The sequence below is a fragment of the Sphingobacterium paludis genome (assembly GCF_004364125.1).
GTDB lineage: Bacteria > Bacteroidota > Bacteroidia > Sphingobacteriales > Sphingobacteriaceae > Sphingobacterium > Sphingobacterium paludis.
In genome coordinates this window covers 115,344-230,686 of sequence record NZ_SNZV01000004.1, presented here as the reverse complement: position 1 = coordinate 230,686, position 115,343 = coordinate 115,344, and the positions used below count along the sequence as shown (strand labels likewise).

General features: G+C 43.4%; 98 protein-coding genes (2 of these 98 cut by a window edge). 19 read left to right on the top strand and 79 right to left on the bottom strand.

The features are described from left to right. A protein-coding gene (locus B0I21_RS09190; protein WP_133640178.1) for a sugar transferase crosses the window boundary here: on the bottom strand, positions 1-91 show its 5' end (the start). It extends 578 nt beyond the left edge of the window; only the first 91 of its 669 coding nucleotides appear in the window; the start codon lies at positions 89-91; its stop codon lies off the left edge, out of view. A 317-nt stretch (positions 92-408) separates the two neighbouring features. Here B0I21_RS09190 and B0I21_RS09185 point away from each other — a divergent pair, with 317 nt between their 5' ends. The 6 genes from B0I21_RS09185 (at position 409) to B0I21_RS09160 (ending at position 9,914) form a co-directional block, all read left to right on the top strand. After that, positions 409-1,659, top strand: a complete 1,251-nt coding sequence (locus B0I21_RS09185; RefSeq protein ID WP_243836003.1) for an exo-beta-N-acetylmuramidase NamZ family protein — start codon at positions 409-411, stop codon at positions 1,657-1,659. A gap of 49 nt (positions 1,660-1,708) precedes the next feature. After that, positions 1,709-4,993 carry a SusC/RagA family TonB-linked outer membrane protein gene (locus B0I21_RS09180; RefSeq protein WP_208292310.1) on the top strand — a complete coding sequence of 1,095 codons (3,285 nt, stop codon included), beginning with the start codon at positions 1,709-1,711 and terminating at the stop codon, positions 4,991-4,993. Between the two features lie 2 nt (positions 4,994-4,995). Further along, positions 4,996-6,750 carry a RagB/SusD family nutrient uptake outer membrane protein gene (locus tag B0I21_RS09175; RefSeq protein ID WP_133640177.1) on the top strand — a complete coding sequence of 585 codons (1,755 nt, stop codon included), beginning with the start codon at positions 4,996-4,998 and terminating at the stop codon, positions 6,748-6,750. 304 nt (positions 6,751-7,054) lie between these two features. Further along, positions 7,055-8,230 (top strand): radical SAM/SPASM domain-containing protein, encoded by a 1,176-nt coding sequence (locus tag B0I21_RS09170; protein WP_133640176.1) that lies wholly within the window; start codon positions 7,055-7,057, stop codon positions 8,228-8,230. Positions 8,231-8,247: 17 nt separating this feature from the next. Further along, positions 8,248-9,054 (top strand): alpha/beta hydrolase family protein, encoded by an 807-nt coding sequence (locus B0I21_RS09165; RefSeq protein WP_133640175.1) that lies wholly within the window; start codon positions 8,248-8,250, stop codon positions 9,052-9,054. After that, the gene (locus B0I21_RS09160) at positions 9,051-9,914 is read left to right on the top strand and encodes an alpha/beta hydrolase family protein (protein ID WP_133640174.1); all 864 of its coding nucleotides are present in this window, start codon (positions 9,051-9,053) and stop codon (positions 9,912-9,914) included. The genes B0I21_RS09165 and B0I21_RS09160 overlap by 4 nt, the downstream gene beginning before the upstream one ends. Positions 9,915-9,973: 59 nt before the next feature. Here the strand turns inward: B0I21_RS09160 and B0I21_RS09155 are convergent, their stop codons facing one another. After that, complete coding sequence (locus tag B0I21_RS09155; protein ID WP_133640173.1) at positions 9,974-10,903, bottom strand: NAD-dependent epimerase/dehydratase family protein; 930 nt, start codon at positions 10,901-10,903, stop codon at positions 9,974-9,976. Positions 10,904-11,090: 187 nt separating this feature from the next. Between B0I21_RS09155 and B0I21_RS09150 the strand changes: the two genes are divergently transcribed. Then, positions 11,091-12,197 carry a glycosyltransferase family protein gene (locus B0I21_RS09150; RefSeq protein ID WP_133640172.1) on the top strand — a complete coding sequence of 369 codons (1,107 nt, stop codon included), beginning with the start codon at positions 11,091-11,093 and terminating at the stop codon, positions 12,195-12,197. A 19-nt stretch (positions 12,198-12,216) separates the two neighbouring features. Here B0I21_RS09150 and B0I21_RS09145 read toward each other — a convergent pair whose 3' ends face one another. Beyond that, entirely contained in the window at positions 12,217-13,347 is a 1,131-nt protein-coding gene (locus B0I21_RS09145; protein WP_133640171.1) for a glycosyltransferase family 4 protein, read from the bottom strand. A gap of 146 nt (positions 13,348-13,493) precedes the next feature. Between B0I21_RS09145 and B0I21_RS09140 the strand changes: the two genes are divergently transcribed. Continuing rightward, complete coding sequence (locus B0I21_RS09140; RefSeq protein ID WP_133640170.1) at positions 13,494-14,141, top strand: 4'-phosphopantetheinyl transferase family protein; 648 nt, start codon at positions 13,494-13,496, stop codon at positions 14,139-14,141. A gap of 150 nt (positions 14,142-14,291) precedes the next feature. On the opposite strand, the gene B0I21_RS09135 is transcribed toward B0I21_RS09140, so the two are convergent. Both B0I21_RS09135 and B0I21_RS09130 read right to left on the bottom strand, forming a co-directional pair. Then, on the bottom strand, positions 14,292-14,678 hold the full coding sequence (locus B0I21_RS09135) for a DUF2752 domain-containing protein (RefSeq protein WP_243836001.1): 387 nt from the start codon (positions 14,676-14,678) through the stop codon (positions 14,292-14,294). A gap of 4 nt (positions 14,679-14,682) precedes the next feature. Continuing rightward, positions 14,683-15,198: a CD225/dispanin family protein gene (locus tag B0I21_RS09130; RefSeq protein ID WP_133640169.1), complete on the bottom strand. Its 516-nt coding sequence runs from the start codon at positions 15,196-15,198 to the stop codon at positions 14,683-14,685. Between the two features lie 58 nt (positions 15,199-15,256). Here B0I21_RS09130 and B0I21_RS09125 point away from each other — a divergent pair, with 58 nt between their 5' ends. Then, positions 15,257-16,066 (top strand): M90 family metallopeptidase, encoded by an 810-nt coding sequence (locus tag B0I21_RS09125; RefSeq protein WP_243836000.1) that lies wholly within the window; start codon positions 15,257-15,259, stop codon positions 16,064-16,066. Between the two features lie 53 nt (positions 16,067-16,119). Here B0I21_RS09125 and groL read toward each other — a convergent pair whose 3' ends face one another. From groL to mutY, 17 genes are all read right to left on the bottom strand, one after another. Continuing rightward, positions 16,120-17,757, bottom strand: a complete 1,638-nt coding sequence (groL, locus tag B0I21_RS09120; protein ID WP_133640168.1) for a chaperonin GroEL — start codon at positions 17,755-17,757, stop codon at positions 16,120-16,122. Positions 17,758-17,833: 76 nt separating this feature from the next. Then, positions 17,834-18,109 carry a co-chaperone GroES gene (locus tag B0I21_RS09115; protein WP_037498471.1) on the bottom strand — a complete coding sequence of 92 codons (276 nt, stop codon included), beginning with the start codon at positions 18,107-18,109 and terminating at the stop codon, positions 17,834-17,836. 268 nt (positions 18,110-18,377) lie between these two features. After that, complete coding sequence (gene secG / locus B0I21_RS09110; RefSeq protein WP_133640167.1) at positions 18,378-18,734, bottom strand: preprotein translocase subunit SecG; 357 nt, start codon at positions 18,732-18,734, stop codon at positions 18,378-18,380. 13 nt (positions 18,735-18,747) lie between these two features. Further along, positions 18,748-20,427: a hypothetical protein gene (locus B0I21_RS09105; RefSeq protein ID WP_133640166.1), complete on the bottom strand. Its 1,680-nt coding sequence runs from the start codon at positions 20,425-20,427 to the stop codon at positions 18,748-18,750. A gap of 7 nt (positions 20,428-20,434) precedes the next feature. After that, positions 20,435-20,953 carry an LptE family protein gene (locus tag B0I21_RS09100; RefSeq protein ID WP_133640165.1) on the bottom strand — a complete coding sequence of 173 codons (519 nt, stop codon included), beginning with the start codon at positions 20,951-20,953 and terminating at the stop codon, positions 20,435-20,437. A gap of 12 nt (positions 20,954-20,965) precedes the next feature. After that, on the bottom strand, positions 20,966-22,225 hold the full coding sequence (locus B0I21_RS09095; RefSeq protein ID WP_133640164.1) for a sigma-54 interaction domain-containing protein: 1,260 nt from the start codon (positions 22,223-22,225) through the stop codon (positions 20,966-20,968). A 16-nt stretch (positions 22,226-22,241) separates the two neighbouring features. Beyond that, on the bottom strand, positions 22,242-23,678 hold the full coding sequence (gene miaB, locus B0I21_RS09090) for a tRNA (N6-isopentenyl adenosine(37)-C2)-methylthiotransferase MiaB (protein WP_133640163.1): 1,437 nt from the start codon (positions 23,676-23,678) through the stop codon (positions 22,242-22,244). Between the two features lie 269 nt (positions 23,679-23,947). After that, positions 23,948-24,532: a zeta toxin family protein gene (locus B0I21_RS09085; protein WP_133640162.1), complete on the bottom strand. Its 585-nt coding sequence runs from the start codon at positions 24,530-24,532 to the stop codon at positions 23,948-23,950. Next, entirely contained in the window at positions 24,532-24,789 is a 258-nt protein-coding gene (locus B0I21_RS09080) for a hypothetical protein (protein ID WP_133640161.1), read from the bottom strand. The genes B0I21_RS09085 and B0I21_RS09080 overlap by 1 nt, the downstream gene beginning before the upstream one ends. A 106-nt stretch (positions 24,790-24,895) precedes the next feature. Beyond that, positions 24,896-25,585 carry an OmpA family protein gene (locus tag B0I21_RS09075; protein ID WP_133640160.1) on the bottom strand — a complete coding sequence of 230 codons (690 nt, stop codon included), beginning with the start codon at positions 25,583-25,585 and terminating at the stop codon, positions 24,896-24,898. Positions 25,586-25,685: 100 nt separating this feature from the next. Then, the gene (locus B0I21_RS09070; RefSeq protein WP_133640159.1) at positions 25,686-26,450 is read right to left on the bottom strand and encodes a hypothetical protein; all 765 of its coding nucleotides are present in this window, start codon (positions 26,448-26,450) and stop codon (positions 25,686-25,688) included. Positions 26,451-26,504: 54 nt separating this feature from the next. After that, the gene (locus B0I21_RS09065) at positions 26,505-26,906 is read right to left on the bottom strand and encodes a hypothetical protein (protein ID WP_133640158.1); all 402 of its coding nucleotides are present in this window, start codon (positions 26,904-26,906) and stop codon (positions 26,505-26,507) included. A 152-nt stretch (positions 26,907-27,058) separates the two neighbouring features. Beyond that, entirely contained in the window at positions 27,059-28,465 is a 1,407-nt protein-coding gene (gene rlmD, locus B0I21_RS09060) for a 23S rRNA (uracil(1939)-C(5))-methyltransferase RlmD (RefSeq protein WP_133640157.1), read from the bottom strand. A gap of 291 nt (positions 28,466-28,756) precedes the next feature. After that, a complete protein-coding gene (locus B0I21_RS09055) occupies positions 28,757-29,332 on the bottom strand; it encodes a TetR/AcrR family transcriptional regulator (protein ID WP_133640156.1) in 576 nt (191 codons plus the stop codon). Positions 29,333-29,582: 250 nt separating this feature from the next. Then, positions 29,583-30,620: a phenylalanine--tRNA ligase subunit alpha gene (gene pheS, locus B0I21_RS09050; RefSeq protein WP_133640155.1), complete on the bottom strand. Its 1,038-nt coding sequence runs from the start codon at positions 30,618-30,620 to the stop codon at positions 29,583-29,585. Between the two features lie 81 nt (positions 30,621-30,701). Then, positions 30,702-31,148 (bottom strand): single-stranded DNA-binding protein, encoded by a 447-nt coding sequence (gene ssb / locus B0I21_RS09045; RefSeq protein ID WP_133640154.1) that lies wholly within the window; start codon positions 31,146-31,148, stop codon positions 30,702-30,704. Between the two features lie 2 nt (positions 31,149-31,150). Further along, positions 31,151-32,218: an A/G-specific adenine glycosylase gene (mutY, locus tag B0I21_RS09040; RefSeq protein WP_133640153.1), complete on the bottom strand. Its 1,068-nt coding sequence runs from the start codon at positions 32,216-32,218 to the stop codon at positions 31,151-31,153. Between the two features lie 134 nt (positions 32,219-32,352). Between mutY and B0I21_RS09035 the strand changes: the two genes are divergently transcribed. From B0I21_RS09035 to B0I21_RS09025, 3 genes are all read left to right on the top strand, one after another. Further along, on the top strand, positions 32,353-33,207 hold the full coding sequence (locus B0I21_RS09035) for a M23 family metallopeptidase (protein ID WP_133640152.1): 855 nt from the start codon (positions 32,353-32,355) through the stop codon (positions 33,205-33,207). A 66-nt stretch (positions 33,208-33,273) separates the two neighbouring features. Next, positions 33,274-33,762 carry a hypothetical protein gene (locus B0I21_RS09030; RefSeq protein ID WP_133640151.1) on the top strand — a complete coding sequence of 163 codons (489 nt, stop codon included), beginning with the start codon at positions 33,274-33,276 and terminating at the stop codon, positions 33,760-33,762. Positions 33,763-33,773: 11 nt separating this feature from the next. Then, a complete protein-coding gene (locus tag B0I21_RS09025) occupies positions 33,774-35,639 on the top strand; it encodes a M1 family metallopeptidase (protein ID WP_133640150.1) in 1,866 nt (621 codons plus the stop codon). A gap of 166 nt (positions 35,640-35,805) precedes the next feature. On the opposite strand, the gene B0I21_RS09020 is transcribed toward B0I21_RS09025, so the two are convergent. From B0I21_RS09020 to B0I21_RS08990, 7 genes are all read right to left on the bottom strand, one after another. After that, complete coding sequence (locus B0I21_RS09020; RefSeq protein ID WP_133640149.1) at positions 35,806-37,164, bottom strand: ATP-binding protein; 1,359 nt, start codon at positions 37,162-37,164, stop codon at positions 35,806-35,808. A gap of 214 nt (positions 37,165-37,378) precedes the next feature. Then, the gene (locus B0I21_RS09015) at positions 37,379-39,376 is read right to left on the bottom strand and encodes a calcineurin-like phosphoesterase C-terminal domain-containing protein (protein WP_133640148.1); all 1,998 of its coding nucleotides are present in this window, start codon (positions 39,374-39,376) and stop codon (positions 37,379-37,381) included. Positions 39,377-39,450: 74 nt separating this feature from the next. Further along, complete coding sequence (locus tag B0I21_RS09010; RefSeq protein ID WP_133640147.1) at positions 39,451-40,998, bottom strand: DUF5689 domain-containing protein; 1,548 nt, start codon at positions 40,996-40,998, stop codon at positions 39,451-39,453. A gap of 23 nt (positions 40,999-41,021) precedes the next feature. Next, positions 41,022-42,494 (bottom strand): SusD/RagB family nutrient-binding outer membrane lipoprotein, encoded by a 1,473-nt coding sequence (locus B0I21_RS09005; protein ID WP_317130178.1) that lies wholly within the window; start codon positions 42,492-42,494, stop codon positions 41,022-41,024. 7 nt (positions 42,495-42,501) lie between these two features. Continuing rightward, complete coding sequence (locus B0I21_RS09000) at positions 42,502-45,969, bottom strand: SusC/RagA family TonB-linked outer membrane protein (protein WP_133640146.1); 3,468 nt, start codon at positions 45,967-45,969, stop codon at positions 42,502-42,504. Between the two features lie 116 nt (positions 45,970-46,085). Continuing rightward, entirely contained in the window at positions 46,086-47,057 is a 972-nt protein-coding gene (locus tag B0I21_RS08995; protein WP_133640145.1) for a FecR family protein, read from the bottom strand. 71 nt (positions 47,058-47,128) lie between these two features. Then, positions 47,129-47,713 carry an RNA polymerase sigma factor gene (locus B0I21_RS08990; protein ID WP_208292309.1) on the bottom strand — a complete coding sequence of 195 codons (585 nt, stop codon included), beginning with the start codon at positions 47,711-47,713 and terminating at the stop codon, positions 47,129-47,131. Positions 47,714-48,109: 396 nt separating this feature from the next. Between B0I21_RS08990 and hemW the strand changes: the two genes are divergently transcribed. Further along, positions 48,110-49,252 (top strand): radical SAM family heme chaperone HemW, encoded by a 1,143-nt coding sequence (hemW, locus tag B0I21_RS08985; RefSeq protein WP_133640143.1) that lies wholly within the window; start codon positions 48,110-48,112, stop codon positions 49,250-49,252. A gap of 183 nt (positions 49,253-49,435) precedes the next feature. On the opposite strand, the gene B0I21_RS08980 is transcribed toward hemW, so the two are convergent. Together B0I21_RS08980 and B0I21_RS08975 are read right to left on the bottom strand one after the other, a co-directional pair. Then, positions 49,436-50,107 (bottom strand): carboxypeptidase-like regulatory domain-containing protein, encoded by a 672-nt coding sequence (locus B0I21_RS08980; protein ID WP_133640142.1) that lies wholly within the window; start codon positions 50,105-50,107, stop codon positions 49,436-49,438. 234 nt (positions 50,108-50,341) lie between these two features. Next, positions 50,342-51,592 (bottom strand): 3-deoxy-D-manno-octulosonic acid transferase, encoded by a 1,251-nt coding sequence (locus B0I21_RS08975; RefSeq protein ID WP_133640141.1) that lies wholly within the window; start codon positions 51,590-51,592, stop codon positions 50,342-50,344. Positions 51,593-51,651: 59 nt separating this feature from the next. Here B0I21_RS08975 and B0I21_RS08970 point away from each other — a divergent pair, with 59 nt between their 5' ends. Next, positions 51,652-52,644 carry a UDP-glucuronic acid decarboxylase family protein gene (locus tag B0I21_RS08970; RefSeq protein ID WP_133640140.1) on the top strand — a complete coding sequence of 331 codons (993 nt, stop codon included), beginning with the start codon at positions 51,652-51,654 and terminating at the stop codon, positions 52,642-52,644. 81 nt (positions 52,645-52,725) lie between these two features. On the opposite strand, the gene B0I21_RS08965 is transcribed toward B0I21_RS08970, so the two are convergent. Next, positions 52,726-54,453, bottom strand: a complete 1,728-nt coding sequence (locus tag B0I21_RS08965) for an FISUMP domain-containing protein (RefSeq protein ID WP_133640139.1) — start codon at positions 54,451-54,453, stop codon at positions 52,726-52,728. Between the two features lie 22 nt (positions 54,454-54,475). Next, a complete protein-coding gene (locus tag B0I21_RS08960; RefSeq protein ID WP_133640138.1) occupies positions 54,476-54,676 on the bottom strand; it encodes a hypothetical protein in 201 nt (66 codons plus the stop codon). A gap of 676 nt (positions 54,677-55,352) precedes the next feature. Between B0I21_RS08960 and galE the strand changes: the two genes are divergently transcribed. Next, on the top strand, positions 55,353-56,381 hold the full coding sequence (galE, locus tag B0I21_RS08955) for a UDP-glucose 4-epimerase GalE (RefSeq protein WP_133640137.1): 1,029 nt from the start codon (positions 55,353-55,355) through the stop codon (positions 56,379-56,381). A gap of 30 nt (positions 56,382-56,411) precedes the next feature. Here galE and B0I21_RS08950 read toward each other — a convergent pair whose 3' ends face one another. After that, positions 56,412-56,855 carry a DUF983 domain-containing protein gene (locus tag B0I21_RS08950; RefSeq protein ID WP_317130177.1) on the bottom strand — a complete coding sequence of 148 codons (444 nt, stop codon included), beginning with the start codon at positions 56,853-56,855 and terminating at the stop codon, positions 56,412-56,414. Next, positions 56,839-57,717, bottom strand: a complete 879-nt coding sequence (locus B0I21_RS08945) for a helix-turn-helix domain-containing protein (protein ID WP_133640136.1) — start codon at positions 57,715-57,717, stop codon at positions 56,839-56,841. Before B0I21_RS08945 ends, B0I21_RS08950 begins: the two co-directional genes overlap by 17 nt. Positions 57,718-57,876: 159 nt before the next feature. On the opposite strand from B0I21_RS08945, the gene B0I21_RS08940 reads away from it, so the two are divergent. The 3 genes from B0I21_RS08940 to B0I21_RS08930 all read left to right on the top strand — a co-directional run bounded on the left by B0I21_RS08940 (position 57,877) and on the right by B0I21_RS08930 (position 63,374). Next, positions 57,877-58,422, top strand: coding sequence for a hypothetical protein (locus B0I21_RS08940; protein WP_133640135.1), 546 nt, complete (start codon positions 57,877-57,879; stop codon positions 58,420-58,422). Between the two features lie 302 nt (positions 58,423-58,724). Continuing rightward, a complete protein-coding gene (gene mfd, locus B0I21_RS08935; protein WP_133640134.1) occupies positions 58,725-62,060 on the top strand; it encodes a transcription-repair coupling factor in 3,336 nt (1,111 codons plus the stop codon). Between the two features lie 129 nt (positions 62,061-62,189). After that, positions 62,190-63,374, top strand: coding sequence for a trans-sulfuration enzyme family protein (locus tag B0I21_RS08930; RefSeq protein ID WP_133640133.1), 1,185 nt, complete (start codon positions 62,190-62,192; stop codon positions 63,372-63,374). A gap of 29 nt (positions 63,375-63,403) precedes the next feature. Here B0I21_RS08930 and B0I21_RS08925 read toward each other — a convergent pair whose 3' ends face one another. The 8 genes from B0I21_RS08925 to B0I21_RS08890 all read right to left on the bottom strand — a co-directional run bounded on the left by B0I21_RS08925 (position 63,404) and on the right by B0I21_RS08890 (position 71,971). After that, a complete protein-coding gene (locus B0I21_RS08925; protein WP_133640132.1) occupies positions 63,404-64,639 on the bottom strand; it encodes a type II toxin-antitoxin system HipA family toxin in 1,236 nt (411 codons plus the stop codon). After that, on the bottom strand, positions 64,636-64,950 hold the full coding sequence (locus tag B0I21_RS08920; protein WP_133640131.1) for a helix-turn-helix domain-containing protein: 315 nt from the start codon (positions 64,948-64,950) through the stop codon (positions 64,636-64,638). The genes B0I21_RS08925 and B0I21_RS08920 overlap by 4 nt, the downstream gene beginning before the upstream one ends. 346 nt (positions 64,951-65,296) lie before the next feature. Beyond that, entirely contained in the window at positions 65,297-66,436 is a 1,140-nt protein-coding gene (locus B0I21_RS08915) for an aldose epimerase family protein (protein ID WP_243835999.1), read from the bottom strand. 15 nt (positions 66,437-66,451) lie between these two features. Next, positions 66,452-67,609, bottom strand: coding sequence for a galactokinase (gene galK / locus B0I21_RS08910; RefSeq protein ID WP_133640130.1), 1,158 nt, complete (start codon positions 67,607-67,609; stop codon positions 66,452-66,454). 1 nt (position 67,610) lies between these two features. Beyond that, entirely contained in the window at positions 67,611-68,651 is a 1,041-nt protein-coding gene (locus B0I21_RS08905; RefSeq protein ID WP_133640129.1) for a UDP-glucose--hexose-1-phosphate uridylyltransferase, read from the bottom strand. Between the two features lie 90 nt (positions 68,652-68,741). Continuing rightward, positions 68,742-70,016 carry a metallophosphoesterase gene (locus B0I21_RS08900; protein ID WP_133640128.1) on the bottom strand — a complete coding sequence of 425 codons (1,275 nt, stop codon included), beginning with the start codon at positions 70,014-70,016 and terminating at the stop codon, positions 68,742-68,744. Between the two features lie 11 nt (positions 70,017-70,027). After that, positions 70,028-71,053 carry a ferrochelatase gene (gene hemH, locus B0I21_RS08895; RefSeq protein WP_133640127.1) on the bottom strand — a complete coding sequence of 342 codons (1,026 nt, stop codon included), beginning with the start codon at positions 71,051-71,053 and terminating at the stop codon, positions 70,028-70,030. Between the two features lie 69 nt (positions 71,054-71,122). Then, positions 71,123-71,971 (bottom strand): 4-hydroxy-3-methylbut-2-enyl diphosphate reductase, encoded by an 849-nt coding sequence (locus B0I21_RS08890; RefSeq protein ID WP_133640126.1) that lies wholly within the window; start codon positions 71,969-71,971, stop codon positions 71,123-71,125. A gap of 158 nt (positions 71,972-72,129) precedes the next feature. On the opposite strand from B0I21_RS08890, the gene B0I21_RS08885 reads away from it, so the two are divergent. Beyond that, entirely contained in the window at positions 72,130-73,182 is a 1,053-nt protein-coding gene (locus B0I21_RS08885; RefSeq protein ID WP_133640125.1) for a TlpA disulfide reductase family protein, read from the top strand. Between the two features lie 80 nt (positions 73,183-73,262). Here B0I21_RS08885 and B0I21_RS08880 read toward each other — a convergent pair whose 3' ends face one another. The 36 genes from B0I21_RS08880 to B0I21_RS20285 all read right to left on the bottom strand — a co-directional run. Next, entirely contained in the window at positions 73,263-74,912 is a 1,650-nt protein-coding gene (locus B0I21_RS08880; protein WP_243835998.1) for a RagB/SusD family nutrient uptake outer membrane protein, read from the bottom strand. A gap of 27 nt (positions 74,913-74,939) precedes the next feature. Continuing rightward, a complete protein-coding gene (locus B0I21_RS08875) occupies positions 74,940-77,957 on the bottom strand; it encodes a SusC/RagA family TonB-linked outer membrane protein (protein ID WP_243835997.1) in 3,018 nt (1,005 codons plus the stop codon). Between the two features lie 488 nt (positions 77,958-78,445). After that, complete coding sequence (locus B0I21_RS08870; RefSeq protein WP_133640123.1) at positions 78,446-80,383, bottom strand: polysaccharide biosynthesis protein; 1,938 nt, start codon at positions 80,381-80,383, stop codon at positions 78,446-78,448. An 89-nt stretch (positions 80,384-80,472) separates the two neighbouring features. Beyond that, on the bottom strand, positions 80,473-80,595 hold the full coding sequence (locus B0I21_RS20470; protein WP_262708486.1) for a hypothetical protein: 123 nt from the start codon (positions 80,593-80,595) through the stop codon (positions 80,473-80,475). Positions 80,596-80,950: 355 nt separating this feature from the next. Beyond that, entirely contained in the window at positions 80,951-81,583 is a 633-nt protein-coding gene (locus B0I21_RS08865; protein ID WP_133640122.1) for a response regulator transcription factor, read from the bottom strand. A gap of 250 nt (positions 81,584-81,833) precedes the next feature. Further along, positions 81,834-83,024, bottom strand: a complete 1,191-nt coding sequence (locus B0I21_RS08860) for an OmpA family protein (RefSeq protein ID WP_133640121.1) — start codon at positions 83,022-83,024, stop codon at positions 81,834-81,836. A 1,054-nt stretch (positions 83,025-84,078) separates the two neighbouring features. Continuing rightward, positions 84,079-85,284: an OmpA family protein gene (locus B0I21_RS08855; protein ID WP_133640120.1), complete on the bottom strand. Its 1,206-nt coding sequence runs from the start codon at positions 85,282-85,284 to the stop codon at positions 84,079-84,081. A 579-nt stretch (positions 85,285-85,863) separates the two neighbouring features. After that, entirely contained in the window at positions 85,864-88,251 is a 2,388-nt protein-coding gene (locus tag B0I21_RS08850) for a GumC family protein (protein WP_133640119.1), read from the bottom strand. 13 nt (positions 88,252-88,264) lie between these two features. Further along, positions 88,265-89,059, bottom strand: coding sequence for a polysaccharide biosynthesis/export family protein (locus tag B0I21_RS08845; protein WP_133640118.1), 795 nt, complete (start codon positions 89,057-89,059; stop codon positions 88,265-88,267). A gap of 192 nt (positions 89,060-89,251) precedes the next feature. Next, complete coding sequence (locus B0I21_RS08840; RefSeq protein ID WP_133640117.1) at positions 89,252-90,187, bottom strand: hypothetical protein; 936 nt, start codon at positions 90,185-90,187, stop codon at positions 89,252-89,254. Continuing rightward, positions 90,187-91,815, bottom strand: coding sequence for an ABC transporter ATP-binding protein (locus B0I21_RS08835; protein WP_133640116.1), 1,629 nt, complete (start codon positions 91,813-91,815; stop codon positions 90,187-90,189). Before B0I21_RS08835 ends, B0I21_RS08840 begins: the two co-directional genes overlap by 1 nt. Beyond that, on the bottom strand, positions 91,815-92,915 hold the full coding sequence (locus B0I21_RS08830) for a nucleotidyltransferase family protein (protein ID WP_133640115.1): 1,101 nt from the start codon (positions 92,913-92,915) through the stop codon (positions 91,815-91,817). Before B0I21_RS08830 ends, B0I21_RS08835 begins: the two co-directional genes overlap by 1 nt. A 3-nt stretch (positions 92,916-92,918) precedes the next feature. Next, the gene (locus B0I21_RS08825; protein WP_133640114.1) at positions 92,919-93,188 is read right to left on the bottom strand and encodes a PqqD family protein; all 270 of its coding nucleotides are present in this window, start codon (positions 93,186-93,188) and stop codon (positions 92,919-92,921) included. Between the two features lie 3 nt (positions 93,189-93,191). Next, on the bottom strand, positions 93,192-93,629 hold the full coding sequence (locus B0I21_RS08820) for a S24 family peptidase (RefSeq protein ID WP_133640113.1): 438 nt from the start codon (positions 93,627-93,629) through the stop codon (positions 93,192-93,194). Positions 93,630-93,733: 104 nt separating this feature from the next. After that, on the bottom strand, positions 93,734-94,855 hold the full coding sequence (locus B0I21_RS08815) for a glycosyltransferase (RefSeq protein WP_133640112.1): 1,122 nt from the start codon (positions 94,853-94,855) through the stop codon (positions 93,734-93,736). 5 nt (positions 94,856-94,860) lie between these two features. Beyond that, positions 94,861-95,997: a glycosyltransferase gene (locus B0I21_RS08810; RefSeq protein WP_133640111.1), complete on the bottom strand. Its 1,137-nt coding sequence runs from the start codon at positions 95,995-95,997 to the stop codon at positions 94,861-94,863. 6 nt (positions 95,998-96,003) lie between these two features. After that, on the bottom strand, positions 96,004-97,137 hold the full coding sequence (locus B0I21_RS08805; protein WP_133640110.1) for a glycosyltransferase family 4 protein: 1,134 nt from the start codon (positions 97,135-97,137) through the stop codon (positions 96,004-96,006). After that, positions 97,134-98,414 carry a hypothetical protein gene (locus tag B0I21_RS08800; RefSeq protein ID WP_208292308.1) on the bottom strand — a complete coding sequence of 427 codons (1,281 nt, stop codon included), beginning with the start codon at positions 98,412-98,414 and terminating at the stop codon, positions 97,134-97,136. Before B0I21_RS08800 ends, B0I21_RS08805 begins: the two co-directional genes overlap by 4 nt. A gap of 5 nt (positions 98,415-98,419) precedes the next feature. Beyond that, positions 98,420-99,427, bottom strand: coding sequence for a glycosyltransferase family 2 protein (locus tag B0I21_RS08795; protein ID WP_133640109.1), 1,008 nt, complete (start codon positions 99,425-99,427; stop codon positions 98,420-98,422). Between the two features lie 2 nt (positions 99,428-99,429). Next, complete coding sequence (locus B0I21_RS08790) at positions 99,430-100,515, bottom strand: acyltransferase family protein (RefSeq protein WP_133640108.1); 1,086 nt, start codon at positions 100,513-100,515, stop codon at positions 99,430-99,432. Then, positions 100,515-101,384, bottom strand: a complete 870-nt coding sequence (locus tag B0I21_RS08785) for a beta-1,6-N-acetylglucosaminyltransferase (RefSeq protein ID WP_133640107.1) — start codon at positions 101,382-101,384, stop codon at positions 100,515-100,517. The genes B0I21_RS08790 and B0I21_RS08785 overlap by 1 nt, the downstream gene beginning before the upstream one ends. After that, positions 101,381-102,238: a beta-1,6-N-acetylglucosaminyltransferase gene (locus B0I21_RS08780; RefSeq protein WP_133640106.1), complete on the bottom strand. Its 858-nt coding sequence runs from the start codon at positions 102,236-102,238 to the stop codon at positions 101,381-101,383. Before B0I21_RS08780 ends, B0I21_RS08785 begins: the two co-directional genes overlap by 4 nt. After that, the gene (locus B0I21_RS08775; protein WP_208292307.1) at positions 102,235-103,200 is read right to left on the bottom strand and encodes a glycosyltransferase family 8 protein; all 966 of its coding nucleotides are present in this window, start codon (positions 103,198-103,200) and stop codon (positions 102,235-102,237) included. Before B0I21_RS08775 ends, B0I21_RS08780 begins: the two co-directional genes overlap by 4 nt. Then, the gene (locus B0I21_RS08770; RefSeq protein ID WP_208292306.1) at positions 103,197-104,306 is read right to left on the bottom strand and encodes a glycosyltransferase; all 1,110 of its coding nucleotides are present in this window, start codon (positions 104,304-104,306) and stop codon (positions 103,197-103,199) included. Before B0I21_RS08770 ends, B0I21_RS08775 begins: the two co-directional genes overlap by 4 nt. 7 nt (positions 104,307-104,313) lie before the next feature. Then, on the bottom strand, positions 104,314-105,117 hold the full coding sequence (locus tag B0I21_RS08765; protein ID WP_133640105.1) for a glycosyltransferase family 2 protein: 804 nt from the start codon (positions 105,115-105,117) through the stop codon (positions 104,314-104,316). Position 105,118: 1 nt separating this feature from the next. Beyond that, positions 105,119-105,661 (bottom strand): serine O-acetyltransferase, encoded by a 543-nt coding sequence (locus tag B0I21_RS08760; protein WP_133640104.1) that lies wholly within the window; start codon positions 105,659-105,661, stop codon positions 105,119-105,121. Between the two features lie 5 nt (positions 105,662-105,666). Beyond that, a complete protein-coding gene (locus tag B0I21_RS08755; protein ID WP_133640103.1) occupies positions 105,667-106,614 on the bottom strand; it encodes a glycosyltransferase family 2 protein in 948 nt (315 codons plus the stop codon). Between the two features lie 90 nt (positions 106,615-106,704). Beyond that, on the bottom strand, positions 106,705-107,604 hold the full coding sequence (locus tag B0I21_RS08750) for a glycosyltransferase family 2 protein (RefSeq protein WP_133640102.1): 900 nt from the start codon (positions 107,602-107,604) through the stop codon (positions 106,705-106,707). A gap of 10 nt (positions 107,605-107,614) precedes the next feature. Continuing rightward, on the bottom strand, positions 107,615-108,715 hold the full coding sequence (locus B0I21_RS08745; RefSeq protein ID WP_133640101.1) for a DegT/DnrJ/EryC1/StrS family aminotransferase: 1,101 nt from the start codon (positions 108,713-108,715) through the stop codon (positions 107,615-107,617). After that, the gene (locus tag B0I21_RS08740; protein ID WP_133640100.1) at positions 108,712-109,242 is read right to left on the bottom strand and encodes an acyltransferase; all 531 of its coding nucleotides are present in this window, start codon (positions 109,240-109,242) and stop codon (positions 108,712-108,714) included. The genes B0I21_RS08745 and B0I21_RS08740 overlap by 4 nt, the downstream gene beginning before the upstream one ends. Continuing rightward, positions 109,239-109,652 (bottom strand): sugar 3,4-ketoisomerase, encoded by a 414-nt coding sequence (locus B0I21_RS08735; protein ID WP_133640099.1) that lies wholly within the window; start codon positions 109,650-109,652, stop codon positions 109,239-109,241. The genes B0I21_RS08740 and B0I21_RS08735 overlap by 4 nt, the downstream gene beginning before the upstream one ends. After that, positions 109,645-110,046: a sugar 3,4-ketoisomerase gene (locus B0I21_RS08730; RefSeq protein ID WP_133640098.1), complete on the bottom strand. Its 402-nt coding sequence runs from the start codon at positions 110,044-110,046 to the stop codon at positions 109,645-109,647. The genes B0I21_RS08735 and B0I21_RS08730 overlap by 8 nt, the downstream gene beginning before the upstream one ends. A 29-nt stretch (positions 110,047-110,075) precedes the next feature. After that, positions 110,076-111,872, bottom strand: coding sequence for an ABC transporter ATP-binding protein (locus tag B0I21_RS08725; protein ID WP_133640097.1), 1,797 nt, complete (start codon positions 111,870-111,872; stop codon positions 110,076-110,078). A gap of 26 nt (positions 111,873-111,898) precedes the next feature. Then, positions 111,899-112,858, bottom strand: a complete 960-nt coding sequence (locus B0I21_RS08720; RefSeq protein ID WP_133640096.1) for an NAD-dependent epimerase/dehydratase family protein — start codon at positions 112,856-112,858, stop codon at positions 111,899-111,901. 22 nt (positions 112,859-112,880) lie between these two features. Beyond that, entirely contained in the window at positions 112,881-114,089 is a 1,209-nt protein-coding gene (locus B0I21_RS08715) for an MraY family glycosyltransferase (protein ID WP_133640095.1), read from the bottom strand. A gap of 534 nt (positions 114,090-114,623) precedes the next feature. Continuing rightward, positions 114,624-115,343, bottom strand: partial view of a hypothetical protein gene (locus B0I21_RS20285; protein ID WP_208292305.1) — the 3' end only. It continues 813 nt past the right edge of the window; only the last 720 of its 1,533 coding nucleotides appear in the window; the start codon falls outside the window, past its right edge; its stop codon occupies positions 114,624-114,626.

The following is a 115,343-nucleotide window of genomic DNA, read 5'->3' as shown; positions in this document are numbered from 1 at the left end:
ACAATAAAAATAGTGTTGCCATAGCCATATCAAAGATTCGTTTATAAAACGGTAGTCGATATCGAAATTTTGTCCGAGAAAGTAAATGCATGTCACGTGATCATAATTAACACTATTTTTTCTGAAATATATTTCTTTATATCGATTTTTCCCAATCGTTCCAAAGCGAGATTACTGATCTATCATCGCCGAATTTTTTTTGGCAAAACATTGCTTAATATGCACTTAACCATAGCTCACCGCCGCTAGATAGGTTTTGTGTTAGCCCTAAAAGGATTTATCAGGCGCAAGCGTGCAAGTTTGTACTTGTTTTAAATCTTGAATTACATCAAAGCTAATTATTTTTGGTAATTTTTTTGCAAAACATGCATGATTATGCATTTTTTTTCTACTTTTATGTGATAATCAATGATTCAGACGATGAGCACTACGCCTAAATTCAAAATCACCGCCCTACTGATAATTCTCGAATTCATTCTATTATCTTGTCAGTCGGGAAACAGCACGCAAACAACAAGCGTATCCACAGATTCAACCACCCAGACTCTTGAAATTTTACCTGGAGCCGATCAGCTAGACGAATACTTGCCGCTCTTAAAAGACAAAAAGGTAGGGCTGATGGGAAACCAAACCACAATCGTGGGTGATCAAAAAGAGCATTTGGTGGATATCCTACTTGATAACAATGTCGACCTGCACTTCGCATTTGCGCCCGAGCATGGCTTTCGCGGCGACATCGAACGTGGCGAGAAAGTTGGGAACGAAACCGATAAAAAAACAGGGCTTCCCTTGTACACCTTATACGGAGGCAATGCAAAGCAGGATTCGATCATTCAGTCTATTGATGTGATGCTCTTTGATCTACAAGATGTAGGCGCACGATTCTATACCTACATGACTTCCATGCACCATGTGATGGACCTTTGCGCCAAACATGGAAAACAAGTTATTGTACTGGATCGTCCAAATCCAAATGGAGATCAAGTAGACGGCCCCGTACGTAAAGACGATAAATTTAAAGCCGATATCTCTTTTCATAAGGTTGCAATCATGCACGGTTTGACGATGGGCGAAATGGCACAAATGATTAACGGTGAACGGTGGCTGGAAGAAGGGCGACAATGCAGCCTAACGGTAATCCCGGTTAAGAACTACGATCACACGATGATGTATGAACTTCCCATTATACCATCGCCATCGCTGCCGAACCATCTCGCCGTGCGGCTATACGGTTCTTTATGTCTTTTCGAAGGCACCGCCATATCGGAAGGAAGAGGCACAGACTGGCCTTTTCAAGTGATCGGATATCCCGATCCGGTATTTGGTGATTTTAAATTTACGCCAGGCGAAAAATCGGGAATGGCTAAGCACGTCGAAGGGAAAGGTGTCGTTAACTACGGCCTAGACCTAAGAAGTGTTGATGCGAACAAACATAAGTTTACCCTGAAATATGTCATTGATTTCTACAACAAGATGCCGGATAAAAGTAAGTTCTTTAGCCGAGCCGAGTTTTTCGACAAGCTCGCCGGTACCGATGAACTGAGAAAGCAAATTATTGCAGGAAAAACAGAAGAACAAATTAAGGAATCTTGGAAGCCAGAGTTGGACGCATATAAAACGATGCGAAAAAAATATTTGCTCTATACCGATTTTGAATAAGTTTTTTTTAACAAAAGATTGAACAACAAATAAACTAACGACTATAATTATGAGAAGAACATTACTTTTCTCTGCTGCATTGGGAGTTATTTTGAATGCACAGGGGCACGAGTTTGCACCACGACATTCGTTTAGCCCCAAAACAGACTGGCCTCGCTCTATGGGTGATCAACAACATACGGCGCGGGGAACGGTATCAGACACGAATGGCCCACTGGCTGGTGTAACGGTGGCGCTTGTAGGCTCTTCTGTTTCCACACAAACCGATGAAAATGGCCAGTTTACAATTGTAGCACCCGTAGGCGCGACGTTGCAATTTCGCAGCTTAGGATATGAAACTAGGGAACTTGCGGTAAGCGCAAACGCGATGAATGTAGAATTACAATCTGATGCCAGAACCGTTGATGAGGTCGTCGTGGTGGGCTACGGTACACAGAAGCGATCCAATGTTACAGGTGCCGTCTCTACCGTTAACACGGAAAAAACGTTCGAAACGCGTCCTATTACGGATGTCGGAAGAGCCTTGCAAGGCGCTGTTTCTGGTTTAGCTGTTTCTACGCCCAGTGGTGATCTAGGCGGTGACCCCACGATACGTTTGCGGGGTGTAACCGGCTCACTGCAAACACAGGGCGGCGCATCACCGTTAATCCTTGTTGACGGCGTGGAGGTTCCTAGCTTGTCCATGATCAACCCAACAGACATTGAGACGATGTCTGTCGTTAAAGATGCCTCAGCAGCCATATACGGCTCAAGAGCGGCATGGGGGGTGATATTGATCAAGACGAAGTCCGGGAAAAGAAACACCAAGACGGCGGTAAACTATTCCAACAATTTTGCCATACAAACCTTGACGCGCACTCCGGTGATAGCAGGCGGCGCCGAAGGTGCACGAGCAGGCTTACTGGCCATGCAACGCACCAACCCCGCTCTGGCCGGATATGTCAATCTCGGCACCCGCTACGATGAGTACGCTATTCAAAAGATGGAAGAATGGGATCGGTTATATGGCGGCCAAAATTTAGGATTGGATATGCTTGAAGGCCGGGATTATGAAGTGAAAGATGGCTATTTGTACTTCCATCGTACCTGGGATGCTGAAGATATGTTCATGAAGAAATATACACCGCAGCAAAATCACAACTTAAGTGTCTCTGGCGGATCCGATAAAATTAACTACAATGCTGGGTTTGGACTGATTTCGCAAACCGGCATTTTAAAGGATAACACCGACAAATATAACCGCTACAATTTCAACCTGGGGATAAATGCAGATATCACCGACTGGCTGACAGGTTTTGCAAAAATTTTATACACAGCATCTGACGTAAGCAAACCCTTCTCCTTCAATGGCGATGTGTACGAACCGCTCTTTTATCTGTACCGCTGGCCACGAAACTTCCCTTACGGAACTATTGATGGGTTGCCCATGCGGAATGCGATTACCGATGTGCAACAGGCCAATATGAATGAAAGGAACTTTAACATGGCCCGTTTTACTTTTGGTGGACAGGCCAAAATCATGCCCGGACTTACGCTTGATGCAGATTATACGTATTCGCAATTTATCACGCGTTATGACGAAAATGGAGGAACCGTTACCGGATGGGATTTTTGGAACAAAAACGAATTCGAATACCTCACCTATACGGGCGCAGCCTACAACCGTGCGCGCAAAGAACGCACCATAAGAGATCGCCACGTGGCAAACATGTACGCGACCTATGATAAAAGTTTTGAGCAACACAACTTCAAGTTTATGGCCGGCGCAAACGCAGAGCTTTTCCAATCGGATAATATCTGGGGACAGCGGCTAGGCCTTCTTGACCAAAATTATCCACAATTGGGCCTGGCTACTGGCGAGATGTCTACGAGTTCAGGCGCTTCCCATTGGTCTACATTGGGGTTCTTCGGACGTGTAAACTACGACTACGACAACAAATATTTACTCGAAGTGTTAGCGAGGTACGACGGATCTTCACGCTTCAACAGGGATAATGTCTGGGGATTTTTTCCAGCCATCTCCGCTGGTTATGTGCTTACCCAAGAAGAATTTATGGACTGGTCTAAGCCTTATCTTAATTTCTTGAAAGTAAGAGCATCTTGGGGAAGCGTCGGAAACCAAACCGTGCCGACCGGCCTTTACCTCTCTACTTTGAGCCAAGCACCCACAAATTGGGTAATCGACGGCGTAAACCAGAATACCATGACTACGCCCTCTATCGTATCGCAAGATCTGACGTGGGAAACGGTAACGACGCGAGAGATCGGGATTGATGCAGCATTCTTTAACAATAAATTTAATGTGACCTTCAATCGATACAGAAGAACGGTCTCCGACCTGATTACCGGCGGTGTTATTTTGCCATCGAGCTTCGGAGCACCATCGCCGTTGCGGAATTTTGGAGAGATGCAGACCAACGGCTGGGAATTAGAGCTCGCCTACAACCACAGCTTTAACAATGGCTTCACCATGCGTTTGGCCGGACAGCTATCCGATTATAAGGAAACAATCACGAAATTTGATGGCCAGGCGCAGATCAATGCTAACGGCTCATCATCCAACTATAGTGGAAAAGTCATTGGTGAAATCTGGGGATATGAAACAGATCGCCTATTTCAGGTGGATGACTTTAATATAAATAGTGATGGAAGCTATACATTGAAGGATGGAATCCCTTCACAAGCATTCTATGAAACACCGACATTTCGATATGGTCCGGGAGATGTGAAGTATAGGGATTTGAACGGCGACGGTGTGATTGGAGTAGGTGATGGAACTGTCGGAAACCCCGGTGACAGAAGAATCATCGGCAACTCCAACCCGCGCTACCAATACGGCTTCCGTGCAGATTTTTCGTTTAAAGGATTTGATTTAGGTTTCTTCCTACAGGGTGTGGGAAAACGAGACAATTGGGTCGGTGGCGACTTTGCAGTACCGGGATGGCGCCCTGCTGAAGCCTGGTATGCACACCAAATGGATTACTGGACGCCAGAGAATACAGGAGCATTTTACTACCGGCCAACGAATCAAAACCAAAGCAACACGTCCATGAACCACATGCCACAAACGCAATACCTGTTAGACATGTCGTATTTGCGCTTGAAAAATCTGACCTTCGGGTATACCATTCCAGCTACGGTATTGGAGAAAGCCAAAATCTCTAAATTTAGGGTCTTCTTCTCGGGCGAAAACCTATTGGAATTCGACAACCTCAACATCCCGATTGATCCTGAGACAGATTACACAGAGAATGGTATAAGAGATCAGAACTCTTTTGGACGTTCTTATCCATACCGCAGAACATTTTCATTGGGCCTTCAATTAACTTTTTAGACATGAAACTATTAAAATATATAGCAATAGCAGGCGTTCTGTCTATGTCGTCCTGCTCGAAAGATTTTTTGGGAGATGATTTTTTAACCAAAGATCCGCTGGACCAATTGACCGATCCGGCGTTCTGGTCCTCCGAAAACAATATCCGTACCTATACGTATGGTTTCTACAATTACTATTTCAAAGGGTATGGTCAAGGTTTTACGTGGGGATCCTATTTTCAAGGGCAGTTTATCAACGATGACTTTACACCACAGACGCCCAATGAAAACATTATTACGGAGTTTATCATTAATGTGCCTACATCCGGGGGCGGCTGGTCGCCCGCTTTACCCACAAGCCAAACACCAGCAGGTGTAACGTCATATTACTCCCGCATACGCAAAGCCAACCATTTTATCGAGAGTGTACCCAAAGCGAATCTGGCAGAAGAAGTGCAAAATCACTGGTTGGGTATAGGCCGCTTTTTCAGGGGGCTTGAGTACGCAAATTTTGTCAACTTATTTGGCAATGTCCCCTACATAGACCGGGTATTGACCGAAGATGACGCTGATTTGTACAAAACACGCGATTCCCGGATTTTTGTAATGGACAAAGTGCTGGAAGACTTCAGATTTGCTGCAGAAAGTGTGCGCTCTGCGGATGGCCCAGCGCAGCAAGCCGTCAACAAATATGTGGTACTAGCTTATATGGCACGGGTATTTTTATTCGAAGGAACTTGGTTAAAATATCACCAAATCGACGAAGCTAAATCCAAAGAGTATTTAGAAGCGTCAAAATGGGCGGCAGAACAAATAATTAACAGCGGCGCTTACAGCTTAGCCAGCGACTACCGAGGTTTGTTTAGTTCCGAATCGCTTAAAGGCAATCGTGAGGTTATTCTTTTCAAAGAATATGCCGAAGGTGTGTTGCAGCACAGCTTAATGTCGTTCAATAACCTTGAGCCGCAAGCAGGTGCATCTAAAAATGCAATTGATAGTTACTTGCTTAACGACGGACTTCCCATCGGTCTTTCGCCGCAGTACAATGGCGACAGAACTGTGCAAAGTGCATTGGCAAATCGCGATGGCCGCATGGCCCAGACCATCGTTCCACAACTCCGTATGTTGAACACCGTTTCTAACTACGCATTCTCTGGCTATTCCGTACACAAATTTCTAAACGAGAGCCTTCGAAATCTACCTATCGGTAGTGGTCAATTAAACGTGACGGATGCACCGATCTTGCGCTACGGCGAAGTACTTGTAAACTATGCAGAAGCTACAGCAGAGCTAGGCACATTAACACAGCAAGATTTAGACAAATCGATTAACGTGCTTCGTAGCAGAAACGGCGTAGGCCTCCCCCGCTTGGAACTGATTGCTAATCAGCCTGCGGTAAATGGCACGCCTTATAATGATCCCGCGCGCGATGCAAGTGTATCAAGCATCTTGTGGGAAATTCGCCGCGAGAGACGATCAGAACTGATGTTTGAGGGACAACGATTAAACGATCTACGTCGTTGGAAAAAGCTCGATTATGCAGATACGGATAAAAATCCAACGATAAACAGAGGAGCTTATATTGTAAAATCGAACTATCCTCCAAGTCAATTGAATGGCATAACCGTCGACGGGGGAAATGAAGGGTATATTATCCCGTCCAATGCCATTAAGCGATTGGTCAATGATAAGTATTATCTGGATCCGATTCCTATCGATCAGATTTCGCTTTACAAAAGCAATGGTGTGGAACTCACCCAAAACCCCGGCTGGTAGTTCAAAACAAACGAGTACACTTTCTGACAGCGCCGGGCTCTAGGAAAGTGTACTTCATCTGCTTCCATATTACATAATTCTTTTTTTTATACTTTATTGACAAAATGTAATCACCTGTAAATATGTGTTTTAATTGTTTTTTTATTAAACATGATTTACTATATTTATTGATGTATTGATAGATACCCGTTTACGCACCTACAAAGACGTAAAGCTGCTTTTTAAAATAAGTTGACATAAATAAATTAACATAGCTCGTGATCGTAAACAAGCTATAATCAGCAACCACCTTAAATTCTATATTATGCAACCAAGGACAAATTTACAGTACACGCCAAATGCGATCAATAAGATCAAGCAAAAGATGCGTAGTACACGCGAATGCGCGTCGGCACGGGAAAAAGACCCCACTTTTGCACTTGATGTGCCCACGGAAATCGGTCTAAAGCTAACGAACCGATGCAACCTGCGCTGTACACATTGTTTCCAATGGGATGAAGGCGGCTATCATCATGCCCTAGACAAAGAAGAATTAAAAAAGGATGGTGATTTAAGTTTCGACATTGTCAGCGAGCTTTTCAATAAAACAAAGGAAGCAAAATCATCGTTATACCTTTGGGGCGGCGAGCCCACCTTGTATGCGCATTGGGATAAACTGATCAATCTAATTGCAGCAGACCCCCGCGAAACGGTTCTTTGTACAAACGGGGTTACTTTACACACGAAAATGGATTCCCTTCTACAAATATCCGACTGCCTCACCGTATTAGTGAGTATTGAAGGACCGGAAGATATTCACAATGAAATAAGAGGTAAGGGTACGTATGAAAAAATCGTCAATAACCTTGATCAACTTATTCGCTTGAAGAAAGAGGGACAGTTTAAGGGCACGCTTTCCGTGGAAGCCGTAATCAGTGATGGTTTGATTCCCAATATGGTGGAATTTTGTGCGTACTGGGAATCTAAAGGCATTGACACGTTATACCTCAATTTCCCTTGGTTCGTTCCGCCATCCGTGGCCGATAGAATGGATGAATACTTTGATAGCAAGTTCTGGTGGATGGGTATGGGAAAAGGGATAACCAACTCTTGGCATTCTTTTGATTTCAAAATCAGCAGCGATAAGATCGAAGAACTTAAGCAACAGATGAAAGAAATTATAGACAGAAGGTGGAATATCCGGGTTCGTTTTCATCCAGACCTGACCACAAAAGATTTGATTGAATATATTGAAGGTAGTGTAAAACCAGCACAAGATAAAAAGATGTGTCTTGGCGTGTCCAACAGAATAGATCTGCTGCCGAGTGGCCAGGTTACACCCTGCAAGAAGTTTCCGGAATTTAATGTCGGAAATTTGAACAACAAATCTTTGGAAGAAATCTGGAAAGGCGAGAAATTCACAAAATTTAGGGACATTCAGAACAATCAGCTTATGGACATCTGCTCCAAGTGTGAAATTCTTTATGCCAATGGCATCTAACAGATAGAATCAAGAGCATGCAAATAAACCAAGTTTATTTTCGAAGTAATGCAATTGATCTTTACGGAGCACTGTTTATCCCCGAATCTGGGACAGGCAAAGATGCTTACATTGTTTGCCACCCTTTTGCAGAGGAGAAAAAAAGTTCGCAAAAGCCATTAGTAGATTTCAGCAGAAGGCTCGCAAGGCGGGGGAAGTATGTATTGATGTTTGACTTTCAAGGCTGCGGTGATAGCCAAGGGAAATTGTCAGCAAGCACTGCACAACGCTGGTTGCAGAACATAGATGATGCGATAGCCTATCTCAAATCGACAACCGGCCTCACTGAAATTTCGGTGGTCGGCTTACGTGCTGCAGCCACCATACTCTGGCATCTCGCAAAAAAAACAGATACCATACAGCGCTATATCCTTTTTGAACCGGTACACACTTTACAGGGTCATCTGGAAAACTTGATCAAACAAAAGATGGTGAACGAGTTATTGACATATGGAAGAGTGAAAAGAACCAAAGAGTTATTAATACAAGATCTACAGGCGGGAAATGCTATTGATATAGACGGCCACGAGGTCAGCTCGGAGCTGTATCACTCGTTCATGCATTTCGATAACGAAATGGATGCTCAAGTCCTAGACACGAAAATAAAAATGGATATTATTTCCTTGTCAATCAGCGGAACACCTTCTTCGGAAAGTGAGAAATTTTATAGAAAAATACAGCAGCCTGCTTGCGTAAATTTTCAAGCTATTAAAGTAGAATCTTTTTGGAACAAAATTGATGGCGTCAATATCGACCCTTTGTTAGCCGTAGCCGACAGCTTATGATGGAGAAAGGCATTCAATTTGACAATAAAGGTAACACCATTTATGGAATAGAGCATCTGCCAATCGCGCAAAATAACCACAACAATAAAATGGTTATATTTTTACACGGCTGGAGCGGGTACAGGACAGGCCCCCACGACATTTTTGTAAAAATAGCACGGCGGCTTGCCCAAATTGGCTTTGGCTGCGTGCGCTTTGATTTCGGAGGCCGTGGCTTTAGTGACGGTGACCAACTTACAGCAAATTTTCCTTCCATGCTCGCTGACCTTCATACCGTCATTGATGACATAACAAAGAGGGCTTATATCCATGATATAATTTTGGTGGGGATGTGCTCCGGCGCACGGCTAGGATTATATTACATCAAGTATATGACGTATGGAAAAATTTCCCATTTGATAGAAATCTCCAGCCCCCCGCTCAATGAAACAGAAGATAACACAAAAATGGAGGTACGTAAATTCAATAACAGCCTAAAGGGTTATTTTAATAAAGCCTTTGATAGGGGTACCTACAAAAAATTCCGCGATGGAGAAATCAATTATCGGCATATATTTAAGATATTGATATCGCCCTTCCTCAATGTTGCAAAGAAAAATGACCTGAAGGTGGTACAGGCCAAGCGCTGGGAGGAAAAAGGCACCAAGTATTTTAAAGGCGCGGTGCTCTCTATACATGGCGGCAAAGATCCAGAAACCGCCTTAGCGGTAGTTCAGATCGAGAACATGTTGGAAGAAAATGAGATCGCCATGGAAAAACACATCATCGAGGATGGCAACCACAGCTTTTACAGTATTTACTGGGAAAAAGAAATTATAGATCTGATAGAAGGCTGGTTGCTGAAGCCCTCGAAGAGCTGATACTATGCATCAAAACAGCAGGCAAATACGGCAACGCGATCGCCCTGCTTAAAACGCGTTCATGATCGGTGGCGAGCAGACAGTAAATCTGCTATTCCCGTTTCTAAGGAAATTAACGGCCTACCAAGAATACGGCGCATTTTTGCATTGTCTGGTTGTCTTCTGCACATATCGCCCTCCTTTAGCGCGGGGAGATGAACGATGCTGGAAGAAGACTTCGTTACAGCAATAATAATCTCTGCTAAATTTTTAATCGTGAATTCTTTCGAACTACCGATATTGATCACGTCGTTCTTGCAAAGCGATTCCTCAATGATCTTCACGATCGTCTCAACATTGTCGTTGACATGGCAAAATGTTCTGGTTTGACTGCCATCACCATAAATGGTGATATCGTCGTTACGTATCGCTGCATCAATGAAGCGTGGGATGACAAAATCCTGGCTCTGCTCAGGCCCATAAGTATTAAAGAATCTAAAGATGGTATACTCCAAACCATATTCCTGGTAGTAAGATCGGAAAAAAGCTTCGCCAATATTTTTTACTGCAGCGTAAGGCAGTCGGCAATTGAGCGGAGTGAGATCCTCTTTTTGAGGAAGAACAGTTGATTCGCCATAAACCTCAGATGAAGACGAATAAAAAACACGCTTTACCTTTAGGTCTCGGGAAAGATCCAATATGTTTTTAATACCCTCAATATCCTGTAGCACGGCCAATGGGTTTTCCAGCGTGCGCTGTACGCCAACGATAGCTGCATAATGAAACACGTAATCAACCTGAAACCGCTCCATAATGCCATGCAGCTCTTCATAACTATTGACATCTGCGTTGAAAAACGAAAAGCTGTCCGAATCATTGGGCAAGTTACTTATCCGTCCGGTACTTAGATTATCGACAACAATTACCCGGTTATTATCATCTAAAAGCAACCTGTTAGCGAGGGTGCTACCTAGATTGCCAGCTCCTCCAGTGATCAGAAATGTTTTCATTTTGGTTAGTTTATGTTACGGTAATTTAAGTAATAATTTTTTGAAAACAAAGCCATTTAATCTGCTTCGTACTCGAGAAAAAGGGGTAAAAAAAAAGAGATCGAAGCCAATTATTTCGTTCTCAAAAGATGTATATTTACGCATATAGCATGCACAGCATCTTTATTCCCAACACTATACACATTTTATGAACTATCCCGTCATCACCATTTTAAACGCAGGCCCAGGGATGGGGTTTTACATCCCTGGCGTTGTTATGCATCGACAATTAATTCAACAGGGAATAACAGCACATGTCCATGTTTTTGAAAGCTTTTATAAAGAAGAAAAAAAGGAGATTATCCCGAAAATCAAAAGTAGTTTTCAGGAAAATTTTGCCCTAGCCGTGCTAGCACACAATCTGGCGAGAGATCCGCAAAATGCGGTTGACGAAGAGGCTATTGCAGAACTTGTTGATCGATGGGCGCAAGAAAAGCGAAGTCACTTTGTGGTATTTTCAGGTTTTTGGCTTCCTATACTTCACCTCTACCAACAGCAGGTGCCACATCCTGTATATATTGACTGCTGCCATCTCGATGCGGATTACTCCGTATCATGGAAAATGTATCCAGAATACAGAGAGCAAATGACGAACATATGGTTTCATAATTGGACGGATCGCACCATAAACTTCTACCTAAATGTTGATGGTAAAGAACCGATAGATTTTAACAATCGATCGAACAACCTCATTGTCCACGGAGGCGGCTGGGGGCTTGGAGATTTTGAAACGAAGGCCCGTGCATTGTACGAAACTCCTTTTGAACTTTCTTTAGTATCCTATGCAGAAAGAGACTTTAGCAAAGAAGACCAGCGGATAAATTTTTTTCGGTTATCTTCAGCATGGAATATTTGGGATCTCGACAACGACGGTAAACACGGCTTTCCGCCGCTATATGCAGTGGATCGTGCCACTAATTTTACAGAGCGGATACTACCGGCCTCAGACTATTCTCCTCTGTATGATATTGTGAAAACTAGTAAAGCTATCATATGCAAGCCGGGCGCGGGTACGCTAATTGACTCGCTATCGGCCGCTACCCCATTAATCATATTGGAGCCCTATGGGAAAAGTGAAGATAAAAATGGGTTACTTTGGAAGCATTACGGCCTGGGTATTTCGTTTGATGAATGGGCGGAAACAAACTATTCCATGGAGATCTTGGAGCAAATGCATCAAAACTTGCTCAAATTAAAATCGGAAGCAAGCAATTATCTCGATTACTTCTTGAGTAAAACAGCAGAAACCGACTAAGTTATACATCATAAAAAGCTTAGGTCAAATCATTGTAGACAGTTAACGTTTGTTGTGCGGCTTGCTGCCAAGTAAACTTTTGCGACCATTGCAGCCCACGTTCAATCATATCCTGCCTTAAAAACTCATTACTTGTTAGCTGATACATCGCCTCCGCAATATCCTCGGCATCCAGCGGATCAACTTGTTTAGCTGCAGCACCTGCTATCTCCGGCAGTGCTCCCCGGTCCGATACGATTACCGGACAACCGCATCGCATAGCCTCCACAACAGGGATTCCGAAACCTTCATATAACGACGGAAAGACAAACACCGATGCCATGGAATAGATGCTGGGCAGATGCTTCTCATCAACATACCCCAGTAACATAATCTCGTCTTTTAAACCGCTATATTGGATCGCCCTTAAAACACCTTTGTATTTCCAACCGAGCTTTCCAACAATAACTAATTTATGATCAATCTGTTTATCCGTCTTTAGCCTTTTAAAAGCCTCGACGATCATTTCCAAATTTTTCTTGGGTTCCAAATTTCCTACGAACAAAAAATACGCAGAGGGCAAGCCGTATGTTTTGCGAACATCTGCGCGTTGCGCAGCATCAGTAACAGGATGAAATCGTCCATGCACCCCTGGATAAATCACCCTGATTTTATCAGCTGCAATTGTTGGAAAGCGATTTAAAATATCGCGTTTAACGGTTTGGGAGACAGCGATTATTTTATCAGCCCGTTTGATGGAGGCCGGTAGCGTTAAACGGAAATACGCAGCCGTTTCATATTGGCAAAGCTCCGGAAAGTCTAAAGCGATCAAATCATGGACGGTCACCACTGCTTTTGCCCTCAGGAAATACGGTAATATATAGCCCGGAGCATGATAGATATCAACGCCTTGCTTTTTTAGGTACCTTCCTAGCAAAAGGTGCTCGAAAAGTACGCGATGGATGCGGCTGTCATAGGTCATATCTAGCCGCTTTATTGTTAACCGATTATCTTCGTTAAATGGAGGCTTATAAAAAGGAGAGACTAAAAGCGCTAGGTCATGATTTTTAACAGGCTCCTGCAATAGTCCCTCGATTAGATTTTCTATGGAGTATTGCACGCCGCTGTGTTGCTCCCTTAATAGTAATCCATTTATAAGTATCTTAGCCATGAACAGCAGGTTGTTGGTTGCATCTTGTAATGTAAATATTTTATTTCTAATCTAGATGATGGCACAAGCCGTTTTTCAACTATATTTAGCGTATAATAAATGGATGATACCATAGGCTCATCCTACATCAGCAATGCTTTGTTTCTATGCTTACGCTATATTACAGTAAACTCGATCTGAAAACCCGTGATGAAGATTTTATGAGTAATCTTCTTGTATTGCCCCTGGCCATCCAGCAGAGAATTCTAAAATTAAAATCGATAGAAGAGCAATGCAGCTCGCTGACAGGATACCTTTTACTAAGAAACGGTTTAAAGGAACAGGCCTTGCGTCCTAGTCTGGATACGCTGAAATACACCGAATACGGCAAACCATACTTCGACGAGGACATTCAATTTAATATATCCCACTCCCACAACCATGTGGTATGTGCATTCTCCACACAGGGGAAAGTAGGCGTGGATATAGAACGAATAAGACCTATTGATTACAGAAATTTTAAAAAAGTATTTCGCGAGGATGAATGGTCACGTATCAAATCATCTGCAGATCCTGTTCAAACTTTTTTTCATATATGGACCGCGAAGGAATCCATATTAAAGGCAGATGGACGCGGATTAAATGCCCCGCTGAGAAACATTTTTATCGGGATTGACCACTGTAAACTGGAAGGCGCGCTTTGGTACTGTCGCACTATTCCGCTTTTTGAGTCATTCATCGTACAGATTGCAACCGAAACAAACGCAGATGAAATAACGATCCGGGAAATGAATATAGCGCAATTCATGACATAAAGAGGCGTACTGCCATCTACAATGCTGGCGATGTGGATCGATAGGATGTGATTGCAAATTACGGTAAAGTGCATCTTACAGCTAATGACCCTAGGAAATACCTTTGATAAAACGAAAAAAACGGATGTATTACCCCGTCTTTACCCTGTATTAATAAATATTGCGGATAACAAAATACGATAGTATAACCAAAGCGACAATCTTTATGGCCCATTCACCATACAGTACTTTCCGCCAGTAAAGCATTTTGGGACTAAGATTCGTGCGCACTTGAAACATCATACCTATAAAAATATAGGGGATAAAAGGCAGTAAAAGGGCATTGAATCGAATAGCGCCTAAAATATCACCATGCAATAGCGCGTGGATTGCTCGCTGCGAGCCACAGCCGGGACAGTCCAAACCTGTCAACGTTTTAAAGGGACATTTCGGAAACCATGGCGACTGCAAAGGATCATACTGGTAATATACACAACACAGTACTGCCAAAACAGTCGCTCCCAGCGCAGTTAATATCCAACGAACGCGAATATGCACGAGATCAGCTAAAATCGCCTAGCATCGCCCCAAACATGGCGAAACCGAAGATCAAGAAGTAGAGAATCCATAAGCCGACGCTGAGACCAAGGTTGATAAACAACCATTTCTTTGCGTTAGCAGAATCAGCTTCAGCACCAGAATAGTCACCTCGGTAGAACTTCCCCTCTACCCGCGAAGCGTAGACGATCGCGGGGATTCCCAAGGGCAAACAACAGAACAGCGTGGCTAATATAGATTCCACCAAGTAGGTACGTGGCGGTCTTCCGGTATTAGGCACATTAAAATTCGGTGGTAAGCTGCTACCGAACTGCGGCGGCACTTGGGTAGCGCCCGAATAATAGGGCTGATTCGTATCGTTGAGCAGCGGAGCTAATTCGGGCATTTGCCGAGCTGCAACCCAACTTGGCAAGCCTTCTGTCCAAACATACGTGTCGCCAGTAAGTCCCTTCCCCTTTAGTTCCTCCAATGACAAAGGCCCAAAGGTATTTGTGCCATCTGTGTAATAAAATTTTTGCATCTTTATCGGTATAGTCGCATAAATATAGTAAATGTTAGCGCTAAAAATCGTGAAAAAAATGATGACAGATAATAAAATTTTGCCCATTGTGTCCGTACTTATTATCGGCATGTTATTGATTTGGTATGTTTTTAAGTACGTAGGAAACAAAAAATACCGGGCCAAGCAGTTACCCCAGCAAGGATTAATTCAATCTGTGCTCCAACAAAAAGTGGCGTTTTTTCAAAAACTCCAGGCATCCGCGCAGAACGAATTTATCGAGCGTGTCCAATATTTTTTAGCGACAACGAAGATCTCGGCAGAGAAAGGCGCTACTATAACAGATACCGACCGCATATTGGTGGCGGCCAGTGCAACCATTCCGTTGTTTCATTTCAGTCAATGGTCTTACGAGAATTTGGATGAAGTGCTCATCTACCCCGGAACCTTTAACGAGAAATACGATATTGAAGCGCTGGATCGGGTCGTGCTGGGCATGGTCGGGGAAGGTGTCATGAATAGAAAGATGATCCTTTCCCTGGATTCCTTGCGCGCTGGATTTACGGATCATGCGGCCAATGGCAATACCGCTATACATGAATTTGTACACCTGATTGACAAAGCAGATGGCGACATTGATGGTGTACCATCATACCTCATTCCGAAAGACCTCGTGCAACCATGGCTGCGCGAGATGCATAAAACGATCAACGCGATCCGCCATGATCGATCAGATATTCGCGATTATGCGGCCACGAACGAAGCAGAATTCCTCGCCGTTGTTTCGGAATATTTCTTCCAAAAACCGAAACAGCTGCAGGAAGACCATCCTGAACTTTTCGAGTTGTTAAATGAAATGTACAATAGAGCAGAAAAGGACGCTAAATAAAAGAGGTTCCACATTAAAAACGTGGAACCTCTCGCTATAAGGATGGATATGTCTTACATCATACCGCCCATGCCACCACCCATAGGAGGGCCACCAGCAGCTACGGGATTTTCTTCCGGTTCATCAGCAAGAACACATTCTGTTGTCAACAACATGGATGCAATAGATGCTGCATTTTCCAATGCTACACGAGAAACTTTAGTAGGATCGATAACACCTGCACCGATCAAGTTTTCGTAAACGTCAGTGCGGGCGTTGTAACCGAAGTCTGAAGTACCTTCTTTAACTTTTTGTACCACAACAGCTCCTTCGATACCTGCGTTGTTACAGATTTGACGAAGTGGCTCTTCGATAGCACGCTTGATGATTTCAATACCGATCGTTTCATCTTCATTAGCACCTTTAAGGCCAGCTAAAGCTTCTGTAGCGCGGATGAAAGCTACACCACCACCTGCTACGATACCCTCTTCTACTGCTGCACGAGTTGCGTGTAGCGCATCATCAACACGGTCTTTCTTCTCTTTCATTTCTACCTCTGTGGTCGCACCAACATAAAGAACAGCAACACCACCAGACAATTTAGCTAAACGCTCTTGCAATTTTTCACGATCATAGTCCGAGCTAGTCGTTTCGATTTGTGAACGGATTTGGGCAACGCGTGCTTTAATATCTTCCGCATTACCGGAACCATTGATAACGGTTGTATTATCTTTATCAACAACAACTTTTTCGGCTTGGCCTAAGTAAGAAAGTTCTGCATTTTCTAATTTAAAACCTCTCTCTTCCGAGATTACAGTACCGCCTGTCAAGATGGCGATATCTTCCAACATGGCTTTACGACGATCGCCAAAGCCTGGAGCTTTAACAGCAGCGACTTTCAGTGAGCCACGAATTTTATTTACAACCAATGTTGCCAAAGCTTCGCCATCCAAATCTTCTGCAATGATCAACAAGGGCTTACCCGTTTGAACTTGTTTCTCCAAAATCGGCAACAATTCTTTCATATTGCTGATTTTCTTGTCGTAGATCAAAATGTAAGGGCTTTCTAACTCCGCTTCCATTTTGTCAGAGTTTGTCACAAAGTATGGTGATAAGTAACCACGATCGAATTGCATACCTTCCACAGTTTTCACTTCTGTTTCTGTACCTTTCGCTTCTTCTACTGTGATCACACCATCATTACCAACTTTTTCCATAGCTTCAGCAATCAACGAACCGATAACATCGTCGTTGTTCGCAGAAATTGTAGCTACTTGTTTGATCTTGTTGTTATCAGCACCTACTACTTGTGACTGCGATTTCAAGTTTGCCACTACGGCTGCAACAGCTTTATCAATACCGCGTTTTAGATCCATAGGATTGGCACCGGCAGCAACCGATTTTAATCCTGGAGATACAATTGCTTGGGCCAACACGGTAGCTGTAGTCGTACCATCACCTGCTTGATCCGCAGTTTTTGACGCCACTTCTTTCACCATCTGTGCACCCATATTTTCTAAAGCATCTTTTAAATCGATTTCTTTAGCAACGGAAACACCGTCTTTTGTAATCATCGGAGATCCAAATTTTTTCTCGATGATTACATTGCGGCCTTTAGGTCCTAATGTTACTTTTACTGCGTTTGCTAATGTATCAACACCTTTTTTCAGTGCGTCACGAGCTTCAACATTATATCTTACTTGTTTTGCCATTTCTATAACTTTTTAATATATGGATGGAGCAAGCTTCATCCCGTTATTGTTTTTGTTTTTAAATTTGATGATTAGCCTATAACACTGCGTAAATGTCAGACTCACGCATAATTAAATATTCTTTTCCTTCGTAAGTGATTTCCGTACCTGCGTACTTTCCGTATAAAACTTTATCACCTACCTGTACGGTAAGAGGTTCTTCAGGCTTACCCGATCCAACCGCAACAATAGTACCTTGAGAAGGCTTCTCTTTTGCAGTATCAGGGATATAAAGTCCAGATGCTGTTTTTTCTTCTGCAGGAGCTGCTTCTACCACAACTCTGTCTCCGATAGGTTTAATACTTAATGCCATAATTATTGTGTTTTATTGTTTTACGTTTTTACTCCAAATGTTTATCACCAATTATGCCAAATGCAAAAAAGCTGTATTTGTTGCCATTTTTTCACCTTTGCCGTCTTCAAATTGACAGGTAGCAAATATCGCTGTGTCATCCTGTCATTATAAAAGCGTCGACGCCCAGCTTTGGCAAGACGCATCGCTTGGAACCGTGCGTATTATCACAAAAAAAAGTCCCACACAGCGTGTGGAACTTTAGGTTTCTTTTACAGCAAAAAGTGGATTATTTTGTCGTATCGGCCGTTGCAGGTGCCGTCGTAGCCGGAGCCTGTTGTTGTGCCGGTCCGTTTAGATTCAACGGTGATGTTTGTGCAGGCGCTTCAATTTGATCGCCCAATCCACCCGGCCTTTGTCCTGATGATGGTCCTACAATATTGATAGCCAAACAAAATACCATCAAGGCAATCGCTAATCCCCATGTTCCTTTTTCAAGGAAATCTCCCGTACGCTGTACACCCATTAAGTTTGAGCTGCCCGCGAATCCTGACGACAAGCCTCCACCTTTCGGATTCTGAATCAACACCATCAATGCCAGTAGCACACTCGTCAATACAATCAGGATAATTAAAAATGTTTGCATTTCTTTATAGTCGTTAATATAGTTTCTCTTCCAGCCCTTTAATTTGGGTCGCAAAATACGATTTTTTTTCTGGAAATTTCAAAATTAATTTTTTGTAAACCTCTATGGCTTTGACATACATGCCTTGACTGGCATATATGTTGGCCAAGGTTTCCGTGACCAACGTAAATTGTTCCTCCGAACTTTTCCTAGCCTTGTTTTCCATATTAAGCTGGTCCGCCGGCGGTGGCTGAATTTGAGGTTCCTCGCGAATAAATCGCTCAATAACCTCTGTGGTTTTATCCACCCGGCTAAACGTGACAGCACGTTTTTTAACTTCATCACTTAATTTGTCTTCAGGACTCTGCAAGTGAATAATGTTTTCGCGGATCTGCTGATCCAAAACGACTTTATCAAAAGCCTCCGGGTCAAAAGACGATTTCTTATTGGTCGGTAAATACGGTGAAGCAAATGGTTGATAGGTATCCGCATATTCCAGCCGTGTTTTGTGCAACCACCATCTAAAGCTGTACGGCATCAACTCGTCATTGTAAACGCTTACATCTTCTTCCTTTTGCGGGTCTGCAGGCTGCGAAATTACACCGGAATTTTTGCCTGTTTCCTTATTCCCGCTTAAACCAACATTCGTTTCCCAGCGAATCTCCTTATTATGCAATGCAAAATAATCGCCGCCACCGATACCTTCATGCACGAGATTTTCTAGCGCTGCATTTTCTTCCTCGGTTGTTAAATGCGATAGGCTATCTGAATGGAGATCTATGTTTCGCGAGTTCTCCCGATCCGCATCAATGCGTTCATCATTTTCTGCCTGTTCAGCAGAAGTTGCATCAGCGAAACTTCCGTCTTCCTTTATTGTGTCTGCAACATTAACTTCTGTTGCATTCCCCTCATCAGGAATATCAGCAGCTATTTCTTCAGGCTTCGGCTTATCAGCAGCAGCTGTTCCATCCGCTCCCACACGATGCGATATAGCAGCTTCTTCTACTGGTGCCTCATCGTGGGAATGATCAACATTAACCTCATCATCTGTGACGCTATTCGATATAGCAGCTTCTTCTACTGGTTCCGCATCGTGGGAATGATCAACATGAACCTCATCATCTGTGACGCTATTCGATATAGCAGCTTCTTCTACCGGTGTCTCATCGTGGGAATGATCAATGCTAATCTGCTTATCTGTGACATGATCTGATTCATTTGCAGCTGCTATTAGGGGCTCAACGTTACGCCTGTCAGCAACCCCTTCATCTTCTTGGTCAATATCGGATAACGCGGGTGCTTCGGTGGTATCATTCGATGTCTCAACCGCCCCTTTCACCTGATTCTCCTGCGTCTCAGCATGCTCGGAAACGGGTATATCTTGCTCGGGGAGTACGCTTATTGCGGAAACCGCCGGAGAAGTTAGATCTGCAACCAGCGCATCCTCATCATCGGCTGCAATAAAAGGAATATCTTGGACCGGGAGTTGAATGTAGTCATGTAACCAATTAGGACTGCTCGCTAACAAGATAGCACGACTGCCCAGCTTGGTAAGCTCGCCACACAAAAACTTACGTCGCTCCAAGGCGAAATGCAACGGTTGTGAATATGGATACCTAGACAATAGAAGATCAAAGTCTTCCTGCGAAACTTCTTTAGGATTTACGAGGGCTTGATGATATAATTGTGCGAATGTCTGTCCTTGATTTTCCATATATACCTTACCAGTTTGCAAATGCTCTATTGTAAATATCCTCGGTTAACAAGCTAATGATTTGCCTCGTTAATCCTTCTTCCTGGTTTTGTACCAAGCCCGAGAACTCGCGAAATTGAGTAAACGATTGTTCGAAATTGCTTTCGCCCGTCTCATCTAAGCGGTTTGTATATTTTACCTTAACGGTGATGGTAAGCCTGTTTAACGCCGCACGATCAGAATTGGCCTCCACCGCTGCCGGGCTGATATCATAACCTGTTATAACCCCCTCAAACATGGCATCAGCATCTCCATCTACTTGGCTTAAACGAGATTGGCTTCTGATACGCTCTTTCAGCCCCTCTGTGAAATTCTGACCCAAGGTAGCATAAACCAACGGTGCTATGTTTTCAAAGAACTGAACATTCACCGTTTTCATATTTTCCGGTATAGAGCCTCCTGAGAAGCCATATTTGACACCGCAACTCGAAAAGGCCATGACAAGCACTACAGACAGTAAGGTAAAAATGGTAACAATTCTTTGCATATGATCGCTAAGCTAATCTAAATTTAAGTCTTTAATTTTCCTGTACAGCGTTCGTTCGGAAATGCCCAATTCTCTAGCCGCAGCTTTACGCTTTCCTTTGTGTTTTTTTAGGGCCTTTCTGATCAGATCTGACTCTTTATCCACCAATGACAAAGATTCTTCCACCTCTTCGGCGTCCTGCGTTTCATAAGACATATAATCATTATTCGACTTGGCGCCTTGGTTAGGATTATGAATGGTGAGCTTTGGCGATGCCTGCTCCTCACCCAAATAAGCGGATGAAGGGGTTACCTCACTATACAGCTGATTAATATAAGGAGAATTTTCTTCAAATGTTCCTTTATTAACACCATTTTGAATCAGTTCCACAACCAACTTCTTCAAATCCACCATATCTTTTTTCATGTCGAACAACACTTTGTACAAAAGATCGCGTTCGGAGAAGTCTTCTTTGCTGGCTTCTTTTACTAAGGCGGGCAAAGAAGATACATGCTCTACGGGTAGATATTTCGATAAGATGCTGGCGTTGACGACACGCTCCCGCTCCAATACGGCGATCTGCTCCGCTATATTTTTCAGCTGCCGCACATTTCCCGGCCAACTGTAGTTCATCAACATATCTTGCGCATCAGGCGTCAGCTGCACGCCCGGTGTACGATATTTGTCGGAAAAATCGACGATAAATTTGCGAAACAGCAGGTTCACATCTTCCTTCCGCTCGCGGAGCGAAGGAATACGAAGCGGCACCGTATTCAGCCGGTAATAAAGATCCTCGCGAAACTTGCCTTTCTTCACCGCCTCATAGACATCAACGTTCGTTGCAGCCACCACGCGCACATTGGTTTTTTGCACTTTAGACGACCCCACCCGAATGTATTCGCCGGTTTCTAAAACACGTAGCAGTCGAGCTTGGGTACCCAAAGGTAGTTCACCGACTTCATCCAGAAAGATCGTCCCTCCGTCGACAACTTCGAAATAACCTTTTCTGGCCTCATGTGCTCCTGTGAACGAGCCCTTCTCATGTCCAAAAAGCTCGGAATCAATCGTTCCCTCTGGAATAGCTCCACAGTTTACTGCAATAAACGACCCGTGCTTACGGGCACTCATCTGGTGAATAATATGCGAAAAAACCTCCTTGCCGGAGCCACTTTCTCCCTGAATCAACACCGAAATGTCGGTCGGCGCTACTTGCTTCGCAACGTCGATTGCACGGTTAAGCACCGGTGAATTACCGATGATGCCAAATCTATTCTTAATATCTTGAATGTCCACGATAGTTCTCTTTATACTAAAGGTCTACAACACGTCCCATTAGCGTAGCTGATGTACAGCGCTCGGCCAATACATGAACATACTGCCCCGGTTTGAATCGTTCGTCAACAGGAAACACGACCATTGTATTTTGATCATTACGCCCGCAATAATCTTGATCAGACCGCTTCGAAAAACCTTCTATCAAAACCTTGTGTACTTTCCCAACGAAATGTTGAAGTCGGTATAAGCTATGTTCCTGTTGCTTGTTAACAACCTCTGTTAATCGTCTTTTCTTCACGTGTTCAGGAATATCATCTTCATAGCGTTTCGCAGCCAATGTACCTGGACGCTCAGAGTAAGCAAACATATAAGCAAAGTCATATTTTACATAATCCATCATGGATAGCGTCTCTGCATGCTCCTCCTCGGTTTCGGTACAAAATCCGGTAATCACATCGGTCGATATGCCACAGGCCGGAATAATACGGCGAATAGCATCTACGCGCTCCATGTACCATTCGCGATCGTAGGTTCTGTTCATCAGGTCGAGCACGCGTGAATTCCCAGACTGCACCGGTAAATGTATGTATTTGCAAATATTATCGTAGCGAGCCATGGTGTAAAGCACCTCATCCGTAATATCTTTCGGATGGGAGGTCGAAAAGCGCACGCGAAGCTCTGGACTTACCTCGGCAACCATCGCCAAGAGTTGGGCAAAATTAACCGCTGGCTTGGCTGTTTCACCCTCGGCAACAGCTGTGGTGTATTTATATGAATCTACGTTTTGCCCAAGTAGAGTGACTTCTTTATATCCTGCCTGGAAAAGTTCCTGTGCTTCTTTGACGATAGATTGATAATCACGGCTACGCTCGCGCCCGCGGGTGAACGGCACCACACAGAAGGAACACATGTTGTCGCATCCGCGCATGATAGAGACGAATGCCGATATGCCATTTGAATTCAGTCGCACAGGATTGATATCTGCATAGGTCTCTTCTCGCGAAAGCAGAACGTTGACGGCTTTAGCACCATCGTCTACCTTGTCAATAAGATTAGGCAAATCGCGGTAGGCATCAGGACCAACAACGACGTCTACAAGCTTTTCTTCTTCCAAAAATTTGGATTTTAAACGCTCAGCCATACAGCCTAGCACACCCACGATCATACCTGGATTTTTGTTCTTTGCAGACTCAAATTCTTTCAATCGGTTACGTACGCGCTGCTCCGCATTTTCGCGAATAGAACAGGTATTAATAAATACCACATCTGCTTCTTTGTAATCTTTTGTTGTTTCGAAACCATTATCCAACAAAATCGACGCGACAATCTCGCTATCCGAAAAGTTCATCTGGCAACCGTAACTTTCGATATATAATTTACGACCCGTAGATTTGCCGGTTGGCAACAGTTCCAAAGCTTCACCCTGACGGGCTTCATCGTGTGTCTTTGTAGTATGTTCTAATTCTAGCATGACTTCATTTAAAAGACTACAAAGCTAACAATAAAAACTTAGATTGATGACACTTTGGCAGAGCTTGACCCAAATTTAACAATACAAGAAGATGTTTAAAAAAGGTACCCTGAAAATGTATGCACAATGTTGAATTAGGTTACGGAGGCTATTTAATCGAATCGTGAGTCTTTAAATTTTCAGAGAATGCGCTCATACAAACTATCGACAGGAAACCCTTTTTGGACGATGAAATCACTTTATAAGCTTGGCTAAATCAGGCATATAGTCTAGAACCACCTAGGCTGCTGCTCAATATCTAACGCCTCTAACATAGTTCCTTCGGAAATAAAAACTAAATCCTTATGCTCCAGTTCAGAAGTATCTATGACTTTAATCGTATTGAATAAACTTCGACGATCATTTAACTGTCTAAGATTCCCGAAATAATTATCCCTAATCGTAAGTAGATCAACGTTATGGCCACCTTCTCTTGCTCTGATAAGTACACGATCCATTGACGTATCAACATTCTCTAAACCAAAAAAGATAAGATGTAATGTATACTGGTTGTCTTTAAATTGATGCAATATACTCAAACTTTCATCCTGCGAAAAATGACCTTCGTAGGCGAAATCGCGCCTACTACTAATCGCGCTGTTGACCAAATTGATAAACGTAACTTCGACAAACTCCGAAGCCTGCCTATTGAGTTCTTTTTGTACACGGATTCCAGACCTCCATAGATCAGACTTTCTAGAAAGGTAAAGCTTGTCTCCATCAAAAACCTCCTGCAAATGTTCAGGAAAATACGCCGGTCCCACGGTAGACTTTCCTGCGCCATTTGATCCGGTTATAACGAATAGTTCTGGCATCAATCAAGCTGAAATCGACTTTTCAGCGCCATCGCCTGCGTCTGATCTAATATTTCAATAATATCAAAATCATTACCCTTCGAAGATCGCTTTACACGATGTATATTTCCATCTGGGTATTCTAGATAGCAACACTTTTCTTCCATTCCCTTGACGTTGATCATAAATGGCAGACCATTTTTTAGTCGCTTAAGTCTAAGTGCCTTTACCGCTACCGTACCCTTTTTTACTTGTTCGTGCAGAGTTAATTTAGCCATTACCTAATATTTGTTTATTCAAAAATACATCTTTTTAGTTTGTTTTTAAATAAAAAGGGGGCACCTTAAAAAGATACCCCCTCTATACTTATTTTCGAAAAAGCTGTTATCTACTCGCTTCGCTTTCTGCTTCCTTGATCATTTTATCTCCAGCAACGATAACGATTTCCACACGACGGTTTTCCGCACGCCCAGCATCTGTATCATTTGAAGCTAATGGCTCCGAGTAATTTTTACCTTGCGTTTTGATTCGCGCACCACCTAGACCTTGTGAAACAGCATATGCTTTAACGGCATTTGCACGCGACTCCGATATTTTTTGATTGACATCTAACGTTCCACGATTATCCGTGTGCCCAATAACCAAAATTTCGGTACCAGGCTCCTTGTTTAATGTAGTAACCAGTTTATTGATATTTGTTTTAGCTGCGGCTTTTAAGGACGAGCTATTGAAGTCGAAAAGAATACCCTCATCGAATTTCACAATGATACCCTCGTCAGACTTGATGACTTGAGCTCCGGCAACCTCATTTTCGATTTCTTTGGCTTGCCTATCCATCTTTTTACCGATCAAACCGCCGGCAACACCACCAATGGCCGCTCCGGCAATTGCTCCGATAGCTGTATTACCAGCTTTACCACCGATCAGCGCGCCAAGACCAGCACCAGCAGCCGTACCTACAGCCGCGCCCTTTGTTGTATTACTTGTATTCCGTATTGTCGAACAACTTGCTAATAACATCGCAGAAGTTGCAACGGATAAGCCATATATAGCTATTTTTCTTCTCATTTTCATAACGAACTCTTTACTGTTAAACTGTAATATACCAGCTATTAATCAAAGCGAATGCCAAAATGTAAAGTTCTTACGAAAATAGCGAGAAAAGCAAATAAATTTATTTTTCCTGTGGCGGCACATCAAGCTTGGGTAAACGCGTAGAGCGGGGACGCCCGTTTTTTTCCCAAGACTCCATCGATGTCTTGACATAATTCATAAAATCATATTGACCCCATCGTTCCACCAGACTAAAAGAAGGACGGTATAAATCCATAAAAGACTGCAATTCATCGCCCTCAAGATTGGTTAATGAGCTAACGGCAGCCTTACTAAAAACCCGGTCGACTTTAGACTCTTCAAGTTCACGATCCATGATCTTAGCAAAACGCTTTGCGTTTTTAGCATCCTTACCAAAAAGGTTATACAGCGCGGTAGCTGGACTTCCCAAATACGTACCAACGGTATTCTTACCGCCATTGTACACCCCTTTCTTCGCATAGTCATCAAGCATATCGCGCATTTCTGCTTCCTTACTCATCCTATTCACAACGACCGTTTCTAGCGTTAATCCCTCCTGCATCTCGATGAGAATATCTTCGGCAGTCTGTATAACGGTTTTCACGGGGCCGTAGCCTGTTTTCGTAAACGATAAACTGTCGCCTACCGAAGCCTCCAAAATAAATACACCAAACGTATTAGTCTGGGCTCGCCTTTTTGTACGAAGGTTTTGCACGTTTACCTCAGCTAGCCTGATACTTCCACCCTTTGCTACCACGATTCCGGAAATACCTGTGGACGACTGCGCTGACGCTGTTTCAACACTGCTTAGCGCGATCAAAACGGCGAAGAGTAAGATATAGATATGTTTTATTCCTAAGTACATTCAGCTAAAAATAACAATAGTTTAGACTTCCCAATGTTAAAAAGTTTTAAATTATTAACGCTTTTCCCCATAAGGATAGAAAACGAAGTTTGCCCCTTCAGGTACGATGACAAACAAACACATAAAATCGTTCGCATTTTTGTAGTTTTTTGTAAAATGCTCCTTGCGCTCTTCCTTGATAAGTCCACGCTCCACAAATTCTTCAAAAGAGCTCACCTGGATCGTCCATTGCGTATTTAGTTCGTTTCTGTCTAACAACATCTCTCCCACACTCACCTCGTGTTGATGGGCAATAAAAATCGGATATAGGGTATACCCTTCTGTCATCATTTCGAGAGCCACTTCTTTGATAGATTCTTTGTAAAAGTCCAGATCAAGCTTTAAACTTTTTAAGGGACTAGCCGCTTTCTGATCGTCGCCAGATGAATCTCTAGCCATTAAATCTTCAATATCCATTTTGAAAAGTAAAAATTAGAAAGTTAAAAGTCAAAAGTGAGAAGTCAAAAGTCGTAAACATCAATTCAAAAGTGAGAAGTTAAAATTCAAAAGTGAATACCTTAAAATTTAGCACCTGCTTTCTCAAATTTTGAATTGGTCGAATATGTCAACTACTTCAAACGCAATAGAACCACATTTTCAACATGCTGCGTATGTGGAAACATATCGACTGGCTTAATGCGCTCCACGACATACTTCTCTTGCAATATAGCCAAATCCCGTGCTTGCGTCGCTGCATTGCAGCTTACATAAACAACTTTACCGGCTTCCATTTCTAAAATACGGTTTACAACATCAACATGCATGCCAGCCCGCGGAGGGTCGGTAATGACCACATCAGGCTTTCCATGCTCAGCGATAAAGTCTGAGGTAAGTACATCCTTCATATCGCCTGCGTAAAATTTGGTGTTATGAATGCCGTTAAGGGCCGAATTAATCTTCGCATCCTCAATGGCCGATGGCACATACTCGACACCTACCACTTCCCGTGCCGTTCTAGCAACGAAATTGGCGATGGTACCAGCGCCTGTATATAAGTCGTAAACAAGTTCATCACCTTTCAAACCAGCAAAATCGCGCGTAATTTTGTACAGCTCATAAGCTTGCGCGGAGTTTGTTTGGTAAAAAGATTTAGGCCCCACTTTGAACTTTAGCCCTTCCATCTCTTCATAAATAAAATCCCGGCCGGCAAACAGATGAATGTCTTGATCGAAAATTGTATCGTTACGTTTTTGATTGATGATGTAAAGCAAAGATGTTAAATCGGGGAAGCTATTGTGAATATGCGCCATAAGCAGCTCGACCTGCTCTTCGGTAGGGTAGGCAAATACGACGATAAGCATAATCTCGCCCGTGGAAGACGTACGAATGATGAGATTGCGCAACACGCCTTCATGGGCACGCAGGTCATAGAATGATATGTCATTCTTAATGGCGAAGTCCCGCACGTTGTTTCGAATAGCGTTTGATGGATCTTGCTGTAAAAAACAATGATCGATATCTAATATTTTATCAAAACGCCCCGGAACATGGAAACCCAATGCATTCATATCTTCTGGCAAAACCTCCTGATCTACGGAGGTCAACCAACGTTTGTTAGAAAACGTGAACTCCAATTTATTACGGTAGTATTCGGTTTGTGAAGATCCTAGGATATCTTCCATAGATTGGGTATCAACCTTCCCCAGACGTCGAAGCGCATTATCTACATATTGCTGTTTGAACTGCAATTGCGCCGGGTAATTCATATGTTGCCATTTACAGCCTCCGCAAACACCGAAATGCGGACAGAATGGATCCACCCGATGGGGAGACGCCTGTTTCAACGAAACCAGTCTTCCTTCAGCAAAATTCTTTTTCTTACGGAGTAGCTCCACCTCAGCAATATCGCCAGGAACAGCCTGTTCAATAAACATCACCATTTCCTCTTGCTTGGCTACGCCCTTGCCCTCTTCCGCAATATCTATGATATGTACATCGGCAATAAATTTTTTGTCTTGTGGAATTCGTCTACCCATAATGGCTGCAAAAGTACGCTTTTTTACCTGAACCTTAAAGTGCTCCGCTGCTAATCAAATACGTGCATAGATCGATGCCGCATCCGCCAAACGAAAAAAAGCACGGTGATTTAAACATTCGCCTTACCTACCAGGCCACTTTCATCACGGGCAACAGCAGGGCGCTAATAAACCGAGGTAAAATCGTTAAAGATTGCAACTCGCTATCCCGAAAAATGTACTGCACTTACTCGGAAAAGGTGTTTTGAAAATACGTGACAAGTAGGGAGAGAGGTGCTAAACCCTATCGGCTTACATCAATGTGGCCTGTACAAGATATGGCAAAATTTCCTTTTGGAACGAGATGAAATTTTTACGTACGTCAGCCTCTGTAACCGCTGTAAAAGCAAAGGAAAAAACAATGTTTTTGCTGGATTTAATGAGGAACGTTAAGCGTTCTTCGGGCACGGTTTGCCCTATCGTTTCATTTTGGATAAAGGAACTGAGAAGAAGAAATTCCAAGTCGTCCGACAGGGTTTTCAGGTATTCCTGTGCATTGGCCGATTCACGAATAAACTCCCAGCCTACAAATTCGTTACAGACGGTGTAAGTGACGCGACTTACCCGAAGAATTGTGTTGGCCAAAAACGTAGATAGATCTTTTTCCCGCACATTCTTATCGAGAATATCCTGCACATTTTCCCGGATATAATCCATCAAGACCTCATGCAAGATCAGTTCTTTACTGGAGAAATGTTTATAAAACGTGGCCTTCGCTATTTTTGAATGTTTGGCAAGCTCATTCACACTGGTTTTGTTATAGCCATAGCGTCTGAAGAGCTCACGAGCCGATTTTTTTATTGACAATATGACCTTATCCGACTCCATGCAGGTAGTTTTGTATGCAAAGTAGATAATCGCCTTCCCGGAACACATATGGCTTTAACAGAACGTTTGCCCATGTTCGGGTATCGCCCTCCGGTCGCCGTTCTACAGCGAAAACACCGAAAGTGTCGGCTTGATTGATGGTGGTCGCACAAGTTTGTTTCGGAACCTGATCACAGCAATTTGTCACGCAACACAGTCTTGGTGGGAAAGGGGTGAAAACGGTAGTGTAATGGGGTCCTCTAACCATATTTTAAATAATCTCTGTTTCGAATTGTGACAGGAACTTCACATCGTTTTCGGAGAATAGCCGCAAATCGCGAATTTCATATTTCAAATTTGTGATTCGCTCAATGCCCATACCAAACGCAAAGCCTGCATATTTCTTGCTATCGATACCGCAGTTTTCCAAAACATTTGGATCCACCATACCACAGCCCAAAATTTCTACCCACCCGGAGTATTTACAGAGCTGGCACCCATCGCCCTTACATATTGTACATGAGATATCCATTTCGGCAGATGGTTCGGTAAATGGAAAATAAGACGGGCGAAAGCGCACCTTTGTACCCTCACCATATAATTCTTGTACGAAATGGAAAAGGGTTTGCTTTAAATCGGCGAAAGATACATGCTCATCGACATACAAACCTTCTACCTGATGAAAAAAGCAGTGTGCTCTTGCCGATATGGCTTCGTTACGATACACGCGACCGGGCATAATTGCTCGAAATGGTGGCTTACCCATCTCCATTAAGCGCACCTGTACCGATGAGGTATGCGTGCGCAGCGCAATATCGTTGCCATCCTTTTTCTCGACAAAAAAAGTATCTTGCATATCCCTGGCGGGATGTTCTGGCGGAAAATTAAGCGCAGAAAAGTTATGCCAGTCGTCTTCAATCTCTGGGCCTTCCGCTACAATAAATCCCAACTTTTTAAAGATTTCGACTATCTCTTTGCGTACTAACGACAACGGATGACGTGAACCTAGTTGAAAGCCTTCTCCAGGTAAGGTAAGATCGCCCTCATTTTTTGCCTGTTTATCCGATGTTCCGGAAAATTTCGTTTGTGCATCTGTAAACGTCTGCTCGGCAAGCTGCTTAAACTCGTTTAAAACCTTGCCCAAGGTCCGTTTCTCTTCAGGGCCAACAGACTTGAATTCGTCGAAAAGCGCCTTAACGAGTCCTTTAGACACGAGAAATTTTAACCGAAATTGTTCCACATCAGCAGCCGATGTCGGCGTGAATTGACTGATCTCTTCTGAATACTGCTTAATTTTGTCCTGCAACATAGTGTCCAAAGATACGGCAAAATATTAAAACTTATGCCCAAGCAGCCTTTATTTTCAGTGAGAATCTAAAGCGTAGTCCTATTAAAAGGGTAATCCATCGGTGTCATTATCCGTTTCCGTAAAATCGACTTCCTGCTCCTTTTCCACCTCTTCGGTTGCATTTTCCGCATTTGTACTTTTGGTAGCTTGGCCAAAATCAGATGGTCTTCCGAGTAATTTGAAGCTTTCGCCCACGATTTCGGTAACGAAGCGCCTTGTCCCTTCCTTGTCCTCATAGTTTCGCGTGCGTAAACGGCCTTCAATGTAAACAAGCTTACCTTTTTTTAGGTATTTAACGGCCATCTCGCCTAGATTACGCCACATCACAATATTATGCCATTCCGTATGTTGCATCCGGACACCATCTTTGGTATAGGTTTCTGAGGTGGCTAATGGAAAACTGCAAACGGTGATATTACCTTCTAGATATCGTACTTCAGGGTCTTTGCCCAAATGCCCAACCAAAATTACTTTGTTAACACTTGCCATAGTTAAAATTTAGGATTAATTAGCTGTTTATTCTTCTCAAGAAAAGAAAATATAAGTTTATGTTTAGCTAATGTATCGATTTTTTCTACAAAAAAATAATTCCAATTGCTTTTTTTAGTGCGCAGGGATTGGGCATCTTGCAGCAAATAAAACCGGGCGTAAATATTTTGATGGCTCAAAATATGCTTCGTCATATTGCCCAATGGAGTAAATCGAGCGGTCTCCTCAAAATATTCCGAAAATAGCGGTGTTTGCGCAAGCTCTTCCAGCATAAAATCCTGCTCTGTTTCAATCAGCGGAAATTCGTACAAATTGGCCCAAACATCTGTCTCCCCTCTTTTTGACATCAATATGCGGTCATCGCTCTGTACAATGAAATAGTGGAAATATCGGTTTTTGCTGGCTCGGCCCTTTAATTTCACAGGAAGCTTATCCACAATTCCCGCTCGATTAGCGACACATTCCAATTGGAATATGCAAGTTTCGCAGCGCGGACTTTTAGGTTTGCACTGCAATGCTCCAAAATCCATGATGGCTTGGTTATAGGTCGCAGCATTATCCAAATCCAGCATTTCTCCCGCAATTTCCGCGAATACTTTTTTCCCTTTGGAGCCATTAATTGGCTCGTCGATACCGAAGTATCGCGACAACACGCGATATACATTTCCGTCTACGACGGCTTTTGCTTCGTTAGCGGAAAACGAAGAAATTGCAGCTGCCGTATATTCGCCGACGCCCGCTAACCGAATGACTTCCGCATAACTCGTGGGAAATTGCCCCCCATATTCATCTACAACCATTTTCGCCGCTTTATGCATATTTCTGGCACGTGAATAATAGCCTAAACCCTGCCACAATCGAAGGATCTCTTCTTCCTCTGCGGCAGCGAATTTTGTTACAATTGGAAAAGCCTCCAAAAACCGATGAAAATAGGGCATCCCCTGCTCCACGCGGGTCTGCTGTAGAATAATCTCGGAAAGCCAGATAACATAAGGGTTTTGGGTATTTCTCCAGGGTAAATCGCGTCCATTCTCACGGTACCAATTCATCAATTTCACTGCAAACGACATGCACAAAGTTGCTTATTTTTTTACAATAAAAACAGGGGGTCTAAATGTTAAAAAATGTAAAATATTGAACATAAAGCACTTGATCGGGTACCTTTGTGCTCCGTATTATTAAAACAGTTTTTGTTATTGACGCTATGCTAAAGAAAAAAACCGCTGTACTTTTCGTGGAAACGGACGGCACATCTACGAAAAGAGTGCAAGTGCCTACCTTGATCATTACACATTGGAAAAAAATAGTAGGATTTCTAGTTGCTTTAGTCGCTGTGACCGTTTTTTCGGTTGCTTATGTGGTTAAGCAGCAGACTTCCGAAAAATACACATTGGCCTACAATAAAAAAATAGACTTCCTGAATGAACAGAAAAGACAGTTGGAAAAAGAGGGTTTTAACAGCCAGGTGACGACCGAAGAAATGAAAAGATCTTTCCATTCTATCGATAGTACCTTGGAGCGCATCAATAAGAAAATGCGGACGCGAGGTCTAAAAGAAATCCGACTAAAAAATGCAGGGGGACCCGTTGAGAATGATGATGAGGATCTTGTGGAACTGTCTCTTTTCTATAAAAAGCAACTCAAAAACTTAGAAACAAAATTGGATGGTATGCCCTTTGGCGTGCCCCACCCCGGTCGTATTACCTCTGCATTTGGTTACCGGCGAAACCCTTTTACCAATAGAGGCCGCGAAATGCACGCGGGTGTAGATCTTAAAGGACGGGTTGGCGATCCCGTACGAGCTACGGCTAAAGGCAAAGTGGTATTTGCGGGCTACAAAGGCGACTACGGCTATGTGGTTATGGTACAACATAACCATGGTTATGAGACACGCTATGCCCACCTTACCAGAACCCGGGTCAAACGTGGAGAAGCCATCGAAGCCGGAGAAATTGTCGGTCTGTTAGGTAGCACTGGAAGAAGCACTGGCCCACACCTCCATTACGAAGTAACACAGCATAACAAGAAACTAAATCCAGCGAAGTTTTTTTACTTTTAATAGGGCGTATTGTGCGCGATGATTTATCTCGAACCAAACGGCATTCATCCGTAAAGATATTGTGATATGCAGAGAAAAGAGCAAAATATGATTGCTCTTTCTTATTTTTGGTTCATGAGCGAAAAGACGTTCCACATTGCCACCCTGCACCGTGGAAAATACATGATCCTTCTTTTAATCGAGGTATGCATCGTGACGGCAATAGTCTCGAGACTTCCTCTTCAAGAAGTACCTAAAATACTGATTGTATTATGCAGTCTACCACTTTTACTCCTGCTCAGTATAAAATGGAGCCGCAACGACTCGCAGTGGACAGTGACAGATAGCGAGATTGCCATCCACTTTCATGACAGGAAGCTGGATACGTTGTTGCTGGCCGATATCAAATATTTGCGGAACCTGCCACGTTCAGGTGGCAACCTGATTATGATCTTTACCAAGAACAAACGACAGCCTAAACGTTATTGGCGAAATAAACTATTCCAAAAAGACGATGACCTAAACGCCCTTATACATCTGTTAAAACAACGAGGCGTCGAATACTATTATATGTAAAACCAAAACCCATGAGAAAACTATTTACACTCGCTTTTTTTATGCTTTTCAACATCCTGCTTTTTGCGCAACGAGCAGGTTATTGGCAACAGGCAGTGGACTACAAAATGGACATTGATGTTGATGAAAAAAACTATCAGTATCAAGGTAAAATGACCTTAGATTATAGCAACAACTCAAATCAGGCACTATCTAAAGTATATTTCCATTTATATTTTAACGCTTTCCAGCCCGGCAGTATGATGGATTATCGTCTAGCCAATATCAGCGATCCCGACGCGCGGATGGCCACAAACCTGGGAACGAAAGAAAAGCCTAATTATCAAAGTCGTATTGCTACCCTAACGCCCGACCAAATTGGGTATCAAAAAGTGGATGCACTTACGGTGAACGGGAAAGCAGCAACGTATAAAATAGACGGTACATTGCTGGTGGTAGACCTTCCACAGGCCATCGAGGCTGGAAGTACTGCACGTTTCGAAATGCAGTGGACGGCGCAGGTGCCAGAGCAAATCCGCCGCAGCGGACGGAACTCCAAGGAGGGTGTCGCGCTGTCGATGGCGCAATGGTACCCTAAAATGGCGCACTTTGACGACTTCGGATGGCATCTCGACGAGTATATCGCCCGGGAATTCGTTGCGCCTTTTGGCAATTTCGACGTGACCATCCACCTAAATAAAGATTACGTCATCGGCGGTTCAGGCAAATTGCAAAATCCATTGGCTGTTAAAGGTTATGATAAAAAGGCCAAAGTGGCCTCAAAAAATGGTAAAGCAACTTGGCATTTCAAAGCTGAAAACATTCATGACTTTGTTTGGGCTGCCGACCCCAAATTTACCGTTGACTCAGCAAGAAGCAAAGGCAGCGTGACGATTTATACAGTTTTTCTGCCAAGCACTAAAGAAGTAAAAGACAACTGGAAGACAGCACTATCCCTGGCTACTGAATTTTTTGATTACACATCAGCCCATTTTGGCGCTTACCCGTGGCCAACCTACAGCATCGTGCAAGGCGGTGATGGTGGTATGGAATACGGCACCGCAACACTTGTGACTGGCGGACGAAATATAAAAAGCTTGGTGGGTGTTATCTTCCACGAAGCGGCTCACTCTTGGTACCAGCACCTATTCGGTATAAATGAAACGGTCGACGAATGGTTTGACGAGGGTTTTACAAGCTATGTCCAAGAGCTTGCCTTCCAGCAATTGTTTGAAAAAAAGGGAGCGTTGGAAACCAACCCGGTTATTGATGCCTATAGAGCCTACTATAAGCTGGCTCTTTCGGGCAAAGAAGAACCCATGAGCTTGCTTGCCGATTATTATAATACGAATTACGCCTATAGCAATGAGGCGTATAATAAAGGCCAGGTGCTCGCCGAACAGCTCGGTTATATCATTGGCAAAGAAAATCTGGAAAAGACTTTCCTCAGATTCTACGATGTGTGGAAGCTTAAAAACCCTACGCCTAACGATTTTAAACGGATCGCAGAAGAGGTTTCAGGCATTAATTTAAAATGGTATTTTAATCTGTTTATCAACACCACGCGGACCATTGACTACGCCGTGAGCAGTGTAAATGATCAAGAGATCCTGATCAGCAACAAATCAAATTTTGCTATGCCGATTGATCTTTTGGTGCATTACGCGGATGGAACAAAAGAACTTTTTTATATCCCGCTACGCGAAATGCGTGGCGAAAAACCTGCTGAAAGCTTCAGCATATATGAAGGTGTGAAACGTACGGTGCTTGAGGATTGGTTTTGGACTAAACCAACCTACAGCTTAAAATTGGAAAAGAAAGTGGCGAAGGTTGAAATTGATCCATCGCAGCGGTTAGCGGATATTGAATCGTCTAACAACAGTTACGTACAGCCATAAACGGCTATCTCATAAGGTCACTAAACAATCTAAATGCGTCTTTGCGTTGTCATTCTTCTTCGCAAAGGACGCATTTTTAGATCCGTAAAATCGCTGCCTCATGCTTCTTATTGCTTGATCACGTTCGTACCGAACTTTTTAAACAACTTTACAACTGATTGGAAATCTATATCGCGTATTTGCTAGTAAACCAAGCAATGTATTGGGGTAGCATGGTCCCGGCATAATAGGGTAGACTCAATAAAAGATATGGCTTTTTATTGGGAGTAATTGCTTGTTCGACGTTGAAAGAGCCTCCGTAAATCCGAATGGCATACGGATGATCTACTGCCTCAATAAATTGATGGAGCGATTTTAAGGAACCAGTGCTGCCTGACTTTATTTCTATGGGCAATACAAGTTTATTGTAAGCATACAGCAAATCTACTTCCGCACTAGACTGCGTCTTTTCCCTGACCCAAAAGTAGGGTACATGCGACGAAACATGCTGCAGCGAGATCAATTCTTGCGTTACAAGGTGCGGTATAACCGCCCCCTTGTACGCGCTGTTTAGGTCAGACATAGCAAGCATTTCAGCCTGAATGCCCAGCGTATAGTTTACCAAACCGGTATCCAAAAACTGTAACCGCGGAGACTTTTTCAAATCTGCTTTTAAGGGAGGTTGAAGACCTGTTGTGGGATAGATAAGACGAACAATTTTCGCATCGTCGAGCGTTCTAAATGCCTCTCCAACTTCCCGTGACCGATAATTTGAGTTTCCAAAACCTTGGAACTTAATTCGCTCATCCATAAATAGGGGTGCGACATCCATCAAATGCTTAATTACCTTTCTCTCCGTGTCACTGGATGTGTATTTTTCTACATCATTTTTATAGGTGCTCCATATACTTTCATAAATCTTAGTAAGATCCGAAAGATTACTTTCTTCAAGATCCGTTTTAATGACTTCAGGCATTCCACCGATGATAGCATAACGATGAAAGGCATCCATCAACGTATGGTGTGCAAATGGTTTAACCGGCACTTCATTCAATTGCTCCAATAGGGCTTGTTTCCCTAAAGCTTCCAAATACTCTTGAAAATTCATGGGATACAGATATAAAAACTCCACCCGACCTACCGGAAAACTTGGCACACGTTGTATAGCAAACTCCAGCAAGGATCCTGCACTAATAACATGCAGTGTGGGTATCTCTTCATAAAAGTAGCGCAACAATTGAATGGCCTTCGGACTTTCCTGAATTTCGTCAATAAATAAAAGTGTATCCTGCAACCCTGATGAAGGAATATTATGAGCTAGAAGTAGCGCTTCGGCAATAGTTTGCACATCATCAAAATTGTCGAAAAAGCGACGGTCTGCTGCCTTCTCTAGATTGAGAACGACAAGGTATGTATAGCTCTTCGCAAAATCACGTATGACGGTAGTTTTACCAACCTGCCGCGCACCTCGTATAATTAATGGCTTTCTTGTACTACTTAACTTCCACTGCCGAAGGTATTCCTGGATGATTCTTTTAAATGCCATGTTTAGTGCCTAATACATCTTTGTAACAAAACAAACCCAGTTTTGGTACTTTATTGTAACAGAATAAACCCAAATTTACGCATTTTTGTAACAAAACAAACCCAGTTTTAGGAGATTTTTGTAACAGAATAAGGGCAGTTTAACGGCTATGGGGATAATAACGCTTACATAGCTTCTAGATTTCGAGATAGGAAATAAGGCAAACAAAGGTTTATTAGCGCATCGCATAATGAAAAGCCTTTGGCCTCTCCATCTGTTCGGTATAGCTATTGCCGAAGCGATCGGTAACGCGAATTTGCAACGTGCTGCTTGCTGAGGACGCTTTCACCTTAAACATATGTGATGTGTTAGATGAATCAAATGTAGGCACTGCATTCACGTTGATCCGTTTCATCGCATACGAGATAATATGTAAGGGATCGTAGGAAGAGACACGTTGAACAGGGAGCGACACACCTTGCTCAGTGACGGCGATTGTCCACTTTGGATCATAACCCCATACATTGATCAGCACCTCATTAGCTTTATTTTCTTGCGCAAAATCAAACGCATACTGCGTAACCAGGCGCTGATTCTCGACATTGACATCTGGGGCGTACTTTGCGGAGGTGATATGTACCGTATTCAAATCATAGGAACGGAATTGATAATTGTCTTCATAACCGATTGCTTTGTATCGCCATTTTAACACCTTTCCTGTCGCATCCCAAACGGCATACCCGCCGGGGCTTCCATCGGGCGCAATGTGGTTGTTGGCGTAGCCATTTCTACCTGTCCACCACCAGGTAGCACATATAGCTGCCGTATTATGTTCCATAAAACTATTATCCCTTACGACGTTATTGTTTATATGGGTGTGTCCAGTCAGTACATGTACTTGGGAAAAACCAGCGAACAGATCAACCAACTGCTGCCCATTGCTCATACGGAAGCCGGGCAAACTTCCATTGCTTGCGGGCGCATTGTGCAATTGAATATGCGTGGCCAAAATAATGGGAGTAGCCGGATCCACCGTTGCCAGATCCTTCTTCAACCAATCAATCTGTTGTTCTACCAATTTTGCATTGTAATTACGACTTCCGATTGACCCATTGGCACCGCCAGAATTGATATATTCTATATTGTCAAGCACGATGTAATGCACCTGTCCAATATTGAAAGAATAGTAGGTCGGTCCCAAAATTCTACGGTAAGCATTCTCCGAGAGCCAATCGCTCGCAAAATAGGGATCATTATCATGATTGCCAATGGTGTTAAACACAGGGGCATTAAGCGTTGCAATTTCTTTCACATATTCGGGAAGCATAAAACTGTTGCTATACCAATATGTTTCCCAAGTGAGGTCTCCAAGGGTTAATGCATACACCTTTTTTCCTTCGGATTGTACGTTAGCGATTTGCTGATTGGCATCTGCTATAAATCCATTTTGGAATTGCGCCAAGTCGTCATTTCTATTCGCAAGATGCATATCTGCCAAACCTAGCATAACATGGTTTTCATTGTTCACTGGCTTTAGCTCGAAGTCGCGGGTATCGATAACAGCTGGATTTGCATTAAGATACCGATAAAATAGCGGAAGATTTTGATTCGTACTGACCATCTCATAGTTCCCAGGAATGGAAACGAAGACATAACCTGTCCTTTTGTTAGAGCTAAGATAATAGACCCCCTCCTCGTTTGTTCTGGTAACATCATATCCGTCTGATACGACGACGTTGCCCAGTCCCTTTCCTGCAACATGAATGATGCCTTTGACAGTTTTGCCATCCATATCAGGAATATCAGCCCGGAGTACGAAATTAAAACTGCTTGTGCCCAATGTTTGTTGCGCGTTGCCCCGAGAGGCCGTGATAGTATATCGTCCCTCCACAAAATCTGCGGGCAGCTTGAGCAGGGCCTGCGTTTCCTGAGCTTCCGAGATACGCATACTAAACGATTTTGTCAGGCCATCCAATGGCGCAAACGTTATCTCATCGTTGATCTGGAAACCTCGTCCTAAAATTTGCGTGGTGGATTCCTTGACTACATCCCACACTAGTGGAATACGAACATCGCCTAAATCAAGCTTATTGCTCTCCGCCGTCGGTGGCGGCAATTCACCTGCTGATGACAGCTCCTTTCCGCAAGCAGAAAAAATGAAGAATAGCAATGATAAAAAGAGATAACAAGCGCTCCTCTGTTGGAAAAGGTGTATTGTTTCTTTCAGCAGCATACAGACTTTATTAGTTGAAAACAAATACAGGGGGCTGAAAAGGATATGAATTAAACAGCCCCCTATTATAAAATTTACTCCGTTTGTCGGGTCACAAACTCCCCAACTTCCAAATCGCTAGCAGGAGACTGTTTCGTCAACTGCTTGGCATTGTAACTTCGAGCCGTTTCCCAAGTTCGCGTCGTTGTATTAAAGACTCCACCCAGCTGAATGAACAGCCCTACGTCTGCCGGTAGAAAATGCGGAATACGGTACTGATTTGTTCCCATCGAGAAGAAAGGCTGCGCTTGTCCGGTTTCTGGATGAAATGGACGATAATGATCGTTGTTCGCAACGCGATACCCTAAATTATTGACCGAATCAACGATAGTGGCCGTACCAGAACCGCCAAACATCACCAAATCAATTGGGACGGTAGCCTCATTAATATTGGTTCCGACAAATAGCGCCATACCACTTGCATTACCGCTGTTCGCCAAAATATTCGAGTTGGAATTACCCAAACCATCGCCACCCGAGGTAGCATAAGGTATCGCTCGTACCCAGTTTAACTCAGCAAGAGAGGTTGAATTAGCGCCATTAATACGCCGTTGATGACCGCCCACGTAGAAAAATTCACCTTTTCTTACAGATCCTTCGGTAAGGTTAAACTTCAAGGTACGCGCTCCGCCCGTTGCCCATCCTGCACCTGGAGGCGCTCCCGCATTCGGTTGGTTTCCTCCGGCATTATTCGTCGTCACCACGGCAAATGGAATCTCCGCAAAATTAATATCGACGTTTGCACGCAACTGGATGTACTCATAGTTGCCGTCACCCCCCTGAGGGTCGGCGCAGTAGCCTGTAAACACCAACGGCATAGCGCCTAAATCGCCTGGAATCTCCGGATCTGAAATATCCAAAATGTCTGACGCCATTCTTGGCCAAATCGCCATGACGGCAGCATTCTCCGAATCTCCAAGAAGTATCCCCTGCACATTGATATTACGTGGAACAGAAAGATTTGCAAAAGGTGCGCTAGGGAGGGTGCGTATATTGAGCGTATCAGCTCCATTGACCATGCGTTTTACGCCTGAGAAGGTTTGTCCAGGCTCGGGTCGTGGAAACATCTCGCCACCAATTATTTGCACATATGTACCTTCGAATTCGTTAGGACGTTGGTAAATGGCCGAAGCTGTCAGGTTACGACGGTATATTTGCGAAACCGTTGCAACCACTTCGATATCTGCCGCGGTAACCGCATCAACATAAAGGAAACCCTCTCGTTTAAGTTGCTTATTGCTAATGTTTACCAAGATGGAATCACCGACGCGATAATTTGCAGCGATATCTCCGACTTTAAGTGCAATACCGTGCAGCTTACCCGGCTGTACCTGCTGCACAATCATCATCCCTTCCGGAACATTTCCGGACTGCGTATTCGAGATTACCACGCCTCGCGTTTGCTGCGCTTGATTGAGCAACTCGGCCGTCATCTGTATGTCTGTCCCCTTATGAATTTGCCTAACATCTTCTATGGTAATGTAAGGACTCAATGTGCCATCCAAAAAATTGCGCTTTTCGCAAGCCTGCAACAAGAACATGAGCAGAGGTAGCAAAAAGATATAGTTTAAATACTTTTTCATCAATGTACGTTTTACAATAAATATTAAGGCCGTTGCCACCATACCAGTGTATTAATATCGTCCCTACCTTGTTCTGCCACTGCTTTGGTATAATTTTCCCGATTGGCGGATTGCACATAAACCGGATAATTTAACCGCGCAGGCATTCTACCGCCATTGAGGTGTCCAGAACGTATCGGTAACACTGGATGTCCGGTACGTCGATATTCAAACCAAGATTGCATATCCGTAAAGAACAGGGCGTAGTATTTCTGCAAATGGATAAGCTCCATTTTTTCAAACTCACTATACGAATCGTCCCAGGCCACCAAGTCCGATGTCAGATAAAAAGATGGGACGGCATGGTTCCAAAGCTGTATGCCCGCTACAGTCCCTCGCTCATAGTATGTCCGAGCTGGCTGAGCGGTGATCCACCCTTTAACGGCCGCTTCGGCCAGTATCAATTGCAATTCCCCGTAATTCAGGATATTTCCCAACAGCGGGTTTGACATTAATCCAGTGTTCAATGCGGATCCCGCCACCGGTGGTTGCCCAACAGGGTAGCCACTCGGCACGCCAAAATAATCACCATCTGCCAGTGAAACCCAGGTGACGATGCGCGGATCACTGCGTTCATTGAGTTTGTCAATAAAAAAGCTTGCCGATCTTGGCCCGTACCAATCCGCAGGCCGCCAGGTCGCAAAGGGCGAAACATAGGGTGCAGAGCCGGTCCAACGTAAAATCGCGGAATCGTCATTATTGATCATGATTGGATAAACAAGGGGGGATTCATCAACGATTTTCTTGATGATGGCCGTTGTATTTAACTCTGTTTTATGGGCTAAACGTAATGCCAGGCGTAAATACAAGGAATTACCGAACTTACGCCATTTCCAGGTATCGCCGCCAAAAATAGGATCGGCGTTGCCATTGATCTTAAACGTAGGACTTAACCCACGCAGTAAGGTATTAGCTTCTTCCAGTTTCGCAAACAACGCAGGATAAATATCCTGCTGCTTATCAAACACTGGACGCACAGCATTGAGATCTTTTGCACGTAAGGCTTCGCTGAACGGAATATCACCGTAGATATCCGTCAGGATTGAAAATATCCACGCTTCGCAAATCTGTGCAATAGCCATATATTCCGGCTGGTTGAGTTCTTCACCAAACTCGTAGATATCCCGAAAGTTGCGCAGCTGTAGATACAGGTTGTTCCACATATAATCGGCTTCACTGGTCTGTATATCATAGCGGAAGATCCGTCCGTCACTATCGCCCATATTAACGGTCACCTGCATCAGCTCGTTGGTGATCCGTTGGCTGCGGCTCATGTTGTAGCCAACCACTTTGGTAATTGCCGGTGCCAGTAAGTTTTCTGGTTGCACCCGCGGACTGGTATTTGGGTTGGTATTGATCTCCTGAAAGTTCTTGTTGCAGGAAGGTACTAGCGTGAGCGTCGCCAAACTCAGGCCAAGCATGTATATTGATCGTTTAATAAGTCTTATCTTCATCATTCATGTATTATAATCCAATAACAAGGTTCACTCCGAATGTACGCGTTGCAGGGAACTGTCCCAACTCAAACCCGCGCGTGATATCACCGTTACCCAATGTTCCAAACTCTGGATCGAAAGCAGGCCAGCTCGACCAAATAAATAGATCTCGGCCAAACACACCTACGGAAGCACGCTGCAGTCCTATGTGGGATAACACCGATGGACTTAGCGTATAGTCGAAGCGTAATTCGCGGAGCTTTAAGAAGTCGGTTGAATAGGATGTTCCCTCGACGTTATCCCTTCCTAAATGGGCGTTATAATAATCCCAAACATTGGTCGCAATCACATCATTCGGGCGGTAGGTGCCGTCGCCGTTGGCAATAACGCCATTTCCGATAATACCGTTGTAGCGGCCCGGCAGCGTATTTTTCGTTTTCCCTTGCTCGCCGTGCACGGCCGAGGTCAACGAGTAGCCGACCGCGCCAAATTGCGCATCAAACATAAAACCTAAACGAAACTGCTTATAACGGAATTCATTGTGTAAACCAACACGCCACGCTGGGTTCGTTTGACCGATATACTGCATGGTATCCGTCAATTGCGGCAGACCATTTTCATAAACAATCTGTCCATCCGGAGCACGCTCGTAGCCGCGTCCGTAAAGATCATCCATCCGTGCACCAACTTTTGCAATAATAGCCCCCCTACTTCCCGGACCATTTTGAAGGATCATTTCATTCAAATTATCCGTCAGTTCCAGCACCTTATTTTTATTCGTACTGAACGTCGGGCTCACTGTCCATTGAAAGTTTTCTTTCCGTATGGGCATAATGCGCGATTCGATCTCCAAACCGCTGTTTTGAATTAAACCTGCATTGACTAAAATCGTACTAGCACCGGATGCCCTATCCACCGTTGCTCGTAGATGTTGGTCGGACGTCTTACTCGTGTAATAAGTCATATTCAAGAAGAATCGTCCTGCAAACATCGATATATCGGTCCCGGCTTCATAGCTGGTGGTATACAGCGGCTGCAAATTTAAATTAGGCATATTGGTTGGATTAGATCGGCCTCCAGGGAAAATTGGTTCGATGTTGTAGTTGTAAGATGTTAAGTAGGGATCATCGGATCCACTTCCTACGCCAGCAACTGAACCCCGAAACTTAACCAGCGAAAATTGCTTAGGTAAACGCACGACATCAGACAAAACAAAACTTACATTGAGGGAGGGGTATTGAAACGGCTTCCCTTTACTGATCGGCGATGCCAGCGCGCTGTTCCAATCATTTCTGTAGGAAAAGTCCGCAAAGAGATAATCTCTGAAAGATAAGGTTCCCAAACCATAGAGGCTATTGGTCACTTGTGCCTGTCTCTCGGGCGTGCTAACAAGGTTGCCTGCGGCATTGCCCAGGTTGAATATACCGGGGTAAGCCAGAGAGTCAGCGCTGTTCCTTTCTAAATTGCTTTCACGCCTTCTTGTGCTTCCCCCTGCCGTCAATCTTAGCTTAAGATCAGGTGTGATTTCCTTATTGTAAGTCAACATCACATCCGAGGTTGTTTCTGTGCTATTGATGGTCTGCGTGCGATACATTCCCTTTTTAAACTTTTCGGTATCCCAAGGACGTTGTTGGCTTCTATTTTCCGCATTTAAGTCCATGGTTGTTCTAACCAAAATATCCCAGTTTTTGGAAAATTTGTACGTAGCATCGATACTTCCCGTCAAGCCATGTCGCTTGTTCTTATTCAACATCTCGTTGGTAATCAAATACGGATTATCAACCAAGCTACTGAAGGGATAATTTTGTACCATATTTTCTTGCCCGATCTGCCAATAGTTTGTTAACCAATCCAGCGAAGCATTCGGTTGCCAGAAAGCATTCCAGTACATTAAGGATTGGTTATTATAACCGGTAGATGGCAAGTTGTCGCTGCGGTTTTGACGGTAATTAATTCGCGTTTGTATCCGCAATTTATCGGTTACGCTATGTCCGGCGGTCAAAGAAACGTTATTACGCTCATAGCCCGTATTGGGGATAATCCATTTATTCCGCAAATCGGTGAACGAAAACCTAATCTGTGTCTTGTCATTACCTCCATCCAAACTCACGGAATTGGTAAAGGTTGTTCCGGTGTCGAAAAAGTTTTTGCGCTCATTTGGATATGCCTGCCATAAGGTGCGTTCCGTAGCACGTGTTTGGGTAACAGGGTCGTATTGAAAAAAATATTGGCCATCAAACTTTGGACCCCAGGCCGAACTCGTGCTGCGTGTACTCGCGCCATCAATGCCCGCGTTGAAGGAATAAAAGCGAACACCTTCGGTACCTTGTCCGTATTCATATTGGTAATCCGGCCACCTGGAGATCGATTCCATTGTGGCATTTGAGGTGATGGTCACTCCAATACCTTTTCTCGCGCGGCCCGATTTGGTGGTAATCACAATGGCACCATTACCACCGCGTTCGCCGTATAAAGCTGTGGCGTTAGCGCCTTTTAGCACCGTTAATGTTTCAATATCTTCTGGATTGATGTCATTGATACCCGTTCCAAAATCTGTTGGCGAATCACCACCCAAATAGGCTCCGGAGCCGTTACCAACCTGCCTCCCACTACTTTGGCTAACCATCACACCGTCAATAACAATAAGTGCTTCGTTGTTTCCGGTGAGGTTGTTTTCTCCACGCAGAATAATTTTGTTGGATCCTGCAGGACCTGCACCAGAGCGCACCAAGTTCACACCGGCAACACGGCCAGATAATGCCTCGCTCCAGTTGTTGGGCATAGTCTGTGCAATGTCTTCGCCTTTTACTTCGGTTGCCGCGTAACCTAGCGCCTTCTTTTCTCGCGTGATACCCAGTGCTGTCACCACCACTTCTTCCAAATCACCAGTCGTCGGCAACAAAGCAAAATTTACCGTTGATGTGCCGCCTTCCGTGACCGTAATTTTTGATTTGCTCATGGTTTCGAAAGAGATGTACCGTGCCGTAAGGGTATAGGTACCGGGAGCCGCTGAAATAGTAAAACGCCCCTCAACATCGGTAACAACTGTTCGGTTCAATTCCACAATCTGGACAGATGCCGCAGCCAAAGGCTCTCCCTTATTGTCGGTGATTACGCCGATAATACGTCCCGGGCGCTGCTGCTTCTTCAAAACGAGCGTTCCATCGCCTCTTTCCTCGTAGGTTATTGCGGTTCCAGCGAATAGGTTTTTCAATACCGCGTCTACCGATGTCGAGCGGTACGCCTGCTGGCGAACTGCGATATTGGCTAAATTAAGTGCCTTATCGTCAAAGGCCATATCAATGCCCTGCTCGGCCTGCAATTTTTTGATTGCAGCATACAGATTTGTATTGGATACCGAAAAGTCCACTTTCCGAAGATGGACTTGTCCGCTAAGCGGAGCGGCTAACAGCAGTTGAGACACCGTTAGGCCGATTAAATACATAATAAGTGTCGTACGCATCATTATTCGTATGAACAACAGGTTTTTATTCATATTTTTATTGTCTTAGTAATTCAGATTAAGCTAAGTGGCCTTGCTGAGGGTCTCAAGCTGAGCGCGGCCAAACGAATGTAAACAGGTGCCTCTTTGGTGCCTGTTTTGTTTATTGATTAGTAAAGTATTATTTCATTATCTTCCCTCCTGTAGTGTAGCTGGTGCATACCGCAGACAACGTCCAAAGTTTGCTCCAACGAACGGTTGTTACGTATCTGTAAATTGTATGAATATTTTTGTGCGGACCTACTCTCGTTCCGCAATCGCATGCCGTAGATAGTATAAATGGCTTGCGCCAGGTCCTTGAAGCTTGCTTGTTCCAAAATAACACGCCCTTCACGCCAAGAGCCAATAACCGCAGCCTGTTGCGTAGTGCTTTCACCATTATGAATATCGTAGGATAATACCTGGCCTTTGGTCAGTTGATTTAATTCTTGCTCGGCGTGATCCCACACCGCGACCTTTCCATGGGCTACACCGACGCGAAACTTCTCGGTTGCAGCATATGCCTGGATATTAAAAGCAGTTCCCAAAACCTGTATTTTGATATGTTTGGTTTTTACGACAAAGGGTTTTGCGGGGTCTGGAGACACATCAAAAAAGGCCTCCCCTTCCAGCTGCATTTGGCGAACGCTTGTCCCATAACCTGCATCTACGGATAGCGTGGAATTCGCATTAAGCCACACGCGTGAACTATCCGGCAGTGTGATCAGCTTTCTTTCTTTTGTTGTTGTCGATGCTGTAAATGCGGCTATATAGTTGGCTTCCTGCATCTTGCTGTCCTGCGGGGTCAAGTGCCGTTGCATGTAGTTCCACGAGAACACTACCGCCAAAAGAGCGGCCGTGCTTAATCCTAATAGGACGTATCGATGTCTTCGCAACCACGATGGCTGTTTTGTTGACATCGGTAGATTAGCCCATATGCGTTGCCGCATAGCGCTACGCGCTGTTTCCGTATCAAATAGCGGCGCGCTGTCGTTTTGTACGGAAAAAGATTCATACCAGATATCCACAGCTTTGCGTTCAGCAGGCGATGCGCTGTTATCCTCGTATTTGCGGAGCAGTTTTTTTAGCTTTTTAAATATCACGTTCTTTCGCTTTTCACACCTATAGTGAATCGAAACGAGAAAAAGTACTTCAAGAAATTGTTATGCGTGTGTTAAGTTTTTATGAACAGCAATAAAGCGGCATAAAGGGACGAGGTTACTTCAGGATGTTTTTCGGTCAAAACGTGTTTCAGACGTTTCAAGGCTTGCGAATTGTTATTTTTAACGGTTTGTTGGGACAGGCCAAGGGCTTCTGCAATTTCTGCTATCGTAAAATCTTGGCTACGCAACAGAAAAATTTGCCGCATATTGTCTGGAAAGTGTACAATCGCTTCCTCCAGCGTTTTCTGAATCTCACCGGCTGCGATAACCTCAAGGATGCTTTCCTCAAATGTTTGCATCCGAAGAAGCAGATGATCGACAACGCTTTGGTGCAGACGCGATCTGGAAAAATGCCGGATGATCTTATGCTTTAAGGCGCCGTGTAAATAGGCCGATATAGAGGTAGATATCTGAATACTATGCCTGCGCTGCCAAAAATCAGTAAAAATATCTTGCACCATATCTTGTGCTTCATCATGTTTTTTCAGCCGATAACACGCCTCCCGAAAGAGGGCTTCCCAGTGCCTATTGAAGATTTCCGCGAATACATCCTCACGTCCTCCTCGCAACCCATTCAAAAGCGCTGATTCCTCCATATGTCTAACTCCGTGCATGATAGGTCAAAGATATACTTTCAATATTAACACAATATTAATTAGCTTCGATACCGACCTCTTGCCATCTGGTATGCGCCAGCAATATCCGCTTACTACGTAAAAAAGTACGTCGAGGCGCACAACATTTCCTTCTAGACTTTTTTACATACTATAACCTTCTAAAAGGAATATGTGCAATAGCGAATCATGTTTTGCTTGTTAAGCGGTTTCGTATACAGATACTGAGCTCATCAGTATAACCAGTTAGCGTTCTTATCGGAACTTACAACGAATATATAAAAAATATAGATTTGTTTCTGCAAGTTTTTTTGTCCGCCATTTTTTTTTAAATCGCTTCGATTTCTGTCGCTGTAAAGCAATACTTATCTTTGCCAGATGATCTATTTCCATATTCCTTTCTGTAAGCAAGCATGTCATTATTGCGATTTTCACTTCAGCACCTCGCTGAAGCACAAAGATGAGATGCTAAAAGCGTTGCACATGGAACTTGATCGACGCCAACAGTATCTAACCGATAGAAAGGTACATTCTATTTATTTTGGTGGTGGCACACCGTCCATCCTACAGGCTTCGGACATCGCAAGGCTGATCGATAAGGTAGGTGTCCATTTCGAAATTCATCCAGACGTAGAGATTACACTAGAAGCAAATCCAGATGATTTGGATAAAAAGAAAGTAGAAGACTTGCGCCATAGCGGCATCAATCGGTTCAGTATTGGCATTCAATCATTTTTTGAGGAAGACCTGCGCTGGATGAACCGCGCGCACAACGCCAGCGAAGCGGACTCAGCCATAAAAAGAGTGCAGGATGCCGGTTTTGAAAACATCACGGCTGATCTTATTTATGGTTATCCTTTACTCACAGATGCGAAGTGGAAAGCAAACATTGAACAGCTTTTAGCATTTGACATCCCCCATATATCGTCATATGCGATGACAGTCGAGCATAAAACGGCATTGGCACATTTCATCCAACAGCAAAAAACGCCAGCTATGGATGAGGCGCAGGCCGCAAACCAAATGGAATATCTCATGGATGTATTAACTGCGCATGACTTTGAACACTATGAAATTTCCAATTTTGCCAAACGTGAACGCTACGCGAAACATAATACAAATTACTGGCGCGGCGTTCATTATTTAGGTATTGGGCCGTCAGCACATTCCTTTAACGGTGAATCAAGAAGCTGGAATATCGCTAATAATCTCCAATATATTCAACATATGTTTGATGGCAGCAGTGCGCTGGAAACGGAAGAACTAACGTTGCGTGATCGTATTAATGAGTATCTGATGACTTCTTTGCGAACGATGTGGGGTGTCGATATAGACAGGATCATTAAGCTATTTGGCGCCGAACCCACCACAGCTATAAAAAAGGCCGCACAACCGTTTATTGAAAAACAACAGTTGGTCTTCGTAGAGGGTCGTTATCTGCGTCTGACAACCAGCGGAAAGCTTTTGGCAGACCATATAGCGTCCGAACTTTTTCTACTGGATGTATATGATGATCATTAGCGGATCGCGCGGTCTACACTAAATCCATAACAATGGTTGACCTGTTGCGTTCGGAGATTAGCGCACAGTCTACCATGCAAACAAGGGATACGCTCGTTATTTTCTTGCATGCTGGCGATAGGCGCAACATGCAAGAAAATAAAAAAAGTAGCTCAAATTTAGCGTATGTCGCAGTTGGGTCTATTAGTAGATGTATGTGCTGTACTTATACTCTCTTCCCTTCTGCACGCTTACATGCTGATAGTTGTTGTAAGCGGCGTTCGTGACACTGTTATAAAAATACAGTACGTATTCTTTGTCCGAAGGAATTTTTAAAATCACGGTTCCGGTGTCATCTGTTAAAACCTTGAAATCCGCAACACGCAGAAAATAATTCGTGTCTGACCTGTAGTCGAATCTATTGGCTGGCACAACGGCTATTCCGATATTTCTGAGCCGCTGGCCATTGTAGGATTGTACCGTCACAGAAAGGGTCCCGGAGAAATCCGTTACTTTCGTTTCTTTCTGTTTCCCCGCTCCTGTTGTTACCTGAACGTGCTCCTGTACCATATAGCCCACATTGTTCACGATGGCAGAATCCGCACGCAAAAGATAGGTTTGCGGGTTAAGATCCCCAAAATCTACTACACCCTCAGCGTCGGTTGTACGCTGATCTATTAGCGCGTGGTAGGTGGCATAGTTCCCTAAAATATCATACAGCGAAACTTTTACATTGGGCACGCCTTTGCCACTGTCATCAACAAGCTTGTAGTTCAGCTTGCCGCTGGTTGAAACGATAACATCGACATCAGTCGTTTTTTCACATGAAGTGAGTATTCCGAAAATCAGAATAAGTAAGGTTAATTTGGATTTCATATTGTTGGGTAATATTTGATGCCGCAAATATATTATATCATTTTATTATTTCTCAAAAAAAATAAAAATACACCATGCTATCGCAATAAATGGAAGTGAAAACAAAAGGCAAACCACATCAAAACACTGCACTTTCCAAAAAAATATTTCAACGAAAAAACATTTAAAATAACATCCCAAGAGGAGTGACATTTGCCTGAGAGCTGTTTTTGAAAGAAGTTATGTTGTTGTACCCTATGCAGGCAGAAGTTTTTGCGCTTGCAAATATTTCATAATAATTGGGGTAGCACCTGATTTTTCTTGTACATAGGCTCGAGCCTTTTCTGACGCATAAGCATATTTTTCAGGCAGGGTAAATACGGAAAGTAATTCCTCAAATTGCGTTGATTTGCTTATCGAAAAACCGGCACCTAATTCGATAAGGTCAATAGCTTCTTGAAACCTGCTATAGCGCGGCCCAAAAATAACTGGCAGCCCGTAAGTAGCCGCTTCTAATGTATTATGTATACCTACGCCAAACCCACCGCCGATATAGGCCAATCGTCCATAGCCATACAATGATGATAACATACCGATGTTATCAATGATGATTACCCGAGCCGCTTTGATGGTTGATGGTGCATGGGTTGAAAAAGCGGAGTAAAATATGGCTTCTGGAAAGATGCTCTTAAGCTCTTGTAAATGAGATGTGGACACCTCGTGGGGCGCCAATACAATCTTCCAATCTTGTTGTTTCAAAAAACAATCGGCAATCAAGCGTTCGTCCTCGGGCCAAGTACTACCCGCCACCAGAACTTTTGTATTCCCATCAATAAATTGCTCCACCGCGGGCACGCTGCGTCTTTGTTTAGGGAGCTCGACGACTCGATCAAAACGCGTGTCACCAGCCAAACCTGCCTTTTTTATATGGATCGCTTTGAGCAGGTGAACAGAATCCATATTTTGGGCAAAGAAAAAGCTGACCTTCTGTAGTATCGTTCTAAAAAAATGGCCATACCATTTGAAAAACACCTGATCTTCCCGAAATATGGCGGACACTAGGATAAGCGGAATATCCCGCTTATTCAGCTCATTGAAATAATGATACCAATACTCATACTTGGTGAACACGACAAATTTAGGCTGTACACTGGCGATAAATTTCTTTGCGTTACGTGCTGTATCCAGCGGCAGGTAAAACACATAATCTGCCAATGCCGTGTTCTTTCTTATCTCATAACCCGAAGGTGAAAAAAATGTAATTACAATTCTTTCTGAAGGATACCGACTTCTGATGGCCTCCATAAGCGGGCGCCCTTGTTCAAATTCGCCGAGCGAAGCAAAGTGAAACCAGATGGGGCGTTGACCTGGGCCAATCGTCTGCTGGATGTGATTCAGCAATTTTTTCCGCCCCGCGATCCATAACTTTGCCTTGGTATGAAAAGGCGAAATAATCCATAAAACAATGGCGTAAAAGCCTATCCCGAAGTCGTAGAGAACACGCATGTGAAAAAAATATCCGTATATTCGTCAAAGATATTAAACTTTATCGATTCCAAACGTGCGTGGATAAACAAGAGAAAAAACGAATATTAATTACAGGGGCTGCCGGTTTTCTCGGTTCGCATTTGTGTGATCGTTTTATAGCCGAAGATTTTCATGTGATCGGGATGGACAATCTTATCACCGGTGATTTACGCAATATCGCACATCTTTTCAAGCTGCCTAACTTTGAGTTTTACCAGCACGATGTTTCCAAATTTGTGCACGTTACTGGCCAATTGGATTATATTCTCCATTTCGCATCGCCAGCCAGTCCTATTGACTACCTACAGATTCCTATCCAGACATTGAAAGTTGGGTCTCTGGGCACACACAATCTATTGGGGCTAGCAAAAAGCAAGTCAGCAAGGATATTGGTCGCCTCAACGTCAGAGGTATATGGCGATCCGCAAGTTTCGCCGCAGCCAGAAGAGTATTGGGGAAACGTGAACCCTGTTGGTCCTCGCGGCGTCTACGACGAAGCAAAACGTTTTCAAGAGGCCATGACTATGGCTTACCATAATTTCCACGGACTGGAAACGCGCATCGTACGCATTTTTAACACCTACGGCCCACGCATGCGACTGAACGATGGCCGGGCCTTGCCCACCTTTATCGCGCAGGCGCTAAACGGCGATGCACTAACGGTATTCGGTGATGGAACACAAACCCGATCGTTCTGCTATGTCTCGGACCAGGTAGAGGGCATATACCGTTTACTATTATCGGATTATGCATTGCCCGTAAATATTGGAAACCCTGATGAATTGACCATCCTCGAGATGGCACAAGAGATTATTAACGCCACAGGAAAAAGATCGAAAATAGTCTATAATGCTTTGCCGGTCGACGACCCTAAACAACGTCGCCCTGACATTAGCAAGGCAAAAAGCCTATTACACTGGAAGCCAGAGGTTAGCCGTGCAGAGGGTTTGCAAAAAACTATTGCCTACTTCAAAGCTTTGCCACAGGAGGAGCTTAAACGCAAAGACTTTACCTACTTCAATCAAAAATAGCCCTCCGCATTCTTCGCGTTAGGCTGTGGTAAAGTATTCAGCATAGCGTAAATTCTATGCTGAATACAGTAAAATCAAAAGTTATTGTGTATCGCGTATACAACGTACATTAAACGCGAAATTTTTGTTATTGTTCCCCTGTCCCATAGTAACGGCAGTCTGATCTGTTACTAAACGAGCAGCATTTAGCGCGGCAGTTTCCGGTGCAATTGATAAGCTGGTCCAATAATAGCCTGCACTTCCTCGAAATTGAGAAACACCCACAACAGTGCTATTTACAGTAGTCGGCGTAAAAACGCCCCCGGATGGAAATGTGAGCACGACGTTGCGATCGCGAAGGCTGCGAAACACCTTCGCGGTAGCATAATTTGTAGTACTAGCCGTCCAAGTAGTTCCCACATTATCACTCTGGTTTTGCGTGGTACTGGCCACTAGAAGATTCCATTCGGCCCTTGTGGGAACCCGCCACCCCGTCGGACAAGGATCATTTGTCGTATTTTTTGCAGGAACAGGCGTGGTCTCTGACCCTAGATTCCAAGCCGTAAGACTTTCTTCCCTGGTATTCCAATGCGTACCTGTTTGATTCGCTGTAGTGCTACCGTTTCCGCGAGGCGTTATTCTACCCCATTGGTAGTAATTGCCGATATGATCCCGAAACCCGATCGAAGCCGTCGCGTTGGGCACATCTGGATTAGCGACTGTTGAGCCGAGGTTTCTGCGCATCCAATATCGTCCACCAATAAATGCAGCCTCTACTCCGCCTATAGTCTCGAAACCGTCTTCGGGATTTAAGCGCAGACGTACCGTATAGGCAAATCCTGGCAAAATACTGATATCGCTAAAATTAATAGGCGTTGGTCTTTCCAACGGCCCCACGATTAACGACGCAATAGACAATGTTCCTGCTGTTGTATTATTCGAAAAGTACGCCACATTGGAGGCCCACTGTGCTGCTGCCGCGGTGCTTGGATAGGACATCGTGCGTGCCGCTGTTGATCCGCCGAAATTGGTAATTGTGCCCGTACTTAAGTTAACTGTTGCTGTTCCTCGTGTATTTCCTAACGTTGTTGTTCCTACACTTGTAATTAAATATCCGTTGGTAGCGGTCGCATCGATCACAACCTGCATAGGCGATGTCAGGTGCCTTAAGATAACATTTAGATTCACGGTAGCCTGCGAAGACACGGTAATCAAGCCCGAGTTAAATAGCATAAAGCCGTTTGCTACGGGTGCATTCGCTATCGTAAAGTTGGAGACTGTCGTTCCGGTCAGGTTTTCCGTCGGTGCCGTGTTTGTATTATAGGAGTAGGCAATAAATGTATACTGACCATTGGGTAACTGCATCGCAGCACCATCAGCGGGCGTGACGGTTCCGTTAGCAGCGATGGTATATACTTTTGCTTGAACGAAGTTCCCCGCACTGTTGTATGCCGCAAGCCTAAACGATATGGCGCGCTGTATAGGATTAACCACCACTGCCGCACGGTTTCCGCCTGAAGAAGACTTCGCAGGGCTAGGTCTGTAAATCGCTGGCTCGGCCGTCACCTCGGCGCTGATATAAAAACCATTTTCCAAAGGTATTTCCTGCATCTGTACAGCAGTCGAAATATTCGAATTTGACCTATTTGATGATCTGGAATTAGTGTTGGATTGTCCGCCGAAGGTTACATCCTGTTCATCGTACTCTTCTCCTCCTAGGCTTACGTTGAGCGTAACGATCTCTTGTCCGTAGTCATTGTCGGTTTTACAGGAAAACAAGGATGACACGACTAAAATCATCGTGGCGATTTGTAGCAATCTAGTGTTCATAAAATAATGTGTTAAGAATAAACTACCAATCTAATTCTCTTTCCTGCTCCTGTAAATCGAACTGCTCTCGCACTTGGTTGCCGCTATTCGTCGGGGTGACGGTGGTTGAACTAGCAGCAAGACCCATTTCCATGTGTACCATGGTAACGATACTTTCAGGTGCCGTGTAAGCTTTTGAAATCTTGTTTTTTGGTCTTTTGTTTTTGTGGATGTGAAAATTCATGTTGTCGCTTAATTTTAAGTAATACATATATAAAAAAGTTCATCACATTGTCATGACCAATCATTCTACACCTTTAAAGAACCTGTAAACACGGCGTGATTGCAACTTTACAGGTGTAAAAAATTAATCATAGTTCGTAAACAGAGGGGCATTGAGCATTGCGTTTAGGAACTTCTTATCCGAATCTTATTTCAAGAGCCATAATCAGCTACAAGAAAACAGGGAAACATCTTTTCCGCATCGTCTTTTCAAATTTCGCGCCACCTTTAACTAATAGCAAACTAAATAATTAAAAAAAGTTTATTTCCTTAAAAAGAAATTTACTTCTGGCGACGCGAACATACGAAAATTAGGAATAAACCTGCGCATACTCGCACCAATTAAAAGTAACTTCACGTATAAAATACAGCGCATTTTATACACCTCATTCCTTAAGCGTATGTTTATGCAAAAAACAACAACGGACAGCTCTTCGCTATTTTCATCAACACAATTGAAATTTCCCATTTTTATGTAAATTTGACTAGATGTAAGTCACGTGTGTAGGTCTACGTGCTAAAAACAGCACAACCTTATAGCATGTAGGCGTTAACAAAACCGCTATGAAGAAGTTGTACGACTTATAAGAACAACTGTAAAAGTTGTTACAGCGTAAAAGACATATTATAAAAAGATAATGAGCAAAATACTAGTTACAGGCGGAACCGGATACATTGGTTCGCACACCGTAGTAGAACTACATCATGCGGGCTATACCCCGATAATCATCGACGATCTTTCTAACTCCAACCTGCAGATCTTGGATCAGATTGAAAAAATTATCGGCGTAAAGCCAGAATTTCACCAGTTCGATCTCTGCGATGTGTCTAAAGTCGAAGAGTTTGTAAATAGCCATGCGGATGTAACGGGCATTATTCACTTCGCTGCCTCTAAGGCTGTGGGTGAATCCGTAGCAAAGCCGTTAAAATATTACCGCAATAACTTCTTTTCGTTGATTAATTTGCTCCAGGCTTACCAGGAAAAGCCGGTAAACTTCGTGTTTTCATCGAGCTGTACGGTTTACGGCGAGCCGGATGTACTTCCTGTTAACGAGGCGGCACCTGTTAAGAAGGCTACGTCACCTTATGGCAATACCAAACAAATTGCCGAGGAGATCTTGGAAGAAACCGCGAAAGCCTACAGTAATTACAACGTGATTGCTTTACGCTATTTTAATCCGGTTGGCGCACATGATTCGGCCTTGATTGGTGAGCTACCTCTTGGCGTACCTCAAAATCTCTTGCCTTTCATCACCCAAACGGCTATCGGTAAAAGAGAAAAGTTAACGGTTTTTGGTGGCGATTATGATACTGTTGATGGAAGCTGTGTCCGCGACTACATCCACGTGGTTGATTTGGCAAAAGCACATGTGGCAGCAATTAAGTTGTTGGAGAAAGGAAATCCGAATGGCACGTATGATATTTTCAATGTAGGTACAGGCATTGGCTATTCGGTTTTCCAAACAATTGCGGCCTTTGAAAAAGCTTCAGGACAAAAATTGAATTACGAAGTAGGGCCTCGGCGCGAGGGTGATGTTGTGCAAGTATGGGGCGACGTTAGTAAATCCAGTGCAGAGTTAGGTTGGAAGGCAGCCCTCGGCATCGACGAAATGATGTCATCGGCTTGGGCCTGGGAGAAATATTTACAGCAAAACCCAATAGCATAAGCGAGGACACGAATATAATAGAGGCTATTTTTACGCCTCTATTTTTATGTCTTTTTTGTACTGATCGCCGTAGTACTTTTCTTTGAAGCCCAAGTTTGGCGTCAACCAATAAAGTTGAATAACACGTGAATAGCGGAAATTGAACCCCGCTAGCACGACCGCCGTGAGACTGCAAGCTATTAAGTACAACCAAGGTGATTCGGAATGACCAGAAAGTACATAAGTCGCGATGCACACCGCAATAAATTGTGCCACGTTCAATGCATAACTCACAAACATGGAGACATAAAAAAAGCCAGGTTCCATTTCAAATTTCAGGCCGCAATGGGGGCAGTATTTCAGCATTTTCTGTCCTTTTAGACCTAGCAAACTGCCCGTGAACATTTTACCGGTTCGACAGCGCGGGCAGAGACATTGCCTTGCTGCCTGAAATTTGCTGATTGTATAAGTACTTGTATTATCCATTTTGTTCATGTGTTAATTGCATACTGCGGCGAAATTCATCGGGCGTGAGCCCTGTCGCTTTTTTAAAAAATTTTGTAAAATACGAGTTGTCATTAAAGTTCAGCGCATAACCAATATCTGCTATGGCATGATCATGAATGACCAGCAAGCGTTTTGCTTCTAGCACGATTCTGTTGCGAATAAGTTCACCGGCAGAAATCCCTAAAAATTCGTTACTGAGCGCATTTAAGTGGTTCGGCGTGATGTACAGCATCGCGGCATAATCCTTGGGCAACCGCAACGTTTGGTAATTGCGTTCTATTAAATCCAAAAAATTACGCAGCAAGGTATGGTTGTACACGTTGGTTTCCGAGCCCCTGCTCGCGCCGCGTTGTTTTTCTAGTACATGAAAGAGGTACAACAAAGATACGCGGGCGAAGTCCTCATCAGCTACATTTTCCAACAAGCGGGTCAAGATGTTCAAAACAGCAGCGCGTTCTCGACTCTCTATCATAAACACCCCGTCTTTCACCAAGCCTGAAAAGAAAGAAAAGTTTGCTATACCCTCCGGACGCATCAGGAAGTTTTTGAAAAAATCCCTATTGAAATTGACCACAAAACCGGCTATACTTCCTTCAAATTGCCAACTGTGAATCTGGCCGGGAGACATGAAATAAATTTGCCAGGGCTGTACCTCAAATCGTTCAAAGTCTATACTATGGGTTCCTCCCCCTGCCGTAAATAGTAAGAAATGGTAAAAATTATGCCGATGCGGAAAAATCAAATCATGATTACGATTCAGATAGGTCGCCAAATCTTCCACCATTAAATCTCCACCTTGGAAGCTATTGGAAACCGTACATTGCTCTATCACAGGTATTTTCAACGCCATACACAAAGGTACCTGCATTTCGTTAAAATAAATGGTACAATTTCCTCGAATAATGGTACTTTTTACTGATTATTTATTTTTCACATGCTGAATAGCGCTATCGCTTTCGAATACAGGCTATAGTTCTTATTTTTAGCGTGAGATCGATACACATACTACATGTCACTTCATAAGCAACCGGAATTAAAAAATGCAGTCTTAAACTTACCACAAAAGGAAAAAGACAAACTTTTGGTGCGTTTGGTAAGCAAGGATAAGATGCTTATGAAGCAACTCCACTTTCAATTGTTGGAAAACCAACTCGATCTGGAAGATCGTATTGAAAATTTACGGGAATCCCTCCGTGATCTGTTTTCTACCAACCGCTACACAATTAAGAATATCCCCCAGTACAGCAACTATAAGGAACTGCAAACTTTGCTACGCCAGGGCAGCGGATTAATCAATGAACACGAGAAAGTGACCAAAGACAAATACAGTGAAATGGAATGTCGTATCTATCTGTTAAAAGAAGCGTTCGAACGCTTTCCGCGCCTTTTCGAAGCATCCGGCGTGCATGCGGCCTTCAAGCTTCAGATCTATGTCAAAGCCCGTCTAAAAACCACGTCAAACAAGTTTGATAAACTACACGAAGATCTTCAATTTGACCTCAGCGACGATATGCAGCAGGTTCTTGATTTTGCAAACAGCAATCATCTTATCTAGCATGCCGTGTAAGGTGCTTCTCCGCTTTGAAAGCGGATCGTGCTCGTAAGACGATTCCTTGTTTATCGATGTACAGCTATGCTCTTTTAGCAAAAACGTTTCAGATTTCAAGCGGTCGTAGAAACCTTGAGCCATACATAATTGTTCCATAGCATTATAGTTTCCGAGCGAATAATGAATAAGGATAAATGAGCGTTTTCCAGGGTATTTGTTTTTTATCCATATATGCTTGATGTTTCAAGGCTCTGTATTCTGATTCGCTCCAATAATTTCTTAAATTCGCAAAAAAGTAAAGGTAGCAAGTGGGCATACAAGACGTTATAGAAAAATACAAGCACAGCGACGAGGTGCAGGAGCTGGTAAAAGCTATACAGCAAAAAAATCCAAAAATACAACTCAAAGGTTTAGTCGGTTCCTCTGATGCCATGGTAGCCGCTGCCGCCTATAGCTTACAAGAGCGGCCTTATATTTTTATCCTTCCGACGCACGAAGAAGCCTCTTATTTCCTCAGCGATTTAGAGAGCATTTTAGATAAGCAAATCCTATTTTTTCCAGCCTCCTTTCGCAAGGCATTTGAGTTCACACAGACAGATGCCGCCCATGTATTGCAACGAGCAGAGACCCTAAGCGCGCTGAATCATACCTCCGAGCTGCCAAAGATGGTCGTCACCTATCCGGAAGCCATCGCCGAAAAAGTGATCAACCGAGACGATTTGGATAAAAATACATTAGCAATCACTGAACACAGTAAACTCAGTATTGAATTCATCAATGAATTTCTTTACGAGTATGATTTTGACCGGGTAGACTTTGTCTACGAACCGGGACAATTTGCCATTCGCGGTGGTATTGTCGACATCTTTTCCTTTTCCAACGATCTTCCCTATCGCATTGAGTTTTTTGGTGATGATATTGAAAGTATAAGAACCTTTGATATCGAATCACAGCTATCCGTGGGCAAAATGCACACGGTGACCATCGTGCCAAACGTACAGGCAAAGTTCCTGAGCAACAATCACATCTCACTTTTAGAATACGTAGATGGGGATAGTGTCTTCTGGCATAAAGATGTTCAATTCACGATGGATGTTATCAAAGATGGCTATAAGAAAGCCGCCGAATTTTGGAAAGCGCTGCCAGAAAAGGATATTAAAATGAATACGGAATGGGTCGATCCCCGGGTGACGTTCACCACGGACCGAACATTCAGCGAAATGCTTTTCGAATTCCCAAACATTGAATTTGGTAAGCAGTTTTACTACAAATCGGATAAAACCATTCCCTTCGACACCCATCCGCAACCCTCTTTTAACAAAGATTTCACGTTGTTGATCCACAACCTTAAAGAAAACGAAAAGCAACGTATACAGAACTTAATTTTCTCGGATTCGACAAAGCAAATAGAACGCATTTTTGCTATTCTGGAAGATATTGAAAATTCAACCACCTTCACACCCATACACCGGGGGCTTCGTGAAGGCTTCCGCGACGACACCTTGAAACTGGCCTGTTACACCGATCATCAGGTATTTGATCGATACTATAAGTACAAGCGTAAAAAGGGGTACGAGCGCTCGCAAGCGATTACGCTAAAAGATCTACGCGAGCTGAAGCCGGGCGATTACATTACGCACATCGATCATGGCGTAGGGAAATATGCCGGTCTTGAAAAAGTAGAAGTCAATGGAAAAACGCAGGAAATGATCCGTCTTATCTATGCAGACAATGATTTACTATACGTCAATATTAACTCCTTAAACCGCATATCAAAATACTCTGGCAAGGAAGGTACGTTGCCCAAAATGAACAAATTGGGTACTGATGCTTGGGATAAACTGAAGAAAACAACCAAAAAGAAGGTAAAAGACATTGCGCGCGATTTGATTAAGCTTTACGCCCAAAGAAAAGCGCAAACAGGTAATGCGTTTAGCCCAGACAGCTATCTACAAAATGAGCTGGAAGCCTCATTTATCTATGAAGATACGCCCGATCAGGAGAAGGCAACCAATGATGTTAAAAAGGATATGGAATCGCCGCATCCGATGGATAGATTGGTTTGTGGTGACGTTGGCTTTGGCAAGACGGAAGTCGCCATTCGTGCGGCGTTTAAAGCGGTGGCGGATAGCAAGCAAGTGGCGGTTTTGGTACCGACAACTATACTAGCGCTACAGCACTACCGCACGTTCAGCGAACGCTTGAAAGGCTTTCCTGCTAATATCGATTACATTAACCGCTTTAAGTCGTCCAAGCAGATCAAGGAAACTTTAGGAATGCTGGCAGCTGGCGAAGTCGATATTATTATCGGCACGCATCGCTTGGTGAGCAAAGATGTCAAGTTTAAAGAGCTTGGTTTGATGATTATCGACGAAGAGCAGAAATTTGGGGTGTCCGTAAAGGAAAAGCTGAAGGTGATGCGGGCAAACGTAGATTCATTGACCCTAACGGCAACGCCTATACCGCGTACCTTACATTTTTCGTTGATGGGAGCAAGAGATTTAAGCATCATATCTACCCCTCCCCCAAATCGTCAACCCGTACAAACGGAGCTGCATGTATTTAACGAAACGTTGATCCAAGAATCTGTGGCTTTCGAATTAGAGCGCAATGGACAGGTCTTTTTTATCCACAACCGGGTGGCCGATTTGAAGCAGCTTGGGGCCATGATCCAAAAGCTGGTGCCCGGCGCACGCGTTGGCATTGCACACGGGCAGTTGGAAGGTGACGATCTAGAAGATGTGATGCTGAAGTTTATCAACCATGAATTCGACGTGTTAGTGGCGACCACCATTATTGAAGCCGGCCTCGACATTCCGAACGCGAATACCATCATCATCAACCACGCGCACATGTTTGGGCTCAGCGACCTGCACCAAATGCGCGGGCGTGTAGGTCGATCCAACAAAAAAGCTTTCTGTTACTTGCTCAGTCCGCCGCTATCGACTTTGACTAACGAGGCATACAAACGCCTTTCCGCTTTGGAAGAGTTCTCGGAGCTGGGCTCAGGTTTCAATGTCGCTATGCGCGATCTGGATATTCGTGGTTCTGGAAATCTCTTAGGTGCTGAGCAATCGGGCTTTATTGCCGAAATCGGCTTTGAAATGTACAATAAAATCTTGGATGAAGCCGTGCAAGAGTTGAAGGACGACGAATTCGGCGAGCTATTTGCGGATGATAAAAACCGAAAGTATGTCAACTTTACGCAGATCGACACCGATCTAGAGGTTATGATTCCGGATGAATATGTGACAAGTATCGGCGAGCGCTACAACTTGTACAACGAGATCGCCAAGCTAGAAAATGAACAGCAATTAGCTAGTTTTCAAAAAGAACTGGAAGATCGCTTTGGCCCAATACCGGCACCAGTTTTTGAACTGTTCAATACACTCCGTTTACAATGGATGGGCAAGCAGATCGGATTTGAGAAAATCTCGTACAAGAAAAAGGTGTTGAAAGGATACTTTCTCAACAATCCAAAATCCAGTTATTTCGAATCGGATCAATTCGGTAAGGTTTTAGCTTTCGTACAGGAACATCCGTCCATTTCTAATTTGAAAGAAGTGAAAAATCAACTGCGGTTAGCGTTAACGAATGTTAATAGCATAGACTATGCACTAAATCTACTCCGTAAGATGGCCTAATGCCATCTTACTGTAGCCAGTCGTTATGATCATCCGCTACTTTTTAGTGCCAAAGCAAGGTACCCGCATATTACTATAATCTACTAAATAAGTAGATTTTTATTACCTTTGATCAAAACCTACCATTGCATGAAAAACTTGGAAACAACCCTTATTCATCAGGGAAATCAGTATAACACCACTAAAGCTGTTGTCACGCCGATCTTTCAGACTTCCACCTACCTGGCGGATGCCGATCTTTCGGCTTATATTGAGGCTGCTACGGCAACCAAACATCCAGCGTTTTATCATCGGCATGGTAACCCTACGAATAGCCAGGTGGCTGAGCTTATTGCAACATTGGAGAAGACCGAAGATGCGCTGGTATTGGCTACAGGAATGGCTGCCATCAGTACGGCTATACTTGCTATCGTCAAGGCCGGCGATCACATCGTTGCTCAACATGCCCATTACTCCGGCTCGACTTTATTTCTGAAAGAATTTTTAAGTGACTATGGTGTGGAAATTACGCATGTTGATCAAACAGATAATGAAGCTTTTGAGGCGGCCATACGGCCGAACACCAAACTTATCTACGTGGAAACGCCATCGAATCCAAACTTGGATCTAACCGACCTGGCGTTTATCGGACAATTGGGCAAAAGGTTGGGGATCACAACGATGGCCGACAACACCTTTGCTTCGCCCATCAACCAAACACCCCATGATTTTGGTATTGATGTCATTGTACATAGCGCGACCAAATATCTCGGTGGCCACAGCGATCTCACGGCAGGCATAGTCTGCGGTCCAAAAGCATATATCGAGCGTGTTTGGCAGCGTTCGCTCGTGTTGGGCGCATCATTAAGTCCTTTCGATTCTTGGCTGTTGCTGCGCGGTCTGAAAACCCTTGCGCTTCGCGTTAGGCAGATCAATGAAAACGCGCTAGCCTTAGCAACTTGGCTAGCCGAAAACCCCTTGATCAAACGCGTTCGCTACACAGGCCTTTCCTCCCATCCGCAATATGAACTTGCCTGCAAGCAGATGCAAGGGTTCACAGGCATGATCTGCATAGAAATCGACGGCAAAAACGAGGAAGAAGAATTTTTGCGGGCACAGACCATTTTAAGCAGGCTGAAACTATTTATCAACGCAGCTAGTTTAGGCGGCGTAGAATCCTTGATTGTGCATCCGGCGAGCATGTGGGGGGCACACCACTCGTCCACACAAAAACAGAACGCGGGCATCACCCGAGGCATGCTACGCATCTCTGTAGGCATAGAACACATCGACGATCTTATTGCCGACTTCCAGCAGGCTTTTGCGGGATTATAGCGCTAAAAGATAATCGGACTTGAAAGTACCTATTTAGCTATTTCTTGCATAGCCCTAGAGACAATTTTAATATTGGTGGTTGCCACTCCGTGTAGTTTTGCCAAGTCTGGCCAAGTCGCCAGCGCAGCGCGCGTTTGATCTATAATTTCAGCAATCAACTTTTTGGGAAGCTTTATCTCGTCACCAAGTTTTAACAAATGGCTTATTCTCGGATTCTTACCCTCGCCCATTACCATAGTGCTTTGCTCGCCATTTGGCCCGCGGGAAAAAGTAAGGTCATAAGCAGGGGCTAGCCTCCAACCGCCTTTTTCATCCATCAAAAAACTAAAGTTTTTTCCATGATCGTCTCGATTGTGAGCCAAGACATTGAATACTGCTAGCCGATACATTTTTTCAACTTCCCGAATATCTTTCGTTAGCATGCTTGTCAAATTGAGCAAGTCTTCGTAATCCAGCGAAGGAATTCTAAAATCACTATGTAGCAAACCACTTACAGTGGACATATGAAACTTTATGTTGCCATCGCGATCAAAGCGTTTCACAGCGAAATAACCCGCCGTATTTTGTGATGAAAACAAATGCACATCAGGCATCGCTACTCCAGCCTCTTTAGCCATCAGGGCATATACGTATTCGATAGCGCCAGCATCCGATCCGTCCTGCCTATTTGAAAATTTCACTAGCCAGGGTTCAAACCCCTGCGGCATCTCTCGTGCGCCGGAAGTAATATGCCGTCGGTCATTATCCACAGCAATTAGCGCTTTTGGACGCGCCCCCGCAGATGATCCATTAAGCGCTATCAACTCCGTGAGTACCTCCTCTGAACTACCCTGAATTACTTCTTCGGTCTGTGTGGCTAGATGATCAAGGTCAACAAATTCCTGACCATCTGACACGCTGATATCCGGTTCATACGTTAACGCACCCATACCAAACGACCCAACATAGGCCAAGCGATCAAGGGAAGAGATGCTATCGGGAAATATGCCTTGCGAGCGCAGCAAACGATCCATAAGAAGTCGGCCCCAACCGTCAGGTAAGCTATCATTGAAAACCCCGGCCAAACCCTCAAATGGACGTCTAGGGAATTCGACAACACCTCTTTGCAAAGGCAACCCTATGGGCGATATTTCTATTCCCTTTTGGATCAACGCATCATCATATTCGAAATAGATAACACCGTTACGCATCGCCATACGACCAACAGGATAGCTTTCTGTTCCAAAATCCAACGCTACGCTTACTTCTCTAATTGATCTACTCATCTTTTTCGTCCTCTTTTTCGCGTATTATATATGTTATCATCCTCCTTCAACACATCGTCTATCGACGCAAAAGCGGCTTTCGGAGGTCGTAGTGCCTCGATCACCTCTTCGGCACCTCCAACAACCATCAAAAGCTTGACGAACGACGCTAAAGAAATTGATCCTTTTTGTTCGAATTTCCGCAATGTAGGAAGTGCAACACCAGAACGATCTGCAAGCCCTTCTTGCGTGAGGTTCATCGCGAGTCGCTTTGCACGGATCTGCTCGGCAATTTGAAGTTGTGCTTTTGATGGAGAAATAAATAATACCATAATATTATTAGTGATGCATTAATGAATATACTAATATAATGATATTACTTCTGAAATAAAAGAGCTCATCAAACTTACACGCTACAATTTTTCTACAACGAACCTCGCCGAACACGTAAACAGCTCCAGCAATGACGCGCACTTTGATAACGGACCAGATCTCAATTCGCATTACTCACTACGCACTACTCCATACTTTGTACTAAAGACTGCTTCGACGTCGTTCCATCCTTCTCGCACTGACACGCGCTTCCATCAGGTAACTAAACCCGTCCGCAAAGTATAAATATCAAAAGGGGGTTGCATGCGTACATACAACCCCCTCGGATACTATATCTTACCTTTTTTACAAACTAAATTTATAGATAGACTTTGTTGTATATGTCTGGCCGGGCGCTAAAACCGTTGATGGAAAATTTGCTTGGTTTGGCGCATCGGGAAAATGCTGTGTTTCCAGACACAATCCTGTGCGAAAGGCATCTTTCTTGCTGTTCTTCAAGGTTACCTTCTCTGCCATGAAATTTCCGCTATAAAACTGCAAACCGGGCTCTTCCGTATAGATATCCATCTTGATGCCCGTTTTATCGCCGATCAAGGTAGCAGCATGGTTCAGCTTATCAACCTTATCGCCGCGTAGCACAAAGTTATGGTCATATCCTCCGCCGTAGCGCAATTGCTGATCCTGCTGGTCGATATCCCGACCAATTGCTTTGGCCTGCGAAAAATCGAAAGGCGTTCCTTTCACAGCAGCCAGTTCTCCAGTTGGAATCAAGGTGCTGTCAACCGGCGTATATTGGTCTCCGTAGATCTGTAAGCTGTGATTCAGGATCGTGCCACTACCCTCGCCGTTGAGGTTAAAGTATGCGTGATTGGTTAGATTGACTACCGTCTTCTTATCTGTTGTGGCGCTGTAGGCTATCTCTAGCGCATTGTCGTCGGTAAGCGTATAGGTTACCGTCATGGCAATATTTCCGGGGAAACCTTCATTTTTATCGGGCAATGTATACGAAAACGTCACGTTGTTATCGCCTTCCTGCTTTCCCTCCCAGGCGGCAAAATGCACCCCTTTAAATCCTCCATGCAACGTGTTTGCACCATTGTTTACAGGCAAAGTATACTGCTCGCCGTCCAATGCGAATTTGCCTTTGGCTATGCGATTGCCAAAAGGGCCCACTATTGTGCCATAGTAAGGTTCTTCCGGATTATTGTAATCAGAAGCTTTATTAAATCCCAGCACAACATCGACAAGGTTGCCATCTTTACCAGGCACCCAAAGCGAGACAATCCGGGCTCCAAAATTTGTGAAGGTCGCTTTTGCTCCCTTGCTGTTCTGCAAGGTAAACAACTTTGCTTCCTGCCCATCTATCGTCGCGGCAAAACTGCTGTCTGAAAGCTGTGTATCCGTCGTTTTATGAGCTTGATTTTGGCATGCCGACCAAGACAGCGCTGTCGCTAAGCCAACTAAAAGGAGTGTTTTTTTCATCATGGGAATAAAAAAGGTTTATAGTAATATTTCGGTTCCATTGGAAGGAACCACTTTAATAGCGGTCAGATCCAAACCAAATTTTGCTTTATATACTGGCGTCAATCTGTCAATCAACAGGTCTTGAAAGGATTTCTTCACCAAATTGATGGTACAACCGCCGAAGCCGCCGCCCATCATCCGCGCACCAAGTACCTCCGGAAATTCCTGCACATAATCTACCAAGAAATCCAATTCCGGACAGCTCACTTCATACGCTTTGCTCAAACCAGTATGCGCGCGAAATAGCTGCTGACCGAGCTCCTCCAGATCTCCACGTTCCAAAGCGGCACAGGCATCATTCAGGCGTTGGTTTTCTTCCACCACAAAACGACATTTCGTATATACATCCTCATCAACAGGTTTAACAAGTTCGTCCAGCATAGCTATGGAAACATCCCTCAGGCTATTGACGTCGGTGTATTTTGCTTGCACGAAGCGAACACCTTCTTCACAGGATGCTCGCCGATCATTGTAGGCCGATGAAGCTAAGGAATGTTTCACATTGGTATTTAACAACAAAATAGCATATTCGCCAAGCTCCAACGGTGTATAACTAAAAGACAAATCACGACAATCCAATTTCACAACATGGTCGGCCTTGCTCATTACCGAGGCAAACTGATCCATTATACCACATTTCACGCCTGCATAGGTATGTTCGGCCAACTGCCCGATCCGTGCAATATCAACACGTTGCAACTGCAAATCGAAAAGAACATTTAAAGCGAACCCTGCAGCACACTCTAAGGCAGCAGACGAGGAAAGCCCGGCGCCAAGAGGCACATCGCCATCAATATACATATTAAATCCTCCAAAGGTGAGGTGTCGTTCTCGCAACTGCCCGACGACACCCAACACGTAATTCGGCCATCCTTCTTCTACTGGACGAATATCGGCTATGGAAACCTCAAAATAGGCCTTAAAATCTTCGGCATAAAGACGAATAAGATCGTCTTCCCTTTTGCCAACGGCCACGTAGATAGCTTTATCGATAGCAGTAGGTAAAACAAACCCTTCGTTGTAATCGGTATGCTCGCCAATAATATTTATTCTTCCTGGCGAACGCACGATGTGCGTAGGCATACTATCGAAAACCTCGTTATATCTAGTTTTTATTTGTTCTTTGGAAATCATTTTACTTTGCTTTGTAATGTACCGTTGCTTGTTGTTTCAACGTGTTGGCGGCTTGTTCTGGGGTAATATCGCGCTGCGGATTAGCCAGCATTTCATAACCGACCATAAATTTCTTTACCGTAGCCGAGCGCAGCAGCGGCGGATAAAAATGCATATGCCAATGCCACTCCGGATGATCTCCGCTGTTAACGGGTGCCTGATGCATACCTGCTGAATACGGGAACGAGGTTTTGAAAATATTGTCGTAACGGATAGTCAACTCTTGCAAGGTCTTAGCAAAATCTTCCTTCTCTTCTTCGGTAAATTCCAAGATGGAGGGCACCGCGCGTTTACTGATGATCATAGTCTCGTAAGGCCAAGCGGCCCAAAACGGCACGAGCGCCACGAAATGGGTGTTGTTAACAATAATGCGTTCATCCTTTTTCAACTCTAATTCAAGATAATCTTGGAGAAGTGTACGACCTTTTCTTTGGAAATAGTCCGCTTGCTGTTCGCTTTCTTTCTGTATTTCCACGGGTGTGGAACTTTGTGCCCAAATCTGTCCGTGCGGATGCGGATTGCTACAGCCCATGATGCTGCCCTTGTTCTCAAATATTTGAATATATTTTATCCAATCGTGCTGTGCCAGCTCTTGAAATTCACGTTGCCAAAGATCGACAACGGCTTGAATTTCTTTTGCGCTCATTTCTGGAAGGGTAAGATCATGCCTTGGCGAGAACGATATAACTTTACATATCCCGCGTTCGGCTTCCGCCTTTAGCAGGTCTTCCTCGTTAAAAATGTCTAGGGCTGTATCCGCTAACAGGGCAGAAAAATCATTAACAAAGACAAAGCTATTGTTATATTCTGGATTGACGGTACCATCTGCTCTGGTATTGCCAGGGCATAAATAACATGTAGGGTCATACTGCGGACGATTATCAGGCGCTAAATCCTCCACTTGTCCTTGCCACGGTCGTTTGCTGCGGTGTGGCGATACTAAAATATACTCCCCTGTTAATAGGTTTTTGCGTTTATGTGGTTGTTCTGAAAAATTAAGCATGGCTAGATTTTTATAAATATCTTCTTTTTAAATTAGAAAACAAAAAAAAGCCTATGAAAAACATAGGCTTTACAAGAATTTATCTATTTCTTACGACACAAGGGGTTTATCGCCTTTAATAAGCTCGAATATGGTAATCTCTGGTAAAATGCCTACTCGGCCCGGATATCCCAAAAATCCATAACCTACATTGACATAGAGCTTTTTATTTTGCTCTTCATACAGCCCTGCCCACTCTTTGTAAATATACTTCGCCGGACTCCATTGGAAATGTTCGCCACGCACACCAAATTGCATCCCGTGGGTATGCCCAGCAAACATAACATCGATATCGGTATCAAGAACCTGAGCACGCCAGTGTGATGGATCGTGCGACAGCAATAATTTGACGGCTGATTCCTCGGTGCCTTGCAAAGCTTTCGCAAGGTCACCCTTTTTTGGAAAACGACCTGTGCCCCAATTTTGGACACCCACAATTGCCAGTTGTTCGTTACCTAGCTTCAGAGATCGATTCTCGTCCATCAATAGATCCCAACCCATTACCTTATGCGTATCAATCAGGTCTTTCAAATTTTTCCGCTTGGCAGGCGAGTCTTCCTTTCCAAAATAGTAATCACCGTAGTCATGGTTTCCTAATACAGAAAACACGCCCAGATCAGCCTTCACTTTGGTAAAGATGTCTTGGTAATCACGCATTTCCGAAGCCACATTATTTACGAGGTCTCCAGTAAAAAATATCGCATCGGGCTTCTCTCCCAATAACATTTCCACACCGCCCAACACGGCCTTCTGATTATAAAAGGAGCCAGAGTGTACATCCGAAATTTGGCCGATTCGTAATCCATGGAAGGAAGAAGGTAGATTGGGCAGATAGAGCTTTTGCCGGCGGATCTTGTAGTCGTAGCCTCCGGCAATAACACCCCATGATAGTGGAAAAATTGGCAACGAGGCCACGATCAATCCTGATTTGGTCAAAAACTCGGATCGGGAAATACCATTTTTGGGCTGCTCGGGCAGTGGTGCATCCAAGGATTGTTCGGATGGTGCCGCTTGCTGCTTTTTCGCAGGCACCAAAAGCCGTGCAATCCATAAGCCGCCACGCCTTAAGTCATCAATGAGAAGTATGATGATAAAAATAAACTTGCACACAGCGGTCATAAAAAATGCCACCAAGATAACCGAGCGGTATGATAACGGCATATCAAATTTGGTAGCGATCACTAAGCCTAACAATAGACCTAGAGCATATCCCCACCATACATACGGAAACCATCTTTTCTTCACGACCTTAATCTTCGTTGCGCGCAACGCGAAGAAAATATAAAAGTCAAAGAATAGCAGTAAAACTGCATTAAATATCAACATAGTAATAAACTTTATCCTTGCGCTAGGCGCTTCAACACGTCAATCCATTTCGGATCGTCATTCAAGCTTTCCACCATAGCCACCTCTTCACCTCCCAATTCTTTAAATTCATTGGCATATTCTACCTGAATTTCGTCTAACGTTTCGATACAGTCTGCAACAAATGCAGGACTAAACACCAGCAATTTTTTTACGCCTGCACCAGCCAATTGATGAAGCGAGTCGGACGTATAAGGCTGTATCCACGGTGTCTTGCCTAGACGAGACTGGAAGCACACGGTGTAACGATCTTCCGAAAGCCCTAATTTGGAGGCGATCATGCGTGATGTGGCGTAGCATTGCGAAAGATAGCAGTAGCTTTTCTTTTCCACACGACAACTATCACAGCCACGATCAGGGCATTTTAATTCGCCCGATGGATCAACCTTTCCCAACTGGCGAACCGGCAAACCGTGATAGCTAAACAGGATATGATCGTAGTAGTCGATCTCGTGCCGCCGAGCATGGTCGGCATACGTTTCACACATCTGCTCATCATCGCAATAATTACTGACAAAAGATACCTGTGGAAAATACTGCCAGGTGCGCATCACCTCCATCACCCGGTCAATCACGGAGCCGCTGGTGGCAGAAGCATATTGCGGAAAAAGAGGAATGACGCGGATAGATTCCAGCATCATCGATTCCATATTTTTTAATGCAGCCGCAATAGAAGGGTTTTGATAGCGCATCGCAAGCTCGACATGATAATCATCCCCAAGCTCTTTTTGCAGAAGGTCGCGTTGCAGCTCGCTATAGTACATTAAAGGCGATCCGGTTTGTTCGTCCCAGATTGTGCGGTAGGTAGCGGCAGATTTCGGTGCACGCCGGGGAACAATTAATCCTTTCACCAATAGGGTTCGTCCTACGATCGGGATATCGATAACCCGGGGATCCATCAGAAATTCTGTCAAATATCTACGCACATCGGGCGTGGTGGGGGCATCGGGCGTGCCAAGTTGCACTAAAAGAACCCCCTTCGTCGCGCTCTTACTCATTGATACAAAAATAATTATTATTTAAAGGAACCGGGGAAAGGCATTTGAAAATGAGAATAACATGACGTTCTAAAGCTGTTCCAGCGCGTGTTTCACATCTTTCATCAGCCACATAGGCGTGGATGTAGCGCCGCAAATACCAATGCGTTCGTCAGGGTGAAAGTTTGCTGCATCAAGTTCGGCCGGATCCGAGATAAAGTAGCTATTAGGGTTAGCCTGCTTGCACACGTCGTAGAGTACTTTACCATTCGAAGACTTTTTCCCAGATACAAAGACTATCTTGTCATATTGGCGTGCAAAATCACCTAAATCCTCATACCTATTTGATACCTGCCTGCATATTGTATCGTTGGCCTTTACTTCATAGCCGCGTTTTAAAAGTTCTTCCTTAATGGCATAGAATTTATCGACACTTTTTGTCGTTTGACTGTATAATGTAAATGAAGCGGGTAGTTCTGCTTGATCAAGCTCCTCCAAATCTTGAAAAACCAACGCTTCGTTATTGGTTTGTCCCTGCAATCCAATAACTTCGGCATGGCCATGTTTACCAAAAATCAAAATCTTCTCCTGATCGTCGTAAGATGTTTTGATGCGGTTTTGCAATTTCAACACAACGGGGCAAGATGCGTCTATTAGCGTGATATTATTCTCCAGCGCTGTGCGGTATGTTTCAGGGGCTTCCCCATGCGCACGAATCAACACCTTTTCGTTACGCAATGCCGCAAGATCCTCATGCGCGATGATCCGCAAACCTTTGGCTTTTAGACGAGCAACTTCTTCATCGTTGTGGACAATATCGCCTAAGCAATATAAATAACCATCTTCTTCGAGGATTTCCTCGGCCATATCAATGGCATACACCACCCCAAAACAAAAGCCAGAGTCCTTATCGATCGTTACTTGAAGATTTTTAGCCATATACAAAGTTACGCATTACACGGTATATTCAAATGAATTTACTAGTTAAAACCTTTTTTCGAGGATTTCGTTTCGTTTACTAGATATAACGGATCAAAAAAATTCATCTGGATTTGAACTTTAATGTTTAAATTTATTTTTCACTAAGTCATCGGCCTATGCGAACGCTTTATCTCCAATTACTCAGCATGATGCTACTTGCTTTCCCCGATGCGTATGCTCAAAATACGAAGCCATTTACCTTCAGCGGAAAAATCGATAGTACAGAAAATGCATTGTATTATTTCCACTATAAAAATCGTGATTCCTCTATAACCGACAGCGTATACCTTGACAAGGATGGTGGTTTTCAAATAATTGGTCGTTTAAGCGAACCAAGTCGGCTATTTATCGGTATAAAAGATAAGTATGACCCGCGTGTTGTGGGTTTTTTCTCGGTCTACGAAACCTGGCTGGAACCGGGGAAAGATATTCGTTTTCATGGTTTTAAAAATTGGAAGAAAGGGGCAAAAAATTTCCAGATTTGGGATTCTGCGCTAGACAGCCTATCTCGGGTACACCTACGCGATACCAAAAATTTAGACAAAGCAGCTAGCAAGGAATACGACGAGGCTTTTATAAGCGGACATCCTGACTCCTACTATGCGCTTTTTGCACTGCAAGGACTTGTTTCTTCTCCGCATCCCGACTGGAGCTATGTGAAAAGTACCCTACCAAAATTTGCAGAACATTTTCAATCCACCCACTTATATCAGCAAATCACGAATAGGCTGCAGGTCGCGGAAAAAACAGCCATAGGTGCGGCTTTCCCTGACTTCGAGCTACCTAATGAGCACGGTAAGCCAGTCAAATTCTCTGATGTACAAAAAGGGAAGTATATTTTGGTAGACTTTTGGGCGAGTTGGTGTGGACCATGCCGAGCAGAAAACCCCGATCTCACAAAAGCATATCGGCGCTTTAAAGACAAAGGTTTTGATATCATAGCTGTCTCGCTTGATAAAGATAAAGCAGATTGGTTGAAGGCTGTGGAAGAGGACAAACTAGAATGGACGCAGGTCTCTGATCTAAAAGGTTGGGACGATGGTTATGCTAAATCATTATTTATACATGCCGTTCCTGATAATTTTCTGCTTTCGCCTGAGGGAAAGATAATAGGCAGGAATCTTCGTGGAAAAGAGCTGGAACAAGCCCTGACGAAGCACCTCGAATAGTTTTCATGCATTATGATTTCGGATAGACAAAGAAAACCCGGATCATACAACCCGGGCTTCTCACTACACTTTACACTTGCTTAATTATATCCTGCGTTTTGCGCCAAATTCGGGTTTAATACACGCTGATTGTTTGGAATTGCAAACAGCGTTTTATTAATATCTGTAGGCTGGTGATCCCACCAAGAATCAGTATGGAAACGACCAAAACGGATCAGATCTTGTCTTCTAAACCCTTCGAAAATAAATTCCCGACCTCGTTCTGCGAGGAGCTCGGTCAATGTTAATGTTGCCGGAGTGTAGGCATAGGTTGGCCAATCCGTTGCTGTGTATGCTCTCTGTTTTGACGCGTTAATGAGTTCTACAGCTTCAGCAGTAGCAACGCCTGCATTTTTACGCATCAATGCTTCAGCCTTCGCAAAATACACCCAAGTCAAACGATAAAAATGCCAATCGGTGCTGTTGTAGCTCGGATGTGCGATATGCCCCAACTGATACTTGTTAAAACGAACGCCACTGGTTCCTTCTCCCGTTGTCATATCGGAGGGCAAAAGTTCCGGATCGGTACCATTGCGAATCGCTTCCAAGTTTTTGCGGATGTTATCCACGAATACTACAGGCTGCCCTTGATACTCGTCATTGCTCCCTAATACCGGTTGCGTTGGATCATCAAAACGCATTTGAGGGCCGTGCAACATCCAAGCCGTCTTACGTAAATCTGCTGTAGGGAAAGTTGCATAAACACCCGGGATGACCACCGTTCCATCATTCCCATTTCTTCCGCCCCCGGTTATAGCACGCTGATTAAAGTAGAAGAAATCGGCAGTCCATTGCGGTTGGGTATTCGATTTTTGAAATTCATATGCGAGGGCGAAAATAGTCTCCTTCGACAGGTGATTATCTGGTTTGAAAGCATCGGTAATATTTGGATCGAGTGCCATTTGACCATTCTGTGCGCCTGCATTTCCGTTAATTATTTGATTTGCTGCGGCAATACAGTCGTCCCAGCGCGCGGTACCCGTCCACACCTCTGCGTTTAGATACAGCTCTACCAACATGGCATATGCTCCCGCTCGAGACATACGTCCTGTCATGGTCGCTGATAGCACTGGGATTTTCTCGATATTCTCTAAAATTTCTTTCTCAATAAAATTAAAGACCTCATTCCTTGGTGCCGTAGTGGGGCTGACTGGGACGCCGACTTGCGTTACGATCGGCACATTTCCCCATATATCCATAATCTTTAGATAATGAAACGCCCGAAAGAGTTTGAGTTCGGCTATAAACGCCGCTTTTTCCTCCTCTGTAATCCCCATGTTTGAAATATCGCGTCCTTCCAATGCTTCAATAGGAGACGTACATAAACCCATTCCCCAATACATCAGGTTCCAAGCTTGTTGTATTGATGCATCGTCACCTGTCCAGGTATGGTAGTGCAATCTAATCCATTTACCCCCGTCTTGTCCGTGCCTCCCTTTTACCGGCCAAGCGAGTTGATCTGCGGAGTATTCACTTAAGCGCCACCATCCGTCCTGACCAGGCGTAGCCCATGCATTTGCGTGGGTGTATGGCCGTAAAACGGCTGAAATAACCTCTTCACGTGTGTTATAAAAGTTTTCATTTACTAAGGTATCGTATACCTTTTCGTCCAAGTTTGTGCAGGCACTTGTAGCCACAAGACTGGCTAACATACCTACCGTATATACTGCTTTCCTAAATTTCTTATTCATCACTTTCATTTTTTCAATGACTTTCTGTTAAAATCCAATATTCAAACCAACGAGGAATGACCGTGTCGTTGGAAACCGGTCACGACCATCTACGCCGGGATCCAGTCCGTAATCTTTCACTAAATCCGGATCATTTCCAGAGTATTTCGTAAATAGGGCTAAGTTGGTTCCTGTTACGTAAACCCGGAAATTGCGGATGCGCTCGCTGTTCAATTTAAATGTATAGCCTAAGCTTGCTTCATCTAGTTTCACGTGCGATCCACTTTCCAGATAATAATCCGAATACATATAGGTATCTTTTAAATCAGCATGTTTAGTGAAGGCATCATTGATCACGTTATTAGGAAGAGAAACAATATTTCCATAAGAAAGCTGCGTCGTATTCAAAATATCGTAGTCAAATTTCCCGCGGAAGAATACACGTAGATCAAAATTTTTGTACCTGACTGTATTGGTGAGGGATAAGTAATATTTTGGCATAGCATTGCCAATGACAGTTAAGTCATTGTTTGCGACATCTGTACTGGAATCATTGATCTGATCGAACGGCACTGCAGAACCGTCGCGCTTATAGAATAGCCATTTACCATCTTCGGTAAAGCCGGCAAAGCGCTTTCCATAAAAATCACCAATACTGCTTCCTTCAAATGTTCGGATGGCATTACCCAAAGCGCCGAATCCGCCTATCCCAGCAAAATCCCTGAAGCTAGCTCTATAGGTATCATCTGAAAAGCTATCTAAACGATTGGAGTTAGCGCTTCCAATAAAATCTATCGACCACGTTACATTCTCGTTCCGAACAGGCACCGCGTTCAACGTTAATTCAACTCCTTTCGAAGAAATTTGTCCGACGTTGGTGAAAATTCTGTTTAAGATGAAAGATGGTTGTTGTGAGGTGTATTCGCCAAGAAGATCCTTGGTGACACGTTTGTACATATCGATAGCCCCACCAAATCTATTACCGAAAAGTGAAAAATCTACCCCCACGTTATATTCACTTTTTGTCTCCCAGCGAAGATTTGGGTTTGGGTTTCTTTCAGGCCCGTAAGTCTGCCGCCACACACCATCGGGGTTTATGTAGTTGTTGCCGGTACTCAACACAACTAAAGAACGGTAATTGGGAATGTCTTGATTTCCGGTCACACCATAACTGGCGCGCAGTTTTAGATCGTTGATAAAAGTTAAGTCTTTGATAAAGTCTTCCGAACTGAGGTTCCACGCCGCACCAACGGATCCGAAATTACCCCATTTGTTATTAACGCCAAAGCGCGTAGATCCATCGCGACGATAGGTACCTTGGATGGTATACTTACCATCGTAAGAATAGATTAGACGACCCAGAAAACCAATAATCTTATTGTCGTTTTTGTAACTGCCTATCTCTGCGCGCCCTAATGCAAGCTGATTGCCTGCACCCAAATTATTCTCTTCAAAAATATCATTTTGGAAGCCTCGGTTGGTCGCATTGAAATTTTGATTAACATCATAACGATAGCTATAGCCGGCTACTGCATTAATAGAATGTATATCATTGATTACGCGGTTGAAGGATATCGTCGGTTCGAAGGCATACCGAAATTCTAATCGGCTACTTTGCGATCCACGACCCAAAGCACCAACCTCATTTTCTACGGAGGATTCAGCAAAGCGAGAAGCATAGCTTGCGTCGACCCAAGAGTTACGTTGCACCGAACCGAATACATTAAATCGCAAATCTTTTATGATTTCATAACCTATAGTTCCAGACATTGTTGTTGTCTGCTGCTGTCTACGATCATGCTCCTCTGCTAGTCGTGCCACCTCATTTGAAGAGGTAGGTTCATAATACCAGCTACCATCCTCGTTTTTCAAAGGGAGCGTCGGATTGCGTGTATACGCCCATTCCCATCCACCACCGCTATACATCTCATAGCCCCCTCCCAAACGGTTCGCGTTATTGAAGTTGGTCACCAAATCCACTTGAGTAGTTAATCGGTCTTGAAAACTCTTCGCATTGAAGTTTGCACGCACACCGTACTCTTTACGGCTGCTCTCCCTTGCAACACTTTGCAAGTCTCTGTAATATGTGCTGGCACGGAAATTATTATTTTCCCCACCACCAGAAATGGCAAGCGTATGATATTGGCTAAAATTATTTTTGTTCAGCAATTGGTCAAATGCATCTTCACTTCCACCAAAATCTTGATCTTCAGATATTAGCCCCTCAGCGATCTTCTGTCTATACTGATCAGCGCTCATAAAGTCAAGCCTCCTTGTTATATAATCACGATTAACGTATGTCGAATAATCCAACCGTGTTTTTCCTGCAGTACCTTTCTTCGTGGTTACCAGGATGACACCGCCGTTGGCCTGTGTTCCGTAAATTGCGGCAGCAGACCCGTCCTTCAATACGTTGATCGATTCGATATCTGCTTGTTGAAGGAGGTCTAAATTACCTCCAGGAATCCCATCAATAACGACGAGTGGTGAATTGGTCCCCTCCACGGATGTCGCTCCACGAAGTTGTGCGACAGTACCTGTATTGGGATTAGAACTACCTCTGGATGTTTGTAGGCCGGCGACCTTACCTTGTAACAGGTCTAGTGCATTTCGTGCTGCACTGGAACGAAAATCCTCTGCTTTGATATTGGTGGAAGCCGCTGTAATTTCAGATTTCCGCGCCGTACCATAACCTACGACAACCACTTCATCCATACTCCGGCTATCTGTACGCATCACCACCTGCAAATTCGTAGAATTTCCTATTTTGACTTCTTCCGGCTGATAAGCGATATAGGTAAATTGCAAGACATCGCCCGTTTGGGCTTGAATGCTGAAACGACCATTCTGATCGGTAGAGCTGCCTTCTGTTCCACCTTTTACACGAACGGTTACCCCGACAAGCGGGCTTTGATCTGTGGCACTAGTAACAACACCGTTAATGCTGCGTTGCTGCGCATAAGCTATTCCGCCGCTATACACGCTAGTGAATAGCAAGAGCAGAAAGCACATGAATGGCCGAGCATTCGTACACCGGCCTCTTCTTCTCAAGTTTAATTTAGTCATTATTTTGGGTATTAGATTTTCTTATGGTTCCTTGCATTTTTCAATGGTAAGCCTTACAGAGACTAATTTTGGAAAATCGTTTTAGCTATATTTAAACACAGGTTTTTGTTTTACATCTCGTGATAATCCTTGGTATTTACAAGTTAGTGGATGTAAATTTAGGCTTTCGGCGGTGTTCAAATTGTGAATAAAATCCTAACGACTTGTTAACAGATTGTTAATAGTTGTATATTTTGAATAGGTGGGCCTAGTCGACTCGCCGAACAAATATAAAGAAGTAGGTTGGGGAGATTATCTGTGCAGAGCACATAGCTGCCCTTAAAACCAGGCTTTCAACAGGTTGTTAAGGGAAATCGTAACGATAGCGGTACTGTTTAAGAGGACGATTGGGCTGGGGGGCGGAGCTACGCACGCGCAAATATGCTATGCGAAAATGGTTTTGGAACAATACGTATGTTGCAAGCCAAATGGCTTGCATTCTAATGAAATTACGATACCAATGAATTTTTCACCTTATCTAAATCACTATAGATAGAGTTTTGGGATATAAACTCCGGTACAATAGCTTTGAGTTGTTTTACGACCTCTCGCTCGGTCTGTTCATCACGGTCATGCTCCGACTGAATATAAACACACATCTGCTCAATTTGTAAGCGTTTCGCCAACAGATCGGTTGCAGACACCTGGGCAATCATAATTTTGGGATGATGTGTGGCGATGGTATTTTCGTTATTAGCAAGCAGCTCTTCATAGATTTTCTCGCCCGGACGAAGCCCCACTATTTTAATATCGATATCTTGCGGATACCGGTACCCTTTCAGTTTGATCATACGCTTCGCCAAATCCATTATCTTGATGGATTTGCCCATATCGAATACAAATATCTCTCCGCCATGGCCCATCGTGCCGGCCTCTAAAACCAATTGGCATGCTTCTGGAATGGTCATAAAATAACGCGTAATATCCGGATGCGTAAGGGTAAGCGGGCCACCACGTTCCATTTGCTTCTCAAAAAGAGGTATCACAGATCCATTAGATCCTAAAACATTACCAAAACGCGTTATAATGAAATTGGTACCACTGCGCGCATTACAGGAATTAACATAAATTTCTGCGGCGCGCTTGCTTGCTCCCATAATATTGGTGGGGTTGACAGCCTTGTCTGTGGAGATCATAACAAATTTATACGCATTAAACTCCATGGCCAAATCTGCCATAATGCGACTACCATACACATTCGTCCAAATAGCTTCATAAGGATTATCCTCCATGAGGGGAACGTGCTTGTAAGCCGCTGCATGGAAAATAACTTCGGGCTGATATTTTTCAAAAATCCTGCGCATAAATATACGGTCACGTACATCGCCGACAACGAAGTGACTGCTTTCCGGATGCTGCAAGTGAATAACTTGCTGCAAGTCATAGAGCGGAGATTCAGACTGATCCAATAAAATTAAGCGCTTATAATCCAGTCCTGCGATTTGCCGAGCCAGTTCGCTTCCTATTGAACCGGCTGCACCCGTCACGATAATCGTCTTACCATTTAGCTCCTCTTCCACAATCGGATTATTGAGCCGAATAGGCTTTCTGCCCAATAAATCCTCGATTTGCAGCTTACGTATCTGTCTTTTTCCACCTCCGTTTAATAACGACCGTCCCGGTTGCATTATTTTTAGCTCCATATTCAGATGTTGAAAATGATCGGTAACACGCGCTAGACGTTCCGGATCATTATTCTCTACGGCGATAATAACCTCGTCAATATCATGCTTTCTGATATATTCTTCATCAATATCCGAGATATGCAGAATACGAATTCCTCGTGAATTTTTTCCAACTACGTTCGCCTTATCTTCTACAAAAGCAATGACCTTATTTTTCGCACGAATATCATCGGTTAACATCGCGTAAGCAACAAGTCCCGGACGAGATGCGCCGAATATAAGAACATGTCTGCTTTTACGTTTCGTGAAAAACAATATTTCGTATAGCTGCCTATAGGCAACACGCGCTGCAACGAGCATCACCATCGTAAAGAAGCCATGCGTGAAAATCAATGCATAAGACTGACGAAGGTAGTCGCTAATGGCTGTATCTTTTGGAAAAAACTGACGTATGATGAAACTGACCACAAAAATTATCATGCAGGCCAGCCAGACCGTCTTGAAGATACGTATAGCTTCACTCAATCCGGTATGCCTAACAATATCTTTGTACGTAGCCATGAATAAAAACGACGCGGTATACGCCGCCAAAATCAACAGACTCTTTTTCACCATCAACTCGACGTCAAACAGCCCCGTAAAGCTATTGACAATGAAGTGAGACACCATGTAGCAACATAGCACTATCAGTACATCAAGCAACAAAATAACCCATCTTGGATTATCTTTGCGCAATCTTCTCTTTAATAAAGCTAGTTTCATGTGTATGCTTACGCGTTAAGATCCTTTCCCACTTTTATTTCTGCCCTACCACCTACCGCCAAATGTCAAATAAAAAAGATTTGCTCAAATTAGGAGTTGATGGCAAAAAGGGCACATAGCTGCAATACTACGATAACCGTGAGGGCAGCTACTGACCACAAGTTACGTTCCGCAAATGAGGCACGGATATAGCGTTTTCTTAAATTCTCCATTTTTCAAAGGTAGATTACAAGGATAATCTATTTCCCAATGAAGCAATAACTATACCGAACTACATTTGACCAAATGTAGGCATCTTAATTCGTCATCAAAAACTAAAATTCAAAAATACAAAATGCGGAGCGTGCTAAAACGATTTCAAAATCTGCTAACACATCTTACCTACCTAGCTTAGAATTTAGGCAAATACACGGTCATGGAGGTTTTTGCTTTCCATTTGAAAAATGTACATTTTTTGATTAAATATCACGATTCTGTTCCCGGGTTAGAACACACAAACGTTTAGATAGAACGGTTTGATTTCAGCGCTTGATATGAGGCTACGGGATGTTAGCGCGCGAGAAGATCCTATTTATATTTCAATATGAGCTCTACCCTACTACTCACCTGCAATTTTTGGTAAATATTGCGGGTATGATATTTTACCGTATCAACACTTACAAACAAGGTATTGGCCACCATTTTGTATGAAGCGCCCCCCTTCAGCATGGATACAATCTCGATTTCCCGGGGGGTTAACTGTTCTGTTTTTCGGTACTTCGCACTACTTTGCGACGGTGTAAAATGGTTGAAGACCAACCGTGCCACCTGCGGACTCATGACCGACCCACCGTTCATCACCTCCAGAAGTCGTTCTTCGATCTGAGGCAATGGAGTTCCTTTTAATAAATAACCGGAAGCTCCTGCACAGAGTGCCTGAAATACAGCATCTTTATCTTCTATAACCGTAAACATGACGACTTGCACTTCTGGGGCTCTTCTTTTTATATACCAGGTGGTTTCAATACCGGACTTCCCGGGTAGCCCAATATCGCTCAACACAATGTCTATCGGTTGCGACTTCCAATCAGCTATCAATGCTTCATACGAATTTGCAGTAAGTTGGAGATCGAAAAACTTGGAGATGCTAAAGAAACTTATTAATAGATCCAGTAGATGTTGCCTATCTTCTACAATTGCCAAACCGTATTTTCTATCCATTCTTAATTGAAGTTACGCTATGGCCATGCACGCTTTGGCGTATATGAAACAAAAAGTTTGAACGTGCGGTATAGACATATAGAAACTAAAATTCATGATAAGCAGCCTAAGCGTGAATCTATTCACGCTTAAGGATCAAAGTCAACCAAGGATTATCGATGATGCCAGGCCGAAACTACCCAACTTTGATATGGCTAAAATCGCATCTCACCTTATTCGACTGGATAACTCTATTTTTTAATTATTCTCTTTATTGTGCTATCGTTATAACCGCCCGGCTCAATCGAGGGTCATTGTAGAACATATTGGCCACTCCACCTTTATAGTCAACAACTAACTGCGAGGCAGGCACACTAAATTCTCTGACCAGGACATTGTATATCGCCTCTGCACGCTCTCGACTAAGCCGCTGATTTGTTGTTTTACTACCTGTGCCACTATCAGCATATCCCATAATTTGATAGCGGATCTCGGGATTTCCTGCTTTTATCACTTTTGCTAAGAAGCCTAAGTTCACGCGGGCCTCGTTACTAACGGTACTCTTATTGATAGGAAACGTCACCAAAATAGGTGCTGCAATCATATTTTTTTCTACGACAAGATCCGTTACTGTTGTGTCTTTAGCATTTGCCAATTGCTTACGCAGGTTTTCGTTGCTTTGCGCCAATTCGTTGATGCGATCGCGAAGTGCATTGATTTCCGCTGAATTGTCGTAACGAATGGTTGTCGTCGTTTCTTTATCCCAAGTTCGCTTATTGAATTTGTATACCAAACCCACTGCCGCTGTCAACATTCCTTCGTCCTTACGGCCGCCTTCTTCCCCATCAAAGCGATCATGCACCAAACTACCACGAAGATCGAGCGATAAATCCCAGGAACGATTTAATCGGAATTTATTAAAAAGACCCAAATTTGCGCTGACCTCATTTGCTACCGGTTCTTCCCAAGTAAACATATACCCTATACCCACATATGGACTGGCTTCATAGAATCGATCCAGCCGATATCCACCGAAAAGGTTTGTAAAGTTAAAAAGGACGTCCGCGTGGGCATTCAGATATTTAAACTCTTGATTAAATAAACCTTGTGAAGCATCGTATATCACGCCTGTAGAATGGCTACCATTTTGCGTAACCCCTTTGTTTTGAATACCATTTAGCGCTAAGCGAGCACCTATACCCGGTGTAAACCACTTTCCCGCATGCAATTCAAATGCCGGAACCAAACGATCACCAAAGTTCATTTGCCTATTGTGGTCACCATAGAAATACTGCACCCCTACACCTGCTCCGACAAACCAATTATCCACAAATCTGTTGGTAACGACTCGGTACTTGTCTGTGCTGACCTCAACAGTCGAATCAGCAGCGACACCTTTAGATTGCGCCGCAGCGCCCGAAAACACAAAGGTTAGAGCAAGACAAAGTATTAGTATTTTCATACGATGGTAATTTAAGTGATCAAATTTCATAGCAGATTTGCTTATCAAAGATAAACAGAATAAATATAATTATTCAAAAAAAAGGCGCAAAAAGTATACCAATAATAATAGGGCATCGAAGCGCGTGGGGCATAGCTGAAAAGTGTTACTATATGTTCGCAAACTTTTGAACGATGGAATTCAAGATCTGTGTATAACCATCTCATTCGAGAAAAAAAACGAAGTTTTTATGGCATAGAGGCAAGGATACCGCGCAACCAGTGGCGGGGCTGGGAACGATTTACGCATCGATCAAAGCCGTTGCCTGTTGACGCAGGTAAGGGAGCACAAAAAAACGCTATCTGGAAATTCTTTTGTTAGGAATAATTGCTGTGGGTTGTAGATCACGAATCTGTATTTTTAGCGTCCGTCCTTGACCCTTTTGAAATACGTGTCCACCAGCGCGTGTCGTTCTTTTAACCACTTAATAAGGCTGACAGTCGATACGCTGTATTTTTTCGAAGCTTCTTCAAGTAAAAGCTCCCCACAAACTATTTTTAGAATAATCTGATCCTTTTCCGTGTCCGTATACCTATTATGCATCATTTGCCTTACCTACACACATGTAATGCGTAATGAAAATTAAACATCCCCAGAAAAAGTTTTTATAGGCATTTCAAATATATACTTTTCGGAAGCACGCTACAATGTCCAACCTAAGAAGTAAATCAGAATGTAGCGAAAATCCTACATATAGTGGTTAGCAATCAGCCCATCTTATTTCTGGTCAAGATCCCCGTTAGCTCCTTTCAGGTTTAGATTGGCGAGTATACTGCATACATGCGCGCTAAGGGAGCTGCTTTGAAAACTATTTTTAAACAGCTGCATGATTTTTTTAAATAAGTAGAGACGCCCAAAAAGCGTCTCTACATCATTTCCCCCCAAATTCTACCTCACCTTCCTTTTTTCTAATCACACGTTTCTTTCATCCGGCTCGTGCATATGACCTGCGATTTATACAGAACATCGAACCCCTCTATATCAATCCCCTGTATAGGGCTCGCTGCACGAGTTTCTATTTTTTGTTGTATTTGCCAATCGTAATAACGGCTCTGCTCAAACGCGGATCGTCGTAAAACATGTTGTCGACACCGCCTTTATGATTAACCTCCAACTGGCTTGCTGGAACGGCAAACTCGCGTACCAGAATGTTGTAAATAGCTTGGGCACGTTCCTTGCTTAGCCTTTCATTCGTAGATTTAGATCCCGTTCCCGCGTCAGCGTAACCCATGATACAGTACGTCATATCCGGATCGCTTTCTTTAATAACTTTAGCGAAAAATCCAAGGTTTACACGAGCCTCATTGCTCACTGTACTCTTATTGATTGGGAAAGTAACTAAAATCGGAGCGGCTAACATATTTTTTTCATCGACAACCACTTCTGTAACTGTCTTGTCTTTTGCTTCGGCTAACTGTTGCTTTAAGGCATTGTTATCCCGGGCAAGCTCATTAATTTTGTCACGTAAGGCGTTTAGCTCTTTCTCATTCGTGTAACGAACAACTGTTTTGATATTGGTATCCCATTTAGATTTCCCAAATTTATAGACAATACCCACAGCAGATGTTAACATACCCTCATCTTTCCTTCCGCCCCGCTCACCATCAAAACTATCATTCACTAGGCTACCACGCAAGTCCAAAGTCAAATCCCAAGAATCACTTAAGCGAAAGCTATTGAATAAGCCGATGTTTGCACTAACTTCTTTTGCTTTGGGTTCGTCCCAAGTATACATGAGACCCAAACCAACATAAGGACTGAGTGTGTAAAACCGGGTTGGGTTATACCCAGCAATTAAGTTGTTCAGATTAAACAACACATCGCCGTGAACATTAATGTAATTAAACTCTTGATTGTATAAGAATTGTGAAGCATCATAAACTACACCTGTAGAATGGCTACCGTTTTGCGTAACACCTTTGTTTTTAAGACCATTTATCGCAACACGCGCACCGATACCTGGCGTAAACCACTTTCCAAGATGGAATTCATAAGCGGGCACGATTCGATCTCCAAACTTCATTTGTTTGTTATGATCGCCATAAAATAGCTGAGCACCAGCTCCAGCTCCTATAAACCAGTTTTGGAAAAATTTGTTTGTGATTACTCTATGCTTATCCGAAATAACTTCTACGGTCGAATCCGGAGTTGAAACAACTGTTTGTGCAGAGGCCGCAAAGACACAAAATGAAACTCCCAGAGTCAATAAAATTGTTTTCATGAATTGATATTTTTCTTCTTATGTACACTTTAGTTTATTGCTTATTTCTCAAACCAACCACACAATTATCGTCACAAGCATCAATGCGACAAATTTATACATTAGAACTTTCTATCCCTGTCAGCTTACAACTACATCTCAAAGTTTATAAATTCTTGTAGAAGAATAACTACAGAGAAAACCACAAACACCCTCTAGAAGCACTATCTAAAACCCTGTCAGGTTGTGCGGGTAAAAAATTAACCAAAAAAATAAGAAAAGAGCGCAATTTCGTATAAGTATCGTTGACGAAAGCGAATCGCTGGAAATGTTGTTCCAAATCCAGTCGGAAGTCAGTCTACATGCTTATTGACGGGGCATACTTTCTCATGACGACATGGCACGGCACTTCACCTGGTGGTTAGCAGGATAATAAAAGAATAGCCGTGAAACCGAAAGGGTGATAGCTTTTTCCGGACCTATTAAGAAAGAGAGAAAGACGGAAGGATTTGGAAATCTGTAAAATATAATTTCTTTAGTAACAAAAATGCCCCGTGTGCAAAAAGATACACACGGGGCAACAGCTGTTGAATGGTCGTTTTATCGCTGGAACAAGCGCCTGAAGAAGCCTGTTAATCCAGCTTTTTCTTTTTGGTAGCCATAGCCGTAGCCATAACCGTAACCATATCCGTAGCTAGACTTCAATTTCCGAATACCATTCAGCAAAATTGCCATATTATTCAATTTGCCTTTTCTATAGATCTTTTCGATTTCTGGAAGCAAGCGGCGATCCATTGCGCCAGCACGCACCACAAATACTGTCAACTCGGAAATCCTATTCACGACAGCAGCATCAGCCACAAGATCAATCGGCACATTATCTACAACGATATAACGATAGCGCTCTTTCAATTTCGTGATCAACACATCCAGGCGTTTGCTTAAAAGTAACTCCACCGGATTTGGCGCGATCACCCCTATTGGGATAACATCTACACCATTACCTACGTTTGCCTTATAAGTAATATGATCTAATGACACTGCTGGATCAGCAAGAAAATGTGTGACACCTTTCACTGATCCTAGTTTTAGATGATCACTCAAGGTTCCTTTGCGAAGATCTAAATCGAGCAACACGACATTTTGCAATAGAAATGTCAAGCTGGCAGCCAGATTTATTGCGGTGAATGTCTTTCCTGCACCCACATTAAAAGAAGTGAATGTGATAACGCGAATCTCGCGCTCGGCTGAAGACATAAACCCAATATTGGTGCGTAAAATACGAAATGCTTCGGTGGCAGGATCTCGTCCCTGCTCATTGACGACCACGTCATCGTTGGCCCGCATCGTTTGTCTAGAAAAGGGTATTTCACCCAAAAACGGAACGGTAACCGCTTCCTCGATATCTTTCCGACCATTTACTTTCGTATCCAGCAGCAGCAGGAGCAGCAATACGACTGCAGGAAGTACAACTCCAAATCCTACCCCAGTCATCACTTTACGAGCTTTGCTTGGATAGATAGGGCCTTCGCTTCCAGATGGTGGATCCACGACACGTAAATTGTCGTCGGTCATGGCCTGATTCAACGCATTTTCCTCGCGCCGATTTAAGAGCAAAATATAAAGTTCTTCCTTCACCTTCTGCTGACGTTCGATGGAAAGCATCATGCGCTGTTTGGCCGGCAAAGATTGTGCTTTGGCACGGGAAGCAGCTTCCTCCTGTTGCAAATTTCGTATTCGAATGCGCAAGCCCATAGCTGCATTATCTACCGAACGGGAAATGTTATCACGAATGGCGCGCAAAGCGGCGTCCATATCTTTCACTATCGGATTTTCTGAGTTGTCGCCGCTTACCAACCGGTTTCTTTTCAACAACACCTCGTTGTATTCCGTGATTTGGGATTCAATATTATCTTCTACCAGTCCCGTATTGCTTGGAATCAGGTCGTTTCGGTCTACGTCATTTTCTATTCGCTGCCGCATGAGCTCCACCAAGCGCAACTGCGTTTCTATGCCCCGTGTAGTGGATTGATACTCCCTACTTTCACCCCAAAAGACTCCTGTAGCGGTATTCACATCCATACCCTCATTACGGGCCTTCATCTGCTCGAGGTCCGTCTCTACCCCCCCCAGCTCATCTTCAATGATGGCAATACGATCCTTGATAAATTCAGCTGAGTTTTTTGCGACACGGTTTTTATCTTCTACCGTTTCTTGATTGTAGACCGAGACCAATGTCGATAACATGTCGGCTGCACGCTCTGCCGACACATCTTCCAGAGACATTTGCAGGAGCGAAGCATCATCTTCCATCTGTTCGATCCGCATCCGGCTTAAAAAATAGCCGACCACGGACTCCATCGCATTCTTTGACACCGTAACCTGTTCGCCATAATACGATGGTGTAAAGTGCTTCGTGCTGTCTACAACCATATTTCCGAAGGGGGTTTTTATTTCCTTTCCGATAGGAATCGTGGTGTAACTTTCAACATCACCATCTACTGTGGCAAAACGTACTGTTGTAGAGTCTATTGCTGTCAGGGTAAACGAGAAGTTGCTTTCCGGTTTGATGTTTAAGAACTTCACCTCGAAAGGCGATTTACGGTACAGCTCAACCTTGCGTAATCCCTGTTCCACGGAATAACTGATGTCGGTGCGTAACGAGCTTATCGTATTACGCATCAGTTCTTTCGAGCGCAGTTGCAAAATCTCTCCCGCCACATTTACCGTATTATAATACGAGTTTAAACGTGTGGCACGGCTAACGCTTAGCGTATTGGCCGTACTTTTAATCATGACGGTCTGTGAGCGGCTGTAAAGAAACTGCGTTTTACTGTATTCGTAATAATAATAGCCTCCAAACAATAGGACAGACAATACAAACCAATACCAATGCAGCAATAGATACTTAATCAAATCGATCAAGTTTAGCGATTTACCTTCTTTCTCTCGACTTTCGATATAAGGATTATAATTCGTGTTATCCATAACGAAATTACAATTAGTTTTTCATCAAATTTAACAATGTTAATACCATGGTCGTCACACCAGTAAGTAGTCCAAAATAGGTCAACGTTTGCGTTTCTCGTGGTGTCATTTCTCCCGAACGAGGCTCTACATACACGATATCGTTTTGCTGTAAATAATAGGTAGGTGAATTGAAGATATCCATTTTCTCAACATCATTCATATACATTTTTCGTCCTCCGGCCTCTTCGCGGATAACGGCAACCTTATCGGTTTTAGCATTCGAAGTCAATCCGCCTGAGCGTGTTATGGCTTCAAGCAAGGTGATTCGCGAATCAGGTACATCCAACACGCCGACGCTCCCTACAGCCCCCATCATCGTAATCTTGAGGTTCATGAGTTCAATCTTAATGACGGCATCACTGATCAGCTTTTCCTGCACCACCCGATCTCGTAGCAAATCACGAACACCGTCCAAGGTCATGCCTTCAACGTTTAAGGTGCCCAACACCGGAAACTCTATGTTTCCCTCTTGATCTACAAGATAGCCTTTGTTCGTGTTTGCTGTAGGCACATTTGTCACAGCACCTTGGGACGACACGTTGTATACGCCTCCGTCGGGGTTAAACGGTATCGCCAGTTCTGGATTTTTCGATGTAATTTGGATACTGAGGCGGTCGTTCTTTTGCACACGGAGCGGTGGCACGAGTGTTGTGTTATAGACCTTGTCGGGCTCCATATCCTTTAAATAGACTACTTTCTTCGGCACAATGCACGATTGAAAGCTAATAAGACATAAAGCGAAGATAATGATTACCGTATTTTTCATCTTAATTAAGTTACTCTTCAAAAGCCGATGAACCTATTCGATGTATTCGGCGCAGCTGCGGCACGAAACGTCTTCATGGTTCTTATATAAATAATTCTGTTGTGAACTCGCCTTGGCGAGATCTATCGTGTGATTAGTTTGTGACACATCCATTTTAGACTTTCGGCCATCATGGATATTTCACTTGCCAATTTATTTCATTCCTTTTTGTTCTACGGCGGTATAACATATTTCAGCGGCTTCCGCATTGGGTAGGCAATGTAAATTACCTATAGCCACGTGCTCTTGCACACGCTGGAATATCGAAGTCATTGCAGCAAATAGGCCACTGTTCCAGCGTAAAGCAGATCCGCTGGGCAACATGGTAATTAAGGCCTCTTTTCCTTTTTTCCAAGCAAAGCTGTTTGTCTTGGCTTGTGTTAAGCGTACCACCGCTTGTAAACGTACGCCTAAATCACGGTAACATGGTGTTTTTCCACTCCACGGAGTTCCATAAATCCATATCGTATTATCTTCAGCGATTCGTAATGCTGGGTTATCGTCATTCAGCAATTGAAAATCTGCTAAAGTCGTTAGCCAAAGCCGACTATGCGTACTTTTTCCGGTACCACTTTTTCCTAAAAACGCCACACCTTGGCCGGCGCGTTCTACAACAGACGCATGAATGAGCACAGTATCGTAAGGCAAAGCAGCTTGCGCAAAGGTAACCATTAGTAACCAAGGAAGCACGGTTGTTGTATACATTTCTTGTTCCACGGCGTAGATTTCATTCCTAGAAAAATCTTTCGTACTGCGCATTGTCCACGCGCGCTCCCCATGCCCAGCACGTAAGATCGTATAGTAATACGCGTCAGACTCTCTAAACTGAAAATGATCCCCCCACACGAGCGACTCTTCACTCAGCAGTTTTGTACTTGTTACATCGTCCTCCAGCGAGCCAAACTGAATAGCTACCGTCGATATCATCCGCCCCAAATCCTTATCCCGTAAAAAAGGGGCGAAACTTGGCAGCACCTCATCCGGGCTTATAGTTTGTGGAAGTGACACGCGCATCACGAGATTAGCAATTTCATAATATAAGCTCACTTTTTCTCTCGTTTGCGTCGTAGTCGTGTCTGAATCGTTCATTAACCTTGTATAAAAATTGTTTGATGGCACCGCGCGGCCAACTTCATATCATGTGTAACAAAAAGTATAATTTTGTCTGTTCCAGCATCCGCCAATCGTTGTACGACAATTTCCGCTGTTTCGACATCCAAGGCAGACGTTATTTCGTCAAAAAGCCAAATAGATGCCTCACGCATCATCGCGCGAGCAATCGCAATACGTTGAGCCTGCCCTTCAGACAATCCGAAACCTGACTCGCCAACTACCGTGTCCAGGCCCTGCGGCAGGCTGTATACAAATTCAGCATTTGCTAAGTAAATAGCACGCTTTATCTGTTCGGCATCAATCGCCTGATCGCCAATTAAATTATCCAATATGCTTCCGCTAAACAAAGAATTCCCTTGAGGGACATAAGCAAAATTGACACGGTGCACATTTGATAAAACAATAGTTCCATTATTTTGTTCGACTAAAATTTCACCTTTATGGGGCGTAATTAGTGCGAGCAATAAACGTATTAATGTAGTCTTTCCACGTCCACTGGAACCGACTATAGCCACAGGCTGTCCGCGGTGCATGCTCGCAGAAAAATTGTCAATGACCATCGTATCTTCATAACGAAAGGCCACGTCGTTTATTTTGATGGCAGTCGGCGCTTTTAAAACCTGTGCCTCCATTTCCGCCTCCTTTTCATCATGATGCAACGCGAGCAGACGATCAACAGCTGTACGAAAACGAATAAACTGCGGCACGAAACTCATTGCCTGAAGGATAGGTGTCTGTATCCTACTGACAAGTTGCAAAAAAGCAGCCATTGTACCAAAAGATATTTGCCCTGCGTCCAAACGGTAGATTCCCCAAATAAACGTTAATAAGTAACCGCCATTAATGGTGAACTTCATGATGGTTTGACTGCTGATGGCAAAATTTTGTTGGGCCATCTTCAATGAAAAAATAACATCTTGACTGTTCTTCAGCTTTCCTTCTCGTGAAGGGATAAGACCTAGCGCTCGGATCAAAAGCCGGAATCGCAAGTTCTCCTGCAAAACATTTCCAAAGTTACTTTCTGCTTGTTTAACTTCCGCGTTTAATCGACGCATTTTTCGAAAGTATAGCTTCGAAAATAAAAAAAGTGGCGATATACCTACAATGGTTAGCGCCAACATGGGATCCATTAACCATAGAAAGCCAAAGGAGGCCAACAACCTAATTAAGACCAAAAGGAACGATAGAATCCCTTGGCTTAGCATTTGGGAAACCTCTGCCGTGTCTGTTTGTAAACGCAGCATGAGGTCACCCGTATGCCAGTCTTTGGCATATTTCCAGACCGCCCGCATTTGTCCGCCAACCAGTGTTCGCTGCAGCCTCAGTCCCATTTTCAACCCAATGGTTTCGTTCCAGCGGGTGGAAATGGCTTTGATCAATAGGCCCAACATAACGGCACCTACGACATAGATCAGCGTTGTTCGTAGGTTTCCCGGCACACTGTGTACAGCCTGATCGATAGCTCGCTTCGAAAAAAAAACAAAAAACAACGAGAAGCCAATGGCCAGCAATTCGAGCAGAAAATATCCGAAAAGCTGTTTGCGAAAATCTTGGGTTAAGGACCAAACCCAACGAAGCTGATATGGCACAGAATAGGAACGCATTATTTTACAAATCGCGAATAAAATTGTACGAGTGGAAAAAATATGGTCTCTTGCGGTGCATAGGCGATGTATCGGCGGAAATTATTTTTCCACCGCTTGAAGCTGTCCACGCGTTGGTTTGTTTGATCTTCCCGCGCCAGATCAACCCGGTCATCGTGAAAGCCAAAATTTCCGGCGACCAATATCTCTTTCATCATCCAGTCGGCTTGGCCATTTTTAGGCAAAGGAAACGGCAGGCTTGTCGCCTCGAGCCCAATATATTTCACCAGTAACATATGGAGAAGATCGATCCACTTTAAGATCCCAAGTTTTCGGTAAACTTGACGCAGCTCCTCGCCATCAATAACATGGGCATACTGAAAACATATACGCGCCGAGTCACAGAGCTGCCTGATACCAATTCCGAAAGACAGTAAATGTTTTAAAATATGAGCATTAACCTGTACATAGGTTAATAAGGCTGATGGCAGAAAAACGGATTCTTCTCCCACCTGGAGCGTGATACGATTTAGCTGTTCCTTTTTTTCGAGCCGCTTTAAAAACGATTTCACGAAAGGATTATGAAGATCAAGAAGGCGTTGATGAATCTCGGTGTCGCAATTGTTCCAAAGAAAGCTAAAGCTAAAGCCGGCCTGCGCCTCGGGCTTAAGGCCCTGCTTCTGAAACATGCTGAAGAGCGCCTTACTATTTTTCTTGCTCTCGACATACCAGTCGATGTCGCCGCAGACCCGAACGTTCGGATTGGGATAGCAACGGGCCAAGCCTTGGCCCTTTAATAAAATAGGATGTATGTTTTGCGTTTTGAAGAAACGCACCTGCGCCGCGATGATCTTATTCATCCAATTATTACGCCGTTCGATAGCATCTACACGGACAGTCCAGCGCAGTAAAAGCGTCTTGGGCGGATGTAAAGCTACCGGCAATTTATTGACTCCCTCGAACAGAACACCTTCTACCGTTTGTTTTACAGCGAGTTGAAATACCTTTTCCCATTGCTGCGCAGATAGCGGGAAAAAGCTATCTACGGGTTCTGTAGCAGCCTCCCATAAGCCTAAACGTAGTAAACAGAAAAAAGAATCATGTATCTGTTCTGAACTCATTAATTATCCTTTAAGTAAGTTTTGCGCACGAAATAAATCGATAAGCTTCTGCGCATCATCCGTTGCTGTCGCTTCATCAACCTCATAACGATCCAAAAGCAAGGCGGTCACCTCTGTCAACAGAAATTCTTTTCCTTGCAATTGTTCCCAAAGCCAAGCCGCTGTCTCGTTTAACGTATACACCCGCGACATATCAATCTGATCTTGCCCAGGCTCTACAATAATGTAATCTTCACCGACGTGTCTCAGAATCAAATCTTCTCTTAATTTCATTTTCTATTTTTTTATTTTAGCAACCATCCGTCTTGCTGGTCGCATATAAAACCAAAGTACGCCTAATATACGGTTTAATCCGTCTTCAGGATTTCTTAGTTTCTCTTCTCCACGTGTGGCGCCGACTACCTTTGCAATAACATTGCCCTCCTCAACCCACTCAATTTGCGAAAAATTAGCATCTCCTGCCAATCCAAATTTGTTTTTTCTCTTTCTTACCAATCGATGCAGTACATAATTGCCGCGCCATTTGGCTAACAAAATATCGCCCAGCTTCACGCGTTGAAGATCGGCACGACGAACCTGAACTTTGTCTCCTTCAAATAAAAAGGGTCGCATACTCTCGCCTCGAATAACAAAGGAAACAGCCTTGCCCTTCGCAAGATGAAACTGAATTTCATCAAAAAAAACCTTATTATTAATAACGACTTTTCGATCCATGCCCACCAACTATACTCACACTTTATACCTGTTAAAATACGCAAATACGCTACAATTTGTTTGAAAAAATATAAAGTAAACGCATAAGGCAGCTCCTCTTTTCTTTATTTCCGTTCTAGCACTTGTCCATAATATCCACGACATACCTCTACCATCTTTGCCCTTGTAAAATACTGATTATATCTATTTTTTGCTCCGACGGCTAACTGTTGATAGCGGTCATCGTTTTCACCAATCTCTGTAATTTTCTGCGCGAGCGCGTTGGCATCCTCTATAGGCACGATCAAGCCGGATTCACCATCTTGATTTACCCAACTTACGCCAGATCCGGGAATATCGGTAGATACCACCGGTTTACCACAAGACATGGCCTCAATCTGTACAATGGCAAACGCCTCCGTTTTTAATATGGAGGGCAGGCAAAACTGACTCGAAGCCGCAAAATATGCAGGAATTTCTTCATCAGGAATATATCCAATCAAGAAAACTTTCTGTTGTAGATCGTTCGCCACAATCAATGTCTCCAAACTGTGCTGCAATGGTCCCTTACCTCCTATAACGACGCAGTAATCATCGCTTAATGTACGCGCGGCTTGAATTAAATATTCATAGCCCTTGTAAGCGACTAAACGGCCCAAGGAAAAAATGATTTTCTTCCCTGCATAACGCTTTTGTATTTGATGTACCAGCGAGGCTTCGGGTTGCAAGGGTTCTACACCAATAGGAATATAGCCTGTCTTATGCTGCACCTTCTGCAAGAACGGCGATTCGGCGACGTATTTAGGCGTCGTCCCCAATATCTTGTCCGCGCGCTTAATAAGCCATCGCTGTAACGGGGCATATGCCTTCAAGAGCACTTTCTGCTTTAGGATGTCACTGTGCCAATGCAAAATAACTTTCCCTTTGTATCCGGAAAGAAAAAGAGCCAAACAGGCCATTGGATCCGGATGATGCACATGGATAATATCATAATGCTGCGCGATTTTTCGCAACCGGCTGATCATAGCCGGGGCAAGCTTTGTTGCCGCTAAACTAAGTTGCGTGGGAATAACAAATAAATGGGCCAAGTCATTTATCCGGATAGTACCACCCGGATGGTCCTCTGTAGATGCGCAAAGCATATCGCAGTGCACCCCCGCTTCTGATAAGCCCAACATCAAGTCATACATCACTTTCTCTACACCCCCGCGGATCGGGTAAAACTTACCCAGTTGTAGTACTTTCATAGGATCTATCGTTCCAATAATTTCATAAATAATTCTTCCCAAGACTGCACCACCGGCTCTTGCAGCGGGGTGTCAGGCACAGGTTTTAAAAAAGACTTGTCGCCAGCGATAAGCTTTTCCATATAGCTAGCGAGCACCTGATGATCATCTATACCGAAGAAAGCGACCTCATTGTTCCCTTTAGCTGTTTCGTGTGCATAAGGAAGATCTGCAAGGAGGAGCGGACGCCCATACTGGGAAAACTCAGAAATCGGAAGCCCCCAAGTCTCCACCTTCGACGAGAAAATCAGACAGTCGGATGCCTGATAGTGTTGAAACAACGTTGCTCGATCCAAATAGCCTAAGAAGCGCAAAGCAGGCGTTTTCTTTGCCCATCGGTTGAACAACCATTTCGTGTATGTATTCTCTTCTCCACTGATCGTCAGCAGCACTTCAAAGTTTCGCACACCTTTGGCCCATAAGCATTCCGCTGCCGCGCAAATGCATTCAAAATTTTTATGGCTATCTGCAATTGCAGGATAGATAAATACAACCTTATCTGGAGTAGCTTGCCGTGTAACCACATCCAGATGGAGTTTGGTACCGTTTGCCGGCGCCACAATGATTTGTTTGGCGTTTAGGTTAAACAAACGCACAAACGCATCCCGGAACCATTCTTGCTGAACGACCACATAGTTATTTTTTTGGATATTAAACTGATAAATAAAACGGGAAAACAACGCAAAAAGAACAATTTTTGGTGCGAACAACACATCCCGAAGGTTCCATTTCAAAAAAGGAAAGGAATTGTGGCAATATACGGCACGCCGCGTTGCTACAACCGAAGGGGTTGTGTCATGCAACGAAAACCACAATGCAACGGGCTGCAAGCTTTTGGATAGGTTACGAAGGGATACATATTCATACCAAAGCCTATTGACCCATCTTTTTTTGGGCCACTGCGTTTCTATATATTCAATATTGGGAAAATCTACCAGCTCCTTTTTATAGACAATAGCCAGTATACGATAGTCTTCATGCTCGGCCAGGATGGATAGGTAATTTAGACAATCCCGCAAGATACGTAGTGTACCGCCTCTGTTTAAGTTTACAGCGGAGATAACGATTGTCTTCCTATGGTGGAGTTCATTCTTTTGTGCCATTATGCGTTAACCTTTACCAAGCAATTCGTTAAATAAATCGAGCCATAATTTCATGATGACTTCTTCTGTATACTGTGAGGATAGAAGCTTCGCTCGCTGACCCATATCAGCCCGAAGTCTATTATCTTGCATGAGTTGAATAATACGGTTTGCCAAACCTGCATGATCGCCCTCGTCAACAAGAAAACCGTTTTCCCCCTCATTAATAACATCTCGAGGGCCGCATTTGCAGGCGTAGGCGACCAGTGGAAGGCCGCAAGCCTGGGCTTCTAACAGAGCCATGGGTAAACCTTCATAGCGCGAGGTCATGGCCAATAGCGCGTGCTGAATATATTGACTTTCAATATCCTTGACGGGCTCGCGCAACGTGATAACATCTTGCAGACTATAGCGTTGGATTTGCTGCTGCAAACGATCCTGTAGCGGGCCCTGGCCGAAAATATTCAAAGACCAATCCGGGCATTTTACTTTAATTTCTTTCCAGGCTTCTATCAGATCTTCAAAACGCTTTTGGTAGTCATACCGTCCTACCGCTATCACTTGTTTGTTGCTCAAATCCGAAACTGATTTGGGAACAAAACTATTAGCGTTTGGTATCACGCTTATGTTTGGCAGTGCCCCCCAGTAGCCCCTGTCTTCTTGCGTAAGCACCACAAATCGTTCATAACGTTTGGCAAAGGCCACATCCTGCTTGCTCCGCCATTGGTCGATGAGGCCCCATAGGCCACGACGTCCGTATTGCAGCCGTTTAAATCGCGAAAAGTGTATTTCGAGTATCTTTTTACTTTTATCCTTGATTTTGTAAAGGAAAGACACTTCATGATCAAACATGGAAAGCGTCACATCTGGCTGCAACTGCAGCAGCAGTCGGCTTAGGCGCTGCTGATGTTTCCTTTGTTTTAAGCGGTAGCTAAGCAGTTTTTTCACGATACCTTTCCCATTGTTTAGCACGTAGTTAATGCCTAAGTCGTGCTGATGTACCCGAGCGTCCAGCGGGAAAAAGCTAGCTTTGCCTTGTTGGTCTGTTGTAATAATATGCACATCAAACCCAAGTCGCGCAAAGTAATTGGCTTTGTTTGTCAGTACACGTTCCATACCCCCCGAGTTGCTTGTGGCAGCTATACAATAGACAATCTTCATACCGCTGTGGCTAGGGGTTGACGCATCGGCTGCTTGCGGACAAAGGTTTTTTGCCCCAAACCATCCAGGCAAAAGAATAGTGCATAGATAACGAAGATATCTGTTGCTACCTTTAGCCAGATGACGAAGGTGATAACCACGAAAAAGAAAAACATCAGCGCATAGCGCTTATCTTGCTGCGCAAATATATAGGCATTATAGATGAAGAACAGGGCAAACACCGAAAAGCCGGTGAGGCCACAGTATAGGATAAAACGGCAATAGCCAATATCTGTGCTGTATAGAAAATTGTCAAACAAGCCAGAACCTATAATCCAGGTCTTTGTATCTTGTGGCCATATCCACATTTCCCGGTTCAGCTTATCTGTCGAGTCGGTGCGCCACTCGCCTTTCTCCACCCAGTTAAAAAAGCCTTCAAAGGCAAAGCGCATATTATGGTAAAAACTTTCATCCGTCTGATAGAGATAGACTGAAATAGATATACCGAAAGCAAGAATCAACAAAAACACTAAAAAGAACTTAAAAAATCGTTCTCGAATAACCAGCTTCCAGGCATCGGTAGCGATGGCTAAGTAGGCCAACGCCATACCAAAACCAAGGATGGTGGTTCTGGCCATCATATTTCCAATGAGCGTAATGGTAAAAAACGACAGCAATAAAAGGGCTACGTGCCATGCGTTGGAGCGTATCTTCGCGTCATTGACCAATAACGCTGCAATCATCACCAGCACCAACGAAAATCTTACCCCCGCCGTGTCCAAAGCCGCACCGATGCCATATAAACGATCTACTTCTTCGAAAAATTCCTGACCTTGATTCACGTAACTATCCACCAGCATTTGTATCGAGGGAATACGGTCGATTAGCATGGCTGCAACACACTGTGCAAAGCATACGGCAGTTAAATACAGCGTAATACGTTTAAAATTAGCCGCACCATGCAAGAAACGGATAGCGGTACAAACGCTGTAGGCCCCAAATATCCAAACAGCAAAAGATATGTAATAATTTGCATAAGCATAGTCGGTGGTATGGTTATAGTCCGTACTGTATAGACAAATTAAGGAGAACAGCACGGCGAGCCCTATCGATCCAAGCAAATTTAACGGTATAGTGACACGCGAAGCTCTGATACAGTCGTAGAGCAGGAAGAACATGCCGGCAAGGGCTAAAACATTTTTTGTATTTAAACTTGCGGGAAGGAATGACAAACCGATAGGAAAGTAGTAAAGACTTACCAATATGGTTATTGATATGTATTGCAGAAATTTAAGCATGTCTCCTAGCGATAAATAATACCATATACAAAACGTATCACAAAATAATAATATATTTTCAGCAGCCAAAATTGCTTTTTCCACGCGAAATATTGGATGAGACGTGTGCGTAATGGCAATGCTTTGTTATCCCATACGTATGCATTTGCTTCTGGAAACCAGTTCCGCCAACGCTTATACTGCTTCGTTTTAGCCGAGATCAATAAGGGCAATTTTATGTTTAATTTCAATTGTTCCAAGAGGTTGCCTAATTTCGGGGCGTAGCGACTAGCCCTCAAAAATGATTCGACGTCATTGATATTACGCGTTACCTGTTCGATATGAGCGTCCGTATACGTTTTTGTTAAGGAAGCACTATTCGATTGTCGGTAGCGGTATAATGCCTCATCAATAAACGCAACACGCTCCGCGTAGGAAAACAACTTCACCATAACCATGAGATCCTCGCCCATATTCATCCCGGGCGTAAACCGAATGTTATGTTGTTCATACAGCGAGCGTTTCACCAAAAACAACCAAAGGTTCCAACGCAAGGTTCCCAACATCATCTTTTCAAGAGCCTCCCAAGGCGTCTGGAAAGCCGGTTGGTTCATCTTCCGTTCGTTCGCATTAAAAGCTAAAAACCAATTGAAACCTACAATCTCTGCATCCATCTCCTGCGCTTTGTCGATAGCAAGGGATACGGAATTTGTTGCTAAACTATCATCGGCATCTACATAATAGATATACATGCCTGTTGCGTGATCCAGTCCGGTGTTTCGTGCAACTGCCACTCCCTTGTTTGATGCATGGCTTATGACCTTTGCTTGCCTTTCACTTCCCAAAAAATTTGGCACAAACTCTTCCAGTATATCTAAACTACCATCGGTACTGCTGTCATTCACAAACAACAATTCCAATGCAGGATAATCTAATTTGCTTAGCGATTCTAAGCAAATCATTAACGTATTCTCAGCATTATATACCGGAATAATAATAGAAACGAGTGGATTATTGGGCTTTTCTACAGGCATAATTACAGTTGTTTGATTCTACTCCCAGTAACCAATGACAGTGGCTTGGGTAGATATCGATGTAGCAGAAAATAGAAAAGCAAAAGAACCGCCATGCACAGCACTGGAATTAGAAAGTACCCCATTAACATTCCCCAACCTGGTTCTGCGAAGGATGTTCTTGAAAAGGCTCCCTTCAGTTTTCCCAAGATATAGATCGTATGTGTAGCGTAAATAAAAAACACAGCGGGTGATAACATAAGTAAGTATCTTTTGACACGGCTCTTTTTAGCCAAAGAAATTGCTAATAGAAAAACACTTGGTAAGGCGAATAGTACGAAGGTACGTACGACATATTCGTTTTCAGGCTTTGCCGTATACAAGGCGGTAACTGCCAAAGCAACTAGGGCCAATGCTGCGAATAGCTTCCCATAACGCAAACAGAAATTCACAACATCTACCTTCGCAAGGCTAACATATGCCCCTAATCCGAAATACATAATGGCGGTGCTGCTTATCCCTGGCAAATTACTCTCTAAAGTTGATAGATAAAGCACCGCGATAATACAAAGCCCAAATCCTCTTAACAGCTTGAAAAAATAATAAAAGATGGGGCTCAAAACTACCATAACCATTAAATCACGGATGTACCATAAAGGAAAATTTATAGGATATCCCCAAAACAGATCGTAAAGAGAACTCTGCCGGAGATCGTGATAATTCTCATTAGGGGCCCGCCCTACATATTCGAGCATTAGATTTACAACTACAATAACAATGACCAAGGCCAAATTCCAAAAAATATAGGGAAATAATAACGTACTATACCGCTTTTTTAATTGAGTGAAGTAGAGATTAGCCGTCCAATTGTCTATTTTACTGAAAAAGAAATAGCCTGAAAACACAAAAAAGAAAGGTACAGCTATCCTACCGATATGATGAGATATTAATTCGGAGACAAAAATATAGACAGATTCACCACCGAACACTGGTGGAATCGCCCGTTGCTCATAAGGAAGCATATGAACAAATATAACCAAAAACATCAAAGGAAATCTTAAGATTTCGACGGCTTCAGATTGCTGTCTCTTTATTTCTAAATCTACCATTATCTAAGGCGTATATTTGTTAACAATTTTTGAACAACGTCCGAATTGGCCTCGTTAAATTTCCGAGCAAAGAGCAACTGGGAATGTGCTAAGGTATCAAAATCCTTGTCTTGCCAATCGATTAACTGATTATCCCGCCATTGAATCATACGCTGCGAGCCATTACCTTCATCCTTGAGGTCATAAATTTGGCTACGAAATGGCGAATTCCAGCAGGCCGTTTGTACAAAAATTTCATCAGCGCAAAAGGTATAACTATACCGCTTCAAAATCTCCTCTTTTTGAACCAGTAAAAATGCTACAAAATCAGCCGTTAAACTAAGCCACTGCGTACCCTTTTTAAACTCAATATCTTGATTTCTTTTTACGTTCAATACAAATTGTAACCGCAGGCAGAGAAATCGCAAAATTTTTCGCAGACGATCGGCAAGATTACCGCTAGCTCTAAAATGTCTTGGAAAAATATGGTATCGCTGCACCTTACGTTCGACGTGCGCGCGTTGGTCACCCTGTGAATAGCCAATAAACTGCTTGTTAGGATGTGCGGCGCAAAAACTATGGATGACATCTTGCGTTTGCAGCGGCATATCTACTCCAGATAGCAAATGATAATGACTGAAGTTACCGCTGTCCTGCGCCATTTGAAACAAGCGCAATTCTGCCTCTACGATACTCACGTCGCCCCAACGCACATCTATCCGCTCTTCCAAAACAAATAAATTCGCAAACTTTGTTTTTAACGTGGGCAAGGCAGATACTTTGCTATCAAAATGTATAAAAATGGTATTACGCGGATCATCCAGCCCCTCAACCAAGCAGGCAAGAAGTTCAAATTCATGATGAGCTAGGATCAGATAGGCGTGCTTCATACGTCTCTTTTTATAGTCTCTACTAACTTGTCGACTACGTCCATTGCCGATTGGCTAAATTTTCTTGCAAATAGGTAATCACTATGTATTATGAAAGCATAATCTTCCATCGTCAATATCCTAGGGTTGCTTCCGACGAACTCATTAAAAAGAAGTTTCGGTTCATCCAGCACCGTAAAGCCCGATTTTTTATCCGCTATGAGATACGGTACGAAATATTCATCGCCACACAGCGACCAGCGAAACGCCCTCAAAACTTCTTTTTTTCGTGAAACAATATGCTGCACGGCTTGTTCGGTCAAACTTACCCAATTATTTGCTTTTATATGTACATCCAGCGCCCGTCGACGTATAGAAAGTATATATTGTAGTTTTATAATGACATGCCAACATAGGTTCGCTATGCGCTTGATCCAGGGTTTGCCATATTGAAAATAGTTGAGGAAGAAATGATATCGAGCAAGTTTCATATCAATTTCATAGGAATTGGTGTAGAGAAAGTTTAGGATTTCTTTTCCGCTTTGTTCGCGGAAAAACGCGTGAATATCATCTTGGGCTTTAAGCGGAAGATGCGTTCCCGAGATGAGGTGATACCGATCGTATGCCGTATCATTTGCCAAAGCAGCTTCAAACAGTAAGTACTCCGCTTTGATTTGCGATACCGAGCCCCAACGGATGTCTTGTCTCTTTTTCAGCATATCGAGCTTGGCATATTGCGTTTGCAGCACGGGGCAGCTTGTCACTTTTTTATCGATATGGACGTATATATCGTTTCGTGGGTCGTCCAGTGCCGCGATCAGTTTTTTCAACACCTCAAATTCATTGTGCGCGATCACTAAATAAGCGTGTTTCATTCGGCCCTCCCTTTTAATCTACGGTATACGGTCTGTACAAGCTTGACGCCGAATTTACCCAATGAGTTTCTATATACGGTTGCGATGAGTACCAATTTAGGATCAATCGTAATCAGCTTTTTTATAGCGACTGGTAAGCGATTGTAATAGCTCCACCAAAGATCAAAAGCGACGGTGAACGTATTCCAGGGTTTGGGCCCGGTGTAATGTACATTTCCCCGGCGTTGTACCGTTCTCCAATCTTGCTCGGTATAAAATTTCAAAAAACTAGTTTTGTACTGGGGAAGCAAAAATGTCCGTATACTGTTCCAAAACGGCGGAAGACCAACGATTCGGCCTTTACACAACTGGTTAATTACATCTTGATCGGGAAACGCTAAGCCCTCAACTTTGGCCGCTTCCAAGAACTGACTTACCATATCGTCGGCACGAAGCTGCTTCAGGTTCATTAAAAGCAGACCGCTATTGATGTAGGAACCTGGTGCGCAGCCGATGGCCTGCATGTGCGCTTGCTGCACTTCTAATGTGGCTTCAAAAACACCGGCCATATAATTATCCTGTAAATCCATACGATGGTAGAGTATGCTCAAATCATTTTGGAAAATCATATCACAGTCGATATACAGAATTTTATCGTATTCGGGCAACAGGCTCGGAAGCAATAAACGGTACGATGCGGCAATGGTGTATTTAGGGTCCACATAGATTTCTTCGGAAACAGCGCCGGTTAAGTCCATAAATGTAAATCGAGCGCGTGCCGCGCCAAGATCTTTTAACAGCTCTTGCATAGCTGTAGGCAGTGCCTCTGTTAATAGACAAATAAAGTGAAACTTCGATGTTTCACCTGCATATTGCAGGACAGAGGTAATACAGGTGGCCACCGGCACAAAATAGTTCGGCGTAAACGCCAGTACAATGGGTACCTCTATTTGGTTAGGTCCTGTGCGTTCCTCTTGCATCATTTGTTTATTAATTCTATGTAAAACTGGTTGAGATTTTGCGCTTCTTTCCGGATATTAAATCGCTTTCTCGTGATTGTTTTTTCCATTGGGTATCGTGAATAGTTTAGCTCTTGCATTATCCCGTTGCTCCATGCTTCGGCCTCTTCAATATCCAAGTAACGAATAAATTCGGTAACGTCCACCAACTTCGTAACATGATTAGAAACTAAACATTTCAACGCAGCAGCTTGTGCCTCCACTAACACCAAGGGTAGCCCTTCATACAACGAAGGCAACAGCAGTACATCCATGGCCATCATGAGCTCAGGTATGTCCGTTCGGTTACTCAGAAAAAGCACGTTTTGCGTGATGTTCAGCGCATTGATTTTTTGCTCCATCTGCGCGCGCAATTCACCTTCGCCTACAATCAGCAAAATAGCTTGCGGCTTTACTTTAACAAGATGCTTGATGACATCCAACAAAAAGAAGACATTTTTTTGTGCAGATAATCGACCTACGAAGCCTACGATGTCCCTGTCAGCAAGGCCAAGTTCTGTTCGTTTAGCTTCTCTCACGGCAGGCTGAAAAGCGAATCTTTCCACATCAACGGCATTATACAGTACCATCGCCTGCTTCGCGTATCGTTTTCCAAATACAGCACGAATGGAAAGATCGCTGGCTCCCGCTCGCGCCGTAACCACCGCATTCATCAATACGCGCAGCAGCTTATTGGTTAACCCTGTACGCTCCATAGACAAGTGCGCGTGTGCCACCCGGTTCTTAACGCCACATAGGGCTGCTACCGCCAAATAAACAGATGACTGCAATTCAATATGCGCGTGAACCAAATCATAGCCCATTGATCGAATTAATCTTGTCAGAAAAATAACTCGTTGAAACATCGGATTTGGCATATAAAATATCCGAACACCCAGAGCCGTAAAAACTTCGTGATAACCTTGGGGAGAACCAGTATCGATGGCCACGATATCAAACTGCGTTTCAGAGCGATCTAAAAATTTATAGTAATTGTATAAAAAAGTACTTATTCCACCTGAATCAATCCGCGTGACTATATGCAAAATGCGCATATTTTTTCCCATGCCGTCTACGTAAAATTTCTCCACTACTCTATTATTTTCCCAACTTGCTCCGGAATGGTGCTAGCGTTTTGGCGCCATCGACGATCAAACGTAAAAAAAATAAGGCTAATGCGTATTTTCTTGTACCCATTTTCAGTTGACTTATCCTTTTTAACAATTCATCATGTTCGATATAGCCGAAATAACGAAACGCTTCGAGCACTTTTTGTTTTTCCAAATCGGCTTTATAGTCGTCAGCGGATATACCGTCTCTGCGAAAATCTGCAATGACCATTTCCAACCTTCGGAATGTTCTCTTATTGATGATCAGCTCGTAAAACATCTGCTCGTAGTCGCCGACTACCTGATAACTTTCGTTGTAAGGCCTTGCTTTCAGGACATGCATTTTTGTGAACACCGATTGATGACATAGTGAGAATCGCTGCATAAAAAAAAGCGGGGTGACTTGAAGCGGCCCCTTCCACAGTGACTTGGTTTTATTGGGCTCCACGACATAAGCCGCCCCATACATGAAATCTGCATTGAGCAATGGCTTGGCACGATCCAGAACCGAAGAATCTACAAAGACGTCGCCGGCGTTTAAAAACAGGCAGTAATCTCCTGTAGCTACCGCTATCCCTTTGTTCATAGCATGGTAGATACCGTTGTCCCTTTCGCTCACCCAATAATCTATATGCGCTGCATAACTTTCAATCAGCCCCTTACTGCCATCTAAACTTCCCCCATCAATGACAATGTATTCCTTATCTGAATACGATTGATCAATTACAGATCGAATCGTCTGCTCCAGGTAATCCCTATTATTGAGCGTCACGGTAATGATAGTAATTTTCATATTACGTTGTTTGTTGATGAACAATACGTGCAGGAATACCTACCACGGTAACATTCTGTTCTAAAATTGATTTCGTGACGATAGCGCCAGCCCCTATTTTCACGCCATCTGCTATCATTATTCCGCCCAACACTTGCGCCCCTTGCCCTATGTCCACATTATCTCCGATCACGGGAGAGTCATCGGGATAAACGCCTTTACTTCCTAAACAACAATTACCATGAATGGTACAGTTTTTCCCGACCCGTGTTTTTGGATTGATCAGTATAGAGCCATAATGGTAAATTTTAAGTCCCGGCCCGAAACAACCTGCAGGAATAAAAAAACCTAGCTTACGCCCCAGGCTATTTTTTCGCCGCGCATAGTAGTATTTCAAAAGCTTATTTGGTTTATAAAAGGTATAATATTCCTCTTTTCGCAGCGCCCTTACAAAACTACGCAACCAATATTGTTCCGACTTTAACAACCAATCCATAATGTATCCCTTGGACAAAAATGGCAAGTAATCCATTCGATCGCTAGCGAGATATTGATTCAAGTCCATACCGGTCATCTTTTAAAGGTTCTAAAATAAAGCATCACAAAGGTCATCTTTAGCAAATTTTTGATACCGAGCAGTTCACGTAGTGCCCTGTCTTTTAGCAGCGCAAATAAAACCTTAAACGACCTGCTTGAAGCAATTGTATTGACAACCTCCCCCTGTATCGACTTCGTTAAATTGTGTTGTGTAACCTTCGTATAATAAGCTGCTATGATATTATCTGTCTTCAGAAATGGGATTATTTCACGATTAAAATATGCTAAAAAGTGTATTCTAGTTTTCGCCTTCTTTAGCACATTGTTCTGTTGAGCACTGATGTTTATTCCGGAAAATCGCCATGTAAAAAGTATTTCGTCAACGTAAGCGACACCTGCGTTGAGGGCTAGCTTACACCATGTAGCATCATCTGATCCCCAAGCTAAAGGAAAATTTACAAAGCCCCCTACTTGCTGCAGATCGGCTAACTTAAACATAAAGTCGGGAGCAACTTGCCGCCTCCGCTTTATTATATTTTGGAAAACAAATTCTTCCGGTTGTTCAAATGCTAGACATGGCTCCGAAATCTCGATAACCTCATCCTTTCCATTTATAACCTTGTAGCGGCAGTGTACCAAACTAACTGAAGGATATTGTTGAATTTTATCAAGAAGCTTTTCAGCAAATTTTGGATCGTAATAATCGTCATCGGAGGCCAACACGACCCATTCCCCTGTTGCATATACCAAGCAGCGATTCCAATTTTCCACTAAATCTTTTCCGCCAATGTTCACCTCATTTTCATAAAATTTTATCCTCTCGTCCGAAAATTCGCCAACTATTTCCGAAATATTGTCCGGCGATTGGTCATTAACGATTATAAGTTCGAAGTCCGTAAATGTTTGGTTCAGGATACTGTTAATCGCCTCTTTTAAATAGTTGGCTTTAAATACGGGTAGAATAAATGATAACGTAGACATAATGCAGTTTTATTTGATTACTATCATCAACTGTAAAATTCGACGGCATTGACAATCATACAGCTAATTTCAAGAATCTATACTTAGTTCTTACTTCGACGACAACTTATTTTTTAATCGGAAAAGTAAACGATATAATTTAGGATATCGCAAGCCGATCATTGCCCGCTTATCTCTCCCTCTGTAATTTTGATAAAGCGACCGGATAAGAGGCAAAGACGAGTTACCCACCACAATTTCTCGGAGTATGTTCGTCGACACAATACCTGAGTAGCTTCCTGATTCATCAAATAAAATTTGCTCTTTTATCCGCTCTACCTGTAATCGTTCTATCTTGGTAACAGTCAGATTATTTTCATGTCGCCTATAGTAAATTAACGAATTGCGAATTACGCCAATGATTAATTCAGCTTTCGCCATTCTTAATGCAAAGTTGTAGTCCTCTAAGATCGTATCGTGAGCATAGTGGCCAACTTTCTCAAAAACATCTTTGGCTAAAAATAAGGTAGAGCCTGGCACGAAGTTATAATGCATCAGTATTTCTGCCATTTCAGACTGGCTGCCATAGCTCGGGATATCAAAATATGCATCAGAGATAATTTGTGATTCCTTGTCAACGGCAAATGCATTCGTAATCACAGCCTTCATATTCGTTTTAATAAGACTATCTACACATCGTTCAATATAATTTATATGCAAGAAATCATCTGCTGCAATCAATTTTACATATTCTCCTTTTGCCATTTTCAAACATTCGTTCACCATAGTCGTCAAACCTGTATTTATTTTATGATAGTTCTTTTTAGCCGAGACGTCGTTCTCTGCCAGCCATTTATCAAATGTTGCTATAGAATTGTCTTGCGAAGCATCGTCCGCTACGATCAGTTCTATATTCCCATAAGACTGAGCTTTTATACTATCAAGATTCTCCGTGATGAACCGAGCATGGTTGTAAGAAACAACAATAATCGAAACTAAAGGCTGACTCATTTGGAACGTTTTAAAACTGGTTTATTGCATCAACAATGTATCGAACTTCCCTATCTTCCATAACAGGGCTGATTGGCAAGCTTAAAACCTCTTCATGAATTTTTTCTGTTAACGGGAATGAAAGGGTATTATACTCCGCATATGCTTCCTGTTTATGTGGCGGAATGGGATAATGAATTAATGACTGTATTCCTTTTTCTGTTAGATAGCGTTGCAACTCATCTCGATTGATACACCGGATAACAAAAACATGGCAAACGTGCGACTTTTCATCGGTTGGCATTTCCGGCAAGAGAATCTTATTATTATGTATATGTTTCAAATAATAATTGGCTATTTCACGCCTTTTCTCGTTATCCACGTCCAAATATTTCAACTTCTCATCCAAAACAGCGGCTTGTATCTCGTCCAATCGAGAGTTTAAACCTTTGTAGATATTGACGTACTTCTTACTAGAACCATAATTAGCGATTGCGCGAATGGTATTAGCTAACACTTGATCTTTACATGTGACTGCACCGCCATCGCCCAAAGCACCTAGATTTTTTCCCGGATAAAAACTAAATCCAGCAGCATCACCTAATGCACCTGTTTTTATACCATTCCATTCCGCGCCAATAGCCTGTGCATTATCCTCAATAATTTTCAATTGAAAACGTGTTGCCAGATCGAAAAGATCGGTCGAAAAAACGGCGCGACCGTATAAGTGAACTAGCATTATAGCCTTTGTACGTGACGTTATTAACGGCTCAATTTTGGTCACATCAATGTTAAATGACCGTTCATCGGGTTCGCACAAAACCGGAATCAAACCATTATCTGAAATGGCTAAGATAGAGGCTATGTAGGTGTTTGCAGGCACAATGACTTCATCTCCGGCTTTCATTATACCCAATTCTATATACGCCCTAAAGATCAACCTTAATGCATCGAGTCCATTTGCCACGCCAATAACATGATCAGCTTCTACATAATCTTTCAAATTTCTTTCAAACTTTTCAACCTCTTTACCCAATAAATACCAACCTCCCCGAAACACCTCTAGAAGCCTTTGTTCAATTTGCTCTTGATAAGCCAGATTGATTTTTTGTAGATCTAAGAATTTTATCATTTAAATTGCTGAATGTCAAATTGTAAACCTTCTTTTGTTTTTCCCTTCAAATCTAATAGAATTCCTTCTTTAGTAATATAACCTTTATGAGCTGCAGGATTACCATAATATACGTGATGCGGGGGGATATTTTTAGTAACTACACTTCCCGCACCAATAAAAGCATAATCCCCTACGGTATGCCCCGCTACAATAGTTGCATTAGCTCCAACAGAGGCTCCTTTTTTTATAACTGTCTTTTCAAATGCTTTAGGATAGTGTTTTGAACGCGGAATAAGATCATTGGTAAATGTTACATTTGGGCCGATAAAAACATTATCTTGAATAATCACACCATCCCAAATTTGTACACCAGACTTTATTGTAACGTTATTTCCAATAGCTACGTCATTTTCAATAAAAACATGACTGTTAATATTACAGTTCTCCCCAATAACTGCATCCTTTAAAATCACACAAAATTGCCAAACATAAGTATCTTTGCCTACATTTTTAGTTTGGACGTCGGAAGAGCTATGTATCGTCATAATTTTTTAAAATTTAAAAAGTGCTCGTAATTTCTAATGTAATCTTCCTCATCATATAAGTGTGACGCTATGACTAAACAGATAGATCCCGAACTAAAATTCATTTCTGAAGCCCAAACGCCTGGCGGAATGTGTAAACCCAAATTAGGTCGGTTAATAAACACCTGCCTTTTGTAAGCTCCATCATCCAAATGTATCTCAAAGCTGCCGCTCGCTGCAATCAGAAACTGATGACACGCTTTATGAGCGTGTGCCCCCCTGCTTTCTCCTCCCTTAATATCATACAAATAAAATATACGCTTAACCTCGAAAGGGAATCTATCATTTTCCAAGACGGTGATGTTACCTTCATCTAAGGATATCTGCCCTAAGTCAATAACGGAACAATCAAAAACTGAAATATTATTCATGATTAGCCTTTTTAAACGTATCAAAATCACGGATGTAGTCCGCCTCGTTAAAATTTCTATCAGAAACAATTAATGCTAAGGAATTCGTTGAAAAGTTTTCCAACGTTCGCCAATACATGTTTGGAATTAACAAACCGTAATATGAGCGATTCATCTGAAATCTGTGCTCCTTGATTCCATCATGCAATACGACGTCAAAACTACCGGAAAGCGCTACAATAAACTCTTGCTGTTCTCGGAAAGCATGGCTCCCGCGGGTTTCACCTCCGGGGACATCGTAGATCCAATATGTGCGCTTAATTTCGAACGGAATCTGCTTACTATTTTCAAAAAAGGACAGATTGCCGCGTTTGTCTAATATCTTCGGCAAATCAATAATTTTAGGTCCACTCATAATCGTTTGCTTTATCATGAAGCTATTCGCTATACTTCTTGTAATTCAACCATGCGTTTGAAACGCTCTGATTTAGTCTTCAACCCTTCGAAGCTATCTTGGGCAATTATTTTACCCTGATCCATCAATACCACCGTATCTGCATTTTTTATAGTCGCTAAGCGATGGGCTATAATAATGATCGTAAACTGTCCTTGCAAGGCGTCTATGTTTCTTTGGATATTTTTTTCCGTCTCCGAGTCTAAAGCTGATGTTGCTTCATCCAAGATCAGAATATCAGCCTCCTTAAATAATTCCCGAGCTATAGACACTCGCTGCTTTTGTCCGCCGCTCATATTTATGCCGTTATTTCCCAACATGGTTTGGTCTTTAAGCGACAAGCTCTCTATATATTGATCCAGCGAAGCTTTCTCAACGGCTTGCTGAAAACGTCGCAAATTATCGCTATTTCGTTCCGCCCATAAGGTAATATTATCGTAGATACTTGCATTAAATATAACCGTGTCCTGCGATATATAGCCTATCTTGCGCTGAAAGGTTTGGGTATCGTAATTTTCAATCTTGTTCCCATTTACCAAGTAATCTCCCTCGTTAGACATAAGCAATCCCGAGATTACATTGACCAAGGTAGACTTCCCGCTTCCTGACTCGCCAACTAAGGCCAAGGTGGTATTCTTTTCGATTTCGAGGTTTATATTGCTGAGTACCTTGTGCTCACCATAACTAAAACTGTAGTCACGTAACAAGAGTGATTGTTGAAGCCTTTCAAAAGCTAAACTCCCATTTTGTTCGTGATTTTTCTCCAGATCATCTGCAAAATTGTCGACGTTCTCCATCGTCCCTACTTTACCCAAAAAATAGTTGTATTGGCTTTGTAAATCCGTTAAGTTCGTTAACGCACGATAGAAAAATAATAAGCTGACAATGATTGTACTAAGTGCGCTACCGCGTACGTACACTTGCAACAAGATAACAGCAGCTACAATAAAAATAAGAATAGGTTCACGAATTGCGGCGGTAATGGATCCCAGTTTACCAATTCGATAATTTACAGCTTCGAGCCCTTCAATATTTTTTGTAACCTTCTTCGCATAATTATGAATAAAGCCGGTCGCTTTCAAATATTTAAAATTGGCTACTAGCTGAATTATAGATCCTTGATAATCGCTATTTTCACCTACCAGTTTACGCGAAGCTGCCAATGTCGATTTATAGATCCATTGAAATAGAAAATTGAACATTACTCCACCCAACATGATAAGAATGGCAAACTCAGCATTCATCGCAAATGCAAAGCCCATATAGACCACAACCATAACACCTTTTTGGAGTATGATGAGATAGTCTCGGAAACCATAAAGCAGCGTATTGATTTCTACAGTCATCAAATTTTGAATAGCCCCGACATCAGACTTCACAAAATGCTGGAAAGAAAGGCTAGAGAATTTTGCCAACAGATTCCTTCTGGTATTTACAATAAAGTAGCGGGCAACTTTTGCGTCGTAAACACCTTTGAAGTAAAAAAACAATCCCTTTAGCGCGAAAAAGACAACCATCAAAATCAACATATTAGCTAAGTTGAATTCCATATGGAAAAACTCGAAAAAGCGCATCAACCCGCCATCATCAGTTTCTGCTGCGCTTCCGCTTTCATTCCGATCGGCTGCTATTTGGAAAAGCGGCAAAAACATACTTAAGCCCAAACCATCCATGGCACCAAACAGGAAGGTCAGCGTTACAACTACGAATACCCTATGGCGTAAATAACGATAGAAATAATGGAAGTTTTTAAAGTATTTCTTTATCAGTTTCTTTAATGTATTCACTAAACTAAGATACGCTAGATGTATAACTATTTTCCAAATTCCGATTTTAAAGTTCGACGTAGGCCTTCCTCCATGGTAAATGGCGGTGTGAAGCCTGAGCCCATCGCTTTGCTAGAATCAAACTGCGTTACGGCACAAAACTTTTTCACCCGGACGGAGCTAATGGGCAATTTTTTTCGCGTTGCCCAAGCAAGCACATCAAAACCATATCCACCTAGCATACCTAACCAATACGGAATGCGGCGGGTCGGGATTTTTTTGTTCAGCACCTTGCCGGTATGGTAAACGAGATCATTTGTTGTGAAGTCTGGCTTATCCACATAATTATAAACTTCTAAACCCACCGTTTTGTTTTCGACAAGAAACTGGATGAAAGCGACAATGTTGCCCACATAGGCCATCGACTTGCGGTTGGTTCCCGGGCCGATCATCATAAACTTTCCGGATGCAATCTGGTTGAGCAAATTCCAAACATTGCCGCGATTGCCTTCTCCAAAAATCACCGTGGGGCGCACAATGGAAATGGTCCAGTCGCTGTGCTGTTTGCTCCATTCCTGCAGCACCTCTTCCGCTTGCCACTTGCTCTTGCCATAATGGTTAAAGGGATCTGCAGGTAGTTGCTCATCGGGATTCTCTTTATCCAAGCCATATACGGCGACAGAACTGGTAAAAATAATATGTTTGCAGCCATTGGCTTCCATAGCCTCCAGCACATTTTTTATCCCTTGGACATTGACATCGTAATACAAAGACGTTGGCGAGACATCATCCCGGTGTTCCGCGGCCAACAGCACCACCACATCCGCCCCGCGTAGTCCACTCGTTAGGCCAGCAACATCACAGACATCGCCGATCTGTGTAAGCGAGATATAACTTTCGCTTTGTTTTTTATCAATATTTACAATTTCAATACTGTTTTCTAGAAGCAATTTCTCAATCAGGCGTGTCCCTACAAATCCGGATCCGCCAATAACGGTAACTTTCATAAGAAGTTAGTTAATTTAAGGATTAACGAACATTCTCCAACTGGAGATTTTTCAATGATACATCCTGTAAATTTAGCTTTTTATTTTCAGTATTCTCCAATTTGTTTTCGGCGCTCATTAACTCCTGAACAGCTCTCATCGTCCGTATACTTTCTACTTTATTCAGCACCATGTGGAAGCTTGACCAAAAAATAAGATCCCAAAGTAAAACGATGTTATTGCTAATGTAATTGACCATGACACTGTTAAACACAGCGAAGAAGGTAGCTAATGCGAGTATACTCATCATTGCCGTCCGGTGAGACAGCCCCAAATCCAACAGCTTGTGATGAATATGGTTTCGATCGGGTTGGAACAAAGGCTTTCCGGCCCGCTTGCGCACCCACATCACCCGTAGCACATCCATAACAGGAACGATCAGTACAGAAAAAGCTGCGACAATCGCGCCTTCATAAAAGGGCTTTATGCCCGCGTTGTTCATCGCGAAACTAATAGCAAGGAATGCAATGGAAAGACCTAAGGTAAGACTACCCGTATCCCCCATGAAAATGCGACGTCGGCGCTTTTTGATACCGAACACATTGAAGTAAAAAAACGGCGTGAGCACGCCTGCCGTAATAAAGGCAAACATCGCATGCAGACAGGCTCCTTGAACAGCAAACATCACACCTAACACCATACAGCCGACCGCGATCAATCCGGAACACAAACCATCCAGCCCATCAATTAAGTTTACCGCATTAATAATCAATATAACAACCAGCATCGTCAATGGCATGCCTACGTAGGCCGGAATAGCGGTGATAAAGAATACGCCATACAGGTCATTTATCCATAAGCCTGATAACGGAAACAAAGCAGCAACAAACAGCTGAACAGCAAATTTCCACTTGTAACTTACGCCAACGAGATCATCGCCAATCCCAACGAGGAAAAGCATAACCAAACCACAGATCAGTAATAGAAACATCGGCAAGACCTCTTGCGTATTGACACTTAAATCCACAAAATTGTACTTATAAAACACCACCACGGCAAACGTCATCAAGAAACATTGCACGGGTGCAAATGTAACGCCACCCAAACGCGGTATGAACTGCGCATGGAGTTTACGCTTATCAATAGGATCAAAAAGTCTTTTCTTAAAACAAACCAGAAAGACATAAGGAAGTATAATCCGACCGAGGTAGAGTGCAATAAAAAATGGAGCGAGTATAAATAAAATTTTCATTCGTATTATTTGTTATTTGATGGTGATGAAGCGATCAGATTCATTCACCGCGTGTATGTGTTGAATGGCATTCCTGGACGCGTTTTCTGGGTTACCCATATCCCTTTGTAACTAAATAAATCATGATGGTTTCATTGTCTATTTCGTTCTTTTTACTAAACAGTTCGGAAAGGCATCACCCACGATTCATAGGGCAAAAATACAGCCTCCACCCGATGTAGACTAGCTTTTCCCGGTATTTAAAAATTTCTGTAGACCAAGCGCTACAGTGGTTTACCGAGTCTGCGAAAAACTGGAAAGGCCTGTAGAATAAGACCTACAAACAGTACAACAAACACCAGAAACCTGTTTAATAATCGCGCATGTTCCAAGGAGAAAAAAGAGGGGCACGCTGTCATTCGAACATGTGGATTCGATGCAGAGGAAAGAAGAGCAAACGCACATGGTCGTGTGCTTGAAAACAAGCTAAGCAATAGAAAAGGGTCATATCATGACACACGATACAACCCTTAGCATTGTTAGGTTAACATGGGATTATTTCTTCACACAGCGAATACTTCCGCCGGCGTTATAGTACTGACTGCTATATGGCCAGGTCACATCGCCTGTATTAAATTGGAAACGTTCGTTATTTGCACTGGATGGCGTAACAGTCCAATAGGTGCCCATAGAACCTTGTCCCCAGTTCCGCTCGCCAGCATAGGGCAGAAATAGATATCGATCGATATCCGATGGGGCGGGCTGAGTGGTTGTACCGACGAACAATCCGCCAACACCGTTATAGCTGGCCCGAGGTTGCCCATCCATATCATAGCGTACATGAAAGATCGGCTTTTCATTACGGTTCGCACCGGTAATGCTCTGTAATTGTTGGACTGTCGGGGTACGCCAGTTTCCGCCATGGGAAGTAACTTTCGTACAGGGATCTTTTGCAGGATCATAAGCTTGCTGCCCTTCGCTACCTGCCCCCCTGTCAATAGGCAATAGTGCATTAACCTGCCACTGATCACCATACATACCTTGGTTTTCCGCAAAGCCATAGTTACCATTATTGTATACCAGATTTCCAGGTGCCCAGGTAGAACCTGCTATGCTAATGCCATTCTTCGGACTGAGCGTAAGATTTAGGTTGTACTTTACCCCCGGTGTGATTTCGAGATTATTGATCACCAGATTTTCTCGCGTGGTACCGCCAGCTATGATTTTTTTAATGGTCAATATACCGTTGGTCGTTTCTGCATGGTTTAGCACAGC

What these genes read in the sequence shown, in the direction of transcription:
- B0I21_RS09185 (WP_243836003.1), top strand. Translation starts at nt 409, where the DNA reads ATGATTCAGACGATGAGCACTACGCCTAAATTCAAAATCACCGCCCTA.
- B0I21_RS09180 (WP_208292310.1), top strand. Translation starts at nt 1,709, where the DNA reads ATGAGAAGAACATTACTTTTCTCTGCTGCATTGGGAGTTATTTTGAAT.
- B0I21_RS09175 (WP_133640177.1), top strand. Translation starts at nt 4,996, where the DNA reads ATGAAACTATTAAAATATATAGCAATAGCAGGCGTTCTGTCTATGTCG.
- B0I21_RS09170 (WP_133640176.1), top strand. Translation starts at nt 7,055, where the DNA reads ATGCAACCAAGGACAAATTTACAGTACACGCCAAATGCGATCAATAAG.
- B0I21_RS09165 (WP_133640175.1), top strand. Translation starts at nt 8,248, where the DNA reads ATGCAAATAAACCAAGTTTATTTTCGAAGTAATGCAATTGATCTTTAC.
- B0I21_RS09160 (WP_133640174.1), top strand. Translation starts at nt 9,051, where the DNA reads ATGATGGAGAAAGGCATTCAATTTGACAATAAAGGTAACACCATTTAT.
- B0I21_RS09155 (WP_133640173.1), bottom strand. Translation starts at nt 10,903, where the DNA reads ATGAAAACATTTCTGATCACTGGAGGAGCTGGCAATCTAGGTAGCACC.
- B0I21_RS09150 (WP_133640172.1), top strand. Translation starts at nt 11,091, where the DNA reads ATGAACTATCCCGTCATCACCATTTTAAACGCAGGCCCAGGGATGGGG.
- B0I21_RS09145 (WP_133640171.1), bottom strand. Translation starts at nt 13,347, where the DNA reads ATGGCTAAGATACTTATAAATGGATTACTATTAAGGGAGCAACACAGC.
- B0I21_RS09140 (WP_133640170.1), top strand. Translation starts at nt 13,494, where the DNA reads ATGCTTACGCTATATTACAGTAAACTCGATCTGAAAACCCGTGATGAA.
- B0I21_RS09130 (WP_133640169.1), bottom strand. Translation starts at nt 15,198, where the DNA reads ATGCAAAAATTTTATTACACAGATGGCACAAATACCTTTGGGCCTTTG.
- B0I21_RS09125 (WP_243836000.1), top strand. Translation starts at nt 15,257, where the DNA reads ATGATGACAGATAATAAAATTTTGCCCATTGTGTCCGTACTTATTATC.
- groL (WP_133640168.1), bottom strand. Translation starts at nt 17,757, where the DNA reads ATGGCAAAACAAGTAAGATATAATGTTGAAGCTCGTGACGCACTGAAA.
- B0I21_RS09115 (WP_037498471.1), bottom strand. Translation starts at nt 18,109, where the DNA reads ATGGCATTAAGTATTAAACCTATCGGAGACAGAGTTGTGGTAGAAGCA.
- secG (WP_133640167.1), bottom strand. Translation starts at nt 18,734, where the DNA reads ATGCAAACATTTTTAATTATCCTGATTGTATTGACGAGTGTGCTACTG.
- B0I21_RS09105 (WP_133640166.1), bottom strand. Translation starts at nt 20,427, where the DNA reads ATGGAAAATCAAGGACAGACATTCGCACAATTATATCATCAAGCCCTC.
- B0I21_RS09100 (WP_133640165.1), bottom strand. Translation starts at nt 20,953, where the DNA reads ATGCAAAGAATTGTTACCATTTTTACCTTACTGTCTGTAGTGCTTGTC.
- miaB (WP_133640163.1), bottom strand. Translation starts at nt 23,678, where the DNA reads ATGCTAGAATTAGAACATACTACAAAGACACACGATGAAGCCCGTCAG.
- B0I21_RS09085 (WP_133640162.1), bottom strand. Translation starts at nt 24,532, where the DNA reads ATGCCAGAACTATTCGTTATAACCGGATCAAATGGCGCAGGAAAGTCT.
- B0I21_RS09080 (WP_133640161.1), bottom strand. Translation starts at nt 24,789, where the DNA reads ATGGCTAAATTAACTCTGCACGAACAAGTAAAAAAGGGTACGGTAGCG.
- B0I21_RS09075 (WP_133640160.1), bottom strand. Translation starts at nt 25,585, where the DNA reads ATGAAAATGAGAAGAAAAATAGCTATATATGGCTTATCCGTTGCAACT.
- B0I21_RS09070 (WP_133640159.1), bottom strand. Translation starts at nt 26,450, where the DNA reads ATGTACTTAGGAATAAAACATATCTATATCTTACTCTTCGCCGTTTTG.
- B0I21_RS09065 (WP_133640158.1), bottom strand. Translation starts at nt 26,906, where the DNA reads ATGGATATTGAAGATTTAATGGCTAGAGATTCATCTGGCGACGATCAG.
- rlmD (WP_133640157.1), bottom strand. Translation starts at nt 28,465, where the DNA reads ATGGGTAGACGAATTCCACAAGACAAAAAATTTATTGCCGATGTACAT.
- B0I21_RS09055 (WP_133640156.1), bottom strand. Translation starts at nt 29,332, where the DNA reads ATGGAGTCGGATAAGGTCATATTGTCAATAAAAAAATCGGCTCGTGAG.
- pheS (WP_133640155.1), bottom strand. Translation starts at nt 30,620, where the DNA reads ATGTTGCAGGACAAAATTAAGCAGTATTCAGAAGAGATCAGTCAATTC.
- ssb (WP_133640154.1), bottom strand. Translation starts at nt 31,148, where the DNA reads ATGGCAAGTGTTAACAAAGTAATTTTGGTTGGGCATTTGGGCAAAGAC.
- mutY (WP_133640153.1), bottom strand. Translation starts at nt 32,218, where the DNA reads ATGTCGTTTGCAGTGAAATTGATGAATTGGTACCGTGAGAATGGACGC.
- B0I21_RS09035 (WP_133640152.1), top strand. Translation starts at nt 32,353, where the DNA reads ATGCTAAAGAAAAAAACCGCTGTACTTTTCGTGGAAACGGACGGCACA.
- B0I21_RS09030 (WP_133640151.1), top strand. Translation starts at nt 33,274, where the DNA reads ATGCAGAGAAAAGAGCAAAATATGATTGCTCTTTCTTATTTTTGGTTC.
- B0I21_RS09025 (WP_133640150.1), top strand. Translation starts at nt 33,774, where the DNA reads ATGAGAAAACTATTTACACTCGCTTTTTTTATGCTTTTCAACATCCTG.
- B0I21_RS09020 (WP_133640149.1), bottom strand. Translation starts at nt 37,164, where the DNA reads ATGGCATTTAAAAGAATCATCCAGGAATACCTTCGGCAGTGGAAGTTA.
- B0I21_RS09015 (WP_133640148.1), bottom strand. Translation starts at nt 39,376, where the DNA reads ATGCTGCTGAAAGAAACAATACACCTTTTCCAACAGAGGAGCGCTTGT.
- B0I21_RS09010 (WP_133640147.1), bottom strand. Translation starts at nt 40,998, where the DNA reads ATGAAAAAGTATTTAAACTATATCTTTTTGCTACCTCTGCTCATGTTC.
- B0I21_RS09005 (WP_317130178.1), bottom strand. Translation starts at nt 42,494, where the DNA reads ATGATGAAGATAAGACTTATTAAACGATCAATATACATGCTTGGCCTG.
- B0I21_RS09000 (WP_133640146.1), bottom strand. Translation starts at nt 45,969, where the DNA reads ATGAATAAAAACCTGTTGTTCATACGAATAATGATGCGTACGACACTT.
- B0I21_RS08990 (WP_208292309.1), bottom strand. Translation starts at nt 47,713, where the DNA reads ATGGAGGAATCAGCGCTTTTGAATGGGTTGCGAGGAGGACGTGAGGAT.
- hemW (WP_133640143.1), top strand. Translation starts at nt 48,110, where the DNA reads ATGATCTATTTCCATATTCCTTTCTGTAAGCAAGCATGTCATTATTGC.
- B0I21_RS08980 (WP_133640142.1), bottom strand. Translation starts at nt 50,107, where the DNA reads ATGAAATCCAAATTAACCTTACTTATTCTGATTTTCGGAATACTCACT.
- B0I21_RS08975 (WP_133640141.1), bottom strand. Translation starts at nt 51,592, where the DNA reads ATGCGTGTTCTCTACGACTTCGGGATAGGCTTTTACGCCATTGTTTTA.
- B0I21_RS08965 (WP_133640139.1), bottom strand. Translation starts at nt 54,453, where the DNA reads ATGAACACTAGATTGCTACAAATCGCCACGATGATTTTAGTCGTGTCA.
- B0I21_RS08960 (WP_133640138.1), bottom strand. Translation starts at nt 54,676, where the DNA reads ATGAATTTTCACATCCACAAAAACAAAAGACCAAAAAACAAGATTTCA.
- galE (WP_133640137.1), top strand. Translation starts at nt 55,353, where the DNA reads ATGAGCAAAATACTAGTTACAGGCGGAACCGGATACATTGGTTCGCAC.
- B0I21_RS08950 (WP_317130177.1), bottom strand. Translation starts at nt 56,855, where the DNA reads ATGAACAAAATGGATAATACAAGTACTTATACAATCAGCAAATTTCAG.
- B0I21_RS08945 (WP_133640136.1), bottom strand. Translation starts at nt 57,717, where the DNA reads ATGGCGTTGAAAATACCTGTGATAGAGCAATGTACGGTTTCCAATAGC.
- B0I21_RS08940 (WP_133640135.1), top strand. Translation starts at nt 57,877, where the DNA reads ATGTCACTTCATAAGCAACCGGAATTAAAAAATGCAGTCTTAAACTTA.
- B0I21_RS08930 (WP_133640133.1), top strand. Translation starts at nt 62,190, where the DNA reads ATGAAAAACTTGGAAACAACCCTTATTCATCAGGGAAATCAGTATAAC.
- B0I21_RS08925 (WP_133640132.1), bottom strand. Translation starts at nt 64,639, where the DNA reads ATGAGTAGATCAATTAGAGAAGTAAGCGTAGCGTTGGATTTTGGAACA.
- B0I21_RS08920 (WP_133640131.1), bottom strand. Translation starts at nt 64,950, where the DNA reads ATGGTATTATTTATTTCTCCATCAAAAGCACAACTTCAAATTGCCGAG.
- B0I21_RS08915 (WP_243835999.1), bottom strand. Translation starts at nt 66,436, where the DNA reads ATGATGAAAAAAACACTCCTTTTAGTTGGCTTAGCGACAGCGCTGTCT.
- galK (WP_133640130.1), bottom strand. Translation starts at nt 67,609, where the DNA reads ATGATTTCCAAAGAACAAATAAAAACTAGATATAACGAGGTTTTCGAT.
- B0I21_RS08905 (WP_133640129.1), bottom strand. Translation starts at nt 68,651, where the DNA reads ATGCTTAATTTTTCAGAACAACCACATAAACGCAAAAACCTATTAACA.
- B0I21_RS08900 (WP_133640128.1), bottom strand. Translation starts at nt 70,016, where the DNA reads ATGTTGATATTTAATGCAGTTTTACTGCTATTCTTTGACTTTTATATT.
- hemH (WP_133640127.1), bottom strand. Translation starts at nt 71,053, where the DNA reads ATGAGTAAGAGCGCGACGAAGGGGGTTCTTTTAGTGCAACTTGGCACG.
- B0I21_RS08890 (WP_133640126.1), bottom strand. Translation starts at nt 71,971, where the DNA reads ATGGCTAAAAATCTTCAAGTAACGATCGATAAGGACTCTGGCTTTTGT.
- B0I21_RS08885 (WP_133640125.1), top strand. Translation starts at nt 72,130, where the DNA reads ATGCGAACGCTTTATCTCCAATTACTCAGCATGATGCTACTTGCTTTC.
- B0I21_RS08880 (WP_243835998.1), bottom strand. Translation starts at nt 74,912, where the DNA reads ATGAATAAGAAATTTAGGAAAGCAGTATATACGGTAGGTATGTTAGCC.
- B0I21_RS08875 (WP_243835997.1), bottom strand. Translation starts at nt 77,957, where the DNA reads ATGACTAAATTAAACTTGAGAAGAAGAGGCCGGTGTACGAATGCTCGG.
- B0I21_RS08870 (WP_133640123.1), bottom strand. Translation starts at nt 80,383, where the DNA reads ATGAAACTAGCTTTATTAAAGAGAAGATTGCGCAAAGATAATCCAAGA.
- B0I21_RS20470 (WP_262708486.1), bottom strand. Translation starts at nt 80,595, where the DNA reads ATGGAGAATTTAAGAAAACGCTATATCCGTGCCTCATTTGCGGAACGT.
- B0I21_RS08865 (WP_133640122.1), bottom strand. Translation starts at nt 81,583, where the DNA reads ATGGATAGAAAATACGGTTTGGCAATTGTAGAAGATAGGCAACATCTA.
- B0I21_RS08860 (WP_133640121.1), bottom strand. Translation starts at nt 83,024, where the DNA reads ATGAAAATACTAATACTTTGTCTTGCTCTAACCTTTGTGTTTTCGGGC.
- B0I21_RS08855 (WP_133640120.1), bottom strand. Translation starts at nt 85,284, where the DNA reads ATGAAAACAATTTTATTGACTCTGGGAGTTTCATTTTGTGTCTTTGCG.
- B0I21_RS08850 (WP_133640119.1), bottom strand. Translation starts at nt 88,251, where the DNA reads ATGGATAACACGAATTATAATCCTTATATCGAAAGTCGAGAGAAAGAA.
- B0I21_RS08845 (WP_133640118.1), bottom strand. Translation starts at nt 89,059, where the DNA reads ATGAAAAATACGGTAATCATTATCTTCGCTTTATGTCTTATTAGCTTT.
- B0I21_RS08840 (WP_133640117.1), bottom strand. Translation starts at nt 90,187, where the DNA reads ATGAACGATTCAGACACGACTACGACGCAAACGAGAGAAAAAGTGAGC.
- B0I21_RS08835 (WP_133640116.1), bottom strand. Translation starts at nt 91,815, where the DNA reads ATGCGTTCCTATTCTGTGCCATATCAGCTTCGTTGGGTTTGGTCCTTA.
- B0I21_RS08830 (WP_133640115.1), bottom strand. Translation starts at nt 92,915, where the DNA reads ATGAGTTCAGAACAGATACATGATTCTTTTTTCTGTTTACTACGTTTA.
- B0I21_RS08825 (WP_133640114.1), bottom strand. Translation starts at nt 93,188, where the DNA reads ATGAAATTAAGAGAAGATTTGATTCTGAGACACGTCGGTGAAGATTAC.
- B0I21_RS08820 (WP_133640113.1), bottom strand. Translation starts at nt 93,629, where the DNA reads ATGGATCGAAAAGTCGTTATTAATAATAAGGTTTTTTTTGATGAAATT.
- B0I21_RS08815 (WP_133640112.1), bottom strand. Translation starts at nt 94,855, where the DNA reads ATGAAAGTACTACAACTGGGTAAGTTTTACCCGATCCGCGGGGGTGTA.
- B0I21_RS08810 (WP_133640111.1), bottom strand. Translation starts at nt 95,997, where the DNA reads ATGGCACAAAAGAATGAACTCCACCATAGGAAGACAATCGTTATCTCC.
- B0I21_RS08805 (WP_133640110.1), bottom strand. Translation starts at nt 97,137, where the DNA reads ATGAAGATTGTCTATTGTATAGCTGCCACAAGCAACTCGGGGGGTATG.
- B0I21_RS08800 (WP_208292308.1), bottom strand. Translation starts at nt 98,414, where the DNA reads ATGCTTAAATTTCTGCAATACATATCAATAACCATATTGGTAAGTCTT.
- B0I21_RS08795 (WP_133640109.1), bottom strand. Translation starts at nt 99,427, where the DNA reads ATGCCTGTAGAAAAGCCCAATAATCCACTCGTTTCTATTATTATTCCG.
- B0I21_RS08790 (WP_133640108.1), bottom strand. Translation starts at nt 100,515, where the DNA reads ATGGTAGATTTAGAAATAAAGAGACAGCAATCTGAAGCCGTCGAAATC.
- B0I21_RS08785 (WP_133640107.1), bottom strand. Translation starts at nt 101,384, where the DNA reads ATGAAGCACGCCTATCTGATCCTAGCTCATCATGAATTTGAACTTCTT.
- B0I21_RS08780 (WP_133640106.1), bottom strand. Translation starts at nt 102,238, where the DNA reads ATGAAACACGCTTATTTAGTGATCGCGCACAATGAATTTGAGGTGTTG.
- B0I21_RS08775 (WP_208292307.1), bottom strand. Translation starts at nt 103,200, where the DNA reads ATGATGCAAGAGGAACGCACAGGACCTAACCAAATAGAGGTACCCATT.
- B0I21_RS08765 (WP_133640105.1), bottom strand. Translation starts at nt 105,117, where the DNA reads ATGAAAATTACTATCATTACCGTGACGCTCAATAATAGGGATTACCTG.
- B0I21_RS08760 (WP_133640104.1), bottom strand. Translation starts at nt 105,661, where the DNA reads ATGGACTTGAATCAATATCTCGCTAGCGATCGAATGGATTACTTGCCA.
- B0I21_RS08755 (WP_133640103.1), bottom strand. Translation starts at nt 106,614, where the DNA reads ATGTCTACGTTATCATTTATTCTACCCGTATTTAAAGCCAACTATTTA.
- B0I21_RS08750 (WP_133640102.1), bottom strand. Translation starts at nt 107,604, where the DNA reads ATGAGTCAGCCTTTAGTTTCGATTATTGTTGTTTCTTACAACCATGCT.
- B0I21_RS08745 (WP_133640101.1), bottom strand. Translation starts at nt 108,715, where the DNA reads ATGATAAAATTCTTAGATCTACAAAAAATCAATCTGGCTTATCAAGAG.
- B0I21_RS08740 (WP_133640100.1), bottom strand. Translation starts at nt 109,242, where the DNA reads ATGACGATACATAGCTCTTCCGACGTCCAAACTAAAAATGTAGGCAAA.
- B0I21_RS08735 (WP_133640099.1), bottom strand. Translation starts at nt 109,652, where the DNA reads ATGAATAATATTTCAGTTTTTGATTGTTCCGTTATTGACTTAGGGCAG.
- B0I21_RS08730 (WP_133640098.1), bottom strand. Translation starts at nt 110,046, where the DNA reads ATGAGTGGACCTAAAATTATTGATTTGCCGAAGATATTAGACAAACGC.
- B0I21_RS08720 (WP_133640096.1), bottom strand. Translation starts at nt 112,858, where the DNA reads ATGAAAGTTACCGTTATTGGCGGATCCGGATTTGTAGGGACACGCCTG.
- B0I21_RS08715 (WP_133640095.1), bottom strand. Translation starts at nt 114,089, where the DNA reads ATGAAAATTTTATTTATACTCGCTCCATTTTTTATTGCACTCTACCTC.